101 protein-coding genes and 1 riboswitch (2 of these 102 only partly in view) are annotated in these 115,343 nt (G+C 72.0%); of the genes, 27 read left to right on the plus strand and 74 right to left on the minus strand.

The window, feature by feature from the left end; genetic code table 11:
* From fxsT to ABZT18_RS01815, 6 genes are all read right to left on the minus strand, one after another.
* On the minus strand, nt 1–1,454 hold the start of the coding sequence (fxsT, locus tag ABZT18_RS01790) for an FxSxx-COOH system tetratricopeptide repeat protein (protein WP_354993274.1). It extends 2,416 nt beyond the left edge of the window; only the first 1,454 of its 3,870 coding nucleotides appear in the window; the start codon lies at nt 1,452–1,454; the stop codon falls past the left edge of the window.
* Nucleotides 1,451–2,722: a TIR-like protein FxsC gene (locus tag ABZT18_RS01795; protein WP_354993273.1), complete on the minus strand. Its 1,272-nt coding sequence runs from the start codon at nt 2,720–2,722 to the stop codon at nt 1,451–1,453. The genes fxsT and ABZT18_RS01795 overlap by 4 nt, the downstream gene beginning before the upstream one ends.
* A complete protein-coding gene (locus ABZT18_RS01800) occupies nt 2,719–3,378 on the minus strand; it encodes a TIR-like protein FxsC (RefSeq protein ID WP_354993272.1) in 660 nt (219 codons plus the stop codon). The genes ABZT18_RS01795 and ABZT18_RS01800 overlap by 4 nt, the downstream gene beginning before the upstream one ends.
* A 52-nt stretch (nt 3,379–3,430) precedes the next feature.
* Nucleotides 3,431–4,255: an AAC(3) family N-acetyltransferase gene (locus tag ABZT18_RS01805; protein ID WP_354993271.1), complete on the minus strand. Its 825-nt coding sequence runs from the start codon at nt 4,253–4,255 to the stop codon at nt 3,431–3,433.
* Nucleotides 4,239–6,509 carry an FxsB family cyclophane-forming radical SAM/SPASM peptide maturase gene (locus ABZT18_RS01810; protein WP_354993270.1) on the minus strand — a complete coding sequence of 757 codons (2,271 nt, stop codon included), beginning with the start codon at nt 6,507–6,509 and terminating at the stop codon, nt 4,239–4,241. Before ABZT18_RS01810 ends, ABZT18_RS01805 begins: the two co-directional genes overlap by 17 nt.
* Before the next feature lie 63 nt (nt 6,510–6,572).
* Nucleotides 6,573–6,761, minus strand: a complete 189-nt coding sequence (locus ABZT18_RS01815) for a hypothetical protein (RefSeq protein WP_354993269.1) — start codon at nt 6,759–6,761, stop codon at nt 6,573–6,575.
* A 164-nt stretch (nt 6,762–6,925) separates the two neighbouring features.
* On the opposite strand from ABZT18_RS01815, the gene ABZT18_RS01820 reads away from it, so the two are divergent.
* Nucleotides 6,926–7,174 (plus strand): DUF2277 family protein, encoded by a 249-nt coding sequence (locus ABZT18_RS01820; RefSeq protein WP_354993268.1) that lies wholly within the window; start codon nt 6,926–6,928, stop codon nt 7,172–7,174.
* A 60-nt stretch (nt 7,175–7,234) separates the two neighbouring features.
* Here the strand turns inward: ABZT18_RS01820 and ABZT18_RS01825 are convergent, their stop codons facing one another.
* Together ABZT18_RS01825 and selD are read right to left on the minus strand one after the other, a co-directional pair.
* Complete coding sequence (locus ABZT18_RS01825; protein ID WP_354993267.1) at nt 7,235–7,714, minus strand: hypothetical protein; 480 nt, start codon at nt 7,712–7,714, stop codon at nt 7,235–7,237.
* Nucleotides 7,715–7,939: 225 nt separating this feature from the next.
* Entirely contained in the window at nt 7,940–8,929 is a 990-nt protein-coding gene (selD, locus tag ABZT18_RS01830; RefSeq protein ID WP_354993266.1) for a selenide, water dikinase SelD, read from the minus strand.
* A 195-nt stretch (nt 8,930–9,124) separates the two neighbouring features.
* Between selD and ABZT18_RS01835 the strand changes: the two genes are divergently transcribed.
* From ABZT18_RS01835 to ABZT18_RS01850, 4 genes are all read left to right on the plus strand, one after another.
* The gene (locus ABZT18_RS01835; RefSeq protein WP_272616313.1) at nt 9,125–9,880 is read left to right on the plus strand and encodes an amino acid ABC transporter ATP-binding protein; all 756 of its coding nucleotides are present in this window, start codon (nt 9,125–9,127) and stop codon (nt 9,878–9,880) included.
* Between the two features lie 57 nt (nt 9,881–9,937).
* Nucleotides 9,938–10,873 carry a glutamate ABC transporter substrate-binding protein gene (locus ABZT18_RS01840; RefSeq protein WP_354993265.1) on the plus strand — a complete coding sequence of 312 codons (936 nt, stop codon included), beginning with the start codon at nt 9,938–9,940 and terminating at the stop codon, nt 10,871–10,873.
* A gap of 78 nt (nt 10,874–10,951) precedes the next feature.
* Nucleotides 10,952–11,608 carry an amino acid ABC transporter permease gene (locus ABZT18_RS01845; RefSeq protein ID WP_354993264.1) on the plus strand — a complete coding sequence of 219 codons (657 nt, stop codon included), beginning with the start codon at nt 10,952–10,954 and terminating at the stop codon, nt 11,606–11,608.
* Nucleotides 11,609–11,651: 43 nt separating this feature from the next.
* Nucleotides 11,652–12,533, plus strand: a complete 882-nt coding sequence (locus ABZT18_RS01850) for an amino acid ABC transporter permease (protein ID WP_355250155.1) — start codon at nt 11,652–11,654, stop codon at nt 12,531–12,533.
* A gap of 92 nt (nt 12,534–12,625) precedes the next feature.
* On the opposite strand, the gene rny is transcribed toward ABZT18_RS01850, so the two are convergent.
* From rny to ABZT18_RS01895, 9 genes are all read right to left on the minus strand, one after another.
* On the minus strand, nt 12,626–14,392 hold the full coding sequence (rny, locus tag ABZT18_RS01855; protein ID WP_354993262.1) for a ribonuclease Y: 1,767 nt from the start codon (nt 14,390–14,392) through the stop codon (nt 12,626–12,628).
* A gap of 577 nt (nt 14,393–14,969) precedes the next feature.
* Nucleotides 14,970–15,674: a 3-keto-5-aminohexanoate cleavage protein gene (locus ABZT18_RS01860; protein ID WP_354993261.1), complete on the minus strand. Its 705-nt coding sequence runs from the start codon at nt 15,672–15,674 to the stop codon at nt 14,970–14,972.
* A gap of 49 nt (nt 15,675–15,723) precedes the next feature.
* Entirely contained in the window at nt 15,724–16,422 is a 699-nt protein-coding gene (locus ABZT18_RS01865) for a regulatory protein RecX (protein WP_354993260.1), read from the minus strand.
* Nucleotides 16,423–16,436: 14 nt separating this feature from the next.
* A complete protein-coding gene (recA, locus tag ABZT18_RS01870) occupies nt 16,437–17,483 on the minus strand; it encodes a recombinase RecA (protein WP_354993259.1) in 1,047 nt (348 codons plus the stop codon).
* Nucleotides 17,484–17,667: 184 nt separating this feature from the next.
* Nucleotides 17,668–17,868, minus strand: a complete 201-nt coding sequence (locus tag ABZT18_RS01875) for a DUF3046 domain-containing protein (protein ID WP_354993258.1) — start codon at nt 17,866–17,868, stop codon at nt 17,668–17,670.
* A 4-nt stretch (nt 17,869–17,872) separates the two neighbouring features.
* A complete protein-coding gene (locus ABZT18_RS01880) occupies nt 17,873–19,276 on the minus strand; it encodes an MFS transporter (RefSeq protein ID WP_354993257.1) in 1,404 nt (467 codons plus the stop codon).
* A 104-nt stretch (nt 19,277–19,380) separates the two neighbouring features.
* Nucleotides 19,381–19,965 (minus strand): hypothetical protein, encoded by a 585-nt coding sequence (locus tag ABZT18_RS01885; RefSeq protein ID WP_354993256.1) that lies wholly within the window; start codon nt 19,963–19,965, stop codon nt 19,381–19,383.
* Nucleotides 19,966–20,061: 96 nt separating this feature from the next.
* Entirely contained in the window at nt 20,062–20,766 is a 705-nt protein-coding gene (locus tag ABZT18_RS01890) for a UdgX family uracil-DNA binding protein (protein WP_354993255.1), read from the minus strand.
* A gap of 284 nt (nt 20,767–21,050) precedes the next feature.
* Nucleotides 21,051–22,391 (minus strand): aminotransferase class I/II-fold pyridoxal phosphate-dependent enzyme, encoded by a 1,341-nt coding sequence (locus tag ABZT18_RS01895; RefSeq protein WP_354993254.1) that lies wholly within the window; start codon nt 22,389–22,391, stop codon nt 21,051–21,053.
* A gap of 34 nt (nt 22,392–22,425) precedes the next feature.
* Here ABZT18_RS01895 and ABZT18_RS01900 point away from each other — a divergent pair, with 34 nt between their 5' ends.
* Entirely contained in the window at nt 22,426–23,667 is a 1,242-nt protein-coding gene (locus tag ABZT18_RS01900; RefSeq protein WP_354993253.1) for a bifunctional pyridoxamine 5'-phosphate oxidase family protein/GNAT family N-acetyltransferase, read from the plus strand.
* Entirely contained in the window at nt 23,667–24,338 is a 672-nt protein-coding gene (leuE, locus tag ABZT18_RS01905; protein WP_354993591.1) for a leucine efflux protein LeuE, read from the plus strand. The genes ABZT18_RS01900 and leuE overlap by 1 nt, the downstream gene beginning before the upstream one ends.
* 7 nt (nt 24,339–24,345) lie before the next feature.
* Here the strand turns inward: leuE and ABZT18_RS01910 are convergent, their stop codons facing one another.
* The 11 genes from ABZT18_RS01910 to ABZT18_RS01960 all read right to left on the minus strand — a co-directional run bounded on the left by ABZT18_RS01910 (nt 24,346) and on the right by ABZT18_RS01960 (nt 39,892).
* Nucleotides 24,346–25,275 (minus strand): sporulation protein, encoded by a 930-nt coding sequence (locus ABZT18_RS01910; RefSeq protein WP_354993252.1) that lies wholly within the window; start codon nt 25,273–25,275, stop codon nt 24,346–24,348.
* Nucleotides 25,276–25,387: 112 nt separating this feature from the next.
* Nucleotides 25,388–26,452, minus strand: coding sequence for a hemolysin family protein (locus ABZT18_RS01915; RefSeq protein ID WP_354993251.1), 1,065 nt, complete (start codon nt 26,450–26,452; stop codon nt 25,388–25,390).
* Complete coding sequence (locus tag ABZT18_RS01920) at nt 26,449–27,804, minus strand: hemolysin family protein (RefSeq protein ID WP_354993250.1); 1,356 nt, start codon at nt 27,802–27,804, stop codon at nt 26,449–26,451. Before ABZT18_RS01920 ends, ABZT18_RS01915 begins: the two co-directional genes overlap by 4 nt.
* 221 nt (nt 27,805–28,025) lie before the next feature.
* Nucleotides 28,026–33,044 carry a fibronectin type III domain-containing protein gene (locus ABZT18_RS01925; protein ID WP_354993249.1) on the minus strand — a complete coding sequence of 1,673 codons (5,019 nt, stop codon included), beginning with the start codon at nt 33,042–33,044 and terminating at the stop codon, nt 28,026–28,028.
* 189 nt (nt 33,045–33,233) lie between these two features.
* Nucleotides 33,234–33,563 carry a monovalent cation/H(+) antiporter subunit G gene (gene mnhG / locus ABZT18_RS01930; RefSeq protein ID WP_354993590.1) on the minus strand — a complete coding sequence of 110 codons (330 nt, stop codon included), beginning with the start codon at nt 33,561–33,563 and terminating at the stop codon, nt 33,234–33,236.
* Entirely contained in the window at nt 33,563–33,826 is a 264-nt protein-coding gene (locus ABZT18_RS01935; protein ID WP_354993248.1) for a monovalent cation/H+ antiporter complex subunit F, read from the minus strand. The genes mnhG and ABZT18_RS01935 overlap by 1 nt, the downstream gene beginning before the upstream one ends.
* On the minus strand, nt 33,823–34,434 hold the full coding sequence (locus tag ABZT18_RS01940; protein WP_354993247.1) for a Na+/H+ antiporter subunit E: 612 nt from the start codon (nt 34,432–34,434) through the stop codon (nt 33,823–33,825). Before ABZT18_RS01940 ends, ABZT18_RS01935 begins: the two co-directional genes overlap by 4 nt.
* Nucleotides 34,431–35,936 (minus strand): Na+/H+ antiporter subunit D, encoded by a 1,506-nt coding sequence (locus ABZT18_RS01945; RefSeq protein ID WP_354993246.1) that lies wholly within the window; start codon nt 35,934–35,936, stop codon nt 34,431–34,433. The genes ABZT18_RS01940 and ABZT18_RS01945 overlap by 4 nt, the downstream gene beginning before the upstream one ends.
* Complete coding sequence (locus ABZT18_RS01950) at nt 35,936–36,421, minus strand: Na(+)/H(+) antiporter subunit C (RefSeq protein WP_354993245.1); 486 nt, start codon at nt 36,419–36,421, stop codon at nt 35,936–35,938. The genes ABZT18_RS01945 and ABZT18_RS01950 overlap by 1 nt, the downstream gene beginning before the upstream one ends.
* 49 nt (nt 36,422–36,470) lie before the next feature.
* Nucleotides 36,471–39,305, minus strand: coding sequence for a Na+/H+ antiporter subunit A (locus ABZT18_RS01955; protein WP_354993244.1), 2,835 nt, complete (start codon nt 39,303–39,305; stop codon nt 36,471–36,473).
* A gap of 200 nt (nt 39,306–39,505) precedes the next feature.
* A complete protein-coding gene (locus ABZT18_RS01960; protein ID WP_354993243.1) occupies nt 39,506–39,892 on the minus strand; it encodes a hypothetical protein in 387 nt (128 codons plus the stop codon).
* Nucleotides 39,893–40,070: 178 nt separating this feature from the next.
* Here ABZT18_RS01960 and ABZT18_RS01965 point away from each other — a divergent pair, with 178 nt between their 5' ends.
* Nucleotides 40,071–44,738, plus strand: a complete 4,668-nt coding sequence (locus ABZT18_RS01965) for a DEAD/DEAH box helicase (RefSeq protein ID WP_354993242.1) — start codon at nt 40,071–40,073, stop codon at nt 44,736–44,738.
* 110 nt (nt 44,739–44,848) lie between these two features.
* Here ABZT18_RS01965 and ABZT18_RS01970 read toward each other — a convergent pair whose 3' ends face one another.
* Complete coding sequence (locus tag ABZT18_RS01970; protein WP_354993241.1) at nt 44,849–45,412, minus strand: hypothetical protein; 564 nt, start codon at nt 45,410–45,412, stop codon at nt 44,849–44,851.
* A gap of 155 nt (nt 45,413–45,567) precedes the next feature.
* Between ABZT18_RS01970 and ABZT18_RS01975 the strand changes: the two genes are divergently transcribed.
* Complete coding sequence (locus ABZT18_RS01975; protein ID WP_225854764.1) at nt 45,568–45,810, plus strand: CPCC family cysteine-rich protein; 243 nt, start codon at nt 45,568–45,570, stop codon at nt 45,808–45,810.
* Between the two features lie 26 nt (nt 45,811–45,836).
* Here ABZT18_RS01975 and ABZT18_RS01980 read toward each other — a convergent pair whose 3' ends face one another.
* Nucleotides 45,837–47,093: a hypothetical protein gene (locus tag ABZT18_RS01980; RefSeq protein ID WP_354993240.1), complete on the minus strand. Its 1,257-nt coding sequence runs from the start codon at nt 47,091–47,093 to the stop codon at nt 45,837–45,839.
* Between the two features lie 109 nt (nt 47,094–47,202).
* On the opposite strand from ABZT18_RS01980, the gene ABZT18_RS01985 reads away from it, so the two are divergent.
* Nucleotides 47,203–48,012, plus strand: a complete 810-nt coding sequence (locus tag ABZT18_RS01985; RefSeq protein WP_354993239.1) for a DNA-formamidopyrimidine glycosylase family protein — start codon at nt 47,203–47,205, stop codon at nt 48,010–48,012.
* A 169-nt stretch (nt 48,013–48,181) separates the two neighbouring features.
* Nucleotides 48,182–51,787, plus strand: coding sequence for a hypothetical protein (locus tag ABZT18_RS01990; RefSeq protein WP_354993238.1), 3,606 nt, complete (start codon nt 48,182–48,184; stop codon nt 51,785–51,787).
* A 40-nt stretch (nt 51,788–51,827) separates the two neighbouring features.
* Here ABZT18_RS01990 and ABZT18_RS01995 read toward each other — a convergent pair whose 3' ends face one another.
* The 7 genes from ABZT18_RS01995 to ABZT18_RS02025 form a co-directional block, all read right to left on the minus strand.
* Nucleotides 51,828–52,616 (minus strand): hypothetical protein, encoded by a 789-nt coding sequence (locus ABZT18_RS01995; RefSeq protein WP_354993237.1) that lies wholly within the window; start codon nt 52,614–52,616, stop codon nt 51,828–51,830.
* A gap of 23 nt (nt 52,617–52,639) precedes the next feature.
* Nucleotides 52,640–53,512, minus strand: coding sequence for a PspA/IM30 family protein (locus ABZT18_RS02000; protein ID WP_354993236.1), 873 nt, complete (start codon nt 53,510–53,512; stop codon nt 52,640–52,642).
* Nucleotides 53,513–53,713: 201 nt separating this feature from the next.
* Nucleotides 53,714–54,154: a helix-turn-helix transcriptional regulator gene (locus ABZT18_RS02005; RefSeq protein WP_354993235.1), complete on the minus strand. Its 441-nt coding sequence runs from the start codon at nt 54,152–54,154 to the stop codon at nt 53,714–53,716.
* A 153-nt stretch (nt 54,155–54,307) separates the two neighbouring features.
* Nucleotides 54,308–54,934 (minus strand): CinA family protein, encoded by a 627-nt coding sequence (locus tag ABZT18_RS02010; RefSeq protein WP_354993234.1) that lies wholly within the window; start codon nt 54,932–54,934, stop codon nt 54,308–54,310.
* Between the two features lie 144 nt (nt 54,935–55,078).
* Complete coding sequence (pgsA, locus tag ABZT18_RS02015; RefSeq protein ID WP_354993233.1) at nt 55,079–55,669, minus strand: CDP-diacylglycerol--glycerol-3-phosphate 3-phosphatidyltransferase; 591 nt, start codon at nt 55,667–55,669, stop codon at nt 55,079–55,081.
* Between the two features lie 83 nt (nt 55,670–55,752).
* On the minus strand, nt 55,753–57,261 hold the full coding sequence (rimO, locus tag ABZT18_RS02020; protein WP_354993232.1) for a 30S ribosomal protein S12 methylthiotransferase RimO: 1,509 nt from the start codon (nt 57,259–57,261) through the stop codon (nt 55,753–55,755).
* Nucleotides 57,262–57,361: 100 nt separating this feature from the next.
* A complete protein-coding gene (locus ABZT18_RS02025; RefSeq protein ID WP_354993589.1) occupies nt 57,362–58,291 on the minus strand; it encodes an ornithine cyclodeaminase family protein in 930 nt (309 codons plus the stop codon).
* A 135-nt stretch (nt 58,292–58,426) separates the two neighbouring features.
* A riboswitch (guanidine-III (ykkC-III) riboswitch) is annotated at nt 58,427–58,490 on the plus strand.
* A 61-nt stretch (nt 58,491–58,551) separates the two neighbouring features.
* On the opposite strand from ABZT18_RS02025, the gene ABZT18_RS02030 reads away from it, so the two are divergent.
* Both ABZT18_RS02030 and ABZT18_RS02035 read left to right on the plus strand, forming a co-directional pair.
* On the plus strand, nt 58,552–58,866 hold the full coding sequence (locus ABZT18_RS02030; protein ID WP_354993231.1) for an SMR family transporter: 315 nt from the start codon (nt 58,552–58,554) through the stop codon (nt 58,864–58,866).
* Between the two features lie 79 nt (nt 58,867–58,945).
* Complete coding sequence (locus tag ABZT18_RS02035) at nt 58,946–59,191, plus strand: hypothetical protein (RefSeq protein WP_354993230.1); 246 nt, start codon at nt 58,946–58,948, stop codon at nt 59,189–59,191.
* Nucleotides 59,192–59,252: 61 nt separating this feature from the next.
* Here the strand turns inward: ABZT18_RS02035 and ABZT18_RS02040 are convergent, their stop codons facing one another.
* Nucleotides 59,253–61,709: a DNA translocase FtsK 4TM domain-containing protein gene (locus tag ABZT18_RS02040; RefSeq protein ID WP_354993229.1), complete on the minus strand. Its 2,457-nt coding sequence runs from the start codon at nt 61,707–61,709 to the stop codon at nt 59,253–59,255.
* A gap of 113 nt (nt 61,710–61,822) precedes the next feature.
* On the opposite strand from ABZT18_RS02040, the gene ABZT18_RS02045 reads away from it, so the two are divergent.
* Both ABZT18_RS02045 and ABZT18_RS02050 read left to right on the plus strand, forming a co-directional pair.
* Entirely contained in the window at nt 61,823–62,302 is a 480-nt protein-coding gene (locus ABZT18_RS02045) for a YbjN domain-containing protein (RefSeq protein WP_354993228.1), read from the plus strand.
* Nucleotides 62,303–62,397: 95 nt separating this feature from the next.
* A complete protein-coding gene (locus ABZT18_RS02050; protein ID WP_354993588.1) occupies nt 62,398–63,984 on the plus strand; it encodes a YbjN domain-containing protein in 1,587 nt (528 codons plus the stop codon).
* Between the two features lie 64 nt (nt 63,985–64,048).
* Here ABZT18_RS02050 and ABZT18_RS02055 read toward each other — a convergent pair whose 3' ends face one another.
* From ABZT18_RS02055 to ABZT18_RS02075, 5 genes are all read right to left on the minus strand, one after another.
* Nucleotides 64,049–65,737 carry a ribonuclease J gene (locus ABZT18_RS02055; protein ID WP_354993227.1) on the minus strand — a complete coding sequence of 563 codons (1,689 nt, stop codon included), beginning with the start codon at nt 65,735–65,737 and terminating at the stop codon, nt 64,049–64,051.
* Nucleotides 65,738–65,789: 52 nt separating this feature from the next.
* Entirely contained in the window at nt 65,790–66,716 is a 927-nt protein-coding gene (gene dapA, locus ABZT18_RS02060) for a 4-hydroxy-tetrahydrodipicolinate synthase (RefSeq protein WP_354993226.1), read from the minus strand.
* A 47-nt stretch (nt 66,717–66,763) separates the two neighbouring features.
* The gene (thyX, locus tag ABZT18_RS02065) at nt 66,764–67,504 is read right to left on the minus strand and encodes an FAD-dependent thymidylate synthase (RefSeq protein ID WP_354993587.1); all 741 of its coding nucleotides are present in this window, start codon (nt 67,502–67,504) and stop codon (nt 66,764–66,766) included.
* A gap of 108 nt (nt 67,505–67,612) precedes the next feature.
* Nucleotides 67,613–68,134 (minus strand): DUF2752 domain-containing protein, encoded by a 522-nt coding sequence (locus ABZT18_RS02070; RefSeq protein ID WP_354993586.1) that lies wholly within the window; start codon nt 68,132–68,134, stop codon nt 67,613–67,615.
* A gap of 64 nt (nt 68,135–68,198) precedes the next feature.
* Nucleotides 68,199–69,428: a crosslink repair DNA glycosylase YcaQ family protein gene (locus ABZT18_RS02075; protein ID WP_354993225.1), complete on the minus strand. Its 1,230-nt coding sequence runs from the start codon at nt 69,426–69,428 to the stop codon at nt 68,199–68,201.
* Nucleotides 69,429–69,507: 79 nt separating this feature from the next.
* Here ABZT18_RS02075 and ABZT18_RS02080 point away from each other — a divergent pair, with 79 nt between their 5' ends.
* Nucleotides 69,508–70,059, plus strand: coding sequence for a GNAT family N-acetyltransferase (locus ABZT18_RS02080; protein WP_354993224.1), 552 nt, complete (start codon nt 69,508–69,510; stop codon nt 70,057–70,059).
* On the opposite strand, the gene ABZT18_RS02085 is transcribed toward ABZT18_RS02080, so the two are convergent.
* Complete coding sequence (locus tag ABZT18_RS02085; protein ID WP_355250159.1) at nt 69,958–71,232, minus strand: glycosyltransferase 87 family protein; 1,275 nt, start codon at nt 71,230–71,232, stop codon at nt 69,958–69,960. The genes ABZT18_RS02080 and ABZT18_RS02085 overlap by 102 nt on opposite strands.
* A 35-nt stretch (nt 71,233–71,267) precedes the next feature.
* Between ABZT18_RS02085 and ABZT18_RS02090 the strand changes: the two genes are divergently transcribed.
* Nucleotides 71,268–71,852 carry a GNAT family N-acetyltransferase gene (locus ABZT18_RS02090; protein ID WP_354993222.1) on the plus strand — a complete coding sequence of 195 codons (585 nt, stop codon included), beginning with the start codon at nt 71,268–71,270 and terminating at the stop codon, nt 71,850–71,852.
* A gap of 369 nt (nt 71,853–72,221) precedes the next feature.
* Here the strand turns inward: ABZT18_RS02090 and ABZT18_RS02095 are convergent, their stop codons facing one another.
* The 7 genes from ABZT18_RS02095 to truB all read right to left on the minus strand — a co-directional run bounded on the left by ABZT18_RS02095 (nt 72,222) and on the right by truB (nt 80,171).
* Nucleotides 72,222–72,698, minus strand: coding sequence for a GNAT family N-acetyltransferase (locus tag ABZT18_RS02095; RefSeq protein ID WP_355250162.1), 477 nt, complete (start codon nt 72,696–72,698; stop codon nt 72,222–72,224).
* Nucleotides 72,699–72,815: 117 nt separating this feature from the next.
* Nucleotides 72,816–73,589, minus strand: coding sequence for a 4-hydroxy-tetrahydrodipicolinate reductase (gene dapB / locus ABZT18_RS02100; protein WP_354993220.1), 774 nt, complete (start codon nt 73,587–73,589; stop codon nt 72,816–72,818).
* Nucleotides 73,590–73,684: 95 nt separating this feature from the next.
* Complete coding sequence (locus tag ABZT18_RS02105; RefSeq protein WP_354993219.1) at nt 73,685–75,109, minus strand: pitrilysin family protein; 1,425 nt, start codon at nt 75,107–75,109, stop codon at nt 73,685–73,687.
* Between the two features lie 47 nt (nt 75,110–75,156).
* Complete coding sequence (locus ABZT18_RS02110) at nt 75,157–77,550, minus strand: polyribonucleotide nucleotidyltransferase (protein ID WP_354993218.1); 2,394 nt, start codon at nt 77,548–77,550, stop codon at nt 75,157–75,159.
* A gap of 224 nt (nt 77,551–77,774) precedes the next feature.
* Nucleotides 77,775–78,044, minus strand: coding sequence for a 30S ribosomal protein S15 (rpsO, locus tag ABZT18_RS02115; protein WP_074317913.1), 270 nt, complete (start codon nt 78,042–78,044; stop codon nt 77,775–77,777).
* 200 nt (nt 78,045–78,244) lie between these two features.
* Entirely contained in the window at nt 78,245–79,174 is a 930-nt protein-coding gene (locus tag ABZT18_RS02120; RefSeq protein ID WP_355250165.1) for a bifunctional riboflavin kinase/FAD synthetase, read from the minus strand.
* Between the two features lie 112 nt (nt 79,175–79,286).
* Nucleotides 79,287–80,171, minus strand: a complete 885-nt coding sequence (gene truB / locus ABZT18_RS02125) for a tRNA pseudouridine(55) synthase TruB (RefSeq protein ID WP_354993216.1) — start codon at nt 80,169–80,171, stop codon at nt 79,287–79,289.
* Between the two features lie 200 nt (nt 80,172–80,371).
* On the opposite strand from truB, the gene ABZT18_RS02130 reads away from it, so the two are divergent.
* On the plus strand, nt 80,372–80,674 hold the full coding sequence (locus ABZT18_RS02130; protein WP_354993215.1) for a hypothetical protein: 303 nt from the start codon (nt 80,372–80,374) through the stop codon (nt 80,672–80,674).
* 77 nt (nt 80,675–80,751) lie between these two features.
* Here ABZT18_RS02130 and ABZT18_RS02135 read toward each other — a convergent pair whose 3' ends face one another.
* The 10 genes from ABZT18_RS02135 to rimP all read right to left on the minus strand — a co-directional run bounded on the left by ABZT18_RS02135 (nt 80,752) and on the right by rimP (nt 90,622).
* Nucleotides 80,752–82,077 (minus strand): MATE family efflux transporter, encoded by a 1,326-nt coding sequence (locus ABZT18_RS02135; RefSeq protein ID WP_354993214.1) that lies wholly within the window; start codon nt 82,075–82,077, stop codon nt 80,752–80,754.
* Nucleotides 82,078–82,648: 571 nt separating this feature from the next.
* Complete coding sequence (locus ABZT18_RS02140; RefSeq protein WP_354993585.1) at nt 82,649–82,858, minus strand: DUF6186 family protein; 210 nt, start codon at nt 82,856–82,858, stop codon at nt 82,649–82,651.
* On the minus strand, nt 82,858–83,265 hold the full coding sequence (locus tag ABZT18_RS02145; protein ID WP_354993213.1) for a hypothetical protein: 408 nt from the start codon (nt 83,263–83,265) through the stop codon (nt 82,858–82,860). Before ABZT18_RS02145 ends, ABZT18_RS02140 begins: the two co-directional genes overlap by 1 nt.
* 94 nt (nt 83,266–83,359) lie before the next feature.
* Complete coding sequence (locus ABZT18_RS02150) at nt 83,360–84,412, minus strand: bifunctional oligoribonuclease/PAP phosphatase NrnA (protein ID WP_354993212.1); 1,053 nt, start codon at nt 84,410–84,412, stop codon at nt 83,360–83,362.
* The gene (gene rbfA, locus ABZT18_RS02155; RefSeq protein WP_354993211.1) at nt 84,409–84,909 is read right to left on the minus strand and encodes a 30S ribosome-binding factor RbfA; all 501 of its coding nucleotides are present in this window, start codon (nt 84,907–84,909) and stop codon (nt 84,409–84,411) included. Before rbfA ends, ABZT18_RS02150 begins: the two co-directional genes overlap by 4 nt.
* Before the next feature lie 127 nt (nt 84,910–85,036).
* Nucleotides 85,037–85,333, minus strand: coding sequence for a DUF503 domain-containing protein (locus ABZT18_RS02160; RefSeq protein WP_354993210.1), 297 nt, complete (start codon nt 85,331–85,333; stop codon nt 85,037–85,039).
* A 90-nt stretch (nt 85,334–85,423) separates the two neighbouring features.
* Nucleotides 85,424–88,450, minus strand: coding sequence for a translation initiation factor IF-2 (infB, locus tag ABZT18_RS02165; RefSeq protein ID WP_354993209.1), 3,027 nt, complete (start codon nt 88,448–88,450; stop codon nt 85,424–85,426).
* 93 nt (nt 88,451–88,543) lie between these two features.
* Nucleotides 88,544–88,876 carry a YlxR family protein gene (locus ABZT18_RS02170; protein ID WP_354993208.1) on the minus strand — a complete coding sequence of 111 codons (333 nt, stop codon included), beginning with the start codon at nt 88,874–88,876 and terminating at the stop codon, nt 88,544–88,546.
* Between the two features lie 16 nt (nt 88,877–88,892).
* Nucleotides 88,893–89,936: a transcription termination factor NusA gene (gene nusA / locus ABZT18_RS02175; protein WP_354993207.1), complete on the minus strand. Its 1,044-nt coding sequence runs from the start codon at nt 89,934–89,936 to the stop codon at nt 88,893–88,895.
* A complete protein-coding gene (rimP, locus tag ABZT18_RS02180) occupies nt 89,933–90,622 on the minus strand; it encodes a ribosome maturation factor RimP (RefSeq protein ID WP_355250168.1) in 690 nt (229 codons plus the stop codon). The genes nusA and rimP overlap by 4 nt, the downstream gene beginning before the upstream one ends.
* Before the next feature lie 156 nt (nt 90,623–90,778).
* On the opposite strand from rimP, the gene ABZT18_RS02185 reads away from it, so the two are divergent.
* From ABZT18_RS02185 to ABZT18_RS02215, 7 genes are all read left to right on the plus strand, one after another.
* Nucleotides 90,779–91,291, plus strand: a complete 513-nt coding sequence (locus tag ABZT18_RS02185) for a hypothetical protein (protein ID WP_354993205.1) — start codon at nt 90,779–90,781, stop codon at nt 91,289–91,291.
* On the plus strand, nt 91,288–91,725 hold the full coding sequence (locus tag ABZT18_RS02190) for a ferritin-like domain-containing protein (protein ID WP_354993204.1): 438 nt from the start codon (nt 91,288–91,290) through the stop codon (nt 91,723–91,725). The genes ABZT18_RS02185 and ABZT18_RS02190 overlap by 4 nt, the downstream gene beginning before the upstream one ends.
* 52 nt (nt 91,726–91,777) lie before the next feature.
* Nucleotides 91,778–92,383 carry a PadR family transcriptional regulator gene (locus tag ABZT18_RS02195; RefSeq protein ID WP_354993203.1) on the plus strand — a complete coding sequence of 202 codons (606 nt, stop codon included), beginning with the start codon at nt 91,778–91,780 and terminating at the stop codon, nt 92,381–92,383.
* Complete coding sequence (locus tag ABZT18_RS02200) at nt 92,356–93,114, plus strand: ABC transporter ATP-binding protein (RefSeq protein WP_355250171.1); 759 nt, start codon at nt 92,356–92,358, stop codon at nt 93,112–93,114. The genes ABZT18_RS02195 and ABZT18_RS02200 overlap by 28 nt, the downstream gene beginning before the upstream one ends.
* On the plus strand, nt 93,111–95,894 hold the full coding sequence (locus ABZT18_RS02205; RefSeq protein WP_355250174.1) for an FtsX-like permease family protein: 2,784 nt from the start codon (nt 93,111–93,113) through the stop codon (nt 95,892–95,894). Before ABZT18_RS02200 ends, ABZT18_RS02205 begins: the two co-directional genes overlap by 4 nt.
* A gap of 83 nt (nt 95,895–95,977) precedes the next feature.
* Nucleotides 95,978–96,478, plus strand: coding sequence for a nitroreductase/quinone reductase family protein (locus ABZT18_RS02210; protein WP_354993200.1), 501 nt, complete (start codon nt 95,978–95,980; stop codon nt 96,476–96,478).
* Nucleotides 96,479–96,571: 93 nt separating this feature from the next.
* Entirely contained in the window at nt 96,572–97,309 is a 738-nt protein-coding gene (locus ABZT18_RS02215) for a nucleotidyltransferase domain-containing protein (RefSeq protein ID WP_354993199.1), read from the plus strand.
* A 6-nt stretch (nt 97,310–97,315) separates the two neighbouring features.
* Here the strand turns inward: ABZT18_RS02215 and ABZT18_RS02220 are convergent, their stop codons facing one another.
* On the minus strand, nt 97,316–98,029 hold the full coding sequence (locus ABZT18_RS02220) for a VIT1/CCC1 transporter family protein (RefSeq protein ID WP_354993198.1): 714 nt from the start codon (nt 98,027–98,029) through the stop codon (nt 97,316–97,318).
* A 55-nt stretch (nt 98,030–98,084) separates the two neighbouring features.
* Complete coding sequence (map, locus tag ABZT18_RS02225) at nt 98,085–98,942, minus strand: type I methionyl aminopeptidase (protein ID WP_354993197.1); 858 nt, start codon at nt 98,940–98,942, stop codon at nt 98,085–98,087.
* Between the two features lie 95 nt (nt 98,943–99,037).
* Here map and ABZT18_RS02230 point away from each other — a divergent pair, with 95 nt between their 5' ends.
* A complete protein-coding gene (locus ABZT18_RS02230; protein WP_354993196.1) occupies nt 99,038–99,352 on the plus strand; it encodes an STAS domain-containing protein in 315 nt (104 codons plus the stop codon).
* A 28-nt stretch (nt 99,353–99,380) separates the two neighbouring features.
* On the opposite strand, the gene ABZT18_RS02235 is transcribed toward ABZT18_RS02230, so the two are convergent.
* The 11 genes from ABZT18_RS02235 to pcaF form a co-directional block, all read right to left on the minus strand.
* On the minus strand, nt 99,381–102,974 hold the full coding sequence (locus tag ABZT18_RS02235) for a SpoIIE family protein phosphatase (RefSeq protein ID WP_355250177.1): 3,594 nt from the start codon (nt 102,972–102,974) through the stop codon (nt 99,381–99,383).
* 263 nt (nt 102,975–103,237) lie between these two features.
* Nucleotides 103,238–103,789, minus strand: coding sequence for a pyridoxamine 5'-phosphate oxidase family protein (locus ABZT18_RS02240; protein ID WP_355250180.1), 552 nt, complete (start codon nt 103,787–103,789; stop codon nt 103,238–103,240).
* Nucleotides 103,749–104,558: a gamma-glutamyl-gamma-aminobutyrate hydrolase family protein gene (locus ABZT18_RS02245; protein ID WP_354993193.1), complete on the minus strand. Its 810-nt coding sequence runs from the start codon at nt 104,556–104,558 to the stop codon at nt 103,749–103,751. Before ABZT18_RS02245 ends, ABZT18_RS02240 begins: the two co-directional genes overlap by 41 nt.
* Nucleotides 104,559–104,578: 20 nt before the next feature.
* Nucleotides 104,579–105,346 carry a 3-oxoacyl-ACP reductase gene (locus ABZT18_RS02250; protein ID WP_354993192.1) on the minus strand — a complete coding sequence of 256 codons (768 nt, stop codon included), beginning with the start codon at nt 105,344–105,346 and terminating at the stop codon, nt 104,579–104,581.
* A gap of 5 nt (nt 105,347–105,351) precedes the next feature.
* On the minus strand, nt 105,352–106,701 hold the full coding sequence (locus tag ABZT18_RS02255; protein ID WP_354993584.1) for an aldehyde dehydrogenase family protein: 1,350 nt from the start codon (nt 106,699–106,701) through the stop codon (nt 105,352–105,354).
* 125 nt (nt 106,702–106,826) lie between these two features.
* A complete protein-coding gene (locus ABZT18_RS02260; protein WP_354993191.1) occupies nt 106,827–108,191 on the minus strand; it encodes a glutamine synthetase family protein in 1,365 nt (454 codons plus the stop codon).
* 148 nt (nt 108,192–108,339) lie between these two features.
* Complete coding sequence (locus ABZT18_RS02265) at nt 108,340–109,926, minus strand: amino acid permease (protein WP_354993190.1); 1,587 nt, start codon at nt 109,924–109,926, stop codon at nt 108,340–108,342.
* A 306-nt stretch (nt 109,927–110,232) separates the two neighbouring features.
* A complete protein-coding gene (locus ABZT18_RS02270) occupies nt 110,233–110,733 on the minus strand; it encodes a DUF456 domain-containing protein (protein ID WP_354993189.1) in 501 nt (166 codons plus the stop codon).
* Nucleotides 110,730–112,892 (minus strand): EAL domain-containing protein, encoded by a 2,163-nt coding sequence (locus ABZT18_RS02275; RefSeq protein WP_354993188.1) that lies wholly within the window; start codon nt 112,890–112,892, stop codon nt 110,730–110,732. The genes ABZT18_RS02270 and ABZT18_RS02275 overlap by 4 nt, the downstream gene beginning before the upstream one ends.
* A 6-nt stretch (nt 112,893–112,898) precedes the next feature.
* Complete coding sequence (locus tag ABZT18_RS02280; protein WP_354993187.1) at nt 112,899–113,711, minus strand: SAM-dependent methyltransferase; 813 nt, start codon at nt 113,709–113,711, stop codon at nt 112,899–112,901.
* Between the two features lie 151 nt (nt 113,712–113,862).
* Nucleotides 113,863–115,068 (minus strand): 3-oxoadipyl-CoA thiolase, encoded by a 1,206-nt coding sequence (gene pcaF, locus ABZT18_RS02285; protein WP_354993186.1) that lies wholly within the window; start codon nt 115,066–115,068, stop codon nt 113,863–113,865.
* 107 nt (nt 115,069–115,175) lie between these two features.
* On the opposite strand from pcaF, the gene ABZT18_RS02290 reads away from it, so the two are divergent.
* Nucleotides 115,176–115,343, plus strand: the start of a protein-coding gene (locus ABZT18_RS02290; RefSeq protein WP_354993185.1) for a glutathione S-transferase C-terminal domain-containing protein. The gene runs 798 nt beyond the window's last position; only the first 168 of its 966 coding nucleotides appear in the window; it begins with the start codon at nt 115,176–115,178; the stop codon falls past the right edge of the window.

Consider the following 115,343-nt stretch of genomic DNA (forward strand, 5'->3'; position numbering starts at 1 on the left):
AGGTCGTCCTCCCGGCCGGTGAACCGGGCGTTCCGGTTGGGAGCGTTGAAGATCAGCGGCTCGGCGCCGGGATAACGGGTGCCCCCGCCCGCCGGGCCGTCCGCCGACGACGGCACCGGCCGACCGACCAGCCGCAACACCCGCTCCACGGCCGTCGCGGCGCTCACATTGACCAGGTTGGTGGAGCTCTGGGACGGGAACTCCGCCAGCGGGCGCAGGTCGGCGACGTACACGGCGAGCGCCGTGGAGCCGGTGCTCGTGTCACGGTCGGGCAGACCGCCGGACGGTGTTGCCACGTAGGCCGGCGAGACCACGGTCAGCGTGCGTGGGGCGGGCGTACCGGCGGACCCGACGACGGTCGTGGGGTCCACCACCCGCAGCCCGGCCGAGCTGAGCACCCGCTCCAGCCACTCGGCCCAGATGGCGTCCTCCGGCGCGCACCGAAGCACGATCTGGTCGTCGATCGCCTCGGTGCGTCGGCGGAAACGCGCCTTGCCGCGCTCCCGAACCGACTCGTCCATCACCGGCAGCGCGGTCACCGCTCCGTCGGTGAGGATTCCGGTCAACGTCTCGAACGCGGCCAGCAGCGACGTCGGCGAGCCGGGCGGGTCGCCGAACGTCGCCAGGGTTTCCTCGTACGCGTAGAACGGCCGGTACGGAACCTCGACCGCAGCCCAGTACCGCCGCCGTTCCGCCTCGGTCATGCCCGCCGGCAACCCGGCGAACCGGCGCATGGCCAGCAGGCGACCCGCCTCGGCCCGCTCCTTCTCGGCCTGGTCGACCCGCATCGGCACCGGCAGGACCCGGATGTCGCGCCGCCTGTACCGGTCCCGCACCGAGTGCGCCACCCGAGCCGCGCCGTCGATGCCCTGGTCGCTGAGGGTGAAACAGTCGACCAGGGTGTCCGGCAGGTGCAGGGTGCAGATGTCGGCGACGTCGCTCAACCCCGTCCGGCTGTCGATCAGGGTGAAGTCGTACTGGCGTTTCATGTCCGCCCGCAGCGCCTCGAAGAACTGCGCCCCGCCCAGCCGGTTGTAGAAGTTGTCCCAGTCCAGCCCGCTCACGGAGACGGCGTAGTCGCTGTTCTGCCGGCCGGCGGAGAGGAAGTCGAGGCCACCGCCGTCCGGGAAGTTCCAGCGCAGCGAGAACGCGTGCCGGCCGACCCGGGCGTACTGCTCCATCCAGCGATCCGGTCGGTCGTCGACCCGGGTGGTCTCCCACTCGTAGTCGCGGATCATGTCGATCACACCGCTGGTGCCCTGGATCGCATCGGCGTCGAGGAACGGGTGGAAGAAGCGGTGCAGGCCGGGTGATTCGAGGTCCCAGTCAGCGACGAGCACCCGTCGGCCGCTGGCCGCGAGGATCCAGGCGACGTTGGCCAGTGCCATCGTCCGGCCCGTCCCACCCTTGAACGAGTAGAAGGTGACGACCTGGCCTTCGCGATCGTTGTTCATCGGTTCTCTCCGTGGGGACGCGGTGGGGCCGGATCATCAGGCGGGGACGCGGGGTCGGGCGTAACGACCGCGCCGGCGGCGGGCAGGCCGTCGCGCAGGCTCGGCACCGGCTCCGGTGGTGGATCGAAGGGAACGACCGGGCCGTGTTTGAGGAACTGACGGCGAGCCTCGGTGACCAGCGCCGGCATCAGATCGACGAACTCCGGCATGCTGCACGCGCGCTTCACCTGGGGCAGACCGGCGTCCTGCAACAGCTGCGTCACCTCGGTCGCCCATCGGGTGACGTCCTGGGTGTCGTCCTCGTCGGTGACGACCAGCGGAACGACCCACTCCCGCAGCCCGTGCAACTTGCTGGCCAGGGCGCCGGGCGCATCCGGCGCCGCCGCGATCCACGGGTCGACCAGCAGCACGGCCGGTCGGCGATCGAGCAGACCGGCGGCCTGCGCGAAGTCTTCCGTGCGGGCCGACAGCCCGAGGCGCTCGGCGGTGCTGGCCGCGTACTCGGCGGCGGGCAGTTCCTGGCGACGCCCGTACGGCCGCCAGAGCCGGCCGCTGGCGGCGTAGCCGGCGGGGTCGCGGTCGATCGGCAGATGGTCCTGGGTCGGGGCCAGGACGGCGACGACGAAGTCCGGGTCGGTCGACGCCGGGCGGGTGACCTCGTCGAGGCCGGGCGCCCGGGACGGGCCCAGCGGTCGCCGCTCGGCGGTGTGCACGATCTGGCCGGCCAGGCGGCTCAGCAGAAGCTCGTACTGCTCCCGGTAGGAGGCCAGCATGCAGAACGCGCGTAGGCCGTCCTCGGCGTACTCCGGGACGTCCCGGCCCAGGTCCAGGGCCCCGTCCAGCTCCGGATGGGACTCCCACGGGGGAAACGGAATCCACAGCACCGGAGTGAGATGGCCAGCGGCGACCCGGGCCGGCCCGGCGGCGGCCAGCCGCGCCCGGAAGGACTCCTGCTCCCCCAGCGCCCACGGGCGACTGAAGTAGCCCGGCGAGTAGAGCGGCACGAAGACCTCGGCGTCACCGAGCGCCTCCGCGAGAGCGGCCTTCCAGTCGGCGCCCAACGGGATGTGCTGGTCGAAGAAACCGATCCGCATCCCCGCCACCGGTTGCGCCTGGCGCCGCACCTCGTCGGCCAGGTCGGCGAAGAACTGGCCGACCCAGACGTCGGCGTCGGCCCGTGCGCCCTGCCGCGGCGCCGAGTGGGCATAGCTGAGGAAGAAGTACGTCCCTCGCGCCGCCGACCGGCGCCGATCCGCCGGCGGGCTCATCCCGGCTCCTCGGCGAACCGGTTGCACAGCTCGTCCACGCTCGCCGGCACCCATGGCTCCACCAGGTACGACCGGTGGATGGCCACGATCCGCTGCGCGAGCCGCCAGACCACCGCCCGGTACGCGTTCTCCCACTGCATGGTCAGCAAGCCATAGACCCCATCCCGTTGGTAGTGCACCGCGATGTCCTGATCCGGCATGGCGGTCGGGGAGAACCGTTGGATGTCGCGGAGCACCCGAGGCAGTGGGGTGCCGTTCGTCGGCGACCAGGTGACCGGCACGATCGCCGTCTCGTGGGCGGAGGCGGAGCTGTGCCGCGGGACGATCCGGCGGCGGGAGAACGCGTCCCACTCCCGGCCACACCAGTCGCTGCCGAGCAGTGCGCTGGACACCAGCGGAACGAAGACCTGGCAGGTGCCGGCGGCCTGGAGGAGCTCCGGGTTCCATCGTTCCCCGCCCGCGATGGAGCTGTCCAGGAAGCCGGGGTCCACCCCGGTCACCGGGCCGACCAGCTCGCTGACATGGACGGAGAGGTCCTCAAAGAATCGGGAGACGTACTCGGCGGGTTTGCCGGTGGCCCGGCCGATCGGCGCTCTGGAGTAGCTGAGAAAGAAGAGCGGCGCGCGCGTACCGGAGGGTGCGTCCACTGTGCTCACCGCAGCCCCTCCGCCCTCCCCACGCGGCCGGAACATCAGCGTAGACCCCGCGTCAACGTTGTGCCGCCATGCGATTCGCGGCGAACCAGCCGACCGCGAAGTCGACAGTGGCGCGCGCCGGCAGCAGACGAGCGCTTGCCCGACCGACCCGGCCGTGCTGAACGAACGGCGCGTCGTCGAGCGCGGCACCCACCGTGGGAAAGTCGCGGTCGTCCAGGTCGAGAGCACGGAAGTCGAGGCGGACCCGGCGCCCGTCGACGAGCCGGAAACAGTGGTAGTCGCGCTCGGGCGGCGGCACCGGGAGCCGGTACTCGGCCAGGTGCAGGGCGCTGCACGCCTCGTAGCCGAGACCGAGCAGCAGGATCTGCCCGTCCGCCGCGTAGAGGCCGCCCACCGGTGAGCGTTCCCCCAGGTGGCAGGTGAGGTCGTGGCCGTCGGTGAGCTGCCGGGCCCGAGGGCCGAGCGCGGCGAACGAGGTCTGCGGATGATCGCTGCGCACGGCACCGGGGGCACACCGGACGTACTCGGCGAGCGCGCCCATCCGCTGGGAGGGGGTGGTCCGGCGGTCCCAGCCCGGCAGCGCCGCCTCGTACCGGTCGCGCTCCGCCCGGTCCATGCTGGCGATGGCCGCCAGGTGGGCGCGGGAGGTGGTCGAGTTGCCGTCGGTCTGCGTGGGCACCAGCAGCGTGCCGGCAGGGCCGAGGACGTCTCGCAGAGCCCCGGCGAGGGTCGCGGGGCCGTGCTCCAACGGGCCCACCCTCCGCAGGCCGCAGTGCACCAGGAGGCACACGCCCGGACGAACGCCCAGCGCCCGCAGGTCGTCGGCGAGGCGAGGACGGCCCAGTGTGGGCGGATGCCGCTCATCCGGACCCGACACGGGTCTCCTCCAGGGCGTGGCGCAGCTGGCCGACGAACCGCTCACCCGCCGCGGTGAGCGACCGGCTGGCCAGCAACGCGTCGACGCCGTCCCGGGTCCACGCCAGGTAACGAGCGGCGTGCGCCGACGCGTCCCCGCTGTCGGTGGCCGCCCGGGACCTCCACACCTGTGTGACGGCCAGGTGGGCGTACACCCCCTGGAGCACGCCCTCGGGTGGCCGCAGGTCGGTGCGCCAGGGCACCCGGATCCGGGCGTTCTGCCCGGGTTTGACGAGGTCATACAGGTCGAGCACGGCACCGAGTTTCGCGTGTTGCCACTCGTGCACGAGCAGCACCGCCATCGTCTCCGGGTCCGGATCGGGGGTGACGGCGACCGCGCCGAACGCGTGCCGGGCGGTCGCGCTCCGAAAAGGATTCGCCGGGTCGGGTGCCAGCGGCACGACGGCGCGCAGACCGCCGTCGAGCGCCGCCGCGTGCGCCGGCACGTCCCGGTGCGCGACCCGCCAGGCCTCGGCCAGGGTACGGCCCAACACCCGCACCGCCGGGGCCTCCAGGCGCGGTGCCACGGGCTGGCCGTAGCAGTCCCGGTACGGGTCGCCGTCCTCGATGAGCAACCGGCCGGCGGAGACCAGCACGTCGCGTGTCGGTCGCCAGCCGGCCGACGACTCGACCGGATCGAGGAGCACAGTGCGCTCCGCCGTCCCGCCCCGGACCTGGAACCCGCCCGGCAGGACGGTCACCTGGGCGCTCTCCCCCAGCCCGGGCAGCGCAAGGCTGCCGAGCGTGGGCAACGTGATCACATCGGCCCGCACCGGGACGGTCAACGCGGCCGTGACACCCGCGCGGAGAGCCGCGGCGGCGGCGAGGACCGGCAGCGGGTCGACCGCCGCGCTGACGCCGGACCGGGCCGACGAGTCGAGGTGGTGCACCAGCCAGGGCCGAACGAAGGGGTGCTCCAGGACCACCCGGACCGCCTCCGGCGCTGCCTGATCGAGGTGGACGAGCAGCTCCCAGGCGGCCGTGGGGCCGGTCTGGTCCCGGCAGGCCGCCAACAGCGCCCGGGTGATGGAGAGCTGCGTGGCGGCGAGCAGAGCAAGCGTCGATGTCGACCCGTGCCCGGTCGCCAGGTCGTCCAGCAGCTCGTCGACGGGCAGGGCCGCCCACTGGCTCGGCGCCGGCCGGGCGGGCTGCTGGTACGCGTCCACGCTGTCGATCAGGCGGAGCAGGTCGGCGCAGTACACCGACGGGTTGTCGAACCCGGAGCCGGTGCGCCAGCGGTGGGCGTACAGGCCGCCGCCGCACCGGTCGACCACCGGGCAGGCCCGGCAGGTCGCGCAGAGCCCTTCCACGCCCTCCTGTCGGACGGCGACCCCGGGGTGCCGGGCGGCCTCGTCCACGGAATGGTCGAACACGTCGAACCCGGTGTCAGCCGCGCCGTGGTACGCGGTCTTCAGCGAGTCGACCTGCTCCCAACTGCCGTCCGCCTCGACCACCAGCACGTCGGCCGGTGCGAGACCGAACGCCTCGGTGCCACCGCCACCCGGTCGCAGTGCCTCGAACAGCCGGATCGACACGGGACGCCCGTCGTCCATCCACCGCCGGTGGAGCCGACCCAGCCAGTCCGCGTACGGGGTGGACCCGGGGCCGGGGCGCTCCGGGGGATGGTCCCAGGTGGCGTGTGGCAGCAGCAGGTCGACGCGCGGTGGGCTCTCGGCCAGCAGCGCCTCGTACACCCGGTGGGGATCGTTGCGGACGTCGACCGTGCAGAGGATGCCGGCGTAGCTGGCGCGGTGCTCCGGTCGCCGAAGCAGGGCCAGAGCCCGCCGGACCTGGTCATGGCTGCTGCCGCCGTGGGCGAAGACCCGGTGGCGGTCGTTGGCGGCACGGTCGCCGTCGAACGACACACCGACCTGCACGTCGTATTCGACGAGCAGCCGGCACAGCTCCTCGTCGAGCAGGACGCCGTTGGTCTGCATGCGCAGGTCGAGCAGCGCCCACGGCGTGATTGCCGCCCGCAGCTCGGCCAGCGCCTCGCGCAGCCCGGCAGCACCCAGCAGCAGCGGCTCACCCCCGTGCAGCACCACGTGCACGACCGGCAGCTCGTGCACGCGGGCGTGCTCAGCGATCCGCCGTCCGGCGGCCCGGACAGTGGCCGGTGGCATCCGCACCGGTCGGCCACGCCAGGTCTGGTCGGCGTGCTGGTAGACGTAGCAGTGGTCGCAGCTGAGGTCGCACCGGCTGTGCACCTTCAGCACGAACTGACTGATCGGCCGGCAGGATCCGCCCGCTCCGGGTGGACCGCACCGGCAGGCCATCGCTCAGATGGACGAGTTGAAGGCGGCGACGGCCACGCTGCCGGACGGCACGGGGCCGTTCGGGACGACGCGCCTACGGACCGCCTCGATCAGATCGGCGTGCTCGACGGCGATCCGCTCCAACGGGGTGTGCAGGCTTCGCGTGAGGTCATCGAGGTCGGGACGGGATGGGCGGGTGGGGGCATGGTCCACAATGAGTCTCCGGGGGCCCGGGCGCTGGGAGCGCGAGCGGCGACAATGGCTCGAAAGGCTCTGGTCCGTGACCAGGATAGACAAATATCGACCCAGTGTCACCGTCGGTACAACCATCGGCACGAGGGGTGGCAACCGGGGTGCCGGACAGAGAAGGAGCGCACATGTGCCGGAGCATCAAGACTCTGCGTGAGCCGTTCACCCCGGAGGTGACCGACGCGGACGTCGAGGCGGCGGCGTTGCAGTACGTCCGGAAGATCTCTGGCTTCCGGGCGCCCGCCGCGCACAACGCCGCCGCGTTCGACGCCGCGGTGGCCAGCGTGGCCGAGGCGACGCGCACCCTGCTCGACCAACTGGTGGTGCGGGGTGCCGGGCCGGGCACCACGGACCGGCAGGTCACCGCCTCCAACTGATCGCCAGCGCGGTTCCACACGCCAGCGCCGCGCCCGGCAGGCCGGGCCTGACCCCTGGGGTCAGGCCGCGGCGAGCGCCGGGGCGACCGTGTCGGGCGCCCAGCGCGAACGGTGGCACTGCGACCAGCCCCGACAGCCCGGATCGCCCAGCGTGCAGAGCCGCTGCCTGCTGAGCACCTCACCGTCGTCGGTGTCCCGCACGTCGAAGTGCACCGGACGGACCGTGCCGTCCGGGGCGACGAGCAGGTGCCGGCCCGCGTCGAGCGTGTCGTCGCGCAGCAGGCAGTTGCGACCCAGTATTCGAGCGAGCGCGGCGATGCTGGCGTGCTCGGGGAGCCCCTCGGGCACCCCGTAGCAATCCACGACCGTCGCGAACTCGCCGGGCGCCTGCCAGACATCGCACACCACCGCGTACGCCGGCAGCCGGGCCGGGTCGGCCACCGCCAGCGGCATCACCACCCGACCAAGTGCCTCGGCCAGCGCCGGGTAGACCTCCACGGGGCGTACCCCGTCGATTCTCCAGTTCCACAGCTCGGTCATTCCGCCTCCTCGCTGCGTTCGTCCCACCGGCCTCCGGATCGGGCCTTACACACGATGGTGGGGGGCATTTGACCCCAGCCGGGGGCAAGTTACCGGTCTGTGACCATTCCGGGCAAAATTTCCCTGAGCAGCATTGCTCGGAGTAGCGGGAAGGTGACAGTTTATCGGGTATGGTGCGCCATCCCCACTACCGCCACCGCGTGTCGACGACGGCCACCGAAAGGGTCACCGCAGGACGACGAGGTGCTCACCGCGGGGCAGCAGTTCGCCCACCACGGGTGCGCCGGGCACCTCGCCGGCGACCAGCAGGCCACCGGAGGTCTGCGCGTCGGCCAGCAGCAACCGCTCGTCCTCACCCGCCGCGCCGAAATCGGTCCACGGGGTGACCCACTCCAGGTTGCGCCGGCTGCCGCCACTGACGTAGCCGTCGCGCAACGCCTCCCGCGCACCGGCCAGGTACGGCACCCGCGCCGTGTCGATGGCCACCGTGAGCTGGCTGGCCCGGGCCAGCTTCGAGGCATGCCCGAGCAGCCCGAACCCCGTCACGTCGGTGCCACAGCGGATGCCGGCGGCGACCGCCGCGCGAGCGGCGTCCCGGTTGAGCGCGCTCATCGTGGCCACGGCCTCCGGGAAGCTCTCGCCGGTGGCCTTGTGCCGGGTGTTCAGCACGCCCACCCCGAGCGGCTTCGTCAGCGACAACGGCACCCCGGCCCGCCCCGCGTCCAGGGTGATCAACTCCTCCGGTCGGACCGTGCCGGTGACCGCGAGCCCGTACTTCGGGCCGTCGTCGTCCACGCTGTGCCCGCCGGCCAGGTGACAGCCGGCCTCCCGGGCCACGTCCTGGCCGCCACGCAGGACCTCGCCGGCCAGCTCCATCGGCAGCACGTCGCGCGGCCAGCAGAGCAGGTTGAGCGCGACCAACGGGGTGCCGCCCATCGCGTACACGTCGGAGAGCGCGTTGGCCGCGGCGATCCGACCCCAGTCGTACGCGTCGTCGACCACCGGCGTGAAGAAGTCCGCGGTGGTGACCAGACCGGTCCGCTCGTCCAGGCGCACCACCGCCGCGTCGTCGCCGTGGTCCAATCCGACCAACAGCTCCGCGGTCCCGGTGGCCGGCCCGAGACCGGCCACCATGATCTCCAGCTCACCGGGCGGGATCTTGCAGGCGCAGCCACCGCCGCGGGCGTAACGAGTGAGGCGCACCGGTTCGGTCATCCACCCATGATCTCGACAAGGCGCCACGATCGCCACCGTTGCGACCCAGACGGTGACCGAAATCGGACCCGCGCCGACGATCGTGACCGGTGTTACCGCTCCGTGACCCGCTGAGTTGCATTCCGCCACATCAGGCCGCCTACAGTGGCCGCACCGGGGGTCAACCGACCCCGATCCGGGAGACGACAGGGGACGGTGGACGACGTGACCACGGGCGAACCGCTCATCGTGCTGGACGCGGTCAACAAGTGGTTCGGGCCGCTGCACGTGCTGGACGACGTCTCGCTGTCGGTGGGGCGGGGCGAGGTGGTCGTGGTGATCGGCCCGTCCGGCTCCGGCAAGTCGACGCTGTGCCGCGCCATCAACCGACTGGAACCGATCAGCTCCGGCACCATCACCTTCGACGGCCAGCCGCTGCCGGCCGAGGGCAAGCCCCTCGCGAAGCTACGCAGCGAGGTGGGCATGGTCTTCCAGTCCTTCAACCTCTTCGCTCACAAGACCATCCTGGAGAACGTCACCCTCGGCCCGATCAAGGTCCGCAAGGAGAAGCCGGCCGCCGCCCGCGAGCGCGGTCTGGCCCTGCTCGACCGGGTCGGCATCGCCAACCAGGCGGACAAGTTCCCGGCCCAGCTCTCCGGCGGGCAGCAGCAGCGGGCGGCCATCGCACGGGCGCTGGCCATGCAGCCCAAGGCGATGCTCTTCGACGAACCGACCAGCGCCCTGGACCCGGAAATGGTCGGCGAGGTGCTCGACGTCATGACCTCGCTGGCCAGTGACGGCATGACGATGGTCGTGGTCACCCACGAGATGGGCTTCGCCCGGCACGCCGCAAATCGGGTCATCTTCATGGCCGATGGGCAGCTGGTCGAGGACGCCCCGCCTGCGGAGTTCTTCGCCAATCCGCGCAGCGAGCGGGCCCGGGACTTCCTCTCCAAGATCCTCACGCACTAGGCGTCCGTAGTGGAGCGTGCCGCACCTCGGTGGGCTCCGTTGAAGAAGGAGAAAAGTATGCGTATTAAGCGCGTAGCGGCGGTCGCCATGATGGCCTCCCTCGCTCTGTCGGCCGCGGCCTGCGGCAAGGAGGGCGAGCCGACCCCGAGCGCCGGCGGAAGCGCCTCCGCCGACGCCCAGTCGGACACCTGCAAGGCCTCCGGCGCGACCTTCACGCCGAAGACGGACGCCGCCGTCGCTGGCAGCCCGGCCTTCGAGAAGATCAAGGCGGCCGGCAAGGTCTCCATCGGGGTCAAGTTCGACCAGCCGAACCTCGGTTACAAGGACGCCCAGGGCAAGCGGTGCGGCTTCGACATCGAGATCGCCCAGTACGTGGCGAGCACGCTCGGCATCGACCCGGCGAAGATCGAGTACAAGGAGATCGCGTCCGCCAACCGGGAGACCGCGATCAAGGGTGGTGAGGTCGACTACTACGTCGGCACCTACTCCATCACCGACAAGCGCAAGAACGACATCTCCTTCGCCGGCCCGTACTTCGTCGCCGGCCAGGACCTGCTGGTCCGCAAGGACGAGTCGTCGATCACCGGCAAGGACACCATCAAGGGCAAGAAGGTCTGCTCGGCCACCGGCTCGACCCCGATTCAGCGGGTTCGGGACGAGGGTCTGACCGAGGCGAACAACATCGTCGAGTTCAAGACCTACTCGGAGTGCGTCTCGCAGCTGCTCGACAAGAAGGTCGACGCCGTCACCACCGACGACGCCATCCTCAAGGGCTACGCGGCGCAGAGCCCGAGCGAGCTCAAGGTCGTCGGCAAGCCGTTCAGCACCGAGAAGTACGGCATCGGCCTGCCGAAGGACGACAAGGCGCTGCGCGACTACATCAACAACCAGATCGAGGCGTCCTTCAGCGACGGCACCTGGCAGAAGATCTACGACGGCACGCTCGGTCTGTCCGGTTCGGCGGGCACCCCGCCCACCCTCGAGCGTTACTGACCGACCGGCTCGACACGAGTTGCGGCGCCGGCCGGGGTTCGTCCCCGTCCGGCGCCCGTCCGAGACTGAGAGCGAGGCATGGGCGAGTTCTTCCGTGTACTGACGGACAACGGGCAACTGTTCGTTGACGGGTTCACCAACACCGTCAAACTCTTCCTGATCGCCGCGGTCGGCAGCCTCGTCCTCGGCACGCTGCTCGGCGCGATGCGGGTGTCCCCCGTACCGGCGCTGCGCGCGTTCGGTGCCACGTACGTCAACCTGGTGCGCAACACCCCTCTGACGCTGGTCTTCGCGTTCCTCGTGTTCGCGGTGCCGAAGCTGGACGTCAACATCGACTACTTCCCCAGCGCCGCCATCGCACTGACCGTCTACACCTCGGCCTTCGTCTGCGAGGTGATCCGCTCCGGTGTGAACACCGTCGCCGCGGGTCAGGCCGAGGCGGCCCGCGCGCTGGGCATGACCTTCGGGCAGGTGCTCACGCTCATCGTCCTGCCGCAGGCACTGCGGGCGATGGTCCCGCCGATGATGAGCGTGTTCATCGCGATGCTGAAGAACACCACAATCGCCGCCGGCTTCTCGGTGCTGGAGGCGGGGGCGATCCCGTCGTACATGGCCGAGCGGGGCGAGCCGCAGTTCGCCGTCCTGCTCTGGATCACCATCGGCTTCCTGATCCTGATCCTGCCGCTGGTGGCTCTGCAGCGGGTCCTCGAGCGCAAGTGGAGGGTGGCCCGGTGAGCGCGAGGAACGAGCTTGCGAGCCCCGCGGCCGCGAACGGAAGGTGGCTGAGTTGAGCCAGGCATCGATCCTCTACGACCTGCCCGGGCCTCGCGCCAAACGGCGTAACGCCATCCTGGGCGTCGCCTCCACCGTCGGCATCATCGCCCTGCTCGCCTTCATCGGCTACAAGTTTGCCGACACCGGCCAGTTCGAAGCTCGCAAGTGGGAGCAGTTCCAGTACGCCTCGGTGCAACGCGAACTGCTCGGGGGCCTGGGGGCGACACTCAAGGCAGCCGGCATCGCCGCGGTCCTGGCGCTGATCTTCGGCGCGTTCTTCGCCAGTGCCCGACTGAGCGACAAGTGGTTCCTGCGTAGCCCGGCGACCTTCGTCGTGGAGCTGTTCCGGGCGATCCCACTGCTCATCCTGATCTTCTTCGGCTACTACGTGCCGCTGCAGTACGGCTGGTCGATCGACAAGCTGTGGGCGCTGGTCATCGGGCTGGTGCTCTACAACGGCTCGGTGCTCGCGGAGATCTTCCGGGCTGGTATCAACGCGGTTCCGTACGGTCAGACCGAGGGCGCGTACGCGATCGGCATGCGCAAGAACCAGGTGCTACGGCTGATCCTGCTGCCGCAGGCGGTCCGGTCGATGCTCCCCGCGATCGTCAGCCAGCTCGTCGTTCTGCTCAAGGACACCGCGCTGGGCTTCATCATCACCTACCCCGAGCTGCTCTTCGTGGGTAAGCAGATCGGCGGTCGGTTGCCGTTCGGCCTGCCGTACGTGCCGACGTATCTCATCGTGGCCGCGATCTACATCGCCATCTGTGGTGCGCTGTCGGCCCTGGCCTGGTGGTTGCAGAAGCGGATGGGCCGTACCCCACGGACCGCGGCGAAGGTGCTGCCAACGCAGGACGTCGGCGAGTCCGCTGGCCGGATGATCTGACCAGGGCCGCAGCACCAACTCAGGACAGCGGATATCGGGGTATCACCGGCGACGGGATACCCCGATTTCGCATTCCGTGTCGATCACGCTTCTCAGCGGGCGATCTCGGTGACCCGGGACTCGCGGACCACGGTGACCCGGATCTGACCCGGGTAGGTCAGCTCCTCCTCGATCTGCTTGGCCACGTCCCGGGCCAGCACGGCCGCCCCGATGTCGTCCACGTCGTCCGGCTTGACCATCACCCGGATCTCCCGGCCGGCCTGCATGGCGAAGACCTTGTCCACGCCGATCTTGCTGGCCGCGATCTCCTCGATCCGCTCCAGGCGCTTGACGTACGCCTCGAGACTTTCCCGACGCGCGCCCGGCCGACCGCCGGAGCAGGCGTCGGAGGCCTGGGTGAGCACGGCCTCGATGGTCTGCGGGGGCACCTCGTTGTGGTGTGCCTCGATGGCGTGCACCACGTCCTCGTGCTCGCCGTACTTGCGGGCCAGGTCCGCGCCGATGATGGCGTGGCTGCCCTCCACCTCGTGGGTGAGCGCCTTGCCGATGTCGTGCAGGAACGCCGACCGCTTGATGGTGGGCACGTCCAGCCGCAGCTCCGCGGCCATGATGCCGGCGATGTGCGCGGTCTCGACCAGGTGCTTGAGCACGTTCTGTCCGTACGAGGTGCGATAGCGCAGCCGGCCGAGCAGGGTCACCAACTCCGGGTGGATCTCGGTGATGCCAACCTCGACCAGGGCGTCCTCGGCGGCCCGGAGGCAGAGCTGCTCCACCTCCTGCCGGGCCAGGTCGTAGACCTCCTCGATCCGGTGCGGGTGGATCCGCCCGTCCAGGACCAGCTTCTCCAGCGTCAGCCGACCCACCTCGCGGCGGACCGGGTCGAAGCAGGAGAGCAGCACCGCCTCGGGGGTGTCGTCGATGATCAGGTTGACGCCGGTCACCGACTCGAAGGCGCGGATGTTGCGCCCCTCCCGGCCGATGATCCGCCCCTTCATCTCGTCACCGGGCAGGTGCAGCACGCTGACCACGCTCTCCGCGGTCTGCTCGCTGGCCACGCGCTGGATCGCGTCCACCACGATGTGCCGGGCCCGCTGGTCGGCCGTGTTGCGCGCGTCGGACTCGATGTCCCGCACCAGCAGCGCCGCCTCCCGCTTCGCCTGCGTCTCGATTGCCTCGATCAACTCCAGACGCGCCGAGTCGGCGGTGAGCCCGGCGACCCGCTCAAGCTCCCGGCGGCGCAGTTCCTCGGACTCGGCCAGCTCGGTCTCGCGCTTGGCGACTGCGGACTCCCGGACCGCGAGGGCAGCGCTCGCCGCGGTGAGCTGCCGCTCCCGCTCGGCGAACCGCTCCACCTCCTCGGTGTGCATCCGCTCCCGCTCGTCCATCCGAGCCGCCCGACGCTCCACCTCCGCGGCCTGCTCCCGGGTGGTGGCGGCAAGCACCGCGACCTCCCGCTCGCCGCTGCGCCGGGCTGTCGTACGCAACTGCTCGGCGTCCGCCTCGGCCTGCTTGTGGGCGCGCTCCAGAACGGTGTCCGCCTCGGCGCGGGCGTCGTCGAGCACACGTCGCGCCTCGGCGCGGGCCGCCTTCGCCTCGGCATTCGCCGCCGCCGCCTCGGTACGGGCCGCGGCGGCGGCGGACTTCGCCACGTCGATCGTGCTGTTCGCCTCGTCGGCCGCGGTCCGCAGGGCAGCCAGCGACTGCTCCTGGCGGTCCTTCTCGGCGATGAAGGCGGGATCCTCCGGAGCCGGCGCCGCACCCACCCGACGCAGCGTCCGGATGCCGACCAGCACGGCCCCGATCACCACCACCGCGAGGACGAGGACGGCCGCGAGGAGCACGACGTCGAAGGCGTTCATGCCGGGACCCCGTGGGGTCTACCGGTGAACCTGTGCCGCCGCCCCGCCATGGCCGCCTCCCCCTGAACGTCAAGACCGCAGCGAATGTGCCAGAGGCACACTCCTGCGGCTGTGGACGCCCGACCGGAGCGGCTGGCCGTGGGTAGCTCTCTCCGCCGGCGGTGCCCGCAGGCAACGTCGGCGACCGGGTGCAGTTGTCGCGGCGTTCCGGACCGGCCTGGCCGGAACTGCCGTCAAAGGCCGCGGAGTCGGCCAAAGTGATGCTGTTCTGTTACGCGATCTATGTTGTGGACTTAGCCTGCGTTGGTCGGGCAATGTGAGCCTGTATGGCGAGGCTAGGTCGCCGGGGGTGCTCTGGTCAAGGACTCATGATCAAACCCCCCGAACGGAGAGAAGTTACAGCGTCACGGCGTGCTGATGTCGTGCCGGACAGGAGTGGACAAACTCCACGAGGCGTACTGCCGGGTGGACGTGTCGGGCCTGCTCAGCCCCCGCCCAGCCGGTGCCCAGCGACGGCTGGCGACCGCGCGGGGTGTGACCCATCCGTCTCACCGAGGGCGCCGGCCCGACCCCGACGTCAGCTGGCTCCGGCCGCCACCGCTGCCGCGACCAACGCCGCGTTGTCCGTAGCGGGCGAGCCGTCCGGCAGGTGCAGGGTGTCCTCGAGCCCGATCCGGGCATCCAGACCCCGGCGGACCGCCTCGGCGAGGACCGGCCAGGTCGCCGGACCCTCGGCGTGTAGCAGCACCGGCGGCGCGTCCGCGGGCAGCGCGGCGAGGATCCGGGAGGCGTCGACCAGCGCGACCGCCACGTCCTCGGCCATGCACTCGACGAGGACCCGCCCGGCCGGCACCCGCCAACTCCGGTACGCCGCGACCGCGTCAAGCGTCCACAGCCCCGCCTCGACGAGCACACCGCGCTCGTGCAGGGCTGCGGCGACCGCCTCGGCACCGGGCTCGTGCGCGTTCACCGAGGCGAAGTCGGGCAGCACCGACCAGGCCCGGACGGCGGCTACCCGGGCCGCCGGATCCGGCAAGATCCAGGCTCCGGTGCTCACCCCGACCGGCAGCCCCGGCCGGGCGGCACGGATCGCGGTCAGCGCGTCGGCCGTCACCGCCGGCCGCAGTGACTCAGCGCCGGCCGCGTCCCTGGGATGGACGTGCACCGCCGCGACGCCGAGCGCCGCGCAGCGGGCCGCATCGGCGGCCAGTTCCGCCGCCGTGAGCGGCACGGCCGGATGGTCCCGCCGGCCGCGCCCGCCGTTCAGACATGCCTTCAGCATCCGGCCCGCAACCCCATCGGTATCCGCCCCGGACCACCCACCGGGCCGCTCACTCGACCGGACGGTTGTCGCGGTCCAACTCGCCCTCGGCGTCGGCGAGCGCGTCGGCGTCTATCTGCTCGGCGAACTCGGCTGCCTCGGCGCTCTGCGCGGCGAGCGCGTCCTTCACCGCCCGGATCGCCACACCGGGCGGGTAGCCCTTGCGGGCCAGCATGCCCACCAGCCGGCGGAAGACCGCATCCGGCTCACCTCGGGCAGTGCGCAGCTTGCGATCCACGAGACCACGGGCGGTGTCTGCCTCGGTCTCCTCGTCCAGCTCACCCAGCGCCTCGGTGGCGACCTCGCCGTCCACGCCCTTCCGGCGCAGCTCGTTGGCGAGCGCCCGCCGAGCCAGGCCGCGGCCGGCGTGCCGGCTGGACACCCAGGCCCGGGCGAACGCGGCGTCGTCGATGATGCCGACCTCGTCATACCGGTCGAGCACCTCGGCCGAAACCTGCTCGGAGATGCCCCGCTTGGCCAACGCGCCGGCCAGCTCGGCCCGGGTGCGTGGCCGGACGGCGAGCTGGCGCAGGCAGATCTCGCGGGCCACCTCCGACTCGTCGCGAGGCGGAGCCGGGGACTCGACGGCGTCGGCCTCCTCGGACCGGCCCCGGCCGCCCCGCCGAGGGCGAGGCGGGTCACTGGCGTCGCCCGTACGAGGCGGACTGGCATCCCAGCCCCGCCCCGTACGAGCGCGTCGTCCTGCCATGAGTCAGCGACCGGTCAGAAGTCGACCGGCGGCAGCTCCGGGCCACCGGCGGCGTCACCCGCGCCGACGCCGACGCCGAGCTTCTCCAGGATCTTCTTCTCGATCTCGGCCGCCACATCCGGGTTTTCCTTCAGGAACTCCCGGGCCTTCTCCTTGCCCTGGCCGAGCTGGTCGCCGTCGTACGTGTACCAGGCGCCGGCTTTGCGGATGATCGCCTGCTCCACGCCGACGTCGATCAGCGAGCCCTCGCGCGAGATGCCCTTGCCGTACATGATGTCGAACTCGGCCTGCTTGAACGGGGCCGCGACCTTGTTCTTCACGACCTTGACCCGGGTGCGGTTACCGACCACGTCGGTGCCGTCCTTGAGGCTCTCGATGCGTCGCACGTCGAGCCGGACCGAGGCATAGAACTTCAGCGCGCGACCACCGGTGGTGGTCTCCGGGCTGCCGAACATGACGCCGATCTTTTCCCGCAGCTGGTTGATGAAGATCGCCGTGGTGCCGGTGTTGCTGAGCACACCGGTGATCTTCCGCAGCGCCTGGCTCATCAGCCGGGCCTGGAGGCCCACGTGGCTGTCACCCATCTCGCCCTCGATCTCGGCGCGCGGCACCAGGGCCGCCACCGAGTCGATCACGATGACGTCGATCGCGCCGGAGCGGATCAGCATGTCCGTGATCTCCAGCGCCTGCTCGCCCGTGTCCGGCTGGGACACCAACATCGCGTCGGTGTCGACGCCGAGGGCCTTCGCGTACTCCGGGTCGAGCGCGTGCTCAGCGTCGATGAAGGCCGCGATGCCGCCGAGCCGCTGGGCGTTGGCCACCGCGTGCAGAGCCACCGTGGTCTTACCGCTGGACTCGGGACCGTAGATCTCGACCACCCGGCCGCGCGGCAGACCACCAATGCCCAGCGCCACGTCGAGCGCGATGGAGCCGGTCGGAATGATCGCGGTCTGGACGACCGGCCGGTCACCCAGCCGCATCACCGAGCCCTTGCCGAATTGCTTGTCAATCTGAGCGAGAGCAAGGTCGAGTGCCTTCTCCCGGTCAGGCCCTGCTGCCATGGTTGCCACCCCTGCCTTCGCCGGCGTCTTTGCTGAGCTTCGCGTCACGCGGACACGCTAGGCGCTGGGTCCGACAGAAAACCAGCCGACGGGCCGCGAGCTGTGGACGAGCACCCCGCTGTGGACAATAGCCGAACAGGTGTACGACTCGACAAGCGACACGCGGAAGCGGCAAAAAGGCTGCTCAGCGTAGTCGAGCAGGCACTCGATCGGGGTACGCGGCGCAGACCGCCCTCCACACCACGTGCGTCTGCTGCCCCGACGCCAGTGCCTGCTCGATGGTCCGTCCATCGAGCTGGGACAGCACCTGGTCGCGGGCGATGCTGGTCGCGTAGCCGGGTCCGAACGCCTCTTCCAACCGCGCCCAGAAGTCGGTCAGCCGCACGTGATCAGCCCTCCTCGTCCGGTGCCCCGGTCGGCACCGGGCGCAACGCTAGCGCCACCAGGGGCACCGCCGCGACCGCCGCGAGCAGGGTGAGCACGGGATAACCGGCGAACTGCATGACAAACCCACTGACCACGGCGGCACCGGCCCCGGCCAGCCCCATGATCAGGTCGGACAGCCCCTGGACGCTCGGCCGCACACCGGCCGGCACCGACTCGGACAGCAGCGTAGAGCCGGCCACCATCGTCCCCGACCAGCCCAGCCCGAGCAGGACCAGACCCACCGAGAGCCGGGGTGTGTGATGCCCGGCGGTGCCGGCGACCGCGCAGGCGGCCAGCAGCAGCCCCACCCCACCGAGGATCACCGCCCGCCGGCCGAGCCGGTCGGTGAGCCAGCCGACCACCGGGGAGAACGCGTACATGCCGGCGATGTGCAGACTCAGCACGATGCCGACCAGCCGTAGCACGTCGGCGTCGGCGTGCGACTCACCGAGCCGGACCGGAGTCATCGCCATCACCGCCACCATCACCAGGTGCCCGACCGCCACCGCGGCGATGCCGAGCCGGGCGGCGGGCCGCCCGCGTACCACCGACCAGGCCGCCCGCATCCCGGCGCCGCGCGGCGCGCGCACCCCGGCCGGTGCGGCGGCCGATGCCGCACCACCGCCCGCCGGGCCACCGTCCGCCGGCGCCTCGGCGGCCACGGCGGTCGCCGGCGCATCGGCGGCCAACGGCAGGTCGGCGGCCGGCGCGTCGGCCGCCGCGAGCCGGCGCGCGGTGAGCAGCGGGTCGGGCCGGAGCAACCCGAGGAGTACGACGGCAGCCAGCACGAACGCGACAGCACTGAACGCGAACGGGCCGGCCAGCGGCGGCAGCCCCCATCCGGTGGTGACCCGGTCGGCCAGCGCGGCGAAGTTCGGTGCGGCCACCGCCCCGATGGTGGTGGCCCAGACGATCAGGGAGAGCTGCCGCCCTCGGCGGGCCGGCTCGGCGAGGTCCACCGCCGTGTAGCGGGCCTGCAGGTTCGCGGCGGTTCCCCCACCGAAGAGCAACATGCCGAGGAAGAGCAGCGGCACCCAGCGGGTGGCCGCGGCCAGCACCACCAGTACGCCGCCGACGGCACCGACCGCGTACGCCACCACCAGGCCCGGTCGCCGGCCGTGCCGCGCCATGATCCGGGTGACCGGGACGGCGAGCAGCGCCGCGCCGACGACCCCGGCGCTCTGCGCCACGCCCGCCACGGCGGTGCCGGCGATCCGGGCGGCGAGCAACGCGCCGACGGCGATGCCGATGGTCACGCCGACACCGCCGATGATCTGGGTGGTGAAGAGCAGCCGCAGCGTACGCCGCTGGATCGATGCGACATCGGGTCGCGCGGCGGTACGCGGCGCGGTCAGGTCGGTGGCCATCGGCGCTCCTCATGACGGGGGTGACCCATCCTCGCGCACCCGCGCCGACCAGCGGCAGTGGGTTTCGCCCCAGGCAGAGCTGCCACCCCGTTCCCGCGAGGGCGTCAGGTGTCCTCGCGGCGGGGGCCGGGGGCGGGCGTGACCCGGGTGCGGATCCGGACCAGGGTGTGGGCTGCGACGGCGACGCTGACCATGGCGACCACACCGAAGATCACCGCAAAGCCCTCGTTGTCGGCGCCGAGCAGAGCGAGCAGAACCAGACCGAGGCACACGCCCAGGACCAGCAGCAGGGCCGCCTGGGTAGCCCGCCGCTGCGCTGCCAGGTAGCCGGGCAGTCCGGCTCGTACCCGGTCGTCCTCCGGAGCGGTGCCGGTACGCAGTGCCTGGCGCAGCGCGTACCCCTCGGGATCTTGTCGGATGGCCTGGCCGCCCAAGGCTCGCTGACCAAGGTAGGCGGCGGGGCCGATCCAGACGGAGCTCAGTGCGGCGTTCAGCACGGCCTCGACCAGCGGCTCCTGCCGGTCGAAGAGCCAGCGCACCGGCAGACCGATCAGCAGCGTCGCCGGCACCCAGTAGACGGCCATCAGCTGCAGCCCGGTCGCCCGCTCGACGAATCGCTTCCACCGCTGGCGACGGCCGGTAGCCCCGGTGGGCTCCCCTGTCCGACGCGCCTCGCTGTCGACGTCCATCGACCTTTGCTACCCGTCCGCGACAGCCGCGCAATCGCCACCGCACTGTCAATCTTGAACAGTTTCCGTTAGCTGGGAACGGACAAGATCCTGGCGTCAGTCGGGCAGGGCACGGGTGACGACGGTGAGATCGGCGACCAGCCCCTCGTACGCCTTGTCCTGGTCGTCGGCCCGCAGCACAGCGGAGGGGTGGATGGTGGCCAGCAGCCGTGCCGTCGGCGCGTCGGCCACCGCGCCGGCGCTGTCGATCGGCACCTGGGTGAAGTCCTCCGGGTGCTGGGCCGACTCCGGCCAGGGCAGCAGCTCACCCCGCTGTCGGGTGACCCGGAAGGACGGGCCGAGCAGCGCCTTGGCAGCGGTCGCGCCGAGCACCACCACGATCTCCGGACGCAGCCGGGCGAACTCGGCGACCAGCCAGGGCCGGCAGGCGGTGATGTGCACCTGGTCCGGGGTCTGGTGGATCCGCCGCCTGCCGCGCACCTCGAAACGAAAGTGCTTCACGGAGTTGGTGAGATAGAGCTGACCCGGGTCCAGCCCGGCGTCGTCGACAGCGCGGCGCAGCAGCCGACCGGCGGGGCCGACGAAGGGCAGGCCTTTTTGATCTTCCATGTCACCGGGTTGCTCGCCGACGAACACCACCCGGGCGCTCTCGTCGCCCCGGCCGAAGACCGTCTGCGAGGCGTCCCGGTACAGCTCGCAGCCCCGACAGCTGTCGGCTGCGGTACGCAGCTCGTCGATGGTGTCGGCGTCGGGCGGGATGAACCGCTGCGCGCCCGGGGCGCTCCCGCTCTGCTCGGCCATGCCGACTGTTATATACCCCCGTCGCGTCAGTACCCGTTACCGCCGCCATCCCCACCCGAAGCGATGGCGATCAGCACGATGACGATGATGATGATCGCCACCGCCACCGCGATCCAGACACCCTTACGCGACCCATTCGAAGCCATAACCCCACCTCCGGCGCCCCGCATACCCACCCCGCCCGCCCCGAATCATCGCGATCTTGCACTTCCCGCCCGGACCAATTTGGACCAACCGGGCATAGTGCCGACACGAACTGCAAGATCGCGGGGCGGGGCGGCGGGTTAGGCGTGGAAGCCGGAGGGTGGGGTGGGGTTTGCGGCGTGGGCCAGGGCGGCGGCCAGGGGGGCCAGGTCGCCGGTGGTCAGGGGGCTGACGGTGATGCGGAGGGCGGGTGGCGCGGCGATCCGGTAGAGGACGCCGGGGGCCACCGCCCAGCCGGCGTCGCGTAGCGCGGTGACCGCGCTGGTCTCATCGGCCACCGGCAGCCAGACGTTGATGCCGCTGCGGCCGTGCGCGGTCAGGCCGTGTTCCGCGAGCGCGGCCAGCAGCCCGTCGCGCCGCTGCTCGTAGCTGTGCGCCGCCCGTTCGACCAGCTCGGTGGCCGACGGGTCCCGCCACAGGGCGAGGACCAGCCGTTGCAGCACGGTGGAGACCCAGCCGGCGCCGACCCGCGTACGGCCGGTCACCCGTGCCACCGTGGTCTCGTCGCCGACCAGCACGGCCAGCCGCAGGTCCGGACCGAAGGGCTTGCTCACCGACCGGACGAAGGCCCAGCTCTCGGTCGTCCCGGCCAGGGAATGCAGGGGTACGCGGGCCAGTTCGGCGGCGTGGTCGTCCTCGATCAACAGCAGGTCGCGCCGGCCGGCGAGCAGCGCCCGTAGCTCCTCGGCGCGGGCGGCGGAGACGGCGGCGCCGGTGGGGTTCTGCGCTCGGCTGGTGACCACCAGCGCCCGCGCTCCGGCGGCGAGGGCGGCGGCCACCCCTGCCACCAGCGGCCCCTCGTCGTCCAGCGGTACGCCGATCGGGCGCAGCCCGAGCGCGGCGACCAGGTCGAGCAGGTTGGCCCAGCCCGGGTCCTCCACCGCCACCGCATCGCCGGGGCGTAGGTGGGCGCCGAGCAGCCGCTCGATGCCGTCCAGCGCGCCACCGGTGAGGGTGAGCTCCCCGGCCGGTACGCCGTCAGCGCTCAGCCGGGCGCGCGCCGCCTCAGCCAGCTCGGGCAGCACGCCAGCGTCGGAGTAGCCGACCGACGGGCCAAGGTTGGCGGCGAGCGCCGCGAGGTGCGGGCCGAGCGGGGGAAGCAGCCGAGGATCGGGTTCGCCCCGGGACAGGTCCCGAGCACCGGGCAACGGCGGCGGGCGCAGCGCGGAACGGCGGGCGGCCACCGGCGGGCGCGGGCGTACGCGGGTGCCGTGCCGCCCAGCCGTGGCGAGCAGGCCGCGCTGCCGCAGCTCCTGGTAGGCGCGGGCGACGGTGGCGGGGCTGACGCCCAACTCCCCGGCGAGTGCCCGCACCGGCGGCAGGGCTGCCCCCGGGGACAGGGCGCCCGTACGGATGCCCGACTCGATGCTGGCCGAAATCTCGACGGCTGTCGTACCGGTGACCTGATAGCGTGCTGACACAAACAAGAGATTGTACTAGAACAAAGGGGCGAGCATGTATCCACCCACCGCCCGGACCACACCCAACCGTTCACGCGACAGGATGAGCTACGACCGGGCCGCCGCCCACGCCGTGCTCGACGAGGCGTACGACTGCGCGCTCGGTTTCACCGTCGACGGCCAGCCACGGGTGCTGCCCACCCTGCACGTCCGCATCGGCGACACGCTCTACCTGCACGGCTCCACCGGCAGCCGGCCGCTGCTCGCCGCCCGGGGTGACGGGCTGCCGGTCTGCGTCGCGGTGACCCTGCTCGACGGGCTGGTCTATGCCCGCTCCCAGTTCCACCACAGCGCCAACTACCGCTCGGTGGTCGCGTTGGGCACCGCCCGACTGGTCACCGACGAGCGGGAGAAGCTCGCCATGCTCACCGCGCTGGTCGAGAAGGTCGGCTCGGGACGCAGCACGGACACCCGCCCACCCAGTCGGCGCGAGCTGGCCGAGACCGCCGTGCTGGCGCTGCCACTGAGCGAGGTGTCCGTCCGGGCCCGCAGCGGTGGGGTCCGCGAGGACGAGGCCGACCTGCACCTGCCGCACTGGGCCGGCGTGCTGCCGCTGCGGCTGACCGCCGCGCCGCCCGAGCCGGACGCCGGGGTCACCGCACCGCTGCCGGCGTACCTGCGGGAAGCCCGCACGCCCTGGCACGACCCGGTGTCGCTGCGCGGCGAGCAGGTCCGACTGGAGCCGCTGGAGTTGGCGCACGCCGACGAGCTGCACGCCGCCACCGCGGACGCGGAGGTGTGGCAGCACCTCAGCGTCACGCTGCCCACCGCGCCCGCCGGGACCGCCGAGGTGGTCGGTGCCGCCCTGGCCGCCCAACACCGCGGCGAGCGGGTGGCCTGGGTGCAGCGGTGCGCGGCGACCGGGGCGGTGGTCGGCACCACGTCCTACTACGAGATCGACCCGGAACGGAGATCGGTCGCAATCGGGCACACCTTCCTCGGACGGCCCTGGTGGCGCACCGGAATCAACACCGAGGCGAAGCTGCTGCTGCTCAGCCGGGCCTTCGACGACCTGGGCGCGGTACGGGTGGTCTGGCACACCGACATCCGCAACGTTCGCTCCCAGGTAGCCATCGAACGTCTCGGCGCGACCCGCGAAGGGGTGCTGCGGATGCACCGGCAACGCCCGGACGGCTCCTGGCGGGACACCGTGCAGTACGCGATGACCGTCGACGAGTGGCCGAACGCACAGCTCAGGCTCCGGGAAAGACTTCTGCGGACGGCACCGGTGGCGTGATGATGGCGGGCGTGCTGGGAATCACCGACATCTGGACGTACGTGCTGGGCACCGTGGCCATCATCATGCTGCCCGGGCCGAACTCACTCTTCGTGCTCTCCACCGCGGCCAAGCGGGGCGTGGCGACCGGTTACCGGGCCGCGGGCGGGGTGTTCGTCGGCGACTGGGTGCTGATGTTCCTCTCCGCCGCCGGGGTGGCGTCGCTGCTCAAGGCGTACCCGCCGGTGTTCATGGTGATCAAGTACGCCGGTGCCGCGTACCTCGGTTATGTCGGGGTGACCATGCTGCTCGGCGCCTGGCGGCGCTGGCGCGACCGCAACGACCCGAACACGCCGCGGCTCATCGACGCCGCGGAGCCGGAGGCGATGCGCAGCCCGTTCCGCAAGGCGCTGGTGATCAGCCTGCTGAACCCGAAGGCGATCCTGTTCTTCATCTCGTTCTTCATCCAGTTCGTCGACCCCGGCTACGCCTGGCCGGCGCTGTCGTTCCTGCTGCTGGGGCTGATCGCCCAGGTGACCAGTGCGCTCTACCTGACCGCGTTGATCTTTGCGGGCACCTTCCTGGCCGCGCAGTTCCGCGAACGCCGTCGACTGGCCGTCGGTGGCACCACCGCGATCGCCGCCCTCTTCCTCGCCTTCAGCTTCAAGCTCGCCACCGCCAGCGCCGGCTGACCCAGGGTCAGGTGCCGTCACCGCCGGAGCCGCCGCCACCGACGCCGGCTCCACCGGCGGTGCCGCCGAGGCCGTAGCCGGGCCGGATCGGCTCGTCGGGGTGGCGGCTGACGTGTGCGGACCCCCCGATCTGCGCAGACCAGTCAGCGTGCGCGGCCGCCGCGGCGTGCCGGTTGATCGCCTGTCGTATCCAGCCGTCCACGGTGGCGACCCAGTCCCGCCGGTCGGCGTCGGCGTGCCAGATCCGGAACCGACTGATGCTCTGGTGGGTGATCCCGGCCAATGCCAGCCGGCGATCCATCCAGAGGATCGCCTCCAGGCCCGCCGAGTTCGTCACGAAGATCACCTCCAGCTCGGTGATCGGGCCGGCGTAGAGCGGCCCCACCCAGTAGCCCCAGCGCTGGTGCAGCGGCAGGGTGTGCTCCACCCCGGGCAGCCCGCCCTCCTGCAACCCGGCCTGGCGGATCATGAAACCCAACGTGTCCAGCGCCGCCAACACGTGCTGCTGGGTGGGGATCGGGTGCACGAAGACCGGCACCATGGCCCCCTGGTCCAGATCCGGGTCGACGGACACCTCGGTACGCAGACCCATCCGCAAACTCAGCAGCGGCACCCCGCCGAAGATGGTCACCGGGGTCTCCCAGGGCAGTGGCAACGCGAAGTCGACCGCCCGTCGCCGGCCGGCCGGTACGACGAACCGGCCGGCGATCGGCAGCTGGTGGAACTGCATGAGACGCCGGGGAGCGCCCGGGTCATCCGGCTCGACCGTGGTGACCAGGCCGAGCCGGATGTGCCGAACCAGCACGTCCTCCGGCCCGGCCGCGAGGGTCACCCGCCCCGGCAGGCGCAGGCCCGGCCGGGTGCTGGGGTTGGGGAGAGTGGTCTGCACGGACAGCCCGGTCCAGCCGGACTCCCGGGACACCCCCGTCAGCCGCACCGCGCCCCCCACCACAGGCCACGCCCGGCCCCCCAACGAGGCCACACCTCAACTCTGGCGGACCTCGCGGGTGGTCACCTCGACTTCCGTGAAGAGGGACCACCCCTCCGGTTCATCGCAACCGCCGCCCGCGCGGCACCGTGTCGGTCTCGTCGTCGAACTCCCCGATGACCTCTTCCAGGAGGTCCTCCAGGGCCACGAAACCGATCGGTCGGGCCGGACCACCGCCGTTGCGCACCAACGCGAGCTGCGACTGCCGGGCCCGCATCGCTGCCACCGCCTCGGTGACCGAGGACGTGGCGGGCAGGGTGAACGCGGGAGTCATCAGCTCCCCGGCGGTGGCGACGCGGCCAGTGGTGACCACCCGCACCGCCTCCCGGACGTGCACCAGACCGCAGACGTCGCCCGCCTCGTCCAGCACCGCGAGCCGGGACCGACCGCTGTGCCGGCTGACCTCCTCGATCCGCTCGGCCGGTTCGTCCCGACGGACGGTGACCATGGTGGCGAACGGTTCCATCACCTGCGCCACCGACGTGCCCTGCAACTCCAGCATGCTGGTCAGCAACTGGTGCTGCTCGGCGCCAACCAGCCCGTGCTCACGGGACTGCTCCAGCAGGATCCTGAGCTCGTCCGGGCCGTGCACCTGGGCGAGCTGATCCTGCTGGTTGACCCCGAACAGCCGCAGGATCGCGTTGGCCAGGGCGTTGAGCGCGGAGAGCACCGGCCGGGCCACCCGGGCGAAGGCGCGGAACGGCAACGCGAGCAGCGTCGCCGAGCGCTCCGCGTCGGTGATCGCCCACGACTTCGGCGCCATCTCCCCCACCACCAGGTGCAGGAAGGTGACCACCCCGAGGGCGAAGACCAGGGCGACCACGTGACTGGCCGCGTCCGGCAGGCCCACCGCGTGCAGCAATGGGCTGAGCAGGTGCTCGATCGCTGGCTCGGCCAGCGCGCCGAGACCCAGGGTGCACAGCGTGATGCCGAGCTGCGCGCCGGCCAACATCAGCGACAACTCGCGGACGCCGTCCAACGCCGCCCGCGCCGCCCGACCGCCGTTGGCGGCGGCCTGCTCCAGGCGGTACCGCTTGCTGGCCACCAGGGCGAACTCGGCGGCCACGAAGAACCCGTTCAGCGCCAGCAGGACCACCGAGACGAACAGTGCGATTCCGGGGCTCATGCGGTCACCCCCGGTTTGGTCAGCTGCAGCCGCACCGAGTCGGCCACGTGCCGGTCCACGGCCAGCACCTCGACCAGCGCCCGGGGCTCCGCGTCGTTGTCCTCGCCGTCTGCGCCCTCGGGCAGCAGGCTGATCTCCAGCCGGTCACCGACCTCCGGCACCCGGCCCAGCTCCCGCATCACCAACCCGGAGAGGGTGTCGTACTCCGGAGCCTCGGGCAGCGCGATGCCGGTGCTGTCGGCGACCTCGTCGATCCGCCAGCGGGCCGGCACCACCCAGGACCCGTCGTCCTGCCGGGCCGGCGCCCGATCAGGTGGGTCGTCCTCGTCCCGAATCGGGCCGACCAGCTCCTCGGCGATGTCCTCCAGCGTGATCACGCCGGCGAAACCCCCGTACTCGTCGACCACACAGGCCATCTGCCGGTGCCCGGACCGCAGCCGGTCGAGCACCGTGGGCAGGGGCAACGTCTCCGGTACGAGCAGCGGCGGCCCCGCCACCGCGCTCACCGGGGTGGTCGCCCGTTCCCCCGGCGGTACGCCGAGCACGTCGGCGATGCCAACGACGCCGATCAGGTCGTCGACGCCGTCCGGGCCGCGCACCGGGAAGCGGGAGTGGCCGGTGTCCAGCAGCTCGACCACCCGGCTGACCGGCTCGTGCGCGCGTACGGTGTGCACGTCGACCCGGGGCACCATGGCCTCGCCAGCAGTCAGCTCGCGGAAATCCAGCCCTCGGTCGAGCAGCGTGGACATCTCAGCGTCCAGGCTGCCCTCCTCGCGGGACTCGGCGATGATCTGTTCCAGGTCCGCCGGGGTGGCGCCACTGGGCAGTTCCTCGATCGGCTCGATGCCGAACCGGCGGAGCAGGCGTACCGAAGCGCGGTCGAAGAGCCGGATCAGCGGCCCGGCGACGGCCAGATACATCAGGGTGGAGCGGCTCAGGGCCCGGGCCAGCGACTCGGCCCGCGCGATGGCAAGGTTCTTCGGGGCCAGCTCACCGAGGACCATCTGCACCACGGTGGCGATGACCAGGGCCAACGCCACCGACAGCGGCAGGCTGATCGCCTCGCTGACGCCGGCCACGCCGAGTAGCTCGGCGAGGCCACCGCCGAGGAACGGCTCGGCGACGTAACCGACCAGCAGGGCGGTGACGGTGATGCCGAGTTGGGCACCGGAGAGCATGAAGGAGAGCCGACTGGTGACGGTCAGGGCGCGGGCGGCCGCCGGGTCACCGTCATCGGCGAGCTGGCGCAGCTTGCCCCGATCCACGGCGACGTAGCCGAACTCCTGCGCCACGAAGTAACCGGTGGCGGCGGTGAGAACGATAATGAGAAGGAGACCAACGACGATCAACACGGGTCGCTCAGGGCTCCCGGGGTCGTCGGGGCGGGAAGATGCCGGGCACAACCCGGCTGGCTACTGCTGCCCTCCTGGGCAGACGAGTCGATCATGCCGCCATTTTATCGGCTCGGGCTGTACGCCCGCTGGGGGTTGGCGGCCAGGCCGGCTGGCGGGCCGGGGGCCGGCCACGGACCCACGTCCGCGGCCGGCCCCTGCCCGTCGTCAGCTGTGCGGTATCAGTACCACCGACCGCACTCGGTGCTGCCACCGTAGTGACGACCCGAGGACCAGACGACGTATCCGCCCCAGAAGAGGTTGGCCTCCTTTTCGAAATTGTTCGCCAGGTAGGGCGTTCCCGTAGTCTTTAGCGACAGGGCCGACTGAATTCCGTAATCAGCCAGGAAGTTGCCTGCGAAGAAATACCGTGCGTACGCGTCCGAGTGGACGGCCTCGTGTCGTGGGAGATCCGGGCCCTTGCGGTCGGCATAGTCGCGTCCAGAGTCGAACCGAATGTTTGCCCGCTTGTACGCCTCGCACCTCAATGCGTTCCGGTAGTGATTTTCGTCTTTGTCATAGAAGAAGTAGTCTCCGACGGTTGCCGGCTGGTCCCCTCCTGGGGAACGCCCGTAGCACACCCGCGACCCTTGCCCTGGGTCACACCAGCTTCCACCCTTCAAAACCTGGGTAGCAATGCGGTTGCTGCCGTTGAAGTCATTTCTGGCCCGATTGCTGGCGTATTCATACCGCTTTACCACGACGTCGGCGTACGGGGAGTAGGGGCTCGTTCCTGACATGTTGAAGGCGATTACCCGGAACTCATGCACCTCGCCGTCCGAGAAGCCGTACTTCAGGGAGGCGGTGGTGCCGGAGGCAGGCAGCGGCAGGCGAATCCAACGCACATCCCCCGCAGTTCGGTACTCCATCCAGTAGAGCACGCCGGATGTGCTGCTCGCGGTCCAGCTGAGGTTCACCTGGCTGACCCCGTTGGAAGCCGCCGAGAGGTAGGAGACACCCTTCGGAACCGGCGGCATGGGCTTGGCTGAGGCGATGTTGCTGGCCGCGCTGTCGCCGGACATGTTCGTCGCCCGCACTCGGAAGTTGTACATGGTGCCGTTGCCCAGGTAGCCGGCGACGAAGGTGCAACACGAGGTGACCGGCAGCTTGAGCTTGGTCCACGTCGACGATGTGCTGGTCTTGTACTCGACCAGGTAGTAGACGTTGGGCGTCGAACTCTTCGTCCACGTCAACGTCACCTTGCCGTCACCGGCCGCTGCGGTCAGTCCCGACGGCGCCTGCGGGAGCGGTGGCATCGGCCGGGCCGACGCGGTGTTGCTCGGAGCGCTGTCCCCCGCCTGGTTGGTGGCCCGTACCCGGAAGTCGTACGTAGTGCCATTGCCGAGGTAGCCGGCGACGAAGGTGCAGCACCGGGTGACCGGCAATTTCACCCGTGTCCAACTGGCGGCACCGGCGGCGCGGTACTCCACGAGGTAGTACACGTTCGCCGTGGCACTGGCGGTCCAGTTCAGCGTCACCTTGCCGTCGCCGGCACTCGCGGTCAGGCCGGACGGGGCCTGCGGGAATGGCGGCAGGGGGGTCGCCGCAGCGACGTTGCTGGTCGCCGACTGGCCGGCCATGTTGCTGGCCGCCACCTTGAACTCGTAGCGGTGGCCGTTGGCAAGGTAGCCGGCGGTCATGGTGCAGCAGGTCGTCACCGGCAGCTTGACCTTCTGCCAGGACTGGCCCGCAGTGGTGTCGCGGAGATAGACGTCGTAGTAGACGCTGGCGGTCGGGCTGGCCGTCCAGCGCAACACCACCTTGCCGTCCCCGGCGCTGGCGGTAAGCCCGGACGGCGCGGCCGGCACCGGCGGCATGGGCTTCGCGCTGGCCACCACCGTCGGCGTGGACTCTCCAGCCCCGTTGATGGCGGTCACCTTGAACTCGTAGGTGTCGCCGTTGGCGAGGTAGCCGGCGGTCATGGTGCAGCAGGTGGTGACCGGGGCCGCCACCTTCTGCCAGGACTGTCCAGCGCTGACGTTGCGCAGGTAGACCTGGTACCAGGACCCTCCGGTCGGGCTGGCGGCCCAACTCAGGGTCACCTTGCCATCCCCGGCAGCGGCACTCAGCCCGCTCGGAGCCTGAGGCACCCCGCCCACGGCGGTGACGCGGACGGTCGCCGAGGCGGCACCTTCCCCGCCCAGGCTCTCCCCGGTCACCTTGAACTCGTACACATGGCCGTCGGCCAGGTAGCCCCGGGTCGCCGAGGTCTTGTCGCTGGGCAGGGTGGACTTGGTGAAGGTGGCCTGCCCGGCGGTGACGTCGCGCTGGTAGACCCAGTAGAGGAGGCCGGACACCGGGGCGTCCCAGTTCAGCTCGATGGTGCCGGAGCCGGCAGGCTGGCCGCGCAGGTTGGTCGGGGCCGGTGGGCGGGGCTGGTTGCTCGTCGCCGACACCAGGTTTCCGGTGGGCCCCTCGCCGCCCGAGTTGATCGCGGCGATCTTGAACTCGTACGAGTGGCCGTTGGCGAGGTAACCGGCGGTCATGGTGCAGCAGGTGGTGACCGGCGTGGCCAGCTTGGTGAAGGTGCTGTCTCCCGCGGTCACGTCGCGCAGATAGACCTGGTACCACAGGTCGGGGGCGAGGGCGTTCCAGGCAAGCTTGATGGTGCCGTCGGCCTGGGCGGTCGCGGTCAATCCGCTGGGGGCCGCCGGCAACGGGGCGGTCGGGGTGACCTGCACGACGGTGCTCGCCGCGCCCTCCCCACCCGATCCGCTGGCGGTGATCTTGAACTCGTACCGGTGGCCGTTGGTGAGATAACCGGCCGTCATCGTGCAGCACGTGGTGACCGGCAGCTCAAGCTGCCTGAACACCGTTTCACCGGCCGTCACGTCGCGGAGGTACACCAGGTGCCAGTTCTTGGCATCACCGTCCCAGGTCAGCACTGCCTGGCCGTCCCCGGCAGTGACCCGCAGGTTGGTCGGGGCGGCGGGCGGCGCGATGTCCGCGGTCGCGGAGGCGACTGCCGACGCCGGAGACTCACCGGCGTCGCTCAGCGCGCTGACCTTGTACTCGTAGCTGTGACCGTCCTCGAGCCCGCCGGCCGTCATGGTGCAGCAGGCAGTGACCGGCCACTCCAGCTTGGTGAATCCGGCCTCGCCGGCCGTGACGTCGCGTTGGTACACCAGGAACCAGACATCGGGCTGCGACTGCTGCCACGTCAGTTTGATGCTGCCGTCCGGCTGCGCGGCTGCGCTCAGGCCGGTTGGGGTGGCCGGCAGGGGTCGTTGCGCCGTCGCTGTCGCGACGGCGGACAGCGTCGACTCACCGCCCTTGCCAAGCGCGGCGACCCGGTACTCGTAGGTGTGCCCGTCAGCCAACCCACCTGCGGTCATGGTGCAGCAGGTGTCGACCGGCCACTCCAGCCTCGTGAAGTCCGTCTCGCCGGCGGTCACGTCCCGCTGGTAGACGTAGAACCAGTCAGTCGTGTTGGCGTGGGTCCACTGAAGCTTGATCTCGCCACTGGCCTGGGTGGTGGCGGTCAGCCCGGTAGGCGTCGGCGGTCTGCTGTAGAAGGCCGTCGCGGTCGCCTCGGCCGACCGAGGCGACTCGCCGCCGCCGTGTACGGCCACCACCTGAAAGGCGTACTGGTGGCCGTTCTCCAACCCGTTCAGCGAAAGGGTGGTGTCCTGCGGAGACGAGTCCCACTGCCGGGCGCCCTCGGACTCGCCGGCAGTGACGTCACGGCGGTAGACCTCGTAACGCCACACCTGTGGAACGGTGTTCCAGTTGAGCGTGACGACACCACCATCGGTGGCGGTCGCAGTGAGACCGGTCGGCGTCCCGGGTGGTCCGATGGTGACGGTCGCCGCGACGGCGGCGGAAAGTGGCCCGGTCCCAGCGGCATTGCGAGCCGCGATCCGGAACTCGTAGGTGTGTCCCGTCTGGTAGAACACGTTCAGGTCGGTGGAGTTGCCGGTGACCCCGGTGGAGGCCCGCGCGAAGTGCGTCTGCCCCGCCGTCATGTCCCGCTGGTGGACCTCATAGGTGAGGCCGGTGCCGGCCGGCGCCTGCCAGCTCAGGCTGACGGTGCCACTGCTGTCGGCCTGCGCCGCCACTCCGGTGGGCGCTGCGGGCACCGCGTTCGGGTCGGGCACCGGCCGCGGCCAGTCGACCTCCACGAACCGGGGCCGGTAGTTCCGCACATCGGCGTAGACCGCGTCGGGGACGAAGCTGTTGACGTTGTACGACACCAGCAGCTTGCCGGAGCGTGCGAGCTCTGGGTGCACCCGGGAGTCGTAGACGAAGCTGCCGTCGATGGCGGCCGGTTCCGGGGCGGTGAACAGCTGCACCGGACCGGCGAAAGGCCCGGTGGGTGAGCTCGCGGTGTAGGCCACGAAGTCGGCCGAGAAGATCAGGTTGCTCTCCTGGGTCACCAGCACGTAGCTGCTGCCGACCTTCTGCACGCCGAAACCCGCACCGACGCCGGACAGCACCCGTGCCGAGTCCCCCACGGCATTGGACCAGCCGCTGCCGGTCCAGAACTGCCAGGCACCCGAGAGGCCGCCGGCCGGCACCCGGGCAAGGTGCGCGAAACGCATCTGGCCGGCGTCCTCGGTGCCGTAGATGTAGGTGAACGCGCCGTCCTCCAGCACCGCGGAGCCCCACGCGACCCGGTTACCGTAGCCGCGGTCCACAATGCTGCGCACGGTGAGCGCTGGCAGGTCGAACGTGACCACGGCGCTGTCGAGCTGCGCGAAGTCCAGCGGCCCGGTGCCTGTGCTCTTCATCCGCTGGTACACCACCCGCAGCACGTCGCCCTCGACCGTGCCGTCGCCGAGCCAGTACTTGTCCGCACTGCCGTCGGTCGGGCGGACCAGGGAGGTGGGCGCAGCGGCCGTACCGCCGTGCAGCGTCTGGACGAGATCGGCTCCGTCCTGCACCACCAAAGAGTTGTTCACCATCGGGGTGTTCTTCGGCAGAGTGTGGTCGGCGTTGACGGTGCCGATCAGGCTGTCCGAAAAGAACCAGGCGTTGCGGCCGTCGGGAAGCGGGATGGAGACGGTGCTGTCTCCACTCGTCCACTTGCCGCCGGTGTCGCCGTACGAATTGAACTCGGTGTTGAGTGCGGCGGCCGTCATCCCGCCAGCGGGCAGGGCGGCTGCGGCGGGCTGGGGCGGGATGCCGACCAGCATGCCGATGGTCACCGCAGCGACCAGCGCGGCAGCGACACGGGTTCGTACCCGCGAATGTCTATTCATTTTGTCTCCCCGTTGTGTGCGCACATCGTCACAGCGGTCAATGCGCAGCAGCAACGGACGTTCGGGCAAGGAAACAGCCGCTTGGATCTAGAGATTGGTCGACTTGGATCTAGAGATCGCTCCGGAATGCCTGGTAGCCGTAGGATGCGGTGGACGAACCGGCGGCCAACTGCGGGACGCCGACGGCGGTCAGCGGTCGGCCAGTTCGTCGGCGTCGAGCAGATCGCGGTCGATCCGCCCCGAGCGGTACGCGGCCCGCCCGATCATCTGCGCCGCGACCGGCGCGGTGGCCAACTGGAAGACCGCCACCAGCAGGATCATGCCCAGATCCGCCGGAGACCGCAGCCGCAACGCGATGCCCAACAGCAACAGCAGCACGCCGAGCACCTGCGGCTTGGTGGCCGCGTGCATCCGCGACAGCGCGTCCGGGAAGCGCAGCACGCCGATCCCGGCGGCCAGGCCGAGCAGCGCGCCGGCCACCAAGCAGACGGCACCGAGCCAGTCCGCGATCGTCGCGATCACTGCTGCTCCCGAACGGCGAAGCGGACCAGCGACACCGAGCCCACGAAGCCGAGCAAAGAGAGCACCACCAGCACGGGCAGGGTGGTGGCGTGCCGGGTGACCGCCGCCTCGGCGCCCACCGCGCCGACCATGGTGGCGAGCAGCATGTCCGCGGCGATCACCCGGTCCACCAGCGACGGACCCCGGTAGAGGCGGGTCAGCGCGAGGAACGCGGTCACCGACAGCAGAACGGTGAGGACGACGGCCAGGAACGTGGTCACGGGCGGGTTCCCTTCTCGGAAGCGTCGGTCTCGACGCGGCGCAGTTCGGCGGTGGAGCCCACCGCACGGACGATCCGCCGTTCGACGGCGAGGGTGCGTTCCCGGGCCGCCTCCAGGTCCGTCGGCCCGTGGGTGTCCAGCACGTGCAGGTAGAGCGTTCCGGATTCCCGGTCCACCTCGAGGATCAGCGTGCCGGGCACCAACGAGACCGCCTCAGCGGTGAGCGCCAGGTTCAGGTCGGTGGTCACCCGCAGCTGGACCCCGATGATCGCCCCGCGCGGCCGGTACCCGGGCTGCACGGCGATCCGGGCGACGTGCAGGCTCGCGCTGACCAACTCGGCGACGAACCGGCCCGCGAACACCACCAGCGCCCAGAGCCGCAGCCGGCCGCCGAAGCTGACCGCCGGCAGCGGAAAGAAGACCAGTACCGCGCCGCCCACCAGCAGTCCGCCGATCAGGTTGGCCCAGTTGATCTCGCCCCAGAGCAGGTTCCAGACCACCACCAGCCACCCGAGCGCCACCGCCTGGTCCCGGCGGCGCGCAAGCCGGCCGCGCCCCGACGGGGTCGGTCCGGCGGCGCCCCGGGTCGTCTCGGGCGGGCCGGTCACGGTACGCCGCCCGGCAGCACGGCACGTACATACGGGGTGCGCAGACGCAGGTCGGTCGCCGCGTCGGCGGTGACGTCGAAGAGCGGACCGGCCAGCACGGTCAGCGCCAGCCCGAAGGCGACCAGGGCCACGGTGGCCCCGACCATCAGCCTCGGCAGCGGCACGGCCTGCTCGCTGGTAGCCAGTCGGGGCGCCCGCCAGAAGGCGATGTTCCATACCCGGGACGCCACGTAGAGGGTGAGCAGGCTGGTCAATGTGCCGGCCGCGACCAGCACCCCGGGCAACGGCCCGCCGACCGCCACCCCGGCCTGGAGCAGGCCGAGCTTGCCGAGGAAACCGGAGAACGGCGGCACCCCGGCGAGGTTCATGGCCGGGACGAAGAACAGCACACCGAGCAGCGGCGCCACCCGGGCCAGCCCGCCGATGCGGCGCAGGTCGGTGCTGCCGGCCCGCTCCTCGACCAGCCCAGCGACCAGGAACAACGTGGTCTGGATGGTGATGTGGTGCACCACGTAGAAGATCGCGCCGGAGAGCCCGGCGACGGTGCTCAACGCCACCCCGAAAATCATGTAGCCGATGTGGCTGACCAAGGTGAACGAGAGGAGCCGCTTCAGATCGGACTGGGCCACCGCGCCAAGGATGCCGATCACCATGGTCAGCCCCGCCACGACCATGAGCAGCCCGTCGGCATGCCCACCGGGGAACAGCAACGTCTCGGTGCGGATGATCGCGTAGACGCCCACCTTGGTGAGCAGACCCGCGAAGACGGCGGTGACCGGGGCCGGCGCGGTGGGGTAGCTGTCCGGGAGCCAGGCCGACAGCGGGAAGACCGCCGCCTTGATCCCGAAGGCCAGCAGCAACATCAACTCCAGGGCCAGTCGCACGCTGCCAGGCAGGTCGTCGAGGCGCTGGGCGAGCTGGGCCAGGTTGAGCGTGCCGGTGGCCGCGTACACCAGACCCACCGCTGTCAGGAAGATCATCGAGGAGAGGATGCTGACCACCACGTACGTCGACCCGGTTCGGATCCGGGTCTCGGTGCCCCCCAGCGTGATCAGCACGAAGCTCGCCGCCAGCAGGATCTCGAAGCCCACGAACAGGTTGAACAGGTCGCCGGCGAGGAACGCGTTGGTGACGCCAGCGGTGAGCACCAGGTACGTCGGGTGGAAGATGACCACCGGTGTGGTCTCGCTCGTCTCGCTGCGACCCTGGCCGACCGAGTACAGCAGCACGCAGAGGGTCACCGCCGAGGAGACCACCAGCATCAGCGCGGCGAGTTGATCGGCGACCAGCACGATGCCGACCGGCGCCGGCCAGCCGCCAACCGCCACCACCACCGGGCCATGCCGGTACGCCTGCACCAGCAGCAGCACCGCCACGACGAGGGTGCCACTCAGGCAGAGCACGCTGACCGCGCGCTGGATCCGGGGCTGCCCGGCCAGCAGCAGGGTCAGCGCCGCCCCGAGCAGCGGCACCACCACCGGCAGCGGCACGAGCGCGTGCATCACGCCTCGTCCGCGCGTCGTAGCCGGCGGCGGGCGGGCTCGGGATCGACCTGCTCCGGGTCGCCGTCCGGGCCCTCACCACCGAGGTCGGCGGCGCCCACCTCGTTGCGCGCGGCCCGGCGGATGATCTGCTGGTCCTCCAGGTCGTCGGGCACCTCGTCGTCACCGGTGAGATACCAACTCCGGTAGGCCACGGCGAGCAGGAACGCGGTCAACCCGAAGGTGATCACGATGGCGGTCAACACCATCGCCTGCGGCAACGGGTCGCTCATCTTCTCCACCGGACTCGTGCCCACGATGGGCGCCCCACCGGGCCGACCGCCCAACAGGATCAACAGGTTGACCCCGTTGCCGAGCAGGATCACACCGAGCAGGATCCGGGTCAGGCTGCGCTCCAGCAGCAGGATCACCCCGCAACTGACCAGCACCGCGACAGCCACCACCAACACAAACGTCGGTCCCGCGCCACTCGCCGTCACTGCCATACCTCTGTTCGCGACTGCGGGGCTCGCAACCCCGGCTCACTCCTCGCGCTCACGGCCGATCCCCCTTGTCGACGGCCAACCCGCCCGTGGCCGCCCCGGTGGCCTCGATGTGCCGATCCACCTCGGCCCCGAGGCTGCGCAGGATGTCCAGCACCAGCCCGACCACGACCAGATACACGCCGATGTCGAAGAAGAGCGACGTGACCAGGTGGGCGTCGCCGACCAGCGGCAGGGTCCGGTCGACCTTGGCGCTCTCCAGCACGGTTCCACCGAGCAGCAGCCCCGCCAGGCCACTGCCCACCGCCACGGCCAGCCCGGCGCCGAGGATCAACCCGGCGCCGACCGGAGCCGCCTCAGTCAGCTCGTACCGGCCGCCGGCCAGGTAGCGGACCACCAGGGCGAGACCCGCCACCAGACCACCGGCGAAACCGCCTCCCGGTGCGTTGTGTCCCGAGAAGAGCAGGAACAGGGAGAACAGCACGACGGTGTGGAAGATCAGCCGGATGACCACCTCCAGCACGATCGAGCGGCGCTCCTCGTACAGGGTGGGACCGCCCCGCAGCCACACCGGCCGTCCGGGTCTGTTCACCCGCCGGTCCGCCTCCGGCCGACGCGGTCGCGGCCCGGTGCGGGACCGCTCGAAGATCAGGCTGGCCACCCCGGTCGCGGCCACCACCAGCACCGACAGCTCACCCATCGTGTCCCAGGCCCGGATGTCGACCAGGGTCACGTTGACCACGTTGCGGCCGTACCCATTGATCACCGACAGGTCCGGGAAGGCCGCGGAGACGTCCGGTGCCCGTCGGGCACCGGCAGCCACGAGGGCCAGGCCGGCCGCCACGACGCCCACCGCCACCCCGATCGCCCGACGGGCCCACCGGGTGCGCCGCAGCGGCCGGGCCGAGAACCGCTCCGGCAGGCGACGCAGCACCAGTACGAAGACCGCGATCGTCGCGGTCTCCACCAGGAACTGGGTGAGCGCCAGGTCTGGCGCTCCATACAGGACGAAGAGCATCGCGGTGCCGTAACCGGTCATCCCCACCAGCAGCATCGCGGTCAGCCTGCGGCGGGCACCGACCGCCAGCACCGCGGCCACCGCGATCACCAGCACGACCACCGGCTGCAGCAGGCTGTCCCAGAGCGGGATCCGAGCCCGCCATGGACTGGCGGAGAGCATCGCCCCTCCAGGCACCAGCACCAGGGTGACCAGGATGATGCCCAGATACTGCGGTAGGGAGCCGCGCTGAGTCGCTCCGGTGACCTCGATGGCCAGCCAGTCGAACCGGCCCACGACCCACTCGTACCCCTGGTTGCCGCCGACCGGCGAGCGGAGCCGGGCCAACACCGGGGCGAGCGGCCCGCGCGCGGCGAAGAGCAGGCCGCCGCCGACGAGCGCCAACACGGACAGGCCGAGCGCCGGGGTCGGTCCGGACCAGAGCGCCAGGTGTACGTCGACCCCGCCGAGCAGATCGGCGTACGGGCGCAGCACGCCGTCCAGCACGCTGGCGGCCGGGCCGGCGAGCAGGCTGACGCTGGTCAGCACGGCCGGCGGGACCAGCAGCGACGCGGCGATGGGGCCCGACGCGACCGGTTCCACACCCGGCCGGTCGGCGAAGGCGCCCCAGAGGAAGCGGGCGCTGTACGCCACGGTGAGCACTGTCCCGGCGACCAGACCGGTGAGCAGCGCCGGCTGGTCGGTGAACGCCCCGAACACCGCCTCCTTGGACACGAAGCCGACCAACGGCGGCACACCGGCCATCGACGCCGCCGCCAGCACCGCGACCACGAACAGTGGCCGGGACCAGTGCCGCAGCCCGGACAGCTCACGCAGGTCACGGGTGCCGGCACCGTGATCGATGATGCCGACGACCAGGAACAGCGCCGCCTTGAACAGGGCGTGCGCCAGCAGCATCGCGGTGCCGGCCAGGGCGGCGTCCGGGGTGCCCGACCCGATCACCGCGACCAGCAGGCCGAGCTGACTGATCGTCCCGTACGCCAGCAACAGCTTCAGGTCGGTCTGCCGCAGCGCGGCCCACCCGCCGAGAAGCATGGTGGCCACGCCAGCGACCTGCACCACCGGCCGCCACGGGCCGACCGTGGCGAGCACCGGCGCGAGCAGCCCGATCAGATAGACGCCGGCCTTGACCATGGCGGCGGCGTGCAGGTAGGCGCTGACCGGGGTCGGTGCCGCCATCGCGGCCGGCAGCCAGGAGCTGAACGGCAGCACCGCCGACTTGGACAGCGCGCCGGCCAGGATCAGCAGCACGGCGGCCACCAGGTACCCGCCGCCGGGCAGGGGCTGTGCGGCGATCTCGGACCAGCGGTAGGTGCCGGCGTGCTCGCCCAGCATGATGAACCCGACCAGCATGGCGAGCCCGCCCAGCGTGGTGACGGTCAGCGCCTGCGCCGCCGCCCACCGGCTGGAACGCCGTTCGGTGCTGTGCCCGATCAGCAGGTACGAGAAGATCGTGGTCAGTTCCCAGCCGACGTAGAGCAGCAGCAGATCGTCGGCGAAGACCAGGACGAGCATCGCCCCGGCGAAGGCGACCAGGACCCCGGCGAACTGCGCCAGCCCGGTCGAGCCGGGGGCGAAATACCGGGCGCAGTAGACCAGCACCAGCGCGCCGATGCCGCCGATCAGCAGGGTCATCAGCCAGGACAGCGTGGTGAGCCGTAACGCGATGTCGAGGCCCAACTGCCGGATCCACGGGTACGTCTCGACCACCGCCCCGCCGTCGTCGACGGCCGGGGTGTTGGCCACCGCCCAGCAGAACGCGGCGGCAGGCGCCAGCGCCAGCGGGTAGAACGCGCGTGGACCCCACCATCGGACCAGCAGGGGCGCAGCGAGGGCCGCCACGAAATGGAGGATGAGCAGTACGAGCACCCGCGCCCCCGATCGAGGTGACCGACGCCCATGCAGCGGTGGCGCCTAGCAGCGATCAGACGCCAGTTCGTCGCTTCTCGGGCGGTTTTGCCGGAATTAGCCCGCAATCGAGGCAGGTGTCCGTGCCCGTGGCTGCTGAGCTCTCCGGCAGCGGGGCCCGACGGGCACGGTGCGGCAGGCCGCGTGGAGCACCACCGCGGTCAGCGCAGCAGGGCGTCGCCGAAAGGTAGTGCGTCGTCGGGCGCGGGGCGGTCGCGGTGCAGCTCGGCCAGCAGGTCGAGGCGGCCGAGCTGGCGCGCGACCCGGTCGACCACCCGCTCCGCGGCGGCCAGCGACCGCACCGAGAGCAGCCGGCCCCGGCTCTCCCGGCGCAGCACGAAGTAGTGGACGGCGACGCGGACCTGGCCGCGATCGGCGGCGCTGGCCTGCGCGGTGCAGATGACCAGCTCCCGCAGGCAGCGGGCGAGGCGTTCGGCGAGCTCGAGCTCGGGGCCGTGCAGGCCACCGCGGAGCGTGGCGAGGTGGCTGTCGACCTTGCGAATCAGCACATCGGTGCCCGGTTCGACGTTGCGCTGCTCGCCGGCCATCGAATCCCTCCACCCCGGTTCGCGTTGCGAGTGAAGTTACTTTATGTTGTTCCCCATAAGCAAGCAGTTAAGTGAGACTTAACGTATTAAGCACTCATCAGGTGCTTATGACTTGCAGTCGGACACATTCCCTCGTGGGTCGCTCGTGGTTGTCGTACCAGCGGGGCACGATGGACCGGTGACCGGCGCAGACGCAGACACCGGCGCGGCGCTCGCCGGGTTCGGCCCGGCCACCCGTGCCTGGTTCGACGCCGCCTTCGCCGCGCCCACCGCCGCACAGGCCGGCGCCTGGCGGTCGGTCGCCGCCGGCCGCAACGCCCTCGTCGTGGCGCCCACCGGTTCCGGCAAGACTCTCGCGGCCTTCCTCTGGTCACTGGACCGGCTGGCCCGCGAACCCGCACCGGCCGAGGCCCGACAGCGGTGCCGCGTGCTCTACGTCAGCCCACTCAAGGCCCTCGCCGTCGACGTGGAGCGCAACCTGCGCGCCCCGCTGGCCGGCATCCGGCAGGCGGCCACCCGGCTCGGCGTCACACCGCCCGACATCACCGTCGGCATGCGCACCGGCGACACACCGGCCGACGAGCGCCGAGCCTTCGCCCGCACCCCACCGGACATCCTCATCACCACGCCCGAGTCGCTGTTCTTGCTGCTCACATCCGCGGCCCGCGATTCGCTGCGCGGCATCCAGACGGTGATCGTCGACGAGGTGCACGCGGTGGCCGGCAGCAAACGCGGCGCCCACCTCGCCCTCTCCCTCGAACGCCTCGACGAGCTGCTGCCCGCCCCGGCGCAGCGCATCGGCCTCTCCGCCACCGTCCGGCCGATCGACGCCTGCGCGCGGTTCCTCGGCGGCGCCCGCCCGGTCGACGTGGTGCAGCCGGCCACCTCGAAGACCATCGAGGTCAGCGTGCAGGTCCCGGTGGAGGACATGACCCGCCTGGACGAGCAGGAGCAGCCACCGGAGGACGACCTCGGCGGCCCCGGGCCACGCCGCGCCTCGATCTGGCCGGCCGTGGAGGAGCGGGTCTTCACGCTGATCGGGCAGCACCGCTCGACCATCGTCTTCACCAACTCCCGCCGCAGCGCCGAGCGCCTCTGCGCCCGGCTCAACGAGCTGGCCGCCGAAGAGGTGGCCTCCGCGTCGGGTGACGGCGCGCTTGGCGTACCGGAGGGGTCGTCAGCGGGCGACGACCCGGCGGGTGACGGCGGTCCGGCAGCCGGCGCGCAGCGGTGGGGTGGCCCCGCCGGTCCGGTGCGCAACCGGCCACCGGCCGAGGTGATGGCCCAGTCCGGCGCGGCCACCGGCGCGGCGCCCGTGATCGCCCGCGCCCACCACGGCAGCGTCTCCCGGGAGGAGCGCAAGCACATCGAGGAGGCGCTCAAATCCGGCCAGCTCCCGGCGGTGGTGGCCACCTCCAGCCTGGAGCTGGGCATCGACATGGGCGCGGTCGACCTGGTGGTGCAGATCGAGGCGCCGCCGAGCGTGGCCGCCGGGCTGCAACGGGTCGGCCGGGCCGGGCACCAGGTGGGCGCCGTCTCCCGCGGGGTCGTCTTTCCCAAGCACCGCGGCGATCTGCTCTCCTGCGCGGTGGTCGCCGAGCGGATGATCGACGGCGCGATCGAGGAGCTGCACTACCCGCGCAATCCGCTGGACGTGCTGGCCCAGCAGATCGTCGCGATGGTGGCGCTGGAGCCGTGGCCGCTCGGCGACCTGGCCGTGCTGGTCCGCCGGGCCGCGCCCTTCGCCGAGCTGCCCGACTCCGCGCTGCATGCCGTGCTCGACATGCTCTCCGGCCGCTACCCGTCCACCGCCTTCGCGGAGTTGCGCCCCCGACTGGTGTGGGACCGGGCGACCGACCTGCTCACCGGCCGTCCCGGTGCACAGCGACTCGCGGTGACCAGCGGCGGCACCATCCCCGACCGGGGCCTGTTCGGGGTCTTCCTGGCCGGGGCCGAGCGGGCCGCCCGGGTCGGCGAGCTGGATGAGGAGATGGTCTACGAGTCCCGGATCGGCGACGTCTTCCTGCTCGGCTCCTCCTCCTGGCGCATCGAGGAGATCACCCCCGACCGGGTGCTGGTCTCGCCCGCCCCCGGGCAGGCCGCGCGCATGCCGTTCTGGAAGGGCGACCAGCTGGGCCGGCCCGTGGAGCTGGGCCGGGCCATCGGCGCCCGGGTGCGCACCCTGCTGCGGCAGAGCGATGAGGCAGCGCTGGCCGCGCTGCGTGACGGTGGGCTGGACGACTGGGCCGCCGGCAACCTGATGGCCTACCTGCGCGAGCAGCGGGAGGCGACCCGCTCGCTGCCCGACGACCGCACGATCGTGGTCGAGCGGTTCCGCGACGAGCTGGGCGACTGGCGGCTCGCCGTGCACAGCGTCCTCGGTGCCCGGGTCAACGGGCCGTGGGCCCTCGCGGTGGGTCGCCGGCTGGCCGAGCGGTACGGGGTGGACGCCCAGGTGATGCCCTCCGACGACGGCATCGTGGTGCGACTTCCGGACACCGCCGACGAGCCACCCGGCGCGGACGTGGTCGTCTTCGAACCCGACGAGATCACCCAGCTGGTGGAGGAGTCGGTGGGCACCTCAGCCCTCTTCGCCGCCCGCTTCCGGGAGTGCGCCGCACGGTCGCTGCTGCTGCCCCGCCGCGACCCACGCCGCCGCCAGCCGCTCTGGCAGCAACGGCAACGCGCCGCGCAACTCCTCGACGTCGCCCGCGAGTACGCGGACTTCCCGGTCACCCTGGAGGCCGCCCGGGAGTGCCTCCAGGACGTCTTCGACCAGCCGGCGCTGGCCGGGCTGATGCGCGACCTGGCCGCCCGGAAGGTGCGGCTGGTCGAGGTGGAGACCAGCGCGCCGTCCCCGTTCGCCCGGTCGCTGCTCTTCGGTTACGTCGGCGCGTTCCTCTACGAGGGCGACGCCCCACTCGCCGAGCGGCGCGCCGCCGCGCTCGCCCTGGATTCCACGCTCCTCGGCGAGCTGCTCGGCCGGGTCGACCTGCGCGAGTTGCTCGACCCGGCGGTGCTCGCCGAAACCGACCGGCAGTTGCGCTGGCTGACCGAGCAGCGCCGCCCCCGCGACGGCGAGGACGTGATCGAGCTGCTGCGGGTGCTCGGTGACCTGAGCGACGCCGAGTTGACCGAGCGGGGTGTGCCGGAGACCTGGCTGACCGAGCTGGAGGCCACCCGCCGGGTGCTGCGGGTCCGGATCGCCGGCGAGCAGCGCTGGGTGGGCGTCGAGGACGCCGCCCGGCTGCGCGACGCTCTCGGCGTGGCGTTGCCGGTCGGGGTGGCCGAGGCGTACCTCGCCCCGGTGGCCGACCCGCTCGGTGACCTGGTGGCGCGCTACGCCCGCACCCACGGGCCGTTCGCCGCTGCGAGCTGCGCGGCCCGCTTCGGGCTCGGCGTGTTCGTCGTCGAGCAGACGCTGCGCCGGCTCGGCGCCACCGGGCGGGTGGTCTCCGGGGAGTTCACCCCGGATTCGGCCGGCGCCGAGTGGTGCGACGCCGAGGTGCTGCGGATGCTGCGCCGCCGCTCGCTCGCGGCGCTTCGCCGGGAGATCGAGCCGGTGCCGCCCCGGGCGCTGGCCACGTTCCTGCCCCGCTGGCAGCAGATCGGCTCGTCCGCCCGAGGTGTGGAGGCGCTGGCCGCGACGGTGGAGCAGTTGCAGGGCGCGGCGGTGCCGGCGTCCGCCCTGGAGCGGTTGGTGCTGCCCGGGCGGGTCGCTGACTACTCCCCCGCCCAACTCGACGAGCTGTGCGCCAGCGGGGAGGTGCTCTGGGCGGGGTCGGGGGCGATCTCCGGGGGCGACGGCTGGGTCACCCTCGCGTACGCGGACGCCGCACCGCTGCTGCTCCCGCCCCCCGACGAGGCGTTGACCCGCACCCCGCTGCACGAGGCGGTGCTCGACGCGCTCGGCGACGGGCAGGCGCTGTTCTTCCGGCCGCTGGCCGACCGGGTCGGCTCGACCGACGACGCCGCGCTGACCGGAGTGATCTGGGACCTGGTCTGGGCCGGGCACCTCACCAACGACACCCTCGCCCCGCTGCGCGCGGTGCTCGGCGCCGGCGGCGCACACCGCTCGCGGCCGTCCGCGCCGCGTACCCGTTACCGGCGGCCGGGCCGCGTGGCCCTGCCCACCCGGGGTGGCCCGCCGACCGTCGCCGGCCGCTGGTCGCGCCTACCCGAGCGGGACGTCGACCCGACCCGGCGTGCTGCTGCCCTCGCCGACGTGCTGCTGGAGCGGCACGGGGTGGTCACCCGCGGCGCGGTGATGGCCGAGCAGGTGGTCGGCGGCTTCTCGGCGGTCTACCCGGTGCTGTCGGCATTGGAGGAGCGCGGCGCCGCCCGCCGGGGCTACTTCGTCGAAGGGCTGGGCGCCGCGCAGTTCGCGGTGCCCGGTGCGGTGGATCGGCTGCGCGCGCTCGCCGAGCCGACCGACGGCGCCCGGGGCCGGGGCACGCTGGCCACCGTGCTCGCCGCCACCGACCCGGCCAACCCGTACGGCGCGGCGCTGCCCTGGCCGGACCGGGTCGTCGACTCCGGCGACGGGGCCGCCCCGGCGACCGGCCACCGGGCCGGCCGCAAGGCGGGTGCGCTGGTGGTGCAGGTGGGCGGCGACCTCGTCCTCTACGTGGAACGCGGCGGCCGGACGCTGCTCTCCTTCACCGACGACACCGACACTCTCGCCGCAGCCGGTAAGGCGCTCGCCGACGCGGTCCACTCTGGGGCGTTGGGTGCGATGTCGGTGGAGCGGGCCGACGGCGAGGCGGTGCACTCCTCGCCCCTGCGCGACGCGCTGACCGCCGCCGGCTTCCGCGCCACCCCACGCGGCCTGCGCCTACGCGGCTGACTCGCCCCGGCATCGCACCTGAGTGAGCGGTATACCTGTGAGTCATACGTATGACTCACAGGTATACCGCTCAACAGACAGACATGCCCCGGAGCGCCACGGCTCGGCGCTCAGCGGAGGTTGTCGAGCGCCTTCTCGTAGCGAGGGCGGTCGGCTGCCGGTGTCTTCGCCTCGAGGTAGTTGAGCACCACCGCGCCGCGCCGGTACGACTGGCCGCCCCAGGTCTCCGCGATGTCACTGGCGCTGGTCTCGTCCGGGAACACGTACACCGTGACAGCGTCGGTGGCGATCAACTCGGAACAGCCCAGGCCGAGCCCGTCCGGTCCGCAGTCGACCGAGCGATCCTTCGGCCGCGGCACCTTCAGACCGGCAGCCTTGAACGCGGCAACGACCTGCTTCGCCCCTGGCGCACCGGTCGGACGCTTGGGTAGCACCACCGGCGGCGGGCTGGCCGGGCGCCGCTCTGTCGGCCCCTGGGCCCCGGAGGGCGGAGCCGCACCGCTCGCGGTTGGCGGAGCCTCGGGCGTCGGCGCGCTCGGGAGACCGGTGGTGGCCGACTCGGACGAGGCGGATGGGGCCGCGTTCGCTTGGCCGTCGTCGTCACTGCCACAAGCGGCGGTAAGGGCGACGACGATCAGCAGGGCCCCGACGGCGGGCAGGCTCCGAATTGTCACGAGGGCATTCTGCCCAACGGCATCCGGCAGCGGGAGGGGCCGGTCGGCCACTGCGCTGTCCCGTATCCGCCATCCGCTGGTCGACCTCCTGCGAGGGCCCCTGGGGGACCTCCTGCGGGTATCCGACTGATATTCGACTGTGGAATGCTTCCCCGGTGGGTGAACATGTGGTTCCTGTGGGTTGTCCCTGCTGCGCATCCCGTACCGGCGGGGGGACCTGCCCGGTCTGTTTCTGGACCGACGACGGCCAGACCGACGCCGACGCCGACGCCGTCCGGGGTGGCCCCAACGGCGACCTGAGCCTCTCGCACGCCCGACTCAACTACGCCGTCTACGGTGCCAGCCACCCGCGCTACCAGGACATGGTGCGCCCGGCCCGCCCCGACGAGCGCCCCTGACCGACGCTCGACGGGGCGAGCGTGGCTCAGCAGACCGGCACACTGCCGCCGTACACGCTGGAGATGTACGCGTGGCTGACGTACTGCCCGGTGGCCAGGCGGTTCCAGCGGGTGGTGGTGCGGTATGGGCCGGCTACTGACTGGCCGGTCACGTAGCACTGGATCGGCACGTGGGCCAGGTGCGCGGCGAGGCCACGGATCGAGGACGACGTCCTGGCCCCGGTGCGGATGTTGAGCGGCCCGTCACCGACCACGCCGCGCGGCCCGCCTCCGGTCCAGAGGTAGGCGACGTCCACCCAGGCGTTGGTGGTCAGCCGCAGCCCGTCCCAGAAGGTGCCGTCGGCCAGGTCGATGCCGGCAGGGTTGAGCACGGTCCGCCCGAACTGGTCCCGCCCGCCGTTGTAGCCAGACTGGTACGCGGCCTGCGCCTCGGGTCGGCCCTGCGGCAGGTTCTTCCAGTTTTCCCGTACCGATGAGGGGTTCCAGTAGTCGTCGCGGGTGTTCCACGGCCCGACATCCCAGACCGGGGCGTACTCGCAGCGGGAGCCACTGGTCGTACAGACCCGCACGGTGTAGTCGCCGGTGTTGAGTGGGGAGAGGCCGCGCCGCGACGGTAGCGCCGCGAAGTGGTCCCGAGGTTGCACGGTACGACCGTTGGCGGTCACCTCGCCGACCAGCCCGATGCGTGTGGCGTACACCCGGTAGGTGCGGCCGGGCGTGGCGGCGGAGACGGCGGCGGTCGCGTCGGCGGTGAGCTGCACGCCGCGTACCGTCGCGGTGACGCCGCCCTTGGGCGCGGTCAGCACCACCCGGGTCTGCACGCGGGTGACCGGCCGGTCGAAGACCGCGCCGGCGGTGGCCGCCCGCCACTCCGTCCAGCCGGCGGCCCGCCAGCCGCGAACCTGCGCCTCCACGGTTGCCCCGGCGGGGACCGAGGCGCTGATCTCGGCGCGGACCCGGGTGGCCGGCCGGGCGAGGGTGCGGGGTGTGGTCAGCAGCATCCCCTCGGCGACCGCGCTGTGCGGGCTGCGAGCGCTGCGACGGGCCTCACGCAGCCGTAGCCCGGCTGCCGTGCGCCGGACGTTGACGTCGTCGCGGTCGACGACGGTGAGGTCGGCGTTCCACCGTTCGGCGCTCGGGGCGGCAGCGGTGAGGGTGAGCGGGCTGCCGGCAGCCGGAGTGTCCGGGACTCCGCCGATGGCGGGCAGGAGCGCGGCGGTGAGGACGAGGGGAAGGGTGGCGATGAGGACGGCAAACCGGGTACGACAACGAGGTCGCTTCATGGGCAATCTCCTCAGATCCCACTGACCTTCGCATGTCAGGAGATCATGAGGAACCTATGTACAAATAGCGACACATGCGAATTTGGCTCAAAAGAGGGAGGATGGCAGGGTGCCCGAAGGCGACACCGTCTGGAACACCGCGCGCGTGCTACACCGCGCACTGGCCGGCGCCCGGATCACCGACAGTGACTTCCGGGTGCCGCAGCTGGCGACCACGGATCTCACCGGTTGGACCGTCCGCGAGTCGGCCAGCCGGGGCAAGCACCTGCTGCTGCGTCTCAGCGCTCCGAACGAGGCGCACTGGACCCTGCACTCCCACCTACGGATGGACGGCGCCTGGCGGGCGTACGCCCCGGGGGAACGCTGGAGCGGCCGGCCCGCCCACCTGATCCGGGTGGTGCTGCGCAGCCCCGCCGCTGTCGCGGTCGGCTACCACCTGCACGAGATCGCCCTGGTGCCGACCGCCGAGGAGGACCGACTGGTCGGCCACCTCGGCCCCGATCTGCTCGGCCCGGACTGGGCCCCGGCCGAGGCGGTCCGTCGGCTCGCCAACCACCCGGAGCAGACCATCGGCGAGGCGCTGCTCGACCAGCGCAACCTGGCCGGGGTGGGCAACCTCTACAAGTGCGAGGTGCTGTTCCTGCGCGGTGTGTCGCCGTGGACGCCGGTCGGCGCGGTGCCCGACCTGCCCGGCCTGGTGACCCTCGCACAGCGGCTGCTCGCCGCCAACCGCGGTCGGTGGACGCAGAGCAGCACCGGCTCGCTCCACCGGGGGCAGACCAGCTACGTCTATGGTCGCCGCGCCCAGCCCTGCCGCCGCTGCGGCACCGCGATCCGCAAGGAGGAGCTGGGCGAGCGGGTCACCTACTGGTGCCCGGTCTGCCAGCCCGAGCACACGGACAAGCCTCCACCCGGCTGACCAGGACGCCCGTGGGCCGAGGTCATCCCAGAAACGGACGATTGGGTAATTCCCTATCCGGCCGTCGGAGTCGCATGCTGCGGTTGAGTGCTCACCGACCGTCAGTAGAGTGCCGAGGTCCGCCACGCCGGGGTGGCGGGGACCCCGTGCCCCGACCCCGGGGAGAGTCATGGCGATGTTCCGCAGGCTCCGCTCCACCTTCTTCGAGCGGACCACCCGCGACACCAACGGCCGGACGGCGTTGGTGCCGGCCGCGCGTACCGCCGAGGAGACCGCACCGGCGCCGAGCCTGGACCCGGCCGTGGTCCCCCGCTGCTTCGGCCCGGTGCCGAACTTCGCACACAGCCCTCGCCCAAGGCGGGACGCCGACGGACGGGTGGTGCCCGGCACGGGGCTGCGCAAGTTCGTCGACCCGCTGCCCACCCCGGGCCAGCGGGGTCACACCACCGTCGGCGGCCACCTACCGGTGGCGGCACCGGACACGATCAGCTACCCGGGCTGCGACTACTACGAGATCGGCCTCCAGGAGTACGCGCAGCGACTGCACCGAGACCTGCCGGCCACCCGGCTGCGCGGCTACCGGCAGCTCAACCTGGGCACCGACGCGGCGGGGCACAACACGGTGGCACCCCCGGAACGGCCCTGGCACCTCGGCCCGATGATCCTCGCCCGTCGGGGCCGACCGGTCCGGGTGAAGTTCATCAACCAGCTCCCGACCGGCCGGGCCGGCGAGTTGTTCCTGCCCGTCGACGACACGATCGAGGGTGCCGGTCTCGGTCCACTGGACGGGCCTGCGCCGTACCCGCAGAACCGGGCGGTGCTGCACCTGGCCGGGGCACAGACCGGGTGGACCAGCGCGGGCAACCCGGGGCAGTGGATCACCCCGGCCGGGGAGATCACTCCGTACCCGACCGGGGTGGGCGTGACCCACGTGCCGGACATGCCCCCGCCCGGCGCCGGCGCCACCACGCTCTACTACCCGAACGAGCAGAGCGGCCGGCTGATGTGGTTCCACGACAACACCCTCGGCCTGGCCCGGCTCACCGTCTACGGCGGACAGCTCGCGCTCTACCTGCTCACCGACCCGGCCGAGGAGCAGCTCGTCGCCGACAAGGTGCTGCCGGCCGACGAGCTGCCGCTGGTCATCGAGGACAAGACGTTCGTGCCGGACGACACCCAACTGGCCGGCGAGGACCCGACGTGGGACCGCGAGCGCTGGGGCGCCCGGGGCAGCCTGTGGCACCCACACGTCTACCAGTCGCGGCAGAACCCGTACCGGTCCGGCGGACGCAACCCCACCGGTCGGTGGGACTACGGCCCCTGGTCGCACACCACGACCCCGGACGGCACCGGCACCGATGGTTGGGTACCGAACCCGCACCACGACCCGGTCGACGCGCCGGACGAGCCGCCGCTGAGCCCCGGCGTGCCACACCCGTCCGCGGTCCCCGAGGCGTACGGCGACACCCCGCTCGTCAACGGCGTCGCCTACCCGTACCTGGAGGTGCGGCCGCGCGCGTACCGGTTCCGGATCCTCAACGCCTGCCTGGACCGCAGCCTCAACCTCCAGCTCTATCGCGCCTGCTCCGACGGACCGATGTGGACCGACGACGGCGGTCTGGCCGACGCCGAGGCGGGCGAGGTGCCGATGGTGCCCGCCGTGCCGGCGGCGGACCGGCCGGCGAGCTGGCCGACCGACGGGCGCGCCGGTGGGGTGCCGGATCCGCGCGCCGCCGGGCCCGCGTTCATCCAGATCGGCAACGAGGCAGGTCTGCTCCCCGCCCCGGTGGTGCTGCCGAACCGGCCGATCGGCTACCGCTACGACCGGCTCGACCCGACCGTGCTGAACGTCGACGGGCACACCCTGCTGCTCGCTCCGGGCGAGCGGGCCGACGTGCTGGTCGACTTCTCCGCCGTGCCGCCGGGCAGCACGCTGATCCTGTATAACGACGCACCGGCCCCGCAGCCCGGCTTCGACCCGCGCTACGACCAGTACACCGACGCCCCCGACCGGACCACCGAAGGTGGCCCGCCCCCTACCGAGCCGGGGTACGGCCCGAACACCCGCACCCTGCTCCAGTTCCGGGTCACCGGAGCGCCGGCGCCGCCGTACGACCTGACCCGGCTGTGCCAAAGGCTGCCCCTGGCGTACGCGGCCAGCCAACGTCCGCCGATCGTGCCGCAGCCGGCGTTCGACCCGGCGTACGGCACCCGGACCCTGTCGGAGACGACGGTGCCGGTGTACGCCACCACGGTGACGTTCACTCCAACGGCCGGGGCCGGCCCGGTGACCCTGCCGATCGCGGTCAAGGCCGCACAGCAGGTCTTCGAGCCCGACCACGGCCGGCTGGCCGGCCGCCTCGGCGTCGGGCACCCGCACGCCGGGCCGCTCAGCCCGACGACCCTGCCGCTCGGTCCGACCGACCCGGTCACCGAGGTGCTCTTCGCCGCCGACCCCGCCGTGCCGGTCGGCACGCCGACTGATGGCACGCAACTCTGGCGGATCAGTGGCAACGTCCGGCAGACCGAGCCGCTGCACTTCGGCGGCTGCGACGTGCAGCTGGTCAACCGGGTCGGCTGGGACGGCACACTGCGGCCTCCGCACGGCACCGAGTTGGGCTGGAAGGAGATCGTCCGGGTCAACCCCCGCGAGGACGTGGTGGTGGCGCTGCGCCCGGTCGCCCCGGTGCTGCCGTTCAAGCTGGGCGACAGCGTCCGGCTGCTCGACCCGGTTCGCCCGGCCGGGGCCCGGACCGGGTCGACCCCGGTCAGTCCGGCGGACGGGCGACCCACCGCGGTGGTCAACCAACTGGTGAACCTGGGCTGGGAGTATCGCTGGCACAGCCAGCTCGCCGGCCACCGCGACGGCGGGATGACCCGGCCGCTGGTGCTACGGGTGGCGCCGAAGGCACCGACGGGGCTCACCGCCACGCCGGCGCCCGGTTCGGCCACCGCGCTACCCGCGATCGCCCTGGCCTGGACCGGCAACGGCGGCCGACCCCCCGCCACCAGCCACCTGCTGCAAAGGGCCACCGACGCGACCTTCGGCGGCGAGCTCACCACGATCACCGTCGCGGCCGCCGCCACCCGCTACACCGACGCGACCGTCACCCCCGGGGTGACCTACCACTACCGGATCCGGGCAGAGAACGCGGTCAGCTACTCGTCCTGGTCGAACGGTGTGCCCGCCTCGGTGCACCTGGCCGCGCCGAGCGGTCTGGTCGCGGCCCTCCCGCCTGCCGCGCCGCTGCGGGTGGCGCTGCGCTGGACGAACCGGTCGTTCGCCACCGGCATCGACGTGCAGCGGGCCACCAACCCGACCTTCACCAGCGGCCCGGGCACCACGGCGATCGGGGTCGGCGCCAATCACCTGGACGTCACGGTCGCACCGGACACCACGTACTACTACCGCGTGCGGACCACCTATCTGGGCGCGGCCTCGGCCTGGTCGACGGTGGCCGCCGTGAGCTCTCCGCCCGCGCCGGCCACCCCGAGCGTGGTGAGCGCCACCGCAGGCGCACCGGGGCCGGACACCGCGACGGTGATCCTGGCCTGGGCGGCGAGCACACCCGCCGGCGCGGGGTCCGGGTTCATCGTGCAGAGGGCGCTGGACCCGGCGTTCGAGCGGGAGGTGGCGACCTTCACCGTGACCGGTCGCGGGTTCACCAACACGGGGCTGGCCCGGGGCGTGACCTACCACTACCGGATCCGGTCGTTCAACGTCGTGGGCAGCTCGCCGTACACCGGCCCGATCCTGGTCACCACACCGCCGTGACCGGCCGGGGCGGGTCAGCGGTTGGTCACGCCCGGCCCGCTCAGCGGGTCGGTGCGCGCAACGGGGTGCCGACGGCGCGCAGCTCGGCCAGGGCCCCGGCAACCCCGTGCAGCAGATCGGTCGCCTCGGTGAGCCGGTCGGCGGCCGGGTGGGCGGTCGTCTCCGGTCGGGCGTCCTCGGCCAGATAGCTGGCGGCGGCGACCACCAGCCGTTCGTAGGCCGCGACCCCGCCCTCCAGCTGGGCGGTCAGCACGGCGTGTGCCTCGGCCAGCGGCGGTCGGGCGTCGGCCGGGGCCAGCCGCAACGCACGTTCGACGCTGGCCACCTGTGCGGCCAGGTCGCGCAGCGAACGGTCGGCGGTGGCGGCCTCCAGCACGGCCGGCTCGGCAAGCCCGGTGAGCCGGGGGGCAATCCCAGCCAGGGTGAGTGCCGCGCGGTCCAGTCGAGCCCACTGCTCACCCGCGCTGGTGCCGCGCAGCGCGATGCGAGAGCGGACCCGGCGTACCTCGGCCAGCACACCCGGGCCGACCGGAAGCCGCTCGACGGCGGCGATCAACCTGGCCCGCGACCGGGCCGCGGCCTCGGCCGGGTCAAGCGCGGGGGGTGCCGGCCGGGTGGCCAGGGCGCGCAGATCGATCCAGCGCCAGGCGGCGAGTGCCACCGCACTGCCCGCGGCGCCGACCCAGGCCGCGTCGGGCAGACCGAGGCCGGCGTACGGAGTCAGCACCGCCGCAGCGCCGCCGAGCCCACCGGCCAGCACGCTCCACCGTCGGGCGGACCGGCGAAGCCGACCCAGCCTGCGGAAATACAGCGTCCGCTCGTCTGCCACCCTGGCCTCCTCGGTCCGGTCGTTCAGCCGGCAGCGGTCGGGTCGCCGGTGCCCCGCTCGCGGGCCATGCTGGCGCGGAGCTCGTCCAGCCGGGCAGCGGCCGTCGGGTCGTTGGCCGGGCCAGCCTTCTCAGCCTGCGGCACGGCCGGTCGCTGCGACGCGCCGCCGAGCTGCTCGCCAGCCATGCTGGACCGGATCTGCTCCAGCCGGGCCGAGCCGGCCGAGTCGATCGTCGCCTTCTGGATCTCCAACATCCGGCCCTCGACGGAGTTTCCGGCCAGCTCCGCGCGACCCATCGCGTTGGCGTACCGCCGCTCGATGCGGTCGCGCACCTCGTCCAGCGACGGGGTGTTGGCGGGCGCGGCCAGCGACGACATCGACTCCAGCGAGCGGGCCACCGTCTCCTGCATCTTGGCCTGCTCCAGCTGGCTGAGCAGCTTGGTGCGCTCGGCGAGCTTCTGCTGGAGGATCATCGAGTTGTTCTCGACCGCCCGGCGGGCCTGGGCGGCGGCGCCCAGCGCCTGGTCGTGCAGGGTCTTCAGGTCTTCGGTGGCCTGCTCTGCGGAGACCAACTGACTGGCCAGGGTCTGCGCCGACTGCTCGAACCGCGTCGCCTCGGCTTCGTCACCCTTGGCCCGGGCCTGGTCGGACAGCACCAGGGCCTGCCGGGCGTTGCCCTGCAACCGCTCGACCTCGGACATCTGCCGGGACAGCTTCATCTCCAGCTGACGCTGGTTGCCGATCACGGCGGCGGCCTGCTGGACCAGCGCCTGGTGCTGCCGCTGGGCATCCTCGATGGCCTGCTGGATCTGCACCTTGGGATCGGCATGCTCGTCGATCTTGGCACCGAAGAGCGCCATCAGGTAGTTCCAGCCCTTGACGAACGGGTTCGCCATCTCCGCGGTATCCCCTCAGTAGCGTCGCTCCACCACGGCCGTTCCGGATGAACCCACCGACCACGACCGGCCGGCCTCCATCGTCCCAGCCGAACGCCAGCGCGGCATCCGTACCGAGCGGTCGACAGAACCGGCAGCTCCTGCGGGGCCAACCCTATCCGGCCGGCGCCAGCCCGCCCATGGTCAACGGGAAGGACGGGCTCAGGCGGCGCAGACCACGTCGCGGTCGCGCTCGGTCGGGCGGACGCGGGTTCGGCGCAGCGTGGCCTTGAGCGGCGAGTCCTGGCGGACCGAAACGGCGACCTTGCCATCGGAGGTGACCTGGCGGACGCCCCGGTTGGTGCTCTTGTGCACGGCTGTGGCGTCGGCCGTCTCGTCCTGCATCGGGACGAGCACCCCGGGCATCTGCTCGGCGAGCGCCACGGTGTCACTCACCTCACGCAGCAGCTCGGACAGACGGGCGCCGAGGGCGTCACAGATCGCGGCGAGCAGCTCGCTGGACGGTTCCTTGTGCCCCCGCTCGATCTCGGAGAGGTAGCCAAGGCTGACGTTGGCGGCGGTGGACACCTCACGCAGCGTGCGCTGCTGCCCCTGCCGGCGCGCCCGCAGTGCGTCACCGATCACCCGGCGTAGCAGGACCATCGCACCTCCCCCTGAGGGATACCTCGCGCCCGGCACTGGGCAGCCGGGTCGCGGCGGACCGCGCCGACCCCGAACGCCGGAGCCTTCCCGCAACCGTACCCGTTGCGGGCCCGGGCGACATCCCGCCCCGCCCGTCGGTTCGCCGGGGAGGGCTCACCGGCGCGCGACGGCGACAGTCCCCGCCCCGCCCCGGGCGGCCCCGCCTGCGGTCGTGGACTCAGCTTCTGCGCCGTCGGCCTCTGCGGCGTTGGCTTCGGCGGCGTCGGCTTCGTGGATCCGCTCGGCGAGGAGTCGCAGCGCCTCGACCACCGCCGCCGCGCGGACGTGGTCCCGCCCGCCGCCCAGGTCGAGCTGGCGGACCTCGCCGCCGTTCGGGCCCGCGACCGCGACGTAGACCAGGCCGACGGGCTTGCCGTCCTGCGGCTCAGGGCCGGCGACGCCGGTGGTGGCCACTCCCCAGTCCGCGCCGCAGCGCTGACGGCCGCCCTCGGCCAGTGCCGCTGCCACGTCCGGGTCCACCGGCCCTCGCTCGGACAGCAGGTCGGCGGGTACGCCGGCCAGGGTGCCCTTCAGCTCGGTGGCATAGACCACGAGGCCGCCCCGGTAGATCTCGCTGACCCCGGCTATCTCCACGATCGATGCGGCCAGCAGCCCGCCGGTGAGGGATTCGACCGTGGACAGGGTCTCGTGTCGCTGCGCCAGCCTGTGCACCACACCCGCCGCCGCGCTGCCCGGAGACTCACCACCCGCCGGCTGCCCAGATTCCGCATCCCGCTGCATCAACCCGTCCTTCCCCACGCACCGACCCCCAACCCTCCCGGCCCGACCGCGTCGATCATGAGGTTAGCGGCGCGACACGCCGCTCCAACTGACAACAACTTCATGATCAGCGGGGTGGGCCGGAGGGCCCCGGGGGGGTCGGGGTTAGCGGGGGCGGCGGAGGCGGAGGGCTTGGGCTATGTAGTCGAAGCCGGTGGCGATCGTGACCAGGACGGCTGCGGCCATGATCCAGGGGCCGACGGCGGCGAGGGCTGCCGGCATCGGCCAGAGATACCAGGTGATGGCCAGGATCTGGAGCGCAGTCTTGACCTTGCCGCCTCGGCTGGCGGCGATCACGCCGTGCCGGATCACCCAGAACCGCAGCCCGGTGATGCCCAGCTCACGGACGAGAATCAGCGCGGTCACCCACCAGGGCAGTTGGTCGTACCAGGAGAGCAGCACCAGAGCCGCGCCAGTGAGCGCCTTGTCGGCGATCGGGTCGGCCACCTTGCCGACCGAGGTGACCAGCCCGAACCGGCGGGCGATCCAACCGTCCACCAGATCGGTCGCCGAGGCCACCGCGAAGATCAGGCAAGCCACCATCCGCCAGCCGGAGTGGGTCATCCCGGACGCGATCACCGAGGCGGCGAAGACCGGCACCAGCGCCAGCCGGAGGGCGGTCAGCGCGTTGGCCGCGTTGAGGACGGGCACCACGGCAACCACCCGGCCCGGCGTCGACTCCGTCATCCCGGTCATCGCCTCACTCCGCTCGGGCAGCCGTGGCGTTGGCGTTCCCGGCACCGCACCACCTGGCTCCCCCGCTCCGCTCGGGCCCGCCGTCACCGTGCCGCGCCGGGCGCCGCCGAGATCATCTCATCCGGCACAGCGAGCAGGTCCACCCCTTCGGTGCCGGTCACCGTTGCGCGTACCAGGTCACCCGGGCGCAGTGCGGCCAGGTCGACCCCGCCCTCGGCCGGGGCGACCAGGGTGGTGGAGCCGTCCACCTCCGGCGCCTGGTGCGCCGCCCGGCCCTCCACCATGCCGTCGGCGATCGAGTCGACCAGCACCTCGATGGTCGAACCGAGCCGATCCTCGGCCCGCTGCGAGCAGAGCTCGTCGGCGAGCGCGCTGAGCCGGTCGTAGCGCCGCTTGATCGTCGCGGCGGAGACCTTGCCGGGCAGGCCGGCGGCCTCGGTGCCGTCCTCGTCGCTGTAGTCGAACATGCCGATCGCGTCGAGCCGGGCTTCGGTCAGGAACCGAACCAGCTCGTCGATGTCGGCGCGGGTCTCACCGGGGAAGCCGACGATGAAGTTGCTCCGGGCGCCCGCGTCGGGGGCCAGCGCACGGGCGCTCGCCAGCAGCTCCAGGAACCGGTCGGTCGAGCCGAAACGCCGCATCCGGCGCAGCACCGGCTCGCTGGAGTGCTGGAACGACAGGTCGAAGTACGGGGCCACGCCCGGCGTGTTGGCAATCGCCTCGACCAGCCCCGGCCGGGTCTCGGCCGGCTGGAGGTAGCTCGCCCGTACGCGGACGATGCCGGTCACCGCGGCGAGCTGCGGCAGCAACTTCTCCAAGGCACGGGGGTCGCCCAGGTCCTTGCCGTACGAGGTGGAGTTCTCACTGACCAGCACCAGCTCCCGTACGCCGGTCTTGGCCAGCCACTCCGCCTCGGCGAGCAGCTCGTCTGGCGTACGCGAGACGAATGCCCCACGGAAGGCGGGGATGGCACAGAACGCGCAGCGGCGGTCGCAGCCGCTGGCCAGCTTCAAGGAGGCGACGGGGCCGGTGTCCAGCCGGCGGCGCAGCACCTGGCGCAGGTGCGCCGGGGTGTGCTCGTCGGTGTCGATCGTGGCGCGCGCCACGGTGCCGTGCCCGGGCAGCGACACCGCGCTGTCACGCCGCTTCACCGGGGTCAGCGGCAGCAGCTCACGCCGGTCCCGGGGGGTGTGCGCGGTGACCTGCTCGCCGGCGACGACCGCGTTCAGTCGGGCGGCGATGTCCGGGTAGTCGTCGAAGCTCAGCACCGCTTGCGCCTCGGGCAGGCTGTCGGCCAGCTGCCGCCCGTACCGCTCGGCCATGCAGCCGGCGGCGACCACCTTGGCGCCGGTCTCGGCGGCGGCGAGCAGGGTCTGGATGGAGTCCTGCTTGGCCTTCTCCACGAAGCCGCAGGTGTTGACGACCACCACGTCGGCGCCCTCGCCGTCGGTGGTCACCTGCCAACCGTCGGCGTGCAGCCGGGCGGCCAGCTCCTCCGAGTCGACCTCGTTGCGGGCACAGCCCAGGGTGAGCAGGGCGACACGACGGCCCTCGGCGTTGTCAGAGGGAGAAGGAGAGGTGGCAGACACCATCCGAGGGTACCGGGCCAGCCGGGGAAGCCCACGCACGCGTGCCGCGGGCATGACGGGCGCAACGCCGCGGGCCACGTCGCTCAGCCCCGCCGGCAGCCGGTCAGCGCGCCGCCGCGGCGGCGGCAACCCGGGTCAGCGCGTCGAGCAGGAAGACCTCGGTGCCGGCCAGGCCGGTGGAGCAGAAGACCGAAATCTCGTCCGCGGTGGTCCGGCCGGGGACCGCGCCGGCCAGGATGCCACCCAGGTCACGCAACCGTCCGGCGTACGGGGGTGTGGCCGCGAGCATGGGCGGCTGGTAGTCCGCCGCCTGGGCTGGTGAGTCGGTGACCAGCAGGTCGGCAGTGTCCAGCAGGTCGGTGCCGAACTCACTGCGGTCGCGCTGCTTGAAGCCGACCGCGTTGACGTGCGTGCCGGGGCTGAGGTCGGCGGCGCAGAGCACCGGGGTCGGGCTGGTGGTCGCGAGCACCACCAAGTCCCGCCCCGCCACGGCCGAGCCCGGATCGGCCACCGCGCGGGCCGGCACGCCCAGTTCGGCTCGGACCCGGGCGGCGAAGGCGTCGCGCCGAGCAGCGGAGCGGCTGTGCACCAGCACCTCCCGCAACGGCCGGACCGCGGCGGCGGCCCAGACCTGGGTCCACGCCTGCCGGCCGGAGCCGATCACGCCGAGGGTCGCCGCGTCCGGTCGGGCCAGCGCGTCGACCGCGAGGCCACCCAACCCTCCGGTACGACGGGAGCCCAACTCCTCGCCGACCGCGACCGCCCGGATCGCCCCGGTACGAGCGTCGTGCAGCACGACCAGTTGCTCGCCCTGGGGGTGGCCGAAGGTGTCGTACGAGCGAAAGCCGTACCACTCGCCGACCAGGTGCCCGGCGGTGAGCACCATCCGCCCACCGCTCAGCGGGGCGGCGGTCCGGGGCGGGGCGATCAGGCGTCCCTCGTACGCGGCCAGAAGGGCGGCGCGCATGGCGTCGACCGTGGTGGCGGCGTCCAGCGCCGCGGCGACCTCGGGATCGGCGTAGAGCAGGGTCATGATTGCCATACTGCAAGTTGAAGTGAGGTAGAGGTCAACGCGCCGTGGCGGGAGTCACCGCCCCGTCGGCGGGCCGGCCCGGTCGACCGCACCGCCGCCGACCGGGGCCGGTGCTAGCGTCGGTGCCGGTGGCCCGAGTTCGCCCGTGGTCGCCCCGGACGAGTGGTGGGCGTACCCGGTCAGGCCAAGACGCCCCGCGCGATGTGCAGAATCCACTCGTCCCGGGCGCGGCGGCCCGGGCACTCCCCCTGAGGTGAATGATGGCCTGGCTGGTACTGGTGATCTCGGGACTGCTGGAGACGGCCTGGGCGATCGCCCTGGACCGCAGCGCCGGCTTCAGCCGGCTGGTCCCGACAGTGGTGTTCGTGGTGACCCTGATCCTGAGCATGTGCGGGCTGGCGTACGCGCTGCGCGAGATCCCGGTCGGCACCGGTTACGCGGTCTGGGTCGGCATCGGCGCGGCCGGCACCGCCCTGATCGGGATGCTGGCGCTGGGCGAATCGGCGAGCCTGCCCCGGATCCTGTGCCTGCTCCTGGTGGTGGCCGGCGTGATCGGCCTGAAGATCTTCCACTGACCTGCTGCGGCACGCGTGGCCGGCGCCCACAGTGGGTAGTGATCGATTCGTCACGACAGGCTCTCACACGGAGGAAGACATGGCCGACATGCCGAGCACCGCCCGTCCCCGCAGCAACGCCGCCCGGATCCTCACCATCGTGGGCTTCGTCTTCGCGGTCCTCGCCCTGCTGCTCAACCCAATCATCTTCGGCGTGCTCGGCGTGATCGCGGGCATCGTCGGCGCCGTGCTCGGCGACAAGCCGCTCGGCTGGTACGCCGCGGCGGCCAGCGTCGTCGCCGCGATCATCAGCCTTGTGATCATCTCCGCGCTGATCAACAACTGACCGCTGCTCCGTCTCGGGCCCGCCGGCAGACCGGCGGGCCCGTCGCGTTTCCCAGGTCGGGTCAGTCCACCTCACCGCGTAGGCCGCCGAGGACATCCTCCAGCTCGTCCGGCTTGACCAGCACGTCGCGCGCCTTCGACCCCTCGGACGGCCCGACCACGCCCCGGGTCTCCATCAGGTCCATGAGTCGGCCCGCCTTCGCGAAACCGACCCGCAGCTTGCGCTGGAGCATCGAGGTCGAGCCGAACTGCGAGGTGACCACCAGCTCCACCGCCTGCACCAACAGGTCGAGGTCGTCACCGATGTCCTCGTCGACCTTCTTCTTGGTCTCCTGCGCGGGGGCGAGCACGTCCTTGCGGAACTCCGGCTCGCGCTGGTCCTTGCAGAACTTCACCACGTCGGCGATTTCCCGCTCGGTGACCCAGGCGCCCTGGATCCGTACCGGCTTGGACGCGCCCATCGGCAGGAACAGCCCGTCACCACGGCCGAGCAGCTTCTCCGCGCCCGGCTGGTCGAGGATGACCCGCGAGTCCGCGAGGGACGAGGTGGCGAACGCGAGCCGGGACGGCACGTTGGCCTTGATCAAACCGGTCACCACGTCGACCGAGGGGCGCTGGGTGGCCAGCACCAGGTGGATGCCGGCGGCCCGGGCCAGCTGGGTGATCCGGACGACCGAGTCCTCCACGTCGCGCGGCGCGACCATCATCAGGTCGGCCAGCTCATCCACGATCACCAGGAGGTACGGGTACGGGCGCATCTCCCGTTCGCTGCCCGGCGGGGCCTTGATCTCGCCGTTGCGAACCTTGCGGTTGAAGTCGTCGATGTGCCGGACCCCGTTGGCCGCGAGGTCGTCGTAGCGCATGTCCATCTCGCGGACGACCCAGTCCAGCGATTCGGCCGCCTTCTTGGCGTTGGTCACGATGGGGGTGACCAGGTGCGGGATGCCCTCGTAGCCGGTCATCTCGACCCGCTTCGGGTCGATCAGCAGCAGCCGTACCTCATCCGGAGTGGCCCGGGTCAGAACGGACACTAGCAGACTATTCAGGCAGCTCGATTTGCCGGCTCCAGTGGCCCCTGCGATAAGAATGTGGGGCATCTTGGCGAGGTTGGCCACCACGAAGCCACCCTCGATGTCCTTGCCCAGCGCCACCACCATCGGATGGTGGTCGCTGGTCGCCGCCCGCGAGCGCAGCACGTCACCGAGCGCCACATTTTCCGGGTCGGTGTTGGGGATCTCCACGCCGACAGCACTCTTGCCCGGGATGGGGCTGAGGATCCGTACGTCCGGTGACTTCACCGCGTACGCGATGTTGCGGGACAGCTGGGTGATCCTTTCGACCTTGACCCCGTGCCCCAGCTCCACCTCGTACCGGGTGACCGTCGGCCCCCGGGTGAAGCCGGTGACCGCGGCGTCCACGTCGAACTGGTCGAACACGCCGGTCAGCGCGGCGATGACCTCGTCGTTGGCCTTGCTGCGGGTCTTCGCGGCGGCACCGGCGCTGAGCATGTTGGCCGGTGGCAGGGTGTAGTCGCCGGCCAGGCCGGTCAACGCGAGCTGCTCGGCCCGGGTCGGCGCGGGCGAGTGCTCCGGCGGATCGGCCGGCGGCTTGCGGCTCGCCGGCACCTTCGACGGCGCCTTGCGCGGCAGCACCATGGTCTCCTGGAGGTCCGCGCCGTCCAGGTCCTCGAAATCGTCCGGGTCGAGTGGCGGAGGCATCCGCTTCGCCGGCCGTCTACGCGCGGGCTTGGCAGCCCGCTCGTCCGCTTCCTCGGCCGTGTCTGGTGAGGCGACCAGCCCGCCCGCGAGCAGGCCCAGCCGCTCGGGAATCTTGTTGATCGGCGTCGCGGTCACCACGAGCAGACCGAAGAGCAGCAGCAGGATCAGCAGCGGCACCGCCACCCAGGCGGTGACCGCCCGCTCCAGCAGACCGCCGACGCCCGCGCCGACCAGGCCACCCGCGAAGTCCCGTTGCAGCGGGTCGGTCGGGTCCTGACCGATCTGGAGCAGCGCGGCGGTCGACACGAGCAGCGAGCCCCAGCCAATCAACCCGCGGCCCCGGTGCGCCGAATCCGCCGGCTGACGCATCAGCCGCCACGCCCCGATCATCAGCAGCACCGGAACGACCACCGAGATGGCGCCCAGGAACAGCCGGATCGAGTCGGCCAGTCGCGCGCCCACCGGGCCGGCTCCGGAGAACCAGAGCGCGACGGCGCTGAGCAGGGCGAGCCCGAACATCAGCAGCCCGGCCCCGTCACGGCGGTGCTCCGGGTCGAGGTCACGGGCCGAGGCGGCCTGCCGACCGGCGGCCCGCACCGCCCAGCCCATCCCGTGCGCCACGCCCATCCACAGTGCACCGACCGCGCGGCCCAGGTAGACGGCCGGGCCGGGCCGGGCGGCCGTGGTGCGACGCCGCACCGGGGCCCGGGTCTTCTTCGCCGGTTGACGGGCACGACTGTTGGTGCCACCGCGCGGCGACGCGCCGCGCCGCCGACTCGCCTGAGAGGTACGGCCCGCCATAGAGTCACGGTAACGGTGGGGCCGGGCAGATCCCCGCTTTTCCGGGTCGTGTCCGCGCGTCGCAACACGAACCCCGCCGCCGGTCGTGATATCCGCCTCAGAAGGGATGCCCCATGGCGTCGCCGGAAACCGAGGGCGATCCGGCCGATCCGCTGGCCGGGCACCCTGGTGCACTGCGTCCACTGACCGGCGAACTGGTCGCCGCGGTGCTCGCCGCCCGCGGCCGGTCCGTCGGCCTGACCGTGGACGGCGAGCTGGTGGGCCGCTTCGACGACAACATGATCTGGTTCCTCCGCGTCGGCGGGGACGGCGAGCTGCTCCAGGTTCGCACCATGGTCGCGCCCACCTTTGGCATCGAGCAGGTGCCCGCCCTGTACGCGTTCTGCAACTCGTGGAACCACGACCGGCTCTGGCCCAAGGCGTTCGTGCACGTCGACGACGACGGTCGGGCCCGGGTCTACGGCGAGGTGATCACCGATCTGGAACGCGGGGTGACCCCGCACCAACTCGATCAACTGCTCGACTGCGGCATCTCCACCGGCTGCCAGCTCGCCGTGGCCGTCCGTCGGCTGCCCGGCGCGGTGCCGGCGTGACCGGCCGGGACGAGTTCACGGAGCGTCGCAGTGACCGGGCGGGTCACCACGGCACGCCGCACGCTGGTCCCGTTGACCGGGTCGGCGGGGAGCGCGTGCCGGCGCTGGAGGCCGCTCTCGCCGACGCGCGGGACCTGCCCGACGGACCGACCCGGCAGGTGGCGCTGGAACGGCTCGCCGAACGCGCCGACGCCGCCGGGGACATCCGGTCCGGGGTGGACGCACGGTTCGCGCTGATCGAGGCGTACCTGCTGCACGGGGAGCGGTGGCGCCTGGTCGAGCCGGTCCGACGCTGCCGGGCCGCCGCCGACCACCGGCCCGAGCTGCTCACCGACGCCGAGGCCACGATGCTGCTGCGCTACCAGCGGTACGCGGTGGAGGCGCTGCTCGGCACCCCCCGGGTCGGGCTGGACCAGACCCGGTCCCTGCTGCACGACCTGGCCCACCGGGTTGGCGGAGACGGTCCGGACACGCCGACCGTCGCGGAGCTGCACTGCCGGATCGCCGACCACCTCGGCGACGAGCCCACCGCCCGCCACTGGTACGAGCAGTGGTCTGGCAAGCGGCCCGGCCCGGCCGGCGGCTGCCCGGGCTGCGCCCCCGCCCGGCGCTCCGAGCTACTTGCCGGCTGGGGCGAGTGGCGAGCCGCGCTCAGCGAGCTACGGGAGCCCGACGACGACCCGGAGGCCTGTACCGACCAGCCCGAACGGGATCTGGTCGCCGGTCTGCTGCCCGCCCTTCGGGCCGGCGAGCCGGAGCGGGCCGCGGCGGCACACGTGCGGGCGTACCGCCGGCACCGGCGCGAGCGCGCCGCGTTCCCGCACCTCGCCGCGCACCTGCGGTTCTGTGCGCTGGGTGGGCACCTGGAACGGGGGTTGACCATCCTGGCCGAGCAGTTGCCCCGGTTGGACCGGCCGACCGACGACCTCGCCGCCATGGAGTTCGCCGCCGCCGGGGCGCTGGTCTGCGGGTTGGCCGTGGAGGCCGGGCTGGGCGGGCGGGCCATGCCACGTCCGGCGTACGGCGAGCGGCCAGCCACCGAGCTGGACGTGGCCACGCTCGGCGCGCTGCTGCTCGGCGTGGCCAGCGAGCTGGCCGGCAGCTTCGACGCCCGCAACGGCACCGGCCATCACTCGGGACGGATGGCAGCCTGGCTCGCCGAGCGCCCGCTCGCGGCACCGGTCCCGCTGCCCATCGACGACGAGCCCGACGGACCCGACAAGCACGACGAGCCCGACACCGACCGGTCCGACGAGGGGACCGGGTTGGACGAGCGGGAGCTGGCGGCGCTGACCGTCGAAATGATCACCGGTGTACTGGACCAGCGCGGCGACCGGTACCAGGTGGACGAGGACGACAAGGTGGTCGGCCGCTGGGGTGGCGCGGTGATCCAGTTCCGGCGGGCCGGCGAGCGCGGCGAGGTGCTGCACGCGCGCGCCATGGCCGCCCGCCGGCTGCCGGCGGCCCGCCGCGCCGAGGCGTACGCCTTCTGCAACGCGTGGAACCACGACCGGCTGCTGCCCAAGGCGTACGCGCATGACCTCGGTGACGAGTTGGTGCTGGCCGGCGACGTGGCCACGGACCTGGCACACGGGGTGGCTCCGGCGCAGCTCATGGTGCTGGTGGACGCCGCCATCTCCACCGGCGTCGCGTACGCCGAGGCGGTCGCCGCGCTGCCCTGAGGCCCCCGGGACACGGCGACGCCGGCCCACCCCGTTCGGGTGGACCGGCGTCAGCGGGAGTTGCTCAGACCTCGACGACGGTGGGCACGATCATCGGTCGGCGACGGTACTTGTCGTTGACCCACCGCCCCACGGTGCGCCGGACGATCTGCTGGAGCTGGTGCGGGTCGGTGATGCCGTCCGCCGCGGCCCGGTTGAGCGCCTCGGTGACCAGCGGGACCACCGGGTTGAACGCCTCCGGGTCCTCAGAGAAGCCCTTCGCGGACAGCGTCGGGCCGGCGACCACCTTGCCGGTGACCGAGTCGACGACCACGGTGGTGGCGATGAAGCCGCCGTCACCGAGGATCCGCCGTTCGGTGAGCAGCGACTCGCTGACGTCACCGACGGCGAGGCCGTCCACGTAGACGTACCGGCTCTTCACATGCCCGACCAGGCTGGCGCGGCCCTCGACCAGGTCGACCACGTCGCCGTCCTCGCAGATCACCACCCGGTCGGCGGCGACCCCGGATTCGATGCCGAGCCGGGCGTGGGCGCGCAGGTGGCGCCACTCGCCGTGCACGGGCATCAGGTTGCTGGGCCGGACGACATTGAGCAGGTAGAGCAGCTCCCCGGCGGGGGCGTGCCCGGAGACGTGCACCTTCGCCACGTCCTTGTGCACGACCACCGCACCGGCCCGGGCGAGCCGGTTGATCACCCGGTAGACCGAGGTCTCGTTACCGGGAACCAGCGAGGAGGCCAGCACGACGGTGTCGCCGGGAGCGATGGTGATGTGCCGGTGGTCGCCACTGGCCATCCGGCCCAGCGCGCTCATCGGCTCACCCTGGGACCCGGTGGACATCAGCACGATCTGGTCGGGAGGCAGCGTGGTCGCCTCGTCGATCCCGATGACCAGGCCGGCCGGGATGTTGAGCAGGCCGAGGTCCCGGGCGATGCCCATGTTGCGGACCATGGACCGGCCGATCAGCGCGACCTTGCGGTCGTGCTCCGCGGCGGAGTCGAAAACCTGCTGCACGCGGTGCACGTGCGAGGCGAACGAGGCCACGATGATCCGGCCCTTGGCCTTCGCGAAGATCGAGTCGAGCACCGGCCCGATCTCCCGCTCCGGGGTGACGAAGCCGGGGATCTCCGCGTTGGTGGAGTCGGACAGCAGCAGGTCGACGCCCTCGGCGCCGAGCCGGGCGAAGCCGGCCAGGTCCGTGATCCGGCCGTCCAGCGGGAGCTGGTCCATCTTGAAGTCGCCGGTGTGCAACACCAGGCCGGCGGGGGTCCGGATGGCCACCGCGAGGGCGTCCGGGATCGAGTGGTTGACCGCGAAGAACTCACACTCGAACGGGCCGAGCCGCTCGCGGCCGCCCTCCCGCACGGTCAGCGTGTACGGCTGGATGCGCCGCTCCGCCAACTTCGCCTCGACCAGGGCGAGGGTGAACTGTGAGCCGACGAGCGGAATGTCGGGCTTGTGGGCGAGCAGGTAGGGCACCGCGCCGATGTGGTCCTCATGGCCGTGCGTCAGCACGATCGCCTGGACGTCGGCCAGCCGGTCCAGGATCGGGCCGAAGTCGGGCAGGATCAGGTCCACACCCGGCTGCTCGACGTCGGGGAACAGGACACCGCAGTCGACGATCAGCAACTTGCCGTCGAACTCGAAGACGGTCATGTTCCGACCAATGGCGCCGAGCCCGCCGAGCGGGATGATCCGCAGGCCACCTTCCGGCAGCGGCGGGGGTAGTTCCGCCTCGATGTGCGCCTCGGTCACGCGTCCACCTCATTCTGCGACGCCGTCACTCGGCGTCCATCGTGTCGTTCGATCATTCGGGCAGCTCCAGGCCCGCTGCCGCGAAGTCCGCGCGCAGCTGGGCGATCTCGTCATCGGTGGCGTCCACCAGCGGGGGTCGCACCGGGCCGGCCGGCAGACCCAGCGCCGCCAGGCCCGCCTTTACCAGAATGGTGCCCTGGGTACGGAAGACGCCGGTGAACAGCGGCAGCAGCCGCCGGTGCAGCGCCAACGCGGTCGTCATGTCCCCCGCGTCGTACGCCTCGATCATCTGTACGGTCAACGCCCCGGTGAAGTGCGTCGAGGTGCCGACCAGGCCCACGCTGCCGACGGCCAGCGCCGGCAGGGTGAGTGCGTCCTCGCCGCTGTAGAAGGCGAGGGCGGTCCGGCTGGTCACCCAGCTGGTGGCGGTCAGGTCGCCCTTGGCGTCCTTGACCGCGACGATCCGGCCGTGCTCCGCGAGCCGGACCAGCGTCTCGGTGTCGATCGGCACGCCGGAGCGGTGCGGGATGTCGTACAACATCACCGGCAGGCCGGTGGCGTCGGCCACCGCGGTGAAGTGCCGCAGCAGGCCGCTCTGCGGCGGCTTGTTGTAGTACGGGGTGACCACCAGCAGCCCGTGCGCGCCCGCCTTCTCGGCGGCCGCGGCCAGCTCGATGGTGTGCCGGGTGTCGTTGGTGCCGACCCCCGCGACCACCTTGGCACGGTCACCGACGGCCTCCACCACGGTCCGGATCAGGCGTTCCTTCTCCGCGTCGGTCGTGGTCGGCGACTCGCCGGTGGTGCCGCTGACCACCAGCGCGTCGTTGCCCTGCTCGTCGACCAGGTGGCTCGCCAGTTGGGCGACGCCGTCGAGGTCGAGCGAGCCGTCGGGTGTGAACGGGCTCACCATGGCGGTGAGAAGCCGCCCGAAGGGGCGGGACACCGGTGGGGCGGCGGCGTCGAGGTGGTCGTGCGTCATACCCCCCAACCTAGCGGACGACCAGCCGGGGCCCGCCGGGGAAGGGCTCAGGACGCCTCGTGCGGGCTGGCCGCCACCTCGGTGCCGTCCGGCAGCGTGGAGATCACGAAGTCGGCGAATACGTTCGGGGCCGCCCCCTGCAGCTGGCGCAGGCACTCCACGGCCAGCTCACGGATCTCCACATCAGCGTGCTCGGTGGCCCGCATCGCGATGAAGTGCCGCCAGGCCCGGTAGTTGCCGGTGACCACGATCCGCGTCTCGGTGGCGTTGGGCAGCACCGCGCGGGCCGCCTGCCGAGCCTGCTTGCGGCGCAGCGTCGGGTTCGGCTCGTCGGAGAAGCGCTGCTCCAGGCCCTCCAGCAACTCGGTGTACGCCCGAACGCTCGCCTCGGCGGCCTCGGTGAACTTCTTGTGCAGCTCCGGGTCGTCGGCGATGACCGCCGGCTCGACCATGGCTGCGTCCCGCTCCGGGACGTAGCGCTGGGACAGCTGGGAGTATGAGAAGTGCCGGTGCCGGATCAGCTCGTGGGTGAAGGAGCGGGACACCCCGGTGAAGTAGAAGGTCACCGAGCCGTGCTCCAGCACCGAGAGGTGCCCGACGTCGAGGATGTGCGCCAGGTAGCCGGCGTTGGTGGCGGTCGCCGGGTTCGGCTTCTTCCACGACTGGTAGCAGGCCCGGCCGGCGAACTCGGCGAGCGCCTGGCCACCCTCGGCGTCGGTCGACCACGGCACGTCGGCCGGGGCCGCGAACTGGGTCCACGCGATCAACTTGACCTGGGGCTGCACCATATCCGGCATTCCTGGGACTGTAGTGGTCGGTGGTCCCGCACCCAACTCGGGCGCGCCCCGTGCAATGTCGATCACTCAGGCGGCGGACCTGGGCGTCGGGCGGAGCGGTCAGACGTAGAGCGAGGCGAAGGGCGCCCAGGGCAGATTGCGCAGCACCGAGAAGGCGAGCCAGGCGGCCAGGAAGCCGACGATGACCTTCGAGCTGATCCGCAGCTCGGGCAGTCGCCAGCCGAACGCCTGGTTTCCCGCCCAGGCCACGAAGAGGTACGCGATGAACGGCAGCGCGAAGACGAACAGGAAGTGATGCCGGGCGGCGGCCGGCAGGTCACCGTGCAGCACGTACCAGAGTGCGCGGGTGCCGCCGCAGCCCGGGCAGTCCAGCCCGGTGGTCAACTTGAGCAGACAGGTGGGCGCGGCGTCCGGGTCGGCGTAGGTCGGGTTGCTGAGCAGCGCGTAGCCCATGCCGAGGGCGACGCAGCCGACCGCGGCCAGCGGCACCGCCCAGCGCGGCGAACGGTCGTACAGCCGCAGCACGAACCGGGTGAGTCGGTCCGGCTCGGGCGCTGGGTAGCCGCCCGGCGGGTTCGTCGGCCAGCCGGCCGGGCCGGTATCGGCCGCATCGGCCGGCACCGTGTGGACCGCCCCGGGAGCGGGCTGCGGTTGGTCGACCGGTCCGGGAGCGCTCGTCACGCGCTCACGGTACACCGGACACGCTGGCCAACGCGGCGGTGAGCGGACCGGCCAGGTCGCCGGCCGCGGGCGGCGCGACCGCGCTCAGCCCGAGCCAGCCGGCGAGCCGGTACAGCTCGGCGGCGAGCGCCACCGCGGTCTCCCCCGGGTCGACGCCGGGCTCGACCCACGCGGCCGGCACCAGCAGCACCCCGGCCTTGCGGTCGGCCTTCAGGTCGACCCGGGCGGTGAACCGGTCGCCCTGCAGGAAGGGCAACACGTAGTAGCCGTAGACCCGCTGTGGCGCCGGGACGTAGATCTCGATCCGGTAGTTGAAGCCGAACAGCCGCTCGGTGCGAGCGCGTTCCCAGATCAGTGGGTCGAAGGGGCTGACCAGCGTGTTGCCCCGAACCCAACGGGGCAGCCTGGCAGACGCGTGCAGCCACGCCGGCTGGCGCCAGCCCGCCACGGTGACCGGCACCAGCTCACCGGCCTCGGCCAGCTCCGCGACGGCCTGCCGGGCACCGGCCAGCGGCAGCCGGAAGTAGTCGCGCAGCTCCGGCTCGGCGGCCACCCCGAGCGACCGCGCGGCAAGGGCCACCAGCGTGCGGTACGCCTCGGCGTCGGTCGGGGTGGGCGCGGCCAGCACCGCCGCGGGCAGCACCCGCTCGGGCAGGTCGTAGCGGCGGGCGAAGGAGGTGCTGCGCTCCGCGGCGACCACCTCCCCGGCCCAGAACAGAAACTCCAACGCCCGCTTGACCGCCGACCAGTTCCATCCCCAGTTGCCGGTCTCCCGGGGCGCGTCATCCTCGATCTCGGCAGCGGTCAGCGGACCCCGGGCGGCCACCTCGTCGCGGACCCAGGCGACCAGCTCCGGCTGCTCCTGGGCGATCCGCCGCATGCCGCCCCAGGACTCGCTGTGCGCCCGGGCCATCCGCCAGCGCAGCGTCGGGTGCAGCTCGACCGGGACCAGCGACGCCTCGTGGCCCCAGTATTCGAACAGCTCACGCGGACGGCGGTAGGCGGCCTGGTCGAGCAGCGTGGTCGGGTAGGGCCCGAGCCGGCTGAACAGGGGCAGGTAGTGCGCGCGTTGCAGCACGTTGACCGAGTCCATCTGGATCAACCCGACCCGGTCGAGCACCCGGCGTAGATGCCGACGGGTGGGCACCCCGGCCGGCGCCGGGTCGGCGAAGCCCTGGGCGGCGAGCGCCACCCGCCGGGCCTGGGCGAGCGAGAGTGATTCCGGTGCGGTCATCGTCGGCGACCTTAATTCATCGGTACGACGCCGGTGCGGGAAGCTGGACGCGAGGGCCAACGGGGCATAGAACGGTGCAATGCTGACCATCCGCCGGGAGGAGCCGGACGACGCCGAGGCGGTCGCCCGGGTGCACGTGCACGGCTGGCAGGCGGGCTACGCCGGTGTCATGCCGGACGAAGTGCTCGGGCGGCTCAACGTGCTGGCCTGGGCGCAGCGCCGGCGCGACGTCGGCACCGCCGACCCGGAGCATCCCTTCACCACCCTGCTCGGGGAGGTGGACGGGCTGGTGGTCGGCTTCACCACCTTCGGGCCGTACCGCCGCAACCAGGACCGGGACGACCTGGACCCGACGGTCGGCGAGGTGCTGGCGCTCTACGTGGAGCCGGACCGCTGGGGCGACGGGACCGGCGCCGCGCTGCTGGCCGCCGCGCGAGCCGGGCTCGCCGAGCGGGGCTGGACCGGCTACCGGCTGTGGGTGCTGGTGGACAACCTCCGGGCCCGTCGGTTCTACGAGCGGGCCGGGCTGTCACCGGACGGTGAGCAGTCGACCTATCAGGTGCCGCTCGCCGGCGGAGGCCCGCCGGTCGGGCTGGTCGAGCTGCGGTACGCCGGACGCCTCGACGACTGACCCGCCCGGGGTCAGCCACCGGCGCACCGGCAGGAAGGCCAGCAGCGCCAGGCTGATCCAGACGTAGGCGTTGCTGCCCAGGAAGCCGTCGACGCCGGTGAAGTCCTTCTCCCAGAACCAGACGGTCCGGCTGATCAGCAGCGCGTACCCGATGGTCGCGGCGACCAGCAGGACCCACCGACGGCGGCCGGCCGGCGCGGCCATCGCGTTGTCGACCAGGAGGATCAGCGCGGGCAGCAGCCAGACCAGGTGGTGCACCCAGGTGACCGGGCTGACCAGGCACATCACGGCGCCGGTCAGCGCCAGGCCGGTCGCCTCGTCACCGGCCGCGACCGCGGCCCGCGACCGCCAGGCCCAGAGCGCCAGGGCGCCGAGCACCAACAGCAGCCAGAGCAGGGTGCTGGGGTGCTCCGGGTTGAGCCGGGCGACCACCCCGCGCAGCGACTGGTTGGAGACGAATGCCAACTCGCCCACCCGACCGGTGTTCCACAACGCCTCGGTCCAGAACTCCCGGGAGGCGTCCGGGAAGAGCGCGCCGGCCAACAGCGACACCCCGGCCGCCGTGCCGCTCGCGGTGAGCGCCGCCCGCCATCGCCCGGTGACGAGCAGGTAGACGATGAAGACGCCCGGGGTCAGCTTGATCGCGGTGGCCAGCCCGATGCCCACCCCGGCCCACCGGTTGCCTGCCGGCAGCAGCCGCAGCAGATCCACCGCCACCAGGAAGAGCAGCAGCGTGTTGACCTGGCCGAAGTTGACTGTCTCCCGCATCGGCTCGAACGCGGCGGCCAGGCAGAGTGCCACGGCGAGGGCGAACCACCGGGTCCAACCGGCCCGACGGGCGATCGGGTCGACCAGCCACCAGATCAGCACGGCGGTGGTGACCACGCTGGCGAGCACGCTCACCACGATCGCGGCCGACCACGGCAGGTACGCCATCGGCAGCATGACCAGCGCGGCGAACGGCGGGTAGGTGAAGCCGTACTGGGTGCCCGGCTTGAGATAGTCGTAGATCTCCCCGCCGTCGTGCACCCACCACGTCAACGCGCCGTAGTAGACCTTCAGGTCGAAGAAGCCGTGCCGCACCGCCGCGACGGCGAGGAACGCGGTGACCGCCGCGGCGAGCACCACCACCCCGACGACCTGCGCGGCCGTCCTGTTGGCACCCTGGGCCACCGTCGTCTCCCTCGCCTTGCGTAGGCTTCCGTCCCATGGCTCTCGGGTACGTCCGCCCGGCGCGTCCCGAGGACGCCGGCGAGATCGCACGCATCCAGCTCGCGACCTGGCGGGTCGCGTACCGCCGGATCCTGCCTCGGCACGTGCTCGACAACCTGGACGAGGCGTTCCTCGCCCGGCGGTGGAGCGCCGCGGTGCTGGAGCCGCCCTCGGGCGCGCACCGGGTGCTGGTCGCCGTCGAACAGGCCGAGCAATCGTATCTGGTGGGGTTCGCCGCCTCCGGCCCGGCTGACGCCGAGGCCCTCGCTCCGGGCGAGCCGGCCGACGCGCTCGGCCCGGACGTGGCCGCGGTGACCGACCTGCTGGTCGAGCCGCGCTGGGGTCGGCGCGGGCACGGCAGTCGGCTGCTCGCCGCCGCCGTCGACCTGTGGCGGGAAGACGGCCTGAGCCGGGCGGTGGCCTGGGCGTTCGAGGGCGACGAGGCGACCCGCAAGTTCCTCACCAGCACCGGTTGGGAGCCCGACGGCGCGGCCCGCGCGCTGGACGTGGACGACATGCTGGTGCCCCAGGTGCGCCTGCACGTGGGCGTCCCTGCCGAAAAGGTGCCAGCGGACGACTGATGTGCCGGTGGGGCGGCCCCACGCCGGGGCCGAACTGGGTGCCGTCGCGGTCAACGGCCTCCGCGTGGCCGGCACTCCGGTAAACGTCACCGTCGACCGCACCGGCGAATCCACGGTGACCGGCCTCCCAACACCCCTGACTCCAACCCCAACCCTCCCCACCCAACGCCGCCCCAAGAACCCCCTCCCCCACTAACAGTGCTCGCCCCACCCACCCCCCACCCCTGCCCGCCCCGCCCCGCCCCGCCCCGCCCCGCCCGGGTCGATCATGGAGTTGTGGTGCCCCACAAAAGGTGCACATGCCGAAGTAGCACCCACCACAAGTCCATGATCGACCCGGGCGGGCGCAGGGGCAGGGGCGGGGCGGGGTTATGGGGTCGGGGATTGTTCGGCTACTAGTTCTTCGTCGTCTACCGCGCCTGTGGGGTGGAAGCCCAGGGAGGTGTAGAGGGTGGCGGCCTGGGTGTTGTCCGGGTGGTAGGAGAGGCGGACCGGGGGGTTGCCGTCCTTGGCGGACAGCCAGGCGGCCAGGGTCTGCACCGTTGCTCTGCCCACGCCACGGTTCTGCTCGGCGGCGTCGATCACCATTCCGCCGATCCAGTGCGAGCCGTCGTCGTCCACGCCCCACATGACGTGGCCGACGACCGTCTCACCGGCGTACACGGCGAGTGAGGTCCACACCTCGGATCGGGTGCTCAGCAGCAGGTAGCGGGCGCCCAGCGCGGCCACGAAGCGGCGCTGGTCGTCACGCGGGGCAACATCGGCCACCGCCCGCCAGTTGTCGTCGTCCACCGGGCGCAGGGTGACCAGCCGCCCGGCCCGGTCCAGGTGTCCACCATCGATCATCGGCGGATGCTACCCGGGCCGCGCCCTGAGATCTTGGACAGTTTCCGTTCCGCGGCGCCACCGGGAACTGTCCGAGATCTGCGCTAACCGCCGGAGCGGACCTGCTGCCGGCGGCGGTCAGTCGAGCAGGGCGTCCAGGCCGACGGTGAGACCGGGCCGGTTGCGCACCGCGCGGACGGCCAGCAGCACGCCCGGCATGAACGACGCCCGGTCGTACGAGTCGTGCCGGATGGTCAGCGTCTCCCCGGTGGTGCCGAAGAGCACCTCCTGGTGGGCGACGAGCCCGGTGGCACGCACCGCGTGGACGCGTACCCCGTCGATCTCGGCACCGCGCGCACCCGGCACCTCGTCCTTGGTGGCATCCGGCACCGGGCCGAGGCCGGCCTCGGCGCGGGCCTGGGCGATCTGCCGGGCGGTGTGCGTGGCGGTGCCGCTCGGGGCGTCCAGCTTGCGCGGGTGGTGCTGCTCGATGATCTCGACGGACTCGAAGTGCCGGGCGGCCCGCGCGGCGAACTGCATCATCAACACCGCGCCGATGCCGAAGTTCGGGGCAATGACAACGCCTACCCCGGGCTTGCGGGCCAGCCAGCCGCGCACCTGCTCCAGGCGCTGTTCGGTGAAGCCGGTGGTGCCGACGACAGCGCTGATGCCCTGGTCGATGCACCACTGCAGGTTGTCCATGACGACGTCCGGCGTGGTGAAGTCGACGACCACCTCGGCGCCGGCGTCGGAGACGACGGATCGGCTGTCACCCTGGTCGATCGCCGCGACCAACTCGACGCCGTCGGCGGCGTCGACCGCCTTGCAGACCTCGATGCCCATCCGGCCTCGGGCCCCCAACACGCCGACCCGCAGCGGCTCCGTCGGGTTCTTCTCCTGCTCGTCAGTCACGGGGCACAACCTATCCCAATCGGGACGTGCCCTCCCGGCCGGATCCAGTCCACACCCTGTCCGGGACGTCACTTTCGACCGCGTTGCGGGAGCCCTCAGACCGCGAAGTCGCCTGCGGCGAACGGGCCCACCACGGCCAGCGACATCGGCCGGCTGAGCAGCTCGGCGGCGAGGATGTTCACGTCCGCCACGGTGACCTCGTCGACCCGGCGGAGCAGCTCGTCCACCGGCATCAGGTCGCCGTAGAGCAACTCACCCTTGGCCAGCCGGCTCATTCGGGAACCGGTGTCCTCCAGGCCCAGGACGAACGAGCCCTTGCTCATCCCCTTGCCCCGGGCCACCTCGGCCTCGGTCAACCCGTCGGCGGCCACCCGGGCCAGCTCGGCGCGGGTCAGCGCCAGCACCTCGTCCACCTTGCCCGGCGCGCAGCCGGCGTAGACGGCGAACAGGCCGCTGTCGGCGTACTGGCTGGCGTAGGAGTAGACCGAGTACGCAAGGCCGCGCTGCTCGCGGATCTCCTGGAACAGCCGGCTGGACATGCCGCCGCCGAGCACGTTGTTGAGCACCCCGAGGGCGAAGCGCCGCTCGTCGAGGCGGTCGATGCCGGGGCAGCCGAGGATGACGTGCGCCTGCTCGGTCTCCTTCGGCTCCACCAGGGTGGTCGCCGGCTTGGTCCGTACCGCCGGCGTCGCCCCCCGGTACGGTGCCGGGGTGGCCGGGTCGCTGTCCAGCGGGGTGCCGCGCACGGCCTGGCGGACCAGCTTGACCACCGCGGCGTGGTCGAGGTTGCCGGCGGCGGCGATGACGATCTGCGGCGCGGTGTAGCGACCCCGGTAGAAGCTCTGGATCTGCCGCCGGGTCATCGGCGTGACGGTCTCGGCGGTGCCGGAGATCAGCCGACCCAGCGGGTGGTCGCCGTAGACGGCCTGGACGAAGAGGTCGTGCACCTCGTCACCGGGCTCGTCGTCGTGCATGGCGATCTCTTCCAGGATCACGCCACGCTCGGTCTCCACGTCGGCCGGCTCCAACAGCGAGTCGGCCACCAGGTCGCACATCACGTCGATCGCCAGCGGCAGGTCCTCGTCCAGCACCCGGGCGTAGTAGCAGGTGTATTCCTTCGTGGTGAAGGCGTTGGTCTCACCACCCACCGCCTCGATCTGCGAGGAGATCTCCAGTGCGGTGCGCTTGTGGGTGCCCTTGAAGAGCAGGTGCTCGAGGAAGTGCGCGGCACCGGCCTGCGGGCCGGTCTCGTCACGCGAGCCGACCGCCACCCAGATGCCGAACGAGACGCTGCGCATCGCCGGGATCGCCTCGGTGAGCACGCGCAGGCCGCTGGGCAGCACGGTACGTCGTACCGTGCCGCCCAGCGGGTCGTCGCTGAGCGTCCTGGTCACCGCGCGGGCGGTGCCGCCGGAGCGGCCCGCCCCGGTGTCCCGAACTCGACTCGCTTGGCTGGCCCGCCAGCCGGGGGCCACCCCCCGTCGATCCGGTGGAAACGGCGCACTGATGGCCCGACTCACGTACTGCTCCCGGTTCGACGAGGGGTGGGTGATGCGATGTACGACGATCAGCTGTGCCTGGTCCGGCGGCGCGGACGCTCGCCGCCCTCGCCACCTTCGCCGCCGCCACCCTCGCCGCCGCCACCTTCGCCGCGCTCCGGACCACGGCCGCCCCGGTCGCCGCCACGCTCACGGTCACCCCGGTCACGCGGACCCCGGTCGCCCCGGTCACGGCCAGCCGGACGGTCGCCACCGGCGGCGTCAGCGGCCGGCGGTGCCTCGGTGCCCTCCGGGCGGACCTTGTCCAGGTAGATCTTGCCGCGAGCGTCGATGTCAGCAATCTCGACCTCGACCCGGTCGCCGACGTTGAGGAAGTCCTCAACACGCTCGACCCGCTTGCCGTCGCCCACCTTGGAGATGTGCAGCAGGCCGTCGCGGCCCGGCAGCAGCGAGATGAACGCGCCGAACGCGGCGGTCTTGACCACCGTGCCGAGGAACCGCTCGCCCTGCTTCGGAAGCGTCGGGTTGGCGATCCCGTTGATCCGGTCCACGGCCGCCTGGGCCGACGGGCCGTTGGTGGCGCCGACGTAGATCGTGCCGTCGTCCTCGATGGAGATCTCGGCGCCGGTCTCGTCCTGGATCGCGTTGATGGTCTGCCCCTTCGGGCCGATCACCATGCCGATCTTGTCGACCGGGATCTTGACGGTGGTGACCCGCGGCGCGTAGTCGGACATCTCGGCCGGAGCCTCGATCGCCGCCTTCATCACACCGAGGATGACCTGCCGGGCCTCGTTCGCCTGCTGCAACGCGGCGGCCAGCACGTCCGACGGGATGCCGTTGAGCTTGGTGTCGAGCTGGAGCGCGGTGACGAAGTCCGGAGTGCCGGCGACCTTGAAGTCCATGTCACCGAACGCGTCCTCGGCACCGAGGATGTCGGTCAGCGTCACGTACTGGGTCTTGCCGTCCACCTCGTCGGAGATGAGCCCCATCGCGATGCCGGCGACCGGCGCCTTCAGCGGGACACCCGCGGAGAGCAGGCCCAGCGTCGACGCGCAGACCGAACCCATCGAGGTGGAGCCGTTGGAGCTGAGCGCCTCCGAGACCTGCCGGATGGCGTACGGGAACTCCTCGCGCGACGGCAGCACCGGGATCAGCGCACGCTCGGCGAGGGCGCCGTGGCCGATCTCGCGACGCTTCGGCGAGCCGACCCGGCCGGTCTCACCGGTCGAGTACGGCGGGAAGTTGTAGTTGTGCATGTAGCGCTTGCGGTTCTCGGGGGACAGAGTGTCCACCATCTGCTCCATGCGGAGCATGTTCAGCGTGGTGACGCCCAGGATCTGGGTCTCGCCCCGCTCGAACAGCGCCGAACCGTGCACCCGGGGCAGCACGCCGACCTCGGCGGTCAGCGCCCGGATGTCACGCGGGCCACGCCCGTCCATGCGGACCTGCTCGCGCAGCACGCGGTTGCGCACCTCGGACTTGGTGAGCGACCGGAAGGCAGCGCTGAGCTCCTTCTCCCGACCCTCGAACCGTCCACCCAGCTCCTCGGCGACCCGGGCCTTGACGCGGTCCAGGGCCTCCTCGCGGTCGGCCTTGCCGGCGATGGTGATCGCCTCGGCCACGTCGGCGCGGGCCAGCTCGGCAACGGCGTCGTACACGTCGTCCTGGTAGTCCAGGAAGACCGGGAACTCGGTGACCGGCTTGGCGGCGACCTCGGCCAGCTCGCTCTGCGCGCGGCACAGCTCACGGATCGCCGGCTTCGCGGCCTCCAGGCCGCTGGCGACGATCTCCTCGGTCGGGGCGGTGGCACCGGCCGAGATCAGGGCGACGGCGTTCGGCGTGGCCTCGGCCTCGACCATCATGATCGCGACGTCGCCGTCGTCGAGGGTGCGGCCTGCCACGACCATGTCGAAGGTGGCCCGGGCCAGCTCCTCCAGGGTCGGGAAGGCGACCCACTGGCCGTCGATGTGGGCGACCCGGGTCGCGCCGATCGGGCCGGAGAACGGCAGACCGGAGAGCTTGGTCGACATCGAGGCGGCGTTGATCGCCACGACGTCGTACGGGTGCTGCGGGTCGAGCGCGAGGATGGTCTCGACGACCTGGACCTCGTTGCGCAGGCCCTTGACGAACGACGGGCGCAGCGGCCGGTCGATCAGCCTGCAGGTGAGGATCGCGTCCTCGCTGGGCCGACCCTCACGGCGGAAGAACGAGCCGGGGATGCGGCCCGCGGCGTACATCCGCTCCTCGACGTCGACGGTCAGCGGGAAGAAGTCGAACTGCTCCTTCGGGTGCTTACCGGCGGTCGTGGCGGAGAGAACGACCGTCTCGCCCAGCTGGGCGATGACGGACCCGGCGGCCTGGCGAGCCAGCCGACCGGTGGAGAAGGTGATCTCGCGGGTGCCGAAGGACCCGTTGTCGATCACGGCGGTGCGGGATTCGGTGCCGAGTTTGGTCTCGGTCATGTGCTGTCGTGCTCCTTCGCGTCGTGGGCCCACGACATCGGGGAGCTGCTCAGCCGGCCGGTCTTCGATCGAAGCGCCCGGGGGCCGGCATCATGCCGGGTTCCCGGGGGCCACTACCGGAGACCGGTACGCTGACCGGCTCCCTCTCGGGTGGTCGCGCGGCCCGTGTTCTTCAGGTGGGACGCCGTACGGGGGAGCGGCCGGTCGGCCACTCCCCCGTCACGTCACCGGCGCAGGCCGAGCCGCTCGATGAGCGACCGGTAGCGGGCAATGTCCTTCTTCTGGACGTAGTTGAGCAACCGACGGCGCCGGCCGACCAACAGCAGCAGCCCACGGCGGCTGTGGTGGTCGTGCTTGTGCACCTTCAGGTGCTCGGTCAGTTCGGCGATCCGCTTGGTGAGGACCGCGACCTGAACCTCCGGCGAACCGGTGTCGCCCTCGGCGGTCGCGTACTCCGCGCGGATGGTGGCCTTGGCTTCCTGGTCGAGCGCCATGTTCTCCCTGTTTCGATGGGTTGATCAAGTAGGTGTCCGTCGTCCCGATGGACCGGGAACGGACCGGTACCTCGCACCCGCGGCGTCGAGCAGGCACGCGAGGCCCCACGCCGGTCACCCGACGTCTCGGCCAGACTACCAGCACTCGGCGGTAACACCCGGCCAAGGGCCTCGGCAGGGCCACGCCAGCCCTGTGACGATCAGGCCAGAGTGCGCCGGGTGCGCACCACGTCCTGGTCCATCTGGGCGATCAACGGCTCGATCGAGTCGTACCGGATCTGCCCGCGCAGGTGCGCCACGAAGTCCAGGGCCAGTCGCTCGCCGTAGAGGTCGCCGTCGAAGTCCAGCGCGTACGCCTCCACCCGCCGCTCCCGGCCGGAGAAGGTCGGGTTGGTGCCCACCGACACCGCCGCCATCAGTGGCTCGTGCTGCCCGCGGCGGATCAGCCGGGCCGCGTACACCCCGTCGGCGGGCACCGCCGCGTACCGGTGGCAGAGCATATTGGCGGTCGGGAAGCCCAGCTCCCGCCCCCGCTGGTCGCCCCGGACCACCACGCCTTCCAGCCGGTGCGGGCGGCCCAGCGCGGCGGCCGCCGCGCCCACGTCGCCCGCGTCGACGCAGGATCGGATGTACGTGGAGGAGAAGACGGTGCCGTCCTCGGCGACCAGCGGGCCGTCCTCCACACCGAAGCCGAAGGTCTGTCCCAGCCGCTCCAACAGCGCCACGTCGCCGGCCGCCCGGTGCCCGAAGCGGAAGTTGCTGCCGATCACCACCAGCGCCGCGTGCAGGTACTCGACCAGGACGTCGTGCACGAACTGCTCGGCCGGCAGCCGGGAGAACTCCGGGGTGAACGGCACCACGCAGAGCACGTCGACGCCGAGCGCCTCGATCAGCTCCGCCTTACGGGCCGGTTCGGTGAGCACCGCCGGATGCGAACCGGGGCGGACCACCTCGGCCGGGTGCGGGTCGAAGGTGACCACCACCGACTGCACGCCCAACTCCCGTGCTCGGGTCACCGCGTGCCCGATGGTCGCCTGGTGCCCCTGGTGCACGCCGTCGAAGACGCCGATGGTGACGACCGAGCGCCCCCACCCACCGGGCGCCGCGTCGTACCCCCGCCATCGCTGCATGCCGTTCCTCCCCTGCAAGGAAAGGCCCCTTCTGAACGCCTCGCGCAGAGGAAGGGCCCCTTGTTGACACTGGCCAGGCGGTTGCGCGCCGTGCGCTAGCCTGCGTCCCGGTCTAGGCCGGGGCGAGCACGATCTCCGCGCGGGCCCGCCCGTCCCGCTCGCTGACGATAGCGATCAGGCCGCCGGCCGGCCCGAAGACGGCGTACGGCCCGGTGCGGCCGGTCGGGTCCAGCGGCCCGCCGTGGGCGAGCACCCGGGCCTCGTCGGGCGTGGCCTCCCGACGCGGGAAGAACCGGTCGGCCGCCGCGTCCAGCGGCAGGTTCACCACGTCCGGGGCACGCTGCTCCAACTCGTCGAGGGTCGCCGCCTCGGCGAGGGTGAAACCGCCCACCGCGGTCCGACGTAGCGCGGTCAGGTGGCCGCCAACGCCGAGCGCCAGGCCCGCGTCCCGGGCGATGGCCCTGATGTACGTGCCGGAGGAGCAGGTCACGTCCACGTCCACGTCCACCACGTCCGGCTCGGTGCGGCGGATCGCCAGCACCTCCAGCCGGGAGATGGTGACCCGCCGCGCGGGCAGTTCGACGCTCTCCCCGTCCCGGACCCGCTTGTACGCCCGCTGCCCGTCGATCTTGATGGCGCTGACCGCGCTCGGCACCTGGTCGACCTCACCGCTGAGCGTGGCCAGCGCCGACCGGATCGCGTCGTCGGTAATCTCGCCGGCGGGCGCGGTGGAGATCACGTCGCCCTCGGCGTCGTCCGTGACGGTGGCCTGGCCGAGCCGGATGGTGCCGGTATAGCTCTTGCCCGCGCCGATCACATAGGTCAGCAGCCGGGTGGCCCGGCCCACGCCGATCACCAGCACACCGGTGGCCATCGGGTCGAGGGTGCCGCCATGCCCGACCCGCCGGGTCTTCGCCAGCCGGCGAATCCGCGCCACCACGTCGTGCGACGTCATGCCGCCGGGCTTGTCGACCACGATCAGACCATCGGTGCTCACGTCCGCCAAGCCTGCCAGATGGCTCGTACCCCGGAGTGCGTGGGCATGCCCGGCGTGACCCGAGCCTCCGGCCTGCGGGCTGAGCCGCTTTGTCGGGACGAGGTCTCCATCCGGCGGTTTGTCCGGCGGGGCAGCCGGCCGACCTCCGCGGATGCGAAGATCATCCACCCGCTGACGTCGACCCGAGACCAGGACCGCCGATGACCCCCGACCGCCGTCCGGCCCACGAGCACCGCGCTCGGGTCGACCTGCCGCAGTGGCTGCGGCATCCGACGCCGAAGCGACGGACCCCGGCACGCTACATCGACAACCTGATCGAGAGCTGGCCAGCGCTGCGGACCGCCCGCCGGGCGGTGTGGCACTGGCGCGACCGGCCCCGGTGGAGCGAATCGCATCCGAACCTCATCGCCGTGCTGTCGTTCGTCGTGGCCGCCGTTCTCGGGACCGCCTTGGTGACCGGCACCTACTACCTGCTTGCGCTGGCCACCAGCGGCGGATACTGACGGGGGAACCATGGAGCACCGTCGCCGAACGAGCCCACGCCGACGGATCCGGTCGACCGGACACCCCGACAACCCGGTCAGCGGACCGCGCCGGTCACCGCCCACCTGCCGTCGCGGAGGCGCAGCAGCAGGGCGACCAGCCGGATCACCACGAACAGGGTGAGCCCGGCCCAGATGCCACCCAGCCCGAGATTCAGCCCGTACGCCAGCCAGATGGCCGGCAGGAAGCCGCCGAGCGCCGCCACGATGGTGAGGTTGCGCAGGTAACGCACGTCGCCAGCGCCGATGAGCACACCGTCGAGGGCGAACACCACCCCGGCCAGCGGCAGCATGACGACGAACCACGGCCAGGCCACCATGGCCTGCTCGCGTACCTCCGGGTCGGAGCTGAACCACGACGGTACGACGCCGGCGCCGGCGGCGATGAGCAGCGCGAAGCCGACACCGCAGACGCCGCCGAGCAGACCGACCCGGCGGGCGAGCGCGCGGGCACCCACGTCGTCGCCGGCACCGAGCGCGGCGCCCACCAGGGACTGCGCGGCGATGGCCAGCGCGTCGAGCACCAGCGCGGTGAAGAACCAGAGCTGCAGGGCGATCTGGTGGGCGCCGACGGCGGCGGCGCCGAAACGGGCGGCGACGGCGGTCGCGGAGAGGAAGCTGGCCTGGAACGCCAGCCCACGGATCAGCAGGTCCCGGCTGAGCACCAACTGCTGGCGGATCACTCGGGGCCGGGGCCGCAGCGACACCCGCTCGGCAACCAGCGCGGCGGCGAAGAGCACCCCGCAGAGCGTCTGCGCGACGACGTTGGCCACCGCCGAGCCGATCAGGCCCAGCCCGGCGGGGTAGACCAGCAGCGGGCAGAGCAGCGCCGAGAGCAGGTTGGGGCCGAGCACGAAGAACAACGGGCGGCGAGTGTCCTGCACACCGCGCAGCCAGCCGTTGCCGGCGGCGGCGAGCAGCAGGCCGGGGGCGCCGAGGGCCGCGATCCGCAGCCAGTGCGCGGCGGCGTCGGCCACCTCGCCACCACCGCCGGCGAGGGTACGCGCGAGCGCGCCCCCGCCGAACTGCATGCCGATCGCGATCAGCAGGCCGACACCGAACGCCAGCCAGGACGACTGGACGCCCTCGGCCACCGCTGCTGCCCGGTCACCGGCGCCGAAGCGGCGGGCCGCGCGCCCGGTGGTGCCGTACGCGACCACGGTGCCGACCCATGCGGTGAGCGTCATCACGGTGCCGCCGACGGCGAGCGCGGCGAGCGGCACCCGGCCGAGGTGGCCGACCACGGCGGTGTCGACCAGCACGTAGAGCGGCTCAGCGGCGAGCACCACGAGGGCCGGCAGGGCGAGGCTGGCGATCCGCCGAGGCGAGGCGGATCGGTGGATGGTGGCGGCGGTGTGACTCATCGCCGCCGATCCTGGCACGAGCGCGGTAAGGATCGCAATCCCGCCGGCTGCTTACCCCGTCGGTGGGTGGCGCTCAGGCTCGTCGCGGTCCCCCCGGGCAGCGCCTACCGTCGGGCAGTCGGGCCGGCCGGGAGCGGGGGCCTCTGGCACACCATGAGAGGTCCGCCCCCTCCGGCGGCACCGACCCGAGGATCACTGCCGGACGGGTCGGGTCACTGACGGGTGTCCATCGACGTCTGCAGCGCGCGGCGGGCCTGCTCGCGGGCGTCGTCGGTGGTCTCGGTCTTGGGCTTGTTCGGCATGGTGGCGCTCCTTCCAGGGTGCGAGCCACCGACACGCGGCGGCCCTCACGGGCGGTCGTGCTGAGCGCCCCACGGCAGTCCGGGGTTACCGGAGCAGCCGACTGGGCAGCGTGAGCCCGGGTCGGTCCGACCCTGGAGGGAAGCGGCACGAGGTGTGGCACCACCGCCCATGACCTGGACCGCTACGCGGCGCCGGTCGCCTCCCAAGCTATCGTTCAGGTCCGCATGCTGCTCACGCTTCCCGCCATCTGGACAGTCGGCAACCCGGCTCAGCGGGCCAGGAAGTGCCAGCCCAGCCACCACCAGAAACCGAACAGACCGATCCGGCCCACCGGCACCGGGCCGACCTCGTAGCGCATGACGTACGCGCAGACCTCGCCCAGCGTGGGGATCCGGGAGCCCTCCCGGCGGGCCATCCACTCGACCACCGCGAAGAGGGCGAACGCGATGAGGAAACCGCCGATCGCGAGTGCTCGCATCATCGCCGCACCAACCCCCAGAAGGCCGCCAGCCAGGCGAACCAGGCCGCCGACCGGGTCAGGTGATCTTCCAGGAGGGGGTCGGCCAGCCGGGAGAAGGTCGGGAAGTCGTCGCCGACCGCCAGCACGAAGGTCGTGCCCTCGAAGACCCCGAAGACCACCACGGGCACTGCCCACCAGGCCGCCCTCGCGTCCAGACGACGCGGCGCCGGTCGGCGGGGCACCCGATTGCTCAGACCGAGCCAGATCAGCACCCCGCCAGTGCCGAGGGTGAACAAATTTGCCTCGGTGGAGAACGAAGCGAACCGACCACCGACGAGCGACAGGCAGACGAGGACGGGAACGGAGACGGCGGGCCGGTCCCAGGCGCGGGGGGCCTCCACGGTGAGGTCGTGCGGCTGCTCCATCCCGCAATTCTTCCCGGTCGCACGGAGCGCGGGAAGACCAACACTCCCCGGAGCTGACCCTGATCTTCGATTGGGGTGACGCGCGGCGTCGCGGTCAGGCGTCGGGCCGGATCAGCGCCGCGTCGAGCTGGCCCCGGATCGCGTCGACCACCTGCTCGACGGTCCCCCGACCGGTGAACCCGGCCGCGAACTTGTGACCGCCACCGCCCAGCGCGACCGCGACCCGGCTGACGTCCACCGCACCCTTGCTGCGCATCGAGACGGCCCACTCGCCGGGCGTGGTCTGCTTCAACACGCAGCTCACATCCGCCTCGGCGGTGCAGCGCACCGAGTCGATCAGCGCCTCGAGCACGTACGGCCGCTGATCATGCCGAGCCAGGTCGTCCAGGGTGGCGAAGGTCCAGACCAGCCCTCGGCCGCCAGCAGCGGCCGGCTCCAGCCGCGCCCGACCGAGCACCTCACCGAAGAGGCGGACCGCGCCGAAGGGCCGGGTGTCGAAGACCCGCCGGGAGATGTCGCCGGGCGAGATGCCGGTCGCCAGCAACCGGGCGGCCATCTGATGCACCGCCGGGGTGGTCGCCTCGAACCGGAACGAGCCGGTATCCGTGGTCAGCGCGACGTAGAGGCACTCGGCGATGGCCGGACCCGGCGCAACCCCGAGCCGGGCCAGCAGTTGCTCGGCCACCACCGACGTCGCCGCGGCGCCCGGGTCGACGAGGTTGACCGTGCCGAAGCCCGGGTTGGAAGCATGGTGGTCGAGCACCAGCGCCGCGCCCGCGGACGACAACCGCCCAGCCAGCTCGCCGAGGCGCGACGCGCTCGCCGCGTCAAAGCAGATCACCAGATCGGGTGCCGGGTCCGCGGCGTTCGCCGGGACCAGCAGGTCCAGCCCGGGCAGCCCCCGGAACGGTTCGGGCACCTCCGGCGGCCCGGGAAAGGTCGCCTGCACATTGCGTACGCCGAACTGCCGCAGACCCAGACCGAAGCCGAGCATGCTGCCCAGCGCGTCGCCGTCCGGGTTGATGTGGCAGATCAGCAGCACCCGACCGGTCGGCGGGAGGGCCCGCACCAGCGCCTCGGCCGCGACCCAGTCCGCCTCGACGGGGCCGGCCGCCGCGGCGAGCGGGGCGCTGGCGGTGCTCGTCACCGCGTTTCCCCACCCCGAGGGGTCTCCTTGACGTCGGTGGCCTCATCAGCCTCGTCCGTCTCGTCGGCCTCGTCCGTCTCGTCATCCACCCGGTACGGCTGCGCTTCGCCCGCGTACGCCGCCTGAGCGGCGAGCCGCTGCACCTCCGCGTCGGCGTTACGCGCGGCGGCGAGCAGGTCGTCGATGTGCTTGACCTGGTCCTGCACGTCGTCGAGGACGAACGTGAGAGTCGGCGAGTGCCGCAACCCGAGCGCCTTGCCGACCGTGCTGCGCAGCAGCCCCTTGGCACTCTCCAGCGCCGCCGCGGTGTCCGCCTGGGCAACCGCGTCACCGAGCACGGTGTAGAAGACCGTCGCATCGCGCAGGTCGGCGGTGATCCGGGCATCCGTGATCGTGATCATGCCGAGCCGCGGATCCTTGATCTGGCTCCGCACCACCGACGCAACCAGCTCACGCACCCGTTCCGCGTGCCGGCGTACCTTGGCCGGATCAGACATCTCGCCACCTCCACGGCGTCTTGCTCCCGGTCGACCCGGCGACCCGGGGGCCGCCGGCCCGACCGGCCAACATCTCGAACACTACCTTCGCGGCCGCACCGGTCGCCCGGCACAGCCCGCACCGTGGTCAGTCGTCGTCCACGCCGTACAGCCGTCGGCGGACCGACAGCAACTCGACCTCGGGGCGGCCGGCCATCAGGTGCTCACAGGAGTCGAGCACCTCGCGGACGTGCCCCGTCTCGGCGGCCACCACGGCCACCGCTATCTGCGCTCGACCATGCAGGTCGAGCGCCCCCACCTCGGCGGCCGACACCTCGAAGCGGCGCAGTGCCGCCACGATCGGCCGTACATATGATCTCTTGGCTTTGAGCGACCGGGAGTCGCCCGGCAGCAGCAGGTCGAAGACCGCGGTTCCGGTGAACATCACCTCGGACGATACCGCCAGACCACCCCGCATGATCAAGGGGTTTACGCCAGCTGGCGTAAACCCCTTGATCAGCGTGTCACTGCCGGATCAGGCGCGAACCTTCTCCCGCATCTCGAAGGTCTCGATGACGTCGCCGGCCTGGACGTTGTTGTAACCACCCAGGGTCAGACCACACTCGAAGCCCTCGCGGACCTCCGTGGCGTCGTCCTTGAACCGCTTGAGCGAGGTGATCGTGAGGTTGTCCGCCACGACCGTCCCGTCCCGAAGCAGCCGAGCCTTCGCGTTCCGCCGGATGATGCCCGACCGGACGATACAACCGGAGATGTTGCCGATCTTGGACGAGCGGAAGACGTCGCGGATCTCCGCGCTGCCCAGCTCGACCTCCTCGTACTCCGGCTTGAGTAGGCCCTTGAGCGCTGCCTCGATCTCCTCGATGGCCTGGTAGATGACGGTGTAGTACCGGATCTCCACGCCCTCGCGGTCGGCCATCTCACGGACCTTGTTCGAGGCCCGCACGTTGAAGCCGATGATCGTGACCGGCTCGGACGAGGCGCTCGCGAGCATGACGTTGCTCTCGGTGATCGCGCCGACGCCCCGGTCGAGGACCTTGAGCTGGACCTCCTCGGGGATGTCGAGGTTGAACAGCGCGTCCTCCAGGGCCTCCACGGAACCGGAGACATCACCCTTGAGGATGAGGTTGAGCGAGGTCTTCTCGCCCTCCTTGAGCTGCTCCATGAGCGTCTCAAGGGTGGCCCGACCACGGGAGTTGGCGAAGGACGCCGCCCGCCGCCGTGCCTGCCGCTGCTCGGCGATCTGCCGCACCGTGCGGTCGTCGGCAGCCGCGAGGAACGTGTCGCCCGCGCCGGGAGGCGCGGTCAGACCCAGCACCATGACCGGACGCGCCGGCCCAGCCTCGGAGAGCTGGTTGCCGTTCTCGTCGAGCATCGCCCGGACCCGGCCGTGCGCCCCACCGGCGACGATCGAGTCGCCGGCCCGCAGGGTGCCCTTCTGGACCAGCACCGTCGCCACCGCACCGCGACCCTTGTCCAGGTGCGCCTCGATGGCCACACCCTGCGCCGGCCCGTCGATCGGAGCGGTCAGCTCCAGCGACGCGTCGGCGGTCAGCAGGACAGCCTCGAGGAGTTCCTCGATGCCGATGCCCGGCTTGGCTGCCACGTTGACGAACATGGTCTCGCCGCCGTACTCCTCGGCGACCAGGCCGTACTCGGTCAGCTGCTGGCGGACCTTGTCCGGGTTGGCGTCCGGCTTGTCGACCTTGTTGACCGCGACCACGATCGGCACGTCGGCCGCCTTGGCGTGGTTCAACGCCTCGATCGTCTGGGGCATCACACCGTCGTCAGCCGCGACGACCAGGATCACGATGTCCGTGACCTGGGCACCACGGGCACGCATGGCGGTGAACGCCTCGTGACCCGGGGTGTCGATGAAGGTGACCGCCCGGTCCACACCCTCGTGCGGGACGTGCACCTGGTAGGCACCGATGTGCTGGGTGATGCCACCCGCCTCGCCGGCCACGACGTTCGCCTTGCGGATCGCGTCGAGAAGCTTGGTCTTACCGTGGTCGACGTGACCCATGACGGTCACCACCGGCGCACGGCTGACCAGACGCTCCTCGGCCACCTCCGCGTCGAGGTCGATGTTGAACTGCGCGAGCAGCTCGCGGTCCTCGTCCTCCGGGCTGACGATCTGGATGTCGAAGCCCAGGTGCTCACCCAGCAGGTGCAGGGTGTCGTCAGAGCAGGACTGGGTCGCGGTGACCATCTCGCCCAGGTTGAACATCTCCTGGACCAGCGAACCCGGGTTGGCGTTGATCCTGTCGGCGAAGTCCGACAGAGAGGCGCCACGGGAGAGCCGGACGATCTGACCCTGACCCCGGGGAGCACCCGAGCTCATGGTCGGAGCCGACAGGTTGTCGAACTCCTGTCTGCGCTGCTTCTTGGACTTGCGACCGCGCGTCGGCCGGCCACCCGGACGCCCGAAGGCACCCGCGGCGCCGCCGCCACGGCCACGACCGCCCGCACCCGGACGCCCGCCGCCACCGGACGGAGCACCCGGACGGAAACCGCCACCGGGAGCACCGCCACCGCCGCCGGGACCGCCACGGTAGCCACCGCCACCGCCGGCACCCGCGCCGCCACCAGGGCCGCCGCGGTAACCGCCGCCACCGCCGGCACCCGCGCCGCCACCAGGGCCGCCACGGAAGCCACCGCCGCCACCGCCACCGGGACGACCCGCGCCGCCACCGGGGCGACCAGCGCCACCGGGGCCGGGACGACCGGCAGCCGGACGCTGGCTCGGCATGGACGCCGGGCTGGGCCGCGGCGGCATCGAGTTCGGGCTCGGCCGCGGCGGCATGCCCGCCGGGCTGTTGGGCCGGGGACCACCCGCGCCAGCGGCCGGCGGCCGCTGCTGGCCACCCTGGATGCCGAACGGGTTGTTACCGGCGCCGCGCGCCGGCGGGCGACCGCCCGGCCGGGCACCCGGACCCGGTGCCGGCGTGCCCGGACGGGCGGCCGGTGAACCAGGACGGGGTGGCATCGCGGCGGGACCCGGCCGAGGGCCGGGCCGGTTGCCGTCTGCCGGAGGCTCCCGGCGAACGGGGTTGTCTCGCTGCTGCTGACGGGCGGCCTGCGCGGCCTTGACCGCGGCCTCCTGCTCAGCCTTCAGCGCGGCGGCACGCGCCTCCGCGGCCGCCACCTCGATGTCGTGGGCGCTCGCCGGCTTGGCGACCGGAGCCGCGGGCTGCGGCGCAGCGGGCACCGGACCCTTCGGCTTCGGACCGGGTGCCGGCGCGGTCGGCCGCCGAGGCGGCATCGGCCGGGCCGAGACCCGGGGCGCACCCGGGGTCGGAGACGTCGTCGGGGTCGAGTCTGAAGCCGGCGCTGGCGCTGGCGCGGACGCCGACGGGGCGGCCGGCGCCGGAGCACCGGCGGACGCGACGAATGCGTTACGCAGCCGTCGGGCGACGGGCGCCTCGACGGTGCTGGACGCGGACTTCACGAACTCGCCCATTTCCTTCAGCTTGGCGAGAACGGTCTTACTCTCGACCCCGAGCTCTTTTGCAAGCTCGTGTACGCGGGCCTTGCCTGCCACTGCACTCCTCACTCCGAGGTCGTGCGGGCAGCACCCGCAGCGACCTCACTCGTGCACTTGAAGCCTGGTCATTTCAGGGACTTCATCGTGTGCTCATGTCGGTCGTCCTACCCTGCTAGCGACCCTCGCCCGGTCGGGCTGACCGGACGTAGTGGTTGGCGCATCGACGTGCTCCGCCAGCGCACCGTGGTCAAGGACCTCGGTGATACGCAGCGCACGCCCAAAGGCGCGGCGCCGCACTGCCAGCGCGAAGCAGGCCGGATCCGGGTGCATGTTCGCTCCCCGACCCGGCAGCCTGCGAAGCGGATCAGGCCGGAGACTGTAACCAGCCTCGTCCCTGACCGCGACGATCCGCAGCAATTCGCTGGCCGGCGCACGTTTCCGGCAACCCACACAGGTGCGCTCCGGCTGCGCGCGTCGTACCACTGGAGGAAGTCTACCCCTAGCTGCCCGAGATCGCGCTGCCCGGCTCCCGCACGTGATCAGCTGCCCCACGCGCGGCCGGGGCGGTCTGCTCCGCGTCGGAGCGAATGTCGATCCGCCAACCGGTCAATCGGGCCGCGAGTCGGGCATTCTGCCCCTCCCGACCGATCGCGAGCGAGAGCTGGAAGTCGGGAACGGTCACCCGGGCGGCTCGATTGGCCAGGTCGACCACCTCGACCCGCAGGGCCTTGGCCGGCGACAACGCGTTGCCGACGAAGGTGGCCGGGTCGTCCGACCAGTCGATAATGTCGATCTTCTCACCGTGCAGCTCGCTCATCACGGCGCGAACCCGCTGACCCATCGGGCCGATGCAGGCGCCCTTCGGGTTCACCCCGGGGGTGGTGGAGCGTACGGCGATCTTCGTACGGTGACCTGCCTCACGGGCGATCGCGCCGATCTCCACCGTGCCGTCGGCGATCTCCGGCACCTCCAGCGCGAACAGCTTCTTGACCAGCGCCGGGTGCGACCGGGACAGGGTGATCTGCGGCCCGCGCATGCCCTTGGCCACATGCACCACGACACAGCGGACCCGCTCGCCGTGGGCGTACCGCTCGCCAGGCACCTGCTCGGACTGCGGCAGCACGCCCTCCAACTTGCCCAGGTCGACGCTGACGATGCCCTTCTCGGTCCGCGTCTCGTGCGCCTGCACCACGCCGGTGACCAGGTCGCCCTCACGGCCCACGTACTCACCGAAGTGCACCTCGTCGGTGGCCTCCCGCAGACGCTGGAGGATCACCTGCTTGGCGGTCATGGCGGCGATGCGGCCGAAGTCGTGCGGGGTGTCGTCCCACTCCCGAACGAGACTGCCGTCCTCGTCCATCTCCTGCGCGTACACCAGGGCGGCGCCGGACTTGCGGTCGATCTCCACCCGGGCGTGCGACTCGGCGCCGTCGGTGTGCCGGTAGGCGGTCAGCAACGCGGTCTCGATCGCCGCGAGAATCGTGTCGAACGGGATCTCCCGCTCGCGCTCGAGTGCGCGCAGCGCCGCGAGGTCGATGTTCACCTCTCCTCGTCCTCCACATCATCTTCGTCGTCGATGTCGTCTGAATCGTCGATCTCGTCTGAATCGTCCGCGTCGTCGAACTCTTCGTCCGGCTCGCCCAGCTCGGCGAGCCGGGTGAACTCAACCTGCACGCGGCCCGGGCCCAGTTGGGCGTACGCCCAGGAGGCGCGGCCGTCGTCGGTCTCCAGCTGCACGCCTTCGTCGTCGGCCGCGACCACCCGGCCGGTCAGCTGGCGGTCACCGGCGGGCTGCTCACCACGCTGGCCGGGCAGCGCGGCCGCGCCCCGGGCGGTGACCTTGACCAGCCGGCCCACGTTGCGCCGCCAGTGGCGGGGCAGGGTGAGTGGCCGATCGACGCCCGGCGAGCTGACTTCCAGCTGGTACTCCCCGGCGACGATGTCGCCACCGGCTTCCTCCGCGGCGTCCAGCGCGGCCGAGACCGCACGGGAGACGTCCGCGACGGCGTCCAGGTCGATCCCGCCGTCGGCGTCGACCATCACCCGCACCACGTGCCGGCGACCGGCCCGGGAAACCGACAGGTCCTCCAGGTCGTAGCCCGCGGTGTTGACCACAGGCTCGATCACGGCCCGCAGCCGAGCACGCCGTGCGGAGAGGTCACCGCCTCGGGGACCCGCGGCATCGCGGGGTCGACCCGTGGGTTTGGTGGCACGGCCACGCTGCGTCATCTCCGCACCCTTTCCCTGGTCGACGACGACCGGGTCGTCACGCCATGCCGGCACGCCACCGGAGCGGACGCGCCGGTGGCTGCGCAGAGCGTAACGCGCCTGCCGGGCGGCGGGCCGGGCGGCGCACCGACGCCGGCGCCCCCCGGACCGGCGCGAATGGTGTTGACTTGCCCGGTGGGGATCGGCAGAGCGACACAGCGCGACCAAGCATCCGGACATTCCCGGCGAAAGCTCCTACGCGGCGGGGTGCTCCTGGCGCTCGGCGGCGCTGCGGCGCCGCTGACCGGCTGTGATCTTTTCGACCGCGACGATCAGCCAGCGCCACCGCCGGACCCGCTGCGGCCGATGGTGGACGAGTCACTCGTGCTGGCCGCCGCGTACCAGGCGAGCGCGGCGGCACATCCCGAGCTGGCCGACCGCCTCGGCGCGATCGCCGAGGCGCACACCGCGCACGCCACCGAGCTGGCCCGGGTGATCGGCGTCGCCCTGCCGTCGACGGTCGCCACCCCGCCAGCCGACCCGACCGGCGCGCTCGCAGCCCTACGCGCAATGGAGAAGACCGCCCAGCAGTCCGCCACCGTCGCCTGCGCCGCGGCGCCCGCGGAACGGGCAGCGCTGCTCGGGTCGATCGCCGCCGCCCGGGCCACCCATCAGGAGGCACTGAAGTGAGGCAACCGTCCGCCGGGGAGGCGCTCACCTCCGCCCTCTCCGCTGAGTACGCGGCCATCTACGCCTACGGGCGGATCGGCGTCCGGCTCACCGGGGCCGCACGGGAGGCGGCACACCAGGCCGAGGCCGCGCACCGACGCAGGCGCGACACGCTGGTAATGCAACTCACCACCGCCGGCGGCGTCGTGCCGCCGGACCGCGCCGGGTACGCGCTGCCGTTCCCCGTCACCGACCGGGCAAGCGCTCTGCGGCTCGCCGCCGAGGTGGAGGAGCGCACGGCCGCGCACTGGCGGGCAGCTCTGGCGTCCACCACCGGCGCCGACCGGGACCAGGCACTGGCCGCCCTGGTCGAGTACGCCGTACGGGCCACCCGCTGGCGGAAGACGGCCGGGCTGACCCCGCTGACTGTCCCGTTTCCCGGTCGGCCAACCTGAACCGGTCGGCTCCGGTTGCGGTGCGCATACCAGGTATGCATACTCCGTTGCCATGTCCATCCGTCACGGGTTGCTCGCCCTGCTCGAACGCGGCCAGATGTACGGCTACCAGCTGCGCGCCGCGTTCGAGGAGTCGACCGGCTCGACCTGGCCGCTGAACATCGGGCAGGTCTACACCACGCTGTCCCGGCTGGAACGGGACGGTCTGGTGCGCCCGCTGCCGGAGAGCGAAGCCGGGCAACGCCCGTACGAGATCACCGACGCCGGCCGGGCGGACCTGGCCCTGTGGTTCGCCACCCCGGTCAGCCGTACCGAACGGCCCCGCGACGAACTGGCGATCAAGCTGGCGTTGGCGCTGACCACCCCCGGGGTGGACGTCCGCTCGGTGGTGCAGGCCCAGCGCAGCGCGACGATGCGGGCCCTGCAGGAGCTGACCCGGTTGAAGTACGGCAGCAACCGACCGGAGGACCTCCCCTGGCGCCTCGTGCTGGACTCCATGGTGTTCCAGGCCGAGGCGGAGGTGCGCTGGCTGGACCACTGCGAGACGAGTCTGGTCCGGCACCAGCCCAGCGGCCCGGCACCCCCCGCTCCTCCTCGACCGGGGGACGGCGACGCGCGTGACGCGGCGCGATGGGCCGGCGAGGAGGCGCGACGGTGAGCGGGTCGGACGACGCGGTGCTGGACCTGCGCGCCGTCCACCGCACCCACGGGGCCGGAGCGGCGGCGGTGCACGCGTTGCGTGGCGTCAGCCTGGTTGTTCGGCCCGGTGAGCTGGTCGCCGTGATGGGCCCGTCCGGCTCCGGCAAGTCGACGTTGTTGGCCCTCGCCGGTGGGCTGGACCGCCCGACCCGCGGCGAGGTCCGGGTCGAGGGGCAACCGCTGGGGGCACTGGACCGTCGCGGGCTGGCCCAGCTGCGCCGCCGCCGGATCGGCTACATCTTCCAGCAGCTCAACCTGCTGGGCAGCCTGAGCGCACTGGAGAACGTGGCGCTTCCGCTGGAGCTCGACGGCGTCAGCGGACGCCGGGCGCGCGCGTTGGCCCTGACCGCGCTCACCGAGGTGGGCCTGCCCGCACTGGGTGACCGCTTCCCGGACCAGCTCTCCGGCGGTCAGCAGCAGCGGGTGGCCATCGCCCGCGCTCTGGTGGGCGAGCGCCGGCTGGTGCTCGCCGACGAGCCCACCGGGGCACTGGACTCGCAGACCGGCGAGGCGGTGCTGCACCTGCTGCGCCGCCGGATCGACGCGGGCGCCGCCGGGGTGCTGGTCACCCATGAGGCGCGGCACGCCGGCTGGGCCGACCGGGTGGTGTTCCTCCGCGACGGCGTGCTGGTCGACACGACGGCACCGCTGAGCAGCGTCGAGCAGCTGCTGTCCGGCAGCGATCGGTGACCATCCGCCGTGCGGTGCGGGCACCCGGCCGGGTCGACGCACCCGCGGCGCGGCCGATCACGTCACCCGCCCCCGTCGGCCGGCGGCGGATCGCCGAACTGACCGGCTCCTGGCGGACGGCGCTGCGGATCGCCCGGCGGGAGTCACGCCGGGCCCGACGACGAACCGCCCTGGTGCTCGCGATGATCGCCCTGCCGGTGGCGGCGCTGGCCTTCCTGGCGGCGAGCTACGACATGGCCGAGCTGACCCCGCAGGAACGCGTCGACCGCCAGCTCGGCGTGGCCGACGCGGAGCTGCGCTGGGTTGCTGACACCCCGGTAAGACAGGACGAGTGGGGTGACAGCTGGTACACGCCCGAGGGCGAGCACTCAGCCGCCGGCACTGCGACCGCCGCCCAGGTGACCGCACTGCTCGGACCGGGCAGCCGGGCCACCGAGGTGCGCACCCGGGTCTCGCTGACACTGCGGGGCCCGCACCGGAACGAGGACGTGGACGGGCGGGTGCTGGACCTCACCGATCCCCTGGCCCGCGGGCTGGTGCGGTTCCGCGCCGGCCGGGCGCCGCAGCAGGCCGGCGAGGTCGCGGTGAGCCCGGCGGCGCTACGCCGCCTGGACCTGCGCCTCGGCCACGCCGTGGCCGTCGCCGACGGGAGCAGGGCGTACACGGTGGTCGGGGTGGTCGAGTTCCCCGACGATCTCGGCGCGGTGGTGGCGCTGCATCCAGGGGCGGTGCCACGGGCCGGCTCCGAACCGGACAGCACCTGGCTGGCGGACGTACCCGGCACCGTCGACGCCGCGCTGGTGTCCCGGCTCAACGACCGGGGTGTGGTGGTCGTCCCACGTCATCCGGCCGGCGCGGCGGCCGAGTCGAACCGGATCTTGTCCCGGTCGATCGGTCCGAGCGACCCCGGCGACCTGAGCACCCTCGTGCTGATCGCCGGCCTCGGGCTACTGGAGGTCGTGCTGCTGGTCGGGCCGGCCTTCGCCGTCGGCGTCCGTCGCCGACGACGGGACCTGGCGCTGGTCGCGGTGGCCGGCGGCGACGCAGCCCAGCTTCGCCGGGTCGTACTGGCCGACGGGGTCGTGCTGGGCGTCCTGGGCGCCGCCGTCGGCCTGCTTGTCGGCGTCGGCGCGGCGTTCGCCGGTCGTCCGCTGGTGGAGCAGTACGTCTTCGGCGCCCGCTTCGGCGGATACCGCTGCTGGCCGACCGCCCTGGCGCTGCTCGGTGGGGTCGCGGTGCTGGCCGGGGTGCTCGCTGCTCTGGCACCGGCCTGGACCGCGGCCCGACAGGACGTCAGCGCCGGGCTCGCCGGGCGACGCACCCCACCGGTGTCCCGGACCCGGTGGTTGGCCATCGGGTTGGCACTGGTGGGCGGCGGGGCGGGCCTGGCGGCGTTCGGGGCCACCCGCACCTCCCCCGCGGTGATCCTCACCGGCCTGATCCTGGGCGAACTGGGCCTGGTGTGCTGCACACCCACGCTGATCGGAGGGCTCGCCCGACTCGGCCGGGTGTTGCCACTGGCGCCACGGATCGCGCTGCGCGATGCCAGCCGCAACCGGGCCGCCGCAGCGCCGGCCATCTGCGCCGTGATGGCCGCCGTCGCCAGCAGCGTCGCGCTCGGCGGTTACCTGGCCAGCGACGGCACGCGCGACGCGCGCGCCTATCAGCCGGCGTTGCCGACCGGCCACGTGCTGGTCAACCCGAACGAGTCTGGCCGGCAGGCCACGCTGGCCCAGGTCACCGCCGCAGCCCGGGAACAGCTGGGTACCGGCGGGGTCGCACCGGTGTACGCGGTGGGCTGCGCGCCGGCGGGCACCGGTTACTGCGACGTCGAGCCGGTGCTGCCGCCGGAGCGGGCCTGCCCCTTTCAGCCCGGGGACAGCCTCTCCGAGGCGCACCGCCGGCAGGCCCGGGCCGACCCGCGCTGTCTGATCCGTGAGGCGGACTACTACGGCGGCTACGTCGCGACGGAGGTGGACGACGGAACCGCACTGCCGCTCCTCACCGGCGCGGACCCGGCGGCGACCGCCGCCGCCACGGCGGTGCTGCGTGCTGGCGGTGTGGTGGTGACCGACCCGCGCTACCTGCACGACGGCCTGGTGACCATCCGGGTGAGCCAGGCGGACGCCGGGCCGGACCGACCGACGGCCACCCGAGACCTTGCCGGGTACGCGCTGCCTGTGGCGGTCGGCCAGTCCCGCCTGCTGCTGTCCACGGCCGCGGCCCGACAACTCGGCCTGAGCTGGTCCCCGGCCGGCTGGGTGATCGGCACCACCACAGCGCCCGACGAGGCCCAGCAGAAACGGTTCGCCGCCGACCTGCGGCCCTACGGGACCTTCTCCCTGTCCGTGGAGTACGGCGGCGCCCCCCGCGACGTCTCACCGCTGCTTCTGCTGCTCGGGGCGGCGGCCGGGCTGATCACGATAGGGGCGGCCGGCATAGCCACCGCGCTCGCCGCCGCCGAGGGGCGCTCCGAGCTGACCACCCTCGCGGCCGTCGGCGCGGCACCCGGGGTACGCCGACTGCTGGCCATCTGCCAGGCCGGGGTCATCGCCGGCCTCGGTTCGGTGCTCGGCATCGTGGCCGGGCTGGGCACCGCCGCGATCGTGCTGTTCTCGGTCAACCGGCAGTACGCCACCGACTGGCCGATTCCCGATCCGTACCCGTTCCTGGTGCCGTGGCCCGCGCTCGGGGTCCTGGTGCTGGTGCCGGTGGTGGCGATGCTCGGGGCGGGTCTGTTCACCCGCGCCCAGCTGCCAATCGAACGGCGGTTGGACTGACTTCCACGGCCTGGCCGGCCGGTTGGTAACCCGGGCGCGCAGGGGGGTGCCGCAGAGGCGCGGCAGCCGGCAGACTGATCCGCGTGTCAGTCCTGGGAGCCCTCACCCGTCGAGTCGGTCATCACCGCTGGTTCGGCGCCGCCGCACGTCTACTGGTCCCCGCCGACCGGGTGGTCGGTCGACTCACCCGGGGGCGGGTGGTCGCACTCGGCCTGATCCCGTCCCTGGTGATCACCACGACCGGCCGCCGCTCCGGCAAGCCCCGCAGCAATCCGCTGCTCTACGTGCCCGACGGCGACGCGTACGTGGTGATCGGCTCCAACTGGGGGCAGACCCATCAGCCCAGTTGGGCGACGAACCTGCTCGCCGATCCGGTCGCGGAGGTGAACGTCAAGGGGCGGCGGCTCCCGGTGCGGGCAGAGCCGGCCACCGGCACCGAACGGGACCGGCTGTGGCAGCTGCTGGTCACCGAGTGGCCCGCGTACCGCACGTACGTGCAGCGGGCCGGCGACCGGGAGATCCGCATCTTCCGGCTGGTGCCGACCGGGCGCGGCGCACCGGCCGGTCCACCGTCTGCTGGCTAGGCTGACGCTGGGCAGCGAGGCGGAGGCGGGGTCCGTGAGCGCGAGGAGTGAGCCGGGGTTGCGAGCCCCGCAGTCGCGAACAAAGGCGGGTCCGTGAGCGCTAGCAGCGAACAGGCCGGTGTTGGCCGGGGCCTCGACGATCGACGGTGGACGGTCGCGGAGCGGGTCGCCGAGGCGGTCCGACGGCGGTTCCCGGCCGACGTGCTCGCGGTCGCGGTGCACGGGCCTCTGGCGCACGGCGACGACGACGGCGGTGGGGACCGCGAGGCGGGAATGCTGGTGGTCACCTACCGGTCGGGCACCGGCCCGCCGCCAGCGACGCGGCGGGTGGACGGGGTGCTGGTCGACCTGACCGTGGCCTCCGCCGAGGACTACCTCGGGCAGGCCCGGGTGCTCTCTCCGCTCTGGCCGCTGACCGCCGACCGGTACGTGACCACGCAGGCGTTGCACGATCCGACGGGCTGGTTGCGGACGCTGCGCGACGAGCATCTCGGCCGGCTGGCCCGGGCCCGGCCGGCGGAGTTCAGCACCGCGGCCCGGCAGGCCTGGTACCGAGGCAGCGCGGCGCACTCCCGGGCCGCCCGGCTCGCCGAGTGGTACGAGACCGACCAGGCGCTGCTGATGCTCGGTGAGGCGCGGTTGGCGGCGGCCACGGTGACCGGCCTGCTGAGCCGCACCTACTTCCGTGACCCCGGGGACGCGGTACAACGCACCGGGTTGGCCGGCGCGGACATGACCGAGGTGGGTGTGGTGCTGGCCCGGCAGGCCGAGGAGTTGGCCGCCCGTGGTCGCGCGGTCGACGGCACCGTCGACGAGCTACTCACCACCTGACCGGCGTCACAGCCCGCCCTGCACACCGATCAGCGAGCCGATCAAATAGGTGGCGCCGGCGGCTGCGGCGCCCAGCAGCAGTTGGCGCAGACCGCCCGTCCACCAGGGACGGTTGGTGAAGCGGGCCACCACCGCACCGGCGGCGAACAGCCCGAGCCCGCCGACGGCGAGTGCCAGCCACAGCTCGGTTGCGCCGAACAGGTACGTCAGCAGCGGGATCAACGCGCCCACCGAGAAGAACAGGAACGACGAGATCGCCGCCGTCCACGGGCTGGGCTGGTCGTCGGGGTCGACGCCCAACTCCTCGCGGACGTGCACCCGCAGCGCTTCCTCCGGGTCGCGCCGCACCGCCTCCGCGACCTGGGTGGCGAGATCCCGGGGAAGGCCCCGTGCCACCCACGCGTCGGCCAGTTCCCGGGCCTCCGCCTCGGGGTGCCGTTCCAGTTCGCGCCGCTCCTTTGCCACCTCGGCGGCGACCTGTTCGTTCGCGGAGCGCACGCTGGTGTACTCGCCGAGCCCCATGGAGATCGCACCGGCCACCAGGCCGGCGGAGCCGGTCAGCACGATGCTGCGGGGCGACACCCCGCCGCCTCCTACTCCGGCGATCAGGGCGATGTTGGTGACGAGACCGTCCATCGCACCGAAGACGGCAGGGCGCAGCCAGCCGCCGGAGACGTCCGCGTGGTGCGCCTCGCGCAGCGCCGCTGGGGTGTCGGTCACGGCGCCTGCCCTTCGTTCGCGACTGCGGGACTTCGCTTCGCTGCGTTCCTCGCGCTCACGGCAGGGTCAGGATCTCGTGGCCGTCGTCGGTCACCACGATGGTGTGCTCGAACTGGGCGGTCCACTTCCGGTCCTTGGTGACCACGGTCCACCCGTCGTCCCACATGTCGTACTGGTAGGTGCCGAGCGTGATCATCGGCTCGATGGTGAACGTCATTCCCGGCTCCATGATGTCGGTGGGGCGCGGGCTGTCGTAGTGCGGCACGAAGAGCCCGCTGTGGAAGGACTCGCCGATGCCGTGGCCAGTGAAGTCGCGGACGACTCCGTAGCCGAACCGCTTGGCGTACGACTCGATGACCCGGCCCACGACGTTGATCTGGCGACCCGGGGCGACCGCGCGGATGCCGCGCATCATCGCCTCGTGGGTGCGCTCGACCAGCAGCCGGGCCTCCTCGCTGACCTCGCCGACACAGAAGGTGGCGTCGGTGTCACCGTGCACCCCACCGATGTACGCGGTCACGTCGACGTTGATGATGTCGCCGTCCTGCAGGACGGTGGAGTCCGGGATGCCGTGGCAGATGACCTCGTTGAGGCTGGTGCAGCATGCCTTGGGGAAGCCCTTGTAGCCCAGTGTCGACGGGTACGCGTCGTGATCGCAGAGGAACTCGTGCACCACCTTGTCGATGTCGTCGGTGGTCACGCCGGGCTTGCAGTGCTCGCCGGCGAGTTGGGTCGCCTGCGCGGCGAGACGGCTCGCGATCCGCATCTTCTCGATGGTTTCCGAGGTCTGCACGTGCGAGCCACGCCACTCCTGCGGGCGCTCCTTGCCCACGTACTCCGGGCGGGGAATGTGGGTGGGCACCGGGCGCATCGGGGAGAGCGTGCCTGGGGTCAGCGGCGGGCGGACGGTCATGCCGCAAGCCTATCGCCGGAGCTGCCGGTGACCGGCGCCACGGCAGGCCCCGACCGGTTGTTGCCCTGCCAGGTCGCCTGTGCCATGGTGTCTGCGTGGATCAAGGGGGAGCACCACCAGTCTTCTCCGCCAGCGCGGAGATCGACGGTGACCACCTCCGCGTGGTGGTGGCCGGTGAGGTCGACATGGCGACCGCCGACACCATGCTCAACACCGCGCTGCGTGAGCCCGCCGAGCAGATCACCCTCGATCTGAGCGCGGTCACCTTCTTCGACTCGGCCGCCATCCACGCGCTGGTCCGGCTCGCCCAGCAGTTTTCGGGCACGCTCACCGTGCTGCCGTCCCGGCAGGTCCGCCGGGTGTTGGAGATCTCCGGCCTGGGCGAGCAGAGCTGGCTCAGGCCGGCCTGAGACACCCCGGCCGTCGCCGGGCGCACGGTCAGCTCCGCAGCTGCCGGCGCAGCGTCACCTCGGTGCCCTCATCGGTACGCCGCACCGACAGGTCGCCCAGGGCCTTGATCAGGGTCAGCCCACGCCCCCGGAACCCGGAGTTGGTCGACTCGCGCCACTGCCCGCTGTCGCGCACCGTGGCGGTCACCGTCCGATCGTCGATGGACACCTCCACACTGATCATGGCCTCGGCGGGGTGGACCGGGTGCTCGATGGCGTTCGCGGCGGCCTCGGAGACGGCGACGGTCAGGTCGAACAGGTCCGTCTCACCCACCGCGTGCGCGACCAGGAAGTCCTCCAGGCGCTTGCGCAGCACGCTCAGCCGGGTCGGGTCCGCCGGCAGCCGCAACACGAAACGGTTCAGCTCCGCCGCTTCCAGGGCGAGGATCGCCACGTCGTCACGGCGCGGCTGCCCGGCGACCCGCTCGACCACCGCGTCGATCAGGTCCACCACGTGCTCACCCGGGGTCGCCGCGTCGACGCACAGCTGAGCCAGCGCGGCGTCGATGTCGAGCTGACGGTCCTCGATCAGCCCGTCGGTGTAGAGCAGCAGCCGACTACCGGGTGCCAACTCCCCCTCGACCCCCTCGTACGTCGCGTCGGGGATGGCGCCGACCGGTGGGCCGAGCGCACGGTCGTGCAGGAAAGTGACGTCGCTTCCTCTGATCACCAGTGGGGACGGGTGACCGGCGCTCGCGTACCGCAGACGGCCGGTCCGCGGGTTGAACAGCAGACAGACCACCGTCGCGAAGGATCGACGCTCGGTGGACCCGACCAGCCGGTTGAGCCGGGTCAGCGACTCACCCGGGTCGTAGCCCTCCAGCAGGTACGCCCGCAGCGCGTTGCGCAGTTGCCCCATCGCCGCGGCGGCCTGGACGCCCTTGCCGACCACGTCCCCGATGACCAGGACCAGTTCGTCGTCCTTGAGAGCGATCGCGTCGTACCAGTCACCGCCGACCTCGACGTCGGCGCTGCCGGGTAGGTACCGGCTGGCCACCACCGCGCCGGGCAGCTGGGGCAGTGACCGGGGCAGCAGGCTGTGCTGCAACGTGGTGGCGATGCGGTGTTCGGCTTCGTAGAGCTGGGCGTTCTCCAGACGCACCCCGACCAGTCGGGCCAGCTGGGTCAACGCGGCCTCGTCGGCCTGCGCGTCGTCGCCGACCGGCCGCCAGACCCGCAACTCGCCGAGCGTTTCGCCGGTGGTGCCCGTCAGCTCGGCCACGAAGAACGGGTCGGTGGCGGTGGCGCCGCCGGTGTCCGCCTCGGATCGGGCGCCGGTCGCGGTCACCACCACCCGGGCGGCCTCGGCGAGGCTGAGCGCGTGCCGGGCGGCGACCTGGAGCACGTCGCCGGTGGACCGGGCGGTGTTCACCGCCACCGCCGCGTCGGCCAGTGCCCGGAGCCGACGGATGATCTGCCCGCGAAGCTGACCCAGCTCGACGTTGGCCCGGACCCGGGCGATCAGCTCCTGGCTGGTGAACGGCTTGGTGAGGTAGTCGTCGGCGCCGACGGAGAGGCCGGCGACGGCCTCGGCGGAGCCGGCCCGGGCGGAGAGCAGCACGATCGGCACATGCCGGGTACGCGGGTCCACGCGTAGCGCGCTCACCAGCCCGAACCCGTCCAGCCGGGGCATCATCACATCGGTGAGCACCAGATCGAAGCCGCCCTCGCGGGCCAGCGGCAGTGCCGCCAGCCCATCGGTCGCGGTGACCACCTCCCAGGTCGGGGAGAGCAGCCGGGTGACGTGCTCGCGCAGGTCGGCGTTGTCGTCGACGACCAGAATGCGTCCGGCCGGGGTGCCCTCCGTCGGCCGGCTGTCGAACTCCGGTGCCGGGCCGGCGCCGGTCCACAGCGCGGTCTCCGCCACATACAACCGGGCCTGCTCCGGCGCACCCGCGGGCAGGGGGCCGAACGCCGCCACCCGGTCCGCGGGGAGGTGGGCCGACCCGAACGGGACGGTCACCGTGAAGGTGCTGCCCTCGTCGAGCTGGCTGGTCAGCCCGACCTCGCCGCCGTGCATCTCGACCAGCTCCCGGACCAGCGCCAGGCCGATCCCGGTGCCCTCGTGGGTGCGCGCGCGCACCCCGGGCACCCGGTGGAAGCGCTCGAAGACGTGCGGCAGCTCGTCCGGCACGATGCCGACGCCCGTGTCGCTCACCTCCAGCCGGGCCGCGCCGTCCGTGGCCCGGACCCGGACCCGGATCTCGCCGTCGAAGGTGAACTTGACCGCATTCGACACCAGATTGAGGACGATCTTTTCCCACATGTCCCGGTCGACGAAGACCGGCTCCGAAAGCGGCGGGCAGTCCACCACCAGCCGCAACCCGGCCCGGTCGGTGGCTGAGCGGAAGGTGCTGGCCAGCCGGGCGGTGTAGCCGGCGAGGTCGGTGGGCTGGTAGCGGGCGGCGAGCCGCCCGGACTCCAGCCGGGAGAAGTCCAGCACGGTGTTGACCAGCTTGAGCAGGCGCAGCGCGTTGCGGTGCATCATGGTGAGCCGGGCGATCTCGGCGGCAGGCAGCGCCGGCTCTGCCAGCATGTCCTCCAGTGGGCCGAGCACCAGGGTCAGCGGGGTACGAAACTCGTGGCTGACGTTGGCGAAGAAGTTGGTCTTCGCCTGGTCCAGCGCGGCCAGCTCGGCGGCACGGGCCCGTTGCTGCTCGTGCTCCCGCTGCGTGCCGACCGCACGGGAGATCTGGGCGCCGACCAGGTCGAGGAACTTGCGGTAGTCGTCGCTGAGCGGCAGCCGGCGTGCCACGCCGACGACCAGCGCGCCGACCGTCTGGTTGGTCGCCGTGAGGGGAAGCACGAGGGCCTGGTCGGCGGCGTCGACCGGCGTCGGGTCGAGCAGATCGGCCACCTCGACCGTGCCGGCCTGGCCGTCGGCGGTCACCCGGGCCAGCAGCTCCGGGGTGACGCCGACGGCGGCCAGGTCGGTGCCGGTCGACCCGGCCAGGGTGAGCCGGCCGCTGTCGTCGGCCAGGTAGATCAAGGCGAAGGGCACGTCCGCCCGGTACCGGACGAGCACCTCGGCGGCGGTCCGCCCGAGTTCGGCGGCACTGCCGATGTCGCTCAGGTCGGCACCCAGTTCGGCCAGTGCCCGCAGCCGGCGCTCGCCGAGCACCCGGCCGGTGGTCTCGTTGACGATGCAGTAGACGCCACTGACCGAGCCGTCGTCACCCCAGATCGGGTCGTACGACACGTTGAAGTAGGTCTGCTCGACGAAGCCGTGCCGGTCCAGCAGGAACGGGTGGTCCTCGCCGCGGTAGGAGCGCCCGGTGCGCCGGACGCCATCGAGCAGCGGGCCGAGCACCGCCCAGGTCTCCGCCCAGTGCGGGCGGGCCGGTTGGCCGAGCACGTCCGGGTGTTTGCTGCCGATGGTCGGCCGATAGGCGTCGTTGTAGAAGGCGAGCTGGTCGTCGCCCCAGAACATGACGATCTGCGCGCTTGAGGCGAGCATCATGCCGATCGAGTTGGAGAGCGCCACGGGCCACTGACCGGGTGCGCCCAGTGGACCGCTGGACCAGTCGAAGCCGCTCAGCCGCTCACCCATCTCGCCACCGGCCACGAAAGCGGCTGCCAGCATCGGGGGGATCTCCCGTCCGGACGCGACGGGATGATGCCCAGCGTCCGCGCCCCCGTGGGCCGAGCTCATACAGCCTCCCCGCTCCGGTCGTGCCCCGCGACCGTTGATCTTCACCTGCCGTGCTCCGACTTGTACCCCAGCGGATCAGCAACGTAACGCATGACGATGCTTGGACGCTGTTTATGTCCGCCGGGGCCGTCGGGCACCGGACAGTGCGGGTACGCAACCGCGTCGAGCGGCAGTTGCCGGAGCGCCGTGCCGGGTCAGAAGACGGGCAGCCCGTCGATGCTCGCCGCGTTCCTGGTGGCCCGGTAGTCCACCAGGTCGTCGGTGGTACGGCGGGAGTGTGACGTGAGCAACAGGTCACGTTCGGCGCGGAAGTCCATCAATGGCACCGCGTAGCCGCAGGAGTCGCTGACCCGCTCCACCTCGACGGTGATCACGGCCCGGACGGCGTGCACGTCCGGCGGGGCGGGAAACTCCGCGAGCCGGTCGGCGAAGGCGCCCTCGGTCACCGCGACGCTGCTGCCCCGACCGTGCAGGCGGACGATCTTCGGCGGCCCGTCGAAGGCGCAGAACATCAACGTGATCCGGCCGTTGTCGCGCAGGTGGGCGATGGTCTCCGCCCCACTGCCGTGGTAGTCGAGGTAGGCCACCCGGTGCGAGCCGAGGATGACGAACGTGCCCCGCATGCCCTTCGGCGAGACGTTGACGTGCCCCTCGGCACCGGACGGCGCGGTGGCCACGAAGAAGACCGACTGGGCCGCGATGAAGTCACGCAGTCGACCGTCGATCTCCGGATAGACCTTGCCCATGCGCCGATCCTCCCACCGGCCACACCACCGGGCGGGAGCGACGTCCGTCACATCCGTCGTCAACACGCTGACCAGCAGCCTCGACCAGCGCCGTGATCGGGCGAGGATCCGGCTCGTTCTCCGGATGCCACTGCACGCCGAGCACGAACGGCAGAGCCGGGTCCTCGACCGCCTCGACAACGCCGTCCTCCGCCCAACCGGTGACCGCGAGCCGGCCCGGCTCGGCGACTGCCTGGTGGTGGTACGAGTTGACCTGGTCCACCCCGGCCAGCACCGTCGCGGCCAGGCTTCCCGGCGTGAACCGCACCGCGTGGCCGCCGTAGACGCCGGGCGCCGGACGGTGCGCCTCATGACCAACCACGTCGGGCAGGTGCTGGTGCAGGGTGCCGCCGTAGGCGACGGCGAGCAACTGCATCCCCCGGCACACGCCCAGCACCGGCAACTCGGCGGCGAGCGCGGCGGCCAACAGGGTCAGCTCGCCAGCGTCCCGGTCCGGCCGATCCTCGGTACGCGGGTCGGGCGGCTGGCCGTACCGCCCCGGGCCCACATCGGCGCCACCGGCGAGCAGCAGCCCGTCGAGGACGGCCAACACGTCGCCGTCCACGTCGTCCGGCGGCAGCACCACCGCCCGGCCGCCGGCGGCCGTCACCGCCCGCACGTACGCCTCGGGCACCAGCACGGCCGGCACGCCCCGCCAGGCCGCCCAGTCGGCGGGCTCGACGTAAGCGCTGATCCCGATCAGCGGCCGGCGCCTCAGGGCAGGCAGCATTCGCGACTGCGGGGCCGCGCTCATAGGGGCGTGACGTATGCGCCCGTGATGCCGCCGTCGACCACGAACTGCGCGGCGGTCATGAACGAGGCGTCGTCGCTGGCCAGGAACGCCACCGCGGCGGCGATCTCCTCCGGTTGCCCGAAGCGGCCCATCGGCACGTGCACCAGCCGGCGGGCGGCGCGCTCCGGGTCGGCGGCGAACAGCTCCAGCAGCAACGGGGTGGCCACCGGGCCGGGACACAGCGCGTTGACCCGGATGCCCTCGCGGGCGAACTGCACACCCAACTCCCTGGTCATCGCCAGCACGCCGCCCTTGCTCGCGGTGTACGCGATCTGCGACGTCGCCGCGCCCATCAGCGCCACGAACGAGGCGGTGTTGATGATCGAGCCCTTGCCCTGGCGGCGCATGTGCGGAATGGCGTACTTGCAGCACAGGTAGACGCTCGTGGTGTTGACCCGCAGCACCCGCTCCCACGCGTCGAGGCGGGTGTCCAGAATGGAGTCGTCGTCCGGCGGTGAGATGCCGGCGTTGTTGAACGCGATGTCCACCCGGCCATGCCGGTCCGCCACCCCGTCGAACAGGTCGCGTACCGCCGACTCGTCGGCCACGTCGGTCGCCACGAACTCACCGCCGCACTCGTTGGCGGCCTTCTCGCCGGCCGCCGCGTCGATGTCCACGCAGATCACCCGGGCCCCCTCGGCGGCGAACCGCCGGACGGTGGCCAACCCGATGCCGCTACCCGCTCCGGTGACCACGGCCACCCGGTCCTGCAACCGACCCTGCACTGGCGTCACTCCTCTGTCGAAATGAACACGTTCTTGACGTCGGTGAAGGAGTGCAGCGCGTCCGGGCCCAGCTCACGGCCGAGTCCAGAGCGCTTCATCCCGCCGAACGGGGTCCAGTAGCGCACGGAGGAGTGCGAGTTGACGCTGAGGTTGCCCGCGTCGACAGCGCGGGCCAGGCGGAGGGCGCGACCCACGTCCCGGGTCCAGATCGAGCCGGAGAGGCCGTACTCGGTGTCGTTGGCGAGCCGGATCGCGTCGGCCTCGTCGTCGAACGGCAGTACCGAGACCACCGGGCCGAAGATCTCCTCCCGCCAGTGCCGGTCGGCCGGCGAGTCGGCCAGCAGCACCGTGGGCGCGTGCCAGAACCCGGGGCCGTCGGGGCAGGAGCCGGTGAAGGCGACCTTCGCCCCGGCCAGGTAGCTGGCGACCCGGTCCCGCTGAGCCGCGGAGATCAGGGGACCCATCTCGGCGGTGTCCCGGGACGGGTCCTCCACCCGCACTGCGCGTACCGCTGGTTCGAGTAGTGCCAGGAAGCGGTCGTACACCGGACGCTGGACCAGGATCCGCGACCGTGCGCAGCAGTCCTGGCCTGCGTTGTCGAAGACCGCGCCCGGCGCGGTCGCGGCGGCGCGCTCCAGGTCGGCGTCGGCGAACACGATGTTCGCGCTCTTGCCGCCCAGCTCCAGGGTGAGTCGCTTCACCTGGGCGGCGCAGCCGGCCATGATCCGTGTGCCGACCTCGGTGGAGCCGGTGAAGCAGATCTTGCGGACCGCCGTGTGGCTGACGAACCGCTCCCCCACCACCGAGCCCTCCCCCGGTACGACGATGAACACGTCCTCGGGCAGACCGGCCTCGCGGGCCAGCTCCGCCAGCCGCAGCGCGGTGAGCGGGGTCAGCTCGGCGGGCTTGAGCACCACGGTGTTGCCGGCGGCGAGGGCCGGGACGAACCCCCAGGCGGCGATCGGCATCGGGAAGTTCCACGGCACGATGACGCCGACCACGCCAAGTGGCTCGTGGAAGGTGACGTCCAATCCACCGGGCACCGGGATCTGCCGCCCGGTCAGTCGCTCGGGCGCGCCGGCGTAGTAGTCCAGCACGTCGCGAACGTTGCCGGCCTCCCAGCGGGCGTTGCCGATGGTGTGCCCGGAGTTGCGGACCTCCAGCGCCGCCAACTCGTCCAGATGCGCGTCGACGACAGCGGCGAACCGCCGCAGCAACCGAGCCCGATCCCCCGCCCCCACCCCCCGCCAAACCTCAAAAGCCGCAGCGGCCCGCGAGATGATCGCATCAACCTCCCCCACGGAAGCCCCGCTGACCTCCCGAAACCCCACCCCAGAAGCCGGATCAACAACCAAAGTCACGCCCCCACCGCCCCTCTTTGTCGATCATGGAGTTGTGGTGCCTCGCGAAAGCCGCAATCCACCGCACTCCGGCCACCACTACTCCATGATCGACGCGGCAGGGTGGGCGGACGAGACCGTTAGAGGCGTTCGAAGCCACGGGTCAGTTCCCAGTCGGTTACCGCTGCGTCGTACGCCGCGATCTCCACTCTTGCCTGGTTGGCGTAGTGGGCCAGCACCTCGTCGCCGAAGGCGCTTCGGGCCACCGTGGAGTTTTCCCAGAGGGTCAGGGCGTCGCGGAGGGTGCCGGGCACGCGCTCGGCCTCGGGGTCGTCGTACGCGTTGCCGGTGCACTCCTCGCCCAGCTCCAGCTCCCCGTCGATGCCGTGCAGCGCGCCGGCCACCAACCCGGCGATCGCCAGGTACGGGTTGACGTCGGCGCCGGGCACCCGATTCTCCACCCGCATGCCCTGCCCGTGCCCGACCACCCGCAACGCGCAGGTGCGGTTGTCCACCCCCCAACGCAGCGCCGTCGGCGCGAACGACCCCGGTTGGTAGCGCTTGTAGGAGTTGATGTTCGGGGCGAAGAGCAGGCTGAACTCCCGCATGGTGGCCAGCAGCCCGGCGAGCACCCGCTGCCCGGTCTGCGACAGGTGCGCCGGCCCGTCACCGAGCATCGCCGACGAGCCGGACGAGTCCCGCAGCGAGAAGTGGATGTGACAGGAGTTGCCCTCGCGCTCGTTCGGCTTGGCCATGAAGGTGATCGCCATGCCCTCCTGGGCGGCGATCTCCTTGGCGCCGTTCTTGTAGATCACGTGATGGTCGGCGCAGGCCACCGCCTCGTCGTAGCGGAACGCGATCTCGTGCTGGCCGAGATTGCACTCACCCTTGGCGCTCTCCGGGGTCAGCCCCGCCCCGGCCATCTCGGTGCGGATCCGGCGCAGCAGCGGCTCCACCCGGGCGGTGCCGAGCAGCGAGTAGTCCACGTTGTACTGGTTGGCCGGGGTCAGATCGCGGTAGCCGCGCCGCCAGGCGTCCTCGTACGAGTCGCGGAACAGCACGAACTCCAGCTCGGTGCCGGCGTACGCGGTCAGCCCGTGCTCGGCGAGCCGGTCCAACTGTCGGCGCAGGATCTGCCGGGGCGAGGCGACCACGTCACCCGAACCGTCGAGCCAGGTCAGGTCGGCCAGCAGCAGCGCGGAGCCGGGCTGCCAGGGCACCCGACGCAGCGTGCCGAAATCCGGCACCATCGCGAAGTCGCCGTAGCCGCGCTCCCAGCTCGACATCGCGTACCCGTCGACGGTGTTCATGTCGACGTCCACGGCGAGCAGGTAGTTGCAGCCCTCGCTGCCGTTGGCCACCACCTGGTCGAGGAAGAAGGGCGCGTGGAACCGTTTGCCCTGTAACCGGCCCTGCATGTCGACGAGGGCCAGCACCACCGTGTCGATCTCACCCTCGGCGACGGCGACCCGCAGTTGTTCCAGCGTGAGCGGCGCTTTCCTCATTCGCGGGCCTCCATCACCAAGGTCTACCGGTCGAACGGATCACCGTCAATGCCCGCTGCGGCCACCCCCGCAAACGGGGATCGCTCGGATACCCGGAGACGGCCGTACCGCGTCCCGGTCCGCCGTGCGGCGGACCGGGACGAACGGGTCAGCCCGGCCCGTCGACCGGTGCCGGGTCGGGCGACCGCGCCGGCTCCTCGACGGTACGCACGGGGCCGGTGAACCACTTGCGGGCCGAGGCGTACCACCAGACGGCGACCACCAGCAGCACCCCGCCGACGGCCAGCGGCGCGTAGTTCACCGCCGACCAGGTGAACCCGTCGTTGCCGGGCACCCCGGCGGGCACGATCGGCAGCACGAAGTAGACCGCGATCACCGCGATCTCGATCACGGCGATCCAGCCGAGCACCTTGTACTTCCGTCCCAACGTCCACGGCCCGGGGGTGAACCGGTCGCCCATCCGCAGCCGCAGTGCGATCGGGATGAGGAAGGACAGGTAGAGCCCGAGCACCGCGACGGAGACGACTGCGTAGAAGGCGATCGGGATGCCGGCGGAGCTCTCGTAGAGCGCCGGCAGGGTGAGGACCATGCCGGCCAGGGTGGCGCCGATGATCGCGTTGGCCGGGGTGCCGTTGCGGTCGACCTTCGACCAGAGCCGCCAGCCCGGCACCGCCCGGTCGCGGCTGAACGCGTACGCCATGCGGCTCATCGATGTCACACAGCTCATCCCGCAGAAGAACTGCCCGATGGTGGAGATGATGATGACGACCTTGAAGAAGACCGGGGTCAGCGCGGACTCGAAGATCGCACCGGAGAAGCCGCCCGCGGCGTTGACCGCCTCGACGTCGGTGGCCGCGAAGAGGAACGCCAGCAGCAGGATCCAGCCGCCGACCGCCGAATAGAAGATCGACTGCCAGAGCCCGCGGGCGGCGGCCTGTGAGGCGCCCCTGGTCTCCTCGGAGACGTGCGCACAGGCGTCGAAGCCGGTGATCGTGTACTGGGTCAGCAGGAAGCCCAGCGGCAGTACGTAGAACCAGAACGTCAGCCCGCCGATGTCCCCGTCACCGAAGCCGGAGTTGTTGAACCGCTCGGTGAACACGAACTGGAAGCTCTGGTGGTTGTCGGGCACGAAGACCAGGATGGCCACCACGACGGCCGCGCCGGCCACGTGCCACCAGACCGAGACATTCTGGAGTACGTCGATGATCCGGTGCCCGAAGATGTTGATCAGACCGTGCAGCGCCAGGATGATCACGAAGAGGATGAACGCCTGACGCAGCGTCCCGGCCCAGCCGTCGAAGAGCGCCGACAGGGTGAGGTTGAGGAACGTCGCGCAGCCGTAGTCGACCGAGGCGGTGACCGCCACCAGACCGATCAGGTTCAACCAGCCGGTGAACCAGCCGTGCACCGGGCGGCCCATGGTGGCCGCCCACCAGTAGATCCCGCCGGCCGTCGGGTACGCCGACACCAGCTCGGCCATGCAGAAGCCGATGATCAGGATGAACAGTGAGATCAGCGGCCAGCCCCAGGAGATGGCGACCGGCCCGCCGTTGTTCCACGCCTGGCCGAACGTGGTGAAGCAGCCGGCCAGGATCGAGATGATCGAGAACGAGATGGCGAAGTTGGAGAAGCCACTCCACTTGCGGCGCAGCTCCTGTTTGTAGCCGAGTTCGGCGAGCCGTCGGGCGTCGTCGTCCATCGGATGCTCGGCGGTTGGCACGGGGGTCGTTGCCACTGCACACCTCCCTGAGGTGGTTCCGCGTGCGAGTGCGCAAAGTGTGATCCCGGCCGATCAAGGCGGTCAATACGTAGTCGGTGGGAATCTCACCGCCGTGGCGGCTAATTGTGTTGCCACTCCGGCCACCCCGGCCGCATCCTTGACCCCGTGACCAGGCCCGTTCGCGACGGGCCACCCCCCGGGCGCTCGGACCGCCCGGCCGCGGCGGCGCGGGGCACGACCTCTCTCTCACGTACGGCGATCCGCCGTACCCGACGAGTGCCCCGCGCCCCCACCCCTCCTTCTTGCGGTGATCAAGAGGGGTCAGGTGAGGAGGAGGCCGGCTGCCCAGAGAGCTGTGATGATCACGCAGGCCATGAACTCGACCAGCATCGACAGGCCGGCTGCTTTGAGCGCCTGCACGGTGGACGGCCAGGCGAGTTGGTTGCTGCCGAGCCGCAGCCGTTCCGCCGCCCAGACCCCGCCGACGAAGCCGAGCACCAGCCCCACGACCGGCACCACGAAGAACCCCACGATGCCGAGCACCCCGCCGGCGAGCAGCGTGGACGTCGGCACGCCCGTGCGTTTCAGGTTCCGCCCGGGCCACGCGTACTTGATCACGGTGCCGCTCGCGGCGACCAACGTGGCAGCGGCGAACACCGCCCAGCCACCCATGCCGGCACCGCCGAAGATCGCCCAGACCAGCACCCCACCCCAGCAGAGCGGCAACGCCGGCAGACCGGGCACCACCACGCCCGCCAACCCGGCCAGGATGGCCAGCGCGGCCACCACGGTCACCACCGTCTGCGAATCCGTCAGGCTCACGCCGCCACCCCGCCGCGCAGCCGGGCCGTTATCGCATCGGCCGGTGCCGGGGCGCCGAAGTATCGGCCCTGCCCGGTGTCGCAGCGCAGCGCCCGCAACCGTTCCGCCTGCACCCCGGTCTCCACCGCCTCGGCGGTGACCCACAGCTCCAACGCGTGCGCCAACCGGACCAACGCGTCGACGATCCGTTCGTCGCGGTGGTCGGCGGCGACGTCGGCCCCATCGGCGCGGATGCCCTCGACGAACGGGCCGGCGAGCTTCAGGGAGTGGATCGGCAGCCGCCGCAGGTACGCCAGGTTGGAGTACCCGGTGCCGAAGTCGTCCACGGCCAGCCGGACGCCGAGCGCGGCGAGCCGGTGCAGGCTGCGCAGCGGCTCACCGGCGCTGCCCATCACGGCGCTCTCGGTCAGCTCCAGCTGGAGCAGCTCCGCCGGCAGCCCGCTGGTGTGCAGCGCGTCTGCCACCGTGTCCACGATCGCCGGGTCGTCGGCCTGCCGCGCGGCCAGGTTGACGCTGACCACCAGCTTGGCGTCGGGGAACTCCCGCCGCCACTGCTCGGCGTCCTGGCAGGCCTGCCGCAGCACCCACTCGCCGAGCCGGACGATCAGGCCGGTCTCCTCGGCGAGGCCGATGAACCGGTCCGGCCCGATCAGACCCAGCTCCGGATGTTCCCACCGGACCAGCGCCTCCACCGCGAGCATGCTGCCCTCCAGTAGCGAAACGATCGGCTGGTAATGCAGCACGAACTCACCCCGGTCCAGTGCGGCCGGCAGCCCGGCGACCAGCGCCGATCGGGCGATGTCCCGGGCGCTGCGCTCCGGGTCGTAGACCGCCCACCGGCCCCGGCCAGCCGCCTTGGCCCAGTAGAGCGTGCTGTCCGCTGCTTTCATCAGCTCCGACGCGGTGGTCTCCGCGGCCGGACACTCCACGATGCCCACACTGGCCGAGACGGCCAACTGATGGGCACCGACGTGCACCGGGGCCGCGACGGCGGCCAGCGCGGCCTCCGCGACAGCCACCGCGTCCTCGATGTCGTCCCCGCCGTCGACGAGGATCACGAACTCGTCGCCACCCATCCGGGCGACCAGGTGGCCATGGTCGGCCACGCACGCGGCCAGCCTCCGGCCGATCATCACCAGCAGCCGGTCACCCAGGTCGTGGCCGAGGCTGTCGTTGATCGCCTTGAAGCCATCCAGGTCGAGGAAGCACACCCCGACCCGCTGCCCGGAACCCGCGGTGTCGAGGACCCGGCCCAGCGTCTCGAAGAACAGCGTCCGGTTGGGCAGCCCGGTCAGCGGGTCGTGCAGCGCCTGGAAGCGCAGCCGCTGCTGGAGTTCGTACCGCTGGGTGATGTCCTCGATCAGCGCGACGGTGAACCGGGGCCGGCCGTCGTTTCGGATCAGCGAGACGGCCAGATCCGTCCAGACCACGGTGCCGTCCTTGCGGTGGTAACGCTTCTCCACCCGGACCGCGTCGTGCTTGCCGTCGATCAGCTCCTGGTACAGCTCCCACATCCCGGCGGCGTCGTCGGCGTGGAACAGCGCCGCCACGTTGGTCTCGCGCAACTCCTCGATCGAGTAGCCGAGCATGTCGGCGAACGCCTGGTTGACGTCGATGATCCGACCGTCCACGCCGGCGATGCCGATCCCGATCGCGGCGCCGGTGAAGACCGCCCGGAACCGTGCCTCGCTGTCGCGCAACGCCTGCTCGACCTCGTCGCGCGCCTGCCAGGCTGACCGGGCGATCCGCTCCTGCTGGCTGAAGGTGCGGTCGCGCAGCGCGCCGGCGAACCCGGCGGCCAGCCCGCCCTGCACCGCCGCGATCCGGTCGGCCAGGTCCGCGGGCTGGTCTCCCACGCCCAGCACCCGGTGCGGGAAGTCCACACCGAGGGCGTGCAGCGTCCAGTCCAGAGCCTGCGGTTCGGTGAGGTGCGCCTCCACCAGCGCTCGCCCGACCTCCTCGGCGGGGCGAGCGGTGAACGGCTCCGCCCGCACCGCCTGCGCCAGCCGGATCGTGTGCACCAGCAACAGCCGCTCGGTCTCGGCCGCGCTGAGGGGCACGAAACCGAGTCGCCGAACCGCGCGGGCCCAGTCGCCGGCGTACCCCTGGGCGTCGGTCCGGCCAGCGTCGACCCCGTTGGGATCCGGGACGGCGGCCACTGGAGATCAGCCTGCGGGCTGGTCGTACCGGCCGACGCCCCCGAAGGCACCGAACCGCTCGGGGTGCTCATCCACATCGGACGCCGAGTCGGGACGCCAGAGCGGCATGTGCACCACGCCCGGTTCGAGGACCGTCCAATCGCCGAAGAAGCCGTTGACCTGTGCGCGGGAGCGCAACGTGATCTCAGTGTCCGTCCGTGCGGAGAGGCGTTGGGCGTCCAGCATCTCCTGCGGCTGATCCTCGAAGGTGGAGTGCGAGATGACCAGGAAGCTGCCCGGCGCGGCGGCGGCCCGCAGGGTGGCCAGGACCTCCTCGGGCCGGTCGCTGTCCGGAACGAAATGCACCACCCCGGCCAGCAGGATGCCCATCGGCCGACTGAAGTCGATCAGCCCGAGCTGCCGGGTCTCGGCGAGGATCCGCTCCGGCTCCCGTAGGTCAGCGTGGATGACGCCGGTCAGCTCGTTGCCTGCGAGCAGCTCCCGGCTGTGCGCGACGGCCACCGGGTCGATGTCGACGTACACCACCCGGGCCTTGGGGTTCGCCCCCTGCGCCACCTCGTGCACGTTGCCCACGGTGGGAATTCCGGAGCCGATGTCGAGGAACTGGTCGATGCCGGCGTCGAGCAGCACCCGGACGGCCCGGCGCAGGAAGTCACGGCCGGAACGCATGGTGGCGGCGAGATTCGGGGTCATGCTGGCGATCTGCTCGGCCAACTGCCGGTCGATCTCGAAGTTGTGCGCCCCGCCCAGGAAATAGTCGTACACCCGGGCCGCGCTCGGCCTGGTCAGATCGATCTCGGTCGGCAGTCCATCCGGCATCAGCGTGCTCCCCAGTTCATCGCCGCGGCGCGGGACGGCACCAGCGTCGGGGCGTGCCGCGAGCACCGGTCGACCCGCGGGTCGTGTGGTGTGGACCACTCTAGGCGGCTGACTCCCGCGTTCGGGAGATCCCTCCACGCTGTTTCCGCGCTCAGTCGGCCGATTCCAGCAGCAACGAGATGCCCTGCCCGACACCAATGCACATGGTGGCCAGCGCCCTGCGGCCTCCGCGACGGCGCAACTCCAGGGCGGCGGTCAGCGCCAGCCGCGCGCCGCTGGCACCGAGCGGGTGCCCCAACGCGATGGCGCCTCCGTTCGGGTTGACGTGGTCGGCGTCCACGGGCAACCCCAGCTCACGCAGCACCGCCACGGACTGCGCGGCGAACGCCTCGTTCAGCTCGATCACATCGATCGCGCTCAGCTCGACGCCGACCCGGTCGAGCAGCTTGCGGGTGGCCGGCACCGGGCCGATCCCCATGACCCGGGGCGGCACGCCGGCCGCCGCAGCGCCGCCGATACGGGCCAGCGGAGTGAGGCCGTACCGATGCACCGCCGCCTCGCTGGCCACCAGCAGCGCGACCGCGCCGTCGTTGACGCCCGAGGAGTTGCCGGCGGTCACGGTGCCGCCGTCGCGGAACGGGGTGGGCAGCGCGGCCAACTTCTCCAGCGAGGTCTCCCGAGGATGCTCGTCGACCTCGATCAACCGGGTCTCCCGGCGGCCCGCCGGGACGGACACCGCCACGATCTCCTCGGCGAACCGGCCGTCGGCCTGCGCCTTGGCCGCGCGCTGCTGCGAGCGGTACGCGAAGGCATCCTGCTCGGCCCGGCTGACGCCGTACTCGGCGGCCACGTTCTCCGCCGTCTCCGGCATCGAGTCGACCCCCCACCCGTCCCGCATCAGCGGGTTCACCAGCCGCCAGCCCAGGGTGGTGTCGTACACCTCGGCGGAGCGGGAGTACGCCGACGTCGCCTTCGGCATGACGAAGGGCGCCCGGCTCATGCTCTCCACCCCGCCGGCGACCACCAGCTCCGCGTCCCCGGCGACGATGGACCGGGCGGCGGTGGCGAGGGCGTCCAGCCCGGAGCCGCAGAGCCGGTTGACCGTGCTGCCCGGCACCTCCTCGGGCAGGCCGGCCAGCAGCGCCGCCATCCGGGCCACATTGCGATTGTCCTCGCCGGCCTGGTTGGCGCAGCCGAGCACGACGTCGTCCACCCGCGCCCAGTCCACCGACGGGTGACGGGCAACCAACTCACGGATCACGTGCGCGGCCAGGTCGTCGGGGCGGACACCGGCCAGTGCGCCCGCGTACCGGCCGATCGGGGTACGGACACCGGCCACCAGGTATGCCACGGTCATCGCGAGTCCTTCGGGGGTGCAGACGGCGGGGGTGGGGGCACGCCCACCGGGTCGCGAGGGCTGCCAGCCGCCAGGATATCCGCGCCGGCAGCGGATAGGTTGACGGCATGGCCCGGGCCCAGTTCAGCGCAGAGACCAGCGGCGGCGGAGCGTTCGTCCGCCAGCCCAACCGGTTCACCGGTCGGGTCACCCCCGACTCGACCTCCCCGCCCGGCGGCGGCCCGGACGAGCAGGACCGTTGGCCACTGGAGGCCGGCCGCTATCGGCTGATCTGG

This window comes from Micromonospora sp. NPDC005291, assembly GCF_040607415.1.
Lineage (GTDB): Bacteria > Actinomycetota > Actinomycetes > Mycobacteriales > Micromonosporaceae > Micromonospora.

Coding starts and splice junctions, on each gene's coding strand:
- ABZT18_RS01795 (WP_354993273.1), bottom strand. CDS start 2,722: ATGAGCCCGCCGGCGGATCGGCGCCGGTCGGCGGCGCGAGGGACGTAC.
- ABZT18_RS01820 (WP_354993268.1), top strand. CDS start 6,926: ATGTGCCGGAGCATCAAGACTCTGCGTGAGCCGTTCACCCCGGAGGTG.
- ABZT18_RS01825 (WP_354993267.1), bottom strand. CDS start 7,714: ATGACCGAGCTGTGGAACTGGAGAATCGACGGGGTACGCCCCGTGGAG.
- selD (WP_354993266.1), bottom strand. CDS start 8,929: ATGACCGAACCGGTGCGCCTCACTCGTTACGCCCGCGGCGGTGGCTGC.
- ABZT18_RS01840 (WP_354993265.1), top strand. CDS start 9,938: ATGCGTATTAAGCGCGTAGCGGCGGTCGCCATGATGGCCTCCCTCGCT.
- ABZT18_RS01845 (WP_354993264.1), top strand. CDS start 10,952: ATGGGCGAGTTCTTCCGTGTACTGACGGACAACGGGCAACTGTTCGTT.
- rny (WP_354993262.1), bottom strand. CDS start 14,392: ATGAACGCCTTCGACGTCGTGCTCCTCGCGGCCGTCCTCGTCCTCGCG.
- ABZT18_RS01860 (WP_354993261.1), bottom strand. CDS start 15,674: ATGCTGAAGGCATGTCTGAACGGCGGGCGCGGCCGGCGGGACCATCCG.
- ABZT18_RS01865 (WP_354993260.1), bottom strand. CDS start 16,422: ATGGCAGGACGACGCGCTCGTACGGGGCGGGGCTGGGATGCCAGTCCG.
- recA (WP_354993259.1), bottom strand. CDS start 17,483: ATGGCAGCAGGGCCTGACCGGGAGAAGGCACTCGACCTTGCTCTCGCT.
- ABZT18_RS01880 (WP_354993257.1), bottom strand. CDS start 19,276: ATGGCCACCGACCTGACCGCGCCGCGTACCGCCGCGCGACCCGATGTC.
- ABZT18_RS01885 (WP_354993256.1), bottom strand. CDS start 19,965: ATGGACGTCGACAGCGAGGCGCGTCGGACAGGGGAGCCCACCGGGGCT.
- ABZT18_RS01890 (WP_354993255.1), bottom strand. CDS start 20,766: ATGGCCGAGCAGAGCGGGAGCGCCCCGGGCGCGCAGCGGTTCATCCCG.
- ABZT18_RS01900 (WP_354993253.1), top strand. CDS start 22,426: ATGTATCCACCCACCGCCCGGACCACACCCAACCGTTCACGCGACAGG.
- leuE (WP_354993591.1), top strand. CDS start 23,667: ATGATGGCGGGCGTGCTGGGAATCACCGACATCTGGACGTACGTGCTG.
- ABZT18_RS01915 (WP_354993251.1), bottom strand. CDS start 26,452: ATGAGCCCCGGAATCGCACTGTTCGTCTCGGTGGTCCTGCTGGCGCTG.
- ABZT18_RS01925 (WP_354993249.1), bottom strand. CDS start 33,044: ATGAATAGACATTCGCGGGTACGAACCCGTGTCGCTGCCGCGCTGGTC.
- ABZT18_RS01945 (WP_354993246.1), bottom strand. CDS start 35,936: ATGCACGCGCTCGTGCCGCTGCCGGTGGTGGTGCCGCTGCTCGGGGCG.
- ABZT18_RS01950 (WP_354993245.1), bottom strand. CDS start 36,421: ATGGCAGTGACGGCGAGTGGCGCGGGACCGACGTTTGTGTTGGTGGTG.
- ABZT18_RS01960 (WP_354993243.1), bottom strand. CDS start 39,892: ATGGCCGGCGAGCAGCGCAACGTCGAACCGGGCACCGATGTGCTGATT.
- ABZT18_RS01980 (WP_354993240.1), bottom strand. CDS start 47,093: ATGAAGCGACCTCGTTGTCGTACCCGGTTTGCCGTCCTCATCGCCACC.
- ABZT18_RS01990 (WP_354993238.1), top strand. CDS start 48,182: ATGGCGATGTTCCGCAGGCTCCGCTCCACCTTCTTCGAGCGGACCACC.
- ABZT18_RS02000 (WP_354993236.1), bottom strand. CDS start 53,512: ATGGCGAACCCGTTCGTCAAGGGCTGGAACTACCTGATGGCGCTCTTC.
- ABZT18_RS02005 (WP_354993235.1), bottom strand. CDS start 54,154: ATGGTCCTGCTACGCCGGGTGATCGGTGACGCACTGCGGGCGCGCCGG.
- ABZT18_RS02010 (WP_354993234.1), bottom strand. CDS start 54,934: ATGCAGCGGGATGCGGAATCTGGGCAGCCGGCGGGTGGTGAGTCTCCG.
- pgsA (WP_354993233.1), bottom strand. CDS start 55,669: ATGACCGGGATGACGGAGTCGACGCCGGGCCGGGTGGTTGCCGTGGTG.
- rimO (WP_354993232.1), bottom strand. CDS start 57,261: ATGGTGTCTGCCACCTCTCCTTCTCCCTCTGACAACGCCGAGGGCCGT.
- ABZT18_RS02025 (WP_354993589.1), bottom strand. CDS start 58,291: ATGACCCTGCTCTACGCCGATCCCGAGGTCGCCGCGGCGCTGGACGCC.
- ABZT18_RS02030 (WP_354993231.1), top strand. CDS start 58,552: ATGGCCTGGCTGGTACTGGTGATCTCGGGACTGCTGGAGACGGCCTGG.
- ABZT18_RS02035 (WP_354993230.1), top strand. CDS start 58,946: ATGGCCGACATGCCGAGCACCGCCCGTCCCCGCAGCAACGCCGCCCGG.
- ABZT18_RS02040 (WP_354993229.1), bottom strand. CDS start 61,709: ATGGCGGGCCGTACCTCTCAGGCGAGTCGGCGGCGCGGCGCGTCGCCG.
- ABZT18_RS02045 (WP_354993228.1), top strand. CDS start 61,823: ATGGCGTCGCCGGAAACCGAGGGCGATCCGGCCGATCCGCTGGCCGGG.
- dapA (WP_354993226.1), bottom strand. CDS start 66,716: ATGACGCACGACCACCTCGACGCCGCCGCCCCACCGGTGTCCCGCCCC.
- thyX (WP_354993587.1), bottom strand. CDS start 67,504: ATGGTGCAGCCCCAGGTCAAGTTGATCGCGTGGACCCAGTTCGCGGCC.
- ABZT18_RS02075 (WP_354993225.1), bottom strand. CDS start 69,428: ATGACCGCACCGGAATCACTCTCGCTCGCCCAGGCCCGGCGGGTGGCG.
- ABZT18_RS02080 (WP_354993224.1), top strand. CDS start 69,508: ATGCTGACCATCCGCCGGGAGGAGCCGGACGACGCCGAGGCGGTCGCC.
- ABZT18_RS02090 (WP_354993222.1), top strand. CDS start 71,268: ATGGCTCTCGGGTACGTCCGCCCGGCGCGTCCCGAGGACGCCGGCGAG.
- ABZT18_RS02095 (WP_355250162.1), bottom strand. CDS start 72,698: ATGATCGATGGTGGACACCTGGACCGGGCCGGGCGGCTGGTCACCCTG.
- ABZT18_RS02110 (WP_354993218.1), bottom strand. CDS start 77,550: ATGACCGAGACCAAACTCGGCACCGAATCCCGCACCGCCGTGATCGAC.
- rpsO (WP_074317913.1), bottom strand. CDS start 78,044: ATGGCGCTCGACCAGGAAGCCAAGGCCACCATCCGCGCGGAGTACGCG.
- ABZT18_RS02120 (WP_355250165.1), bottom strand. CDS start 79,174: ATGCAGCGATGGCGGGGGTACGACGCGGCGCCCGGTGGGTGGGGGCGC.
- ABZT18_RS02130 (WP_354993215.1), top strand. CDS start 80,372: ATGACCCCCGACCGCCGTCCGGCCCACGAGCACCGCGCTCGGGTCGAC.
- ABZT18_RS02135 (WP_354993214.1), bottom strand. CDS start 82,077: ATGAGTCACACCGCCGCCACCATCCACCGATCCGCCTCGCCTCGGCGG.
- ABZT18_RS02140 (WP_354993585.1), bottom strand. CDS start 82,858: ATGCGAGCACTCGCGATCGGCGGTTTCCTCATCGCGTTCGCCCTCTTC.
- ABZT18_RS02145 (WP_354993213.1), bottom strand. CDS start 83,265: ATGGAGCAGCCGCACGACCTCACCGTGGAGGCCCCCCGCGCCTGGGAC.
- rbfA (WP_354993211.1), bottom strand. CDS start 84,909: ATGTCTGATCCGGCCAAGGTACGCCGGCACGCGGAACGGGTGCGTGAG.
- ABZT18_RS02160 (WP_354993210.1), bottom strand. CDS start 85,333: ATGTTCACCGGAACCGCGGTCTTCGACCTGCTGCTGCCGGGCGACTCC.
- rimP (WP_355250168.1), bottom strand. CDS start 90,622: ATGACGCAGCGTGGCCGTGCCACCAAACCCACGGGTCGACCCCGCGAT.
- ABZT18_RS02185 (WP_354993205.1), top strand. CDS start 90,779: ATGGTGTTGACTTGCCCGGTGGGGATCGGCAGAGCGACACAGCGCGAC.
- ABZT18_RS02195 (WP_354993203.1), top strand. CDS start 91,778: ATGTCCATCCGTCACGGGTTGCTCGCCCTGCTCGAACGCGGCCAGATG.
- ABZT18_RS02200 (WP_355250171.1), top strand. CDS start 92,356: ATGGGCCGGCGAGGAGGCGCGACGGTGAGCGGGTCGGACGACGCGGTG.
- map (WP_354993197.1), bottom strand. CDS start 98,942: ATGACCGTCCGCCCGCCGCTGACCCCAGGCACGCTCTCCCCGATGCGC.
- ABZT18_RS02235 (WP_355250177.1), bottom strand. CDS start 102,974: ATGCTGGCAGCCGCTTTCGTGGCCGGTGGCGAGATGGGTGAGCGGCTG.
- ABZT18_RS02240 (WP_355250180.1), bottom strand. CDS start 103,789: ATGGGCAAGGTCTATCCGGAGATCGACGGTCGACTGCGTGACTTCATC.
- ABZT18_RS02245 (WP_354993193.1), bottom strand. CDS start 104,558: ATGCTGCCTGCCCTGAGGCGCCGGCCGCTGATCGGGATCAGCGCTTAC.
- ABZT18_RS02260 (WP_354993191.1), bottom strand. CDS start 108,191: ATGAGGAAAGCGCCGCTCACGCTGGAACAACTGCGGGTCGCCGTCGCC.
- ABZT18_RS02280 (WP_354993187.1), bottom strand. CDS start 113,711: ATGCCGGATGGACTGCCGACCGAGATCGATCTGACCAGGCCGAGCGCG.
- pcaF (WP_354993186.1), bottom strand. CDS start 115,068: ATGACCGTGGCATACCTGGTGGCCGGTGTCCGTACCCCGATCGGCCGG.